The organism is Microbacterium sp. W4I4, assembly GCF_030816235.1.
Lineage (GTDB): Bacteria > Actinomycetota > Actinomycetes > Actinomycetales > Microbacteriaceae > Microbacterium.
On sequence record NZ_JAUSXT010000001.1, the window covers coordinates 3,352,095 to 3,464,220 of the forward strand.

General features: G+C 68.1%; 120 protein-coding genes and 1 tRNA gene (1 of these 121 running past the window's edge). 99 read left to right on the forward strand and 22 right to left on the reverse strand.

The features are described 5' to 3' along the window. The 3 genes in view from QF046_RS15815 to QF046_RS15825 are tightly spaced (at most 17 nt apart) and all read right to left on the reverse strand, a layout consistent with a single transcriptional unit that may run on beyond the window. A protein-coding gene (locus QF046_RS15815; protein ID WP_307371614.1) for a thiolase family protein crosses the window boundary here: on the reverse strand, positions 1-55 show its beginning. Its footprint begins 1,130 nt before the window's first position; 55 of the gene's 1,185 nt are visible here — the first part of the coding sequence; it begins with the start codon at positions 53-55; the stop codon falls past the left edge of the window. Beyond that, positions 52-825 carry an SDR family NAD(P)-dependent oxidoreductase gene (locus QF046_RS15820; RefSeq protein WP_307371616.1) on the reverse strand — a complete coding sequence of 258 codons (774 nt, stop codon included), beginning with the start codon at positions 823-825 and terminating at the stop codon, positions 52-54. The genes QF046_RS15815 and QF046_RS15820 overlap by 4 nt, the downstream gene beginning before the upstream one ends. 17 nt (positions 826-842) lie before the next feature. Continuing rightward, positions 843-2,042, reverse strand: coding sequence for an acyl-CoA dehydrogenase family protein (locus QF046_RS15825; RefSeq protein WP_307371617.1), 1,200 nt, complete (start codon positions 2,040-2,042; stop codon positions 843-845). Between the two features lie 129 nt (positions 2,043-2,171). Here QF046_RS15825 and QF046_RS15830 point away from each other — a divergent pair, with 129 nt between their 5' ends. The 9 genes from QF046_RS15830 to QF046_RS15870 all read left to right on the forward strand — a co-directional run bounded on the left by QF046_RS15830 (position 2,172) and on the right by QF046_RS15870 (position 11,249). Continuing rightward, a complete protein-coding gene (locus QF046_RS15830) occupies positions 2,172-2,636 on the forward strand; it encodes a MaoC family dehydratase (RefSeq protein WP_307371618.1) in 465 nt (154 codons plus the stop codon). After that, complete coding sequence (locus QF046_RS15835; RefSeq protein ID WP_307371620.1) at positions 2,633-3,805, forward strand: CaiB/BaiF CoA-transferase family protein; 1,173 nt, start codon at positions 2,633-2,635, stop codon at positions 3,803-3,805. The genes QF046_RS15830 and QF046_RS15835 overlap by 4 nt, the downstream gene beginning before the upstream one ends. Further along, positions 3,802-4,974: an acyl-CoA dehydrogenase family protein gene (locus QF046_RS15840; protein WP_307371622.1), complete on the forward strand. Its 1,173-nt coding sequence runs from the start codon at positions 3,802-3,804 to the stop codon at positions 4,972-4,974. Before QF046_RS15835 ends, QF046_RS15840 begins: the two co-directional genes overlap by 4 nt. Positions 4,975-4,983: 9 nt before the next feature. Further along, a complete protein-coding gene (locus QF046_RS15845; protein WP_307371624.1) occupies positions 4,984-5,955 on the forward strand; it encodes a sugar-binding transcriptional regulator in 972 nt (323 codons plus the stop codon). A 138-nt stretch (positions 5,956-6,093) separates the two neighbouring features. After that, positions 6,094-7,458 (forward strand): sugar ABC transporter substrate-binding protein, encoded by a 1,365-nt coding sequence (locus QF046_RS15850; RefSeq protein WP_307371626.1) that lies wholly within the window; start codon positions 6,094-6,096, stop codon positions 7,456-7,458. A 5-nt stretch (positions 7,459-7,463) separates the two neighbouring features. Next, positions 7,464-8,387, forward strand: a complete 924-nt coding sequence (locus tag QF046_RS15855; RefSeq protein WP_307371628.1) for a carbohydrate ABC transporter permease — start codon at positions 7,464-7,466, stop codon at positions 8,385-8,387. Next, positions 8,384-9,238, forward strand: a complete 855-nt coding sequence (locus QF046_RS15860; protein ID WP_307371629.1) for a carbohydrate ABC transporter permease — start codon at positions 8,384-8,386, stop codon at positions 9,236-9,238. Before QF046_RS15855 ends, QF046_RS15860 begins: the two co-directional genes overlap by 4 nt. Before the next feature lie 5 nt (positions 9,239-9,243). Beyond that, positions 9,244-10,233 (forward strand): DUF2804 domain-containing protein, encoded by a 990-nt coding sequence (locus tag QF046_RS15865; protein ID WP_307371632.1) that lies wholly within the window; start codon positions 9,244-9,246, stop codon positions 10,231-10,233. Then, a complete protein-coding gene (locus QF046_RS15870) occupies positions 10,227-11,249 on the forward strand; it encodes a DUF2804 domain-containing protein (RefSeq protein ID WP_307371635.1) in 1,023 nt (340 codons plus the stop codon). The genes QF046_RS15865 and QF046_RS15870 overlap by 7 nt, the downstream gene beginning before the upstream one ends. Before the next feature lie 38 nt (positions 11,250-11,287). On the opposite strand, the gene QF046_RS15875 is transcribed toward QF046_RS15870, so the two are convergent. The 3 genes from QF046_RS15875 to QF046_RS15885 all read right to left on the reverse strand — a co-directional run bounded on the left by QF046_RS15875 (position 11,288) and on the right by QF046_RS15885 (position 14,282). Further along, complete coding sequence (locus tag QF046_RS15875; RefSeq protein ID WP_307371637.1) at positions 11,288-12,025, reverse strand: FadR/GntR family transcriptional regulator; 738 nt, start codon at positions 12,023-12,025, stop codon at positions 11,288-11,290. Then, entirely contained in the window at positions 12,022-13,479 is a 1,458-nt protein-coding gene (locus QF046_RS15880; RefSeq protein ID WP_307371638.1) for an NAD-dependent succinate-semialdehyde dehydrogenase, read from the reverse strand. Before QF046_RS15880 ends, QF046_RS15875 begins: the two co-directional genes overlap by 4 nt. A gap of 83 nt (positions 13,480-13,562) precedes the next feature. Continuing rightward, positions 13,563-14,282: a class I SAM-dependent methyltransferase gene (locus QF046_RS15885; protein WP_307371640.1), complete on the reverse strand. Its 720-nt coding sequence runs from the start codon at positions 14,280-14,282 to the stop codon at positions 13,563-13,565. Between the two features lie 157 nt (positions 14,283-14,439). On the opposite strand from QF046_RS15885, the gene QF046_RS15890 reads away from it, so the two are divergent. From QF046_RS15890 to QF046_RS15910, 5 genes are all read left to right on the forward strand, one after another. After that, the gene (locus QF046_RS15890; RefSeq protein WP_307371642.1) at positions 14,440-15,033 is read left to right on the forward strand and encodes a hypothetical protein; all 594 of its coding nucleotides are present in this window, start codon (positions 14,440-14,442) and stop codon (positions 15,031-15,033) included. 47 nt (positions 15,034-15,080) lie between these two features. Continuing rightward, positions 15,081-16,346 carry an isochorismate synthase MenF gene (locus QF046_RS15895; protein ID WP_307371645.1) on the forward strand — a complete coding sequence of 422 codons (1,266 nt, stop codon included), beginning with the start codon at positions 15,081-15,083 and terminating at the stop codon, positions 16,344-16,346. 183 nt (positions 16,347-16,529) lie between these two features. Next, positions 16,530-17,591 (forward strand): polyprenyl synthetase family protein, encoded by a 1,062-nt coding sequence (locus QF046_RS15900; RefSeq protein WP_307371648.1) that lies wholly within the window; start codon positions 16,530-16,532, stop codon positions 17,589-17,591. 13 nt (positions 17,592-17,604) lie between these two features. Continuing rightward, on the forward strand, positions 17,605-18,984 hold the full coding sequence (locus QF046_RS15905) for an FAD-dependent oxidoreductase (protein ID WP_307371650.1): 1,380 nt from the start codon (positions 17,605-17,607) through the stop codon (positions 18,982-18,984). A gap of 22 nt (positions 18,985-19,006) precedes the next feature. Next, positions 19,007-19,990 (forward strand): alpha/beta hydrolase, encoded by a 984-nt coding sequence (locus QF046_RS15910; RefSeq protein WP_307371654.1) that lies wholly within the window; start codon positions 19,007-19,009, stop codon positions 19,988-19,990. Between the two features lie 12 nt (positions 19,991-20,002). Here QF046_RS15910 and QF046_RS15915 read toward each other — a convergent pair whose 3' ends face one another. Together QF046_RS15915 and QF046_RS15920 are read right to left on the reverse strand one after the other, a co-directional pair. Further along, the gene (locus tag QF046_RS15915; RefSeq protein WP_307371656.1) at positions 20,003-20,680 is read right to left on the reverse strand and encodes a GntR family transcriptional regulator; all 678 of its coding nucleotides are present in this window, start codon (positions 20,678-20,680) and stop codon (positions 20,003-20,005) included. A gap of 112 nt (positions 20,681-20,792) precedes the next feature. Then, complete coding sequence (locus QF046_RS15920) at positions 20,793-21,281, reverse strand: YajQ family cyclic di-GMP-binding protein (RefSeq protein WP_307371658.1); 489 nt, start codon at positions 21,279-21,281, stop codon at positions 20,793-20,795. Between the two features lie 187 nt (positions 21,282-21,468). Between QF046_RS15920 and QF046_RS15925 the strand changes: the two genes are divergently transcribed. The 42 genes from QF046_RS15925 (at position 21,469) to map (ending at position 54,976) form a co-directional block, all read left to right on the forward strand. Further along, complete coding sequence (locus QF046_RS15925) at positions 21,469-22,722, forward strand: maltose ABC transporter substrate-binding protein (RefSeq protein ID WP_307371661.1); 1,254 nt, start codon at positions 21,469-21,471, stop codon at positions 22,720-22,722. An 85-nt stretch (positions 22,723-22,807) separates the two neighbouring features. After that, the gene (locus QF046_RS15930) at positions 22,808-24,424 is read left to right on the forward strand and encodes an ABC transporter permease subunit (protein WP_307371662.1); all 1,617 of its coding nucleotides are present in this window, start codon (positions 22,808-22,810) and stop codon (positions 24,422-24,424) included. 1 nt (position 24,425) lies between these two features. Further along, positions 24,426-25,376, forward strand: a complete 951-nt coding sequence (locus tag QF046_RS15935; RefSeq protein ID WP_307371665.1) for a sugar ABC transporter permease — start codon at positions 24,426-24,428, stop codon at positions 25,374-25,376. A gap of 129 nt (positions 25,377-25,505) precedes the next feature. Then, on the forward strand, positions 25,506-27,398 hold the full coding sequence (locus tag QF046_RS15940) for a glycoside hydrolase family 13 protein (RefSeq protein ID WP_307371666.1): 1,893 nt from the start codon (positions 25,506-25,508) through the stop codon (positions 27,396-27,398). After that, positions 27,395-28,177 carry a hypothetical protein gene (locus tag QF046_RS15945; protein ID WP_307371668.1) on the forward strand — a complete coding sequence of 261 codons (783 nt, stop codon included), beginning with the start codon at positions 27,395-27,397 and terminating at the stop codon, positions 28,175-28,177. The genes QF046_RS15940 and QF046_RS15945 overlap by 4 nt, the downstream gene beginning before the upstream one ends. A 174-nt stretch (positions 28,178-28,351) precedes the next feature. Continuing rightward, positions 28,352-28,678, forward strand: a complete 327-nt coding sequence (locus QF046_RS15950; protein WP_307371670.1) for a PadR family transcriptional regulator — start codon at positions 28,352-28,354, stop codon at positions 28,676-28,678. A 2-nt stretch (positions 28,679-28,680) separates the two neighbouring features. After that, a complete protein-coding gene (locus QF046_RS15955) occupies positions 28,681-29,313 on the forward strand; it encodes a hypothetical protein (RefSeq protein WP_307371672.1) in 633 nt (210 codons plus the stop codon). A 199-nt stretch (positions 29,314-29,512) separates the two neighbouring features. Next, positions 29,513-29,671, forward strand: a complete 159-nt coding sequence (locus QF046_RS15960) for a hypothetical protein (RefSeq protein ID WP_307371674.1) — start codon at positions 29,513-29,515, stop codon at positions 29,669-29,671. A 118-nt stretch (positions 29,672-29,789) separates the two neighbouring features. Continuing rightward, positions 29,790-30,941, forward strand: a complete 1,152-nt coding sequence (locus tag QF046_RS15965; protein WP_307371676.1) for an ABC transporter — start codon at positions 29,790-29,792, stop codon at positions 30,939-30,941. 38 nt (positions 30,942-30,979) lie between these two features. Then, positions 30,980-31,474, forward strand: a complete 495-nt coding sequence (locus tag QF046_RS15970; RefSeq protein WP_307371679.1) for a hypothetical protein — start codon at positions 30,980-30,982, stop codon at positions 31,472-31,474. A 49-nt stretch (positions 31,475-31,523) separates the two neighbouring features. Then, the gene (locus QF046_RS15975; protein ID WP_307371682.1) at positions 31,524-32,171 is read left to right on the forward strand and encodes a spermidine/putrescine ABC transporter substrate-binding protein; all 648 of its coding nucleotides are present in this window, start codon (positions 31,524-31,526) and stop codon (positions 32,169-32,171) included. A gap of 94 nt (positions 32,172-32,265) precedes the next feature. Next, entirely contained in the window at positions 32,266-32,742 is a 477-nt protein-coding gene (locus QF046_RS15980) for a DUF2975 domain-containing protein (protein WP_307371685.1), read from the forward strand. Further along, on the forward strand, positions 32,742-32,972 hold the full coding sequence (locus QF046_RS15985) for a helix-turn-helix transcriptional regulator (RefSeq protein WP_307371688.1): 231 nt from the start codon (positions 32,742-32,744) through the stop codon (positions 32,970-32,972). The genes QF046_RS15980 and QF046_RS15985 overlap by 1 nt, the downstream gene beginning before the upstream one ends. Continuing rightward, positions 32,969-36,790: an SCO7613 C-terminal domain-containing membrane protein gene (locus QF046_RS15990; protein ID WP_307371690.1), complete on the forward strand. Its 3,822-nt coding sequence runs from the start codon at positions 32,969-32,971 to the stop codon at positions 36,788-36,790. The genes QF046_RS15985 and QF046_RS15990 overlap by 4 nt, the downstream gene beginning before the upstream one ends. Positions 36,791-37,006: 216 nt before the next feature. Beyond that, positions 37,007-37,375 (forward strand): 30S ribosomal protein S12, encoded by a 369-nt coding sequence (gene rpsL / locus QF046_RS15995; RefSeq protein ID WP_087130394.1) that lies wholly within the window; start codon positions 37,007-37,009, stop codon positions 37,373-37,375. A 5-nt stretch (positions 37,376-37,380) separates the two neighbouring features. Then, positions 37,381-37,851: a 30S ribosomal protein S7 gene (rpsG, locus tag QF046_RS16000; RefSeq protein WP_033106048.1), complete on the forward strand. Its 471-nt coding sequence runs from the start codon at positions 37,381-37,383 to the stop codon at positions 37,849-37,851. A 110-nt stretch (positions 37,852-37,961) separates the two neighbouring features. Beyond that, positions 37,962-40,076, forward strand: coding sequence for an elongation factor G (fusA, locus tag QF046_RS16005; RefSeq protein WP_307371694.1), 2,115 nt, complete (start codon positions 37,962-37,964; stop codon positions 40,074-40,076). A 154-nt stretch (positions 40,077-40,230) separates the two neighbouring features. Next, positions 40,231-41,424, forward strand: coding sequence for an elongation factor Tu (gene tuf / locus QF046_RS16010; protein WP_307371696.1), 1,194 nt, complete (start codon positions 40,231-40,233; stop codon positions 41,422-41,424). A gap of 118 nt (positions 41,425-41,542) precedes the next feature. Next, complete coding sequence (locus QF046_RS16015; protein ID WP_307371699.1) at positions 41,543-41,755, forward strand: hypothetical protein; 213 nt, start codon at positions 41,543-41,545, stop codon at positions 41,753-41,755. Positions 41,756-42,458: 703 nt separating this feature from the next. Beyond that, positions 42,459-42,767: a 30S ribosomal protein S10 gene (rpsJ, locus tag QF046_RS16020; protein ID WP_193596815.1), complete on the forward strand. Its 309-nt coding sequence runs from the start codon at positions 42,459-42,461 to the stop codon at positions 42,765-42,767. Positions 42,768-42,775: 8 nt separating this feature from the next. Beyond that, positions 42,776-43,435 carry a 50S ribosomal protein L3 gene (gene rplC / locus QF046_RS16025; RefSeq protein ID WP_307371702.1) on the forward strand — a complete coding sequence of 220 codons (660 nt, stop codon included), beginning with the start codon at positions 42,776-42,778 and terminating at the stop codon, positions 43,433-43,435. A 2-nt stretch (positions 43,436-43,437) separates the two neighbouring features. Next, positions 43,438-44,100: a 50S ribosomal protein L4 gene (gene rplD / locus QF046_RS16030; protein ID WP_307371704.1), complete on the forward strand. Its 663-nt coding sequence runs from the start codon at positions 43,438-43,440 to the stop codon at positions 44,098-44,100. Next, the gene (rplW, locus tag QF046_RS16035) at positions 44,097-44,417 is read left to right on the forward strand and encodes a 50S ribosomal protein L23 (protein WP_307371707.1); all 321 of its coding nucleotides are present in this window, start codon (positions 44,097-44,099) and stop codon (positions 44,415-44,417) included. The genes rplD and rplW overlap by 4 nt, the downstream gene beginning before the upstream one ends. Before the next feature lie 20 nt (positions 44,418-44,437). Further along, positions 44,438-45,277, forward strand: coding sequence for a 50S ribosomal protein L2 (gene rplB, locus QF046_RS16040; RefSeq protein WP_307371709.1), 840 nt, complete (start codon positions 44,438-44,440; stop codon positions 45,275-45,277). A 12-nt stretch (positions 45,278-45,289) separates the two neighbouring features. Further along, positions 45,290-45,571, forward strand: a complete 282-nt coding sequence (gene rpsS, locus QF046_RS16045) for a 30S ribosomal protein S19 (protein ID WP_307371712.1) — start codon at positions 45,290-45,292, stop codon at positions 45,569-45,571. A 38-nt stretch (positions 45,572-45,609) separates the two neighbouring features. Next, positions 45,610-46,008, forward strand: coding sequence for a 50S ribosomal protein L22 (gene rplV, locus QF046_RS16050; RefSeq protein WP_307371715.1), 399 nt, complete (start codon positions 45,610-45,612; stop codon positions 46,006-46,008). Continuing rightward, complete coding sequence (gene rpsC / locus QF046_RS16055) at positions 46,008-46,757, forward strand: 30S ribosomal protein S3 (protein WP_307371717.1); 750 nt, start codon at positions 46,008-46,010, stop codon at positions 46,755-46,757. The genes rplV and rpsC overlap by 1 nt, the downstream gene beginning before the upstream one ends. Then, a complete protein-coding gene (rplP, locus tag QF046_RS16060; RefSeq protein WP_307371719.1) occupies positions 46,757-47,176 on the forward strand; it encodes a 50S ribosomal protein L16 in 420 nt (139 codons plus the stop codon). Before rpsC ends, rplP begins: the two co-directional genes overlap by 1 nt. Then, positions 47,176-47,490, forward strand: coding sequence for a 50S ribosomal protein L29 (gene rpmC / locus QF046_RS16065; protein ID WP_307371721.1), 315 nt, complete (start codon positions 47,176-47,178; stop codon positions 47,488-47,490). The genes rplP and rpmC overlap by 1 nt, the downstream gene beginning before the upstream one ends. Then, positions 47,490-47,795 carry a 30S ribosomal protein S17 gene (gene rpsQ / locus QF046_RS16070; RefSeq protein WP_307371724.1) on the forward strand — a complete coding sequence of 102 codons (306 nt, stop codon included), beginning with the start codon at positions 47,490-47,492 and terminating at the stop codon, positions 47,793-47,795. The genes rpmC and rpsQ overlap by 1 nt, the downstream gene beginning before the upstream one ends. 27 nt (positions 47,796-47,822) lie before the next feature. Beyond that, positions 47,823-48,191, forward strand: a complete 369-nt coding sequence (gene rplN, locus QF046_RS16075) for a 50S ribosomal protein L14 (RefSeq protein WP_307371725.1) — start codon at positions 47,823-47,825, stop codon at positions 48,189-48,191. Positions 48,192-48,193: 2 nt separating this feature from the next. Next, positions 48,194-48,553 (forward strand): 50S ribosomal protein L24, encoded by a 360-nt coding sequence (gene rplX / locus QF046_RS16080; protein WP_307371727.1) that lies wholly within the window; start codon positions 48,194-48,196, stop codon positions 48,551-48,553. Beyond that, positions 48,553-49,143 (forward strand): 50S ribosomal protein L5, encoded by a 591-nt coding sequence (gene rplE, locus QF046_RS16085; RefSeq protein ID WP_307371729.1) that lies wholly within the window; start codon positions 48,553-48,555, stop codon positions 49,141-49,143. The genes rplX and rplE overlap by 1 nt, the downstream gene beginning before the upstream one ends. A 125-nt stretch (positions 49,144-49,268) precedes the next feature. Continuing rightward, on the forward strand, positions 49,269-49,667 hold the full coding sequence (gene rpsH, locus QF046_RS16090; protein WP_307371731.1) for a 30S ribosomal protein S8: 399 nt from the start codon (positions 49,269-49,271) through the stop codon (positions 49,665-49,667). A gap of 6 nt (positions 49,668-49,673) precedes the next feature. Next, the gene (gene rplF / locus QF046_RS16095) at positions 49,674-50,210 is read left to right on the forward strand and encodes a 50S ribosomal protein L6 (RefSeq protein ID WP_307371734.1); all 537 of its coding nucleotides are present in this window, start codon (positions 49,674-49,676) and stop codon (positions 50,208-50,210) included. A 2-nt stretch (positions 50,211-50,212) separates the two neighbouring features. After that, a complete protein-coding gene (gene rplR / locus QF046_RS16100) occupies positions 50,213-50,572 on the forward strand; it encodes a 50S ribosomal protein L18 (protein WP_307371736.1) in 360 nt (119 codons plus the stop codon). Further along, positions 50,569-51,261 (forward strand): 30S ribosomal protein S5, encoded by a 693-nt coding sequence (rpsE, locus tag QF046_RS16105; protein WP_307371739.1) that lies wholly within the window; start codon positions 50,569-50,571, stop codon positions 51,259-51,261. The genes rplR and rpsE overlap by 4 nt, the downstream gene beginning before the upstream one ends. Beyond that, entirely contained in the window at positions 51,261-51,446 is a 186-nt protein-coding gene (gene rpmD, locus QF046_RS16110; RefSeq protein WP_193596799.1) for a 50S ribosomal protein L30, read from the forward strand. The genes rpsE and rpmD overlap by 1 nt, the downstream gene beginning before the upstream one ends. After that, positions 51,446-52,078, forward strand: coding sequence for a 50S ribosomal protein L15 (rplO, locus tag QF046_RS16115; RefSeq protein ID WP_307371743.1), 633 nt, complete (start codon positions 51,446-51,448; stop codon positions 52,076-52,078). The genes rpmD and rplO overlap by 1 nt, the downstream gene beginning before the upstream one ends. Before the next feature lie 113 nt (positions 52,079-52,191). Continuing rightward, positions 52,192-53,514 (forward strand): preprotein translocase subunit SecY, encoded by a 1,323-nt coding sequence (gene secY / locus QF046_RS16120; protein WP_307371745.1) that lies wholly within the window; start codon positions 52,192-52,194, stop codon positions 53,512-53,514. Continuing rightward, complete coding sequence (locus QF046_RS16125; protein ID WP_307371749.1) at positions 53,511-54,119, forward strand: adenylate kinase; 609 nt, start codon at positions 53,511-53,513, stop codon at positions 54,117-54,119. Before secY ends, QF046_RS16125 begins: the two co-directional genes overlap by 4 nt. A gap of 8 nt (positions 54,120-54,127) precedes the next feature. After that, positions 54,128-54,976, forward strand: coding sequence for a type I methionyl aminopeptidase (map, locus tag QF046_RS16130; protein ID WP_307371751.1), 849 nt, complete (start codon positions 54,128-54,130; stop codon positions 54,974-54,976). A gap of 87 nt (positions 54,977-55,063) precedes the next feature. Here map and QF046_RS16135 read toward each other — a convergent pair whose 3' ends face one another. Then, positions 55,064-56,074: a hypothetical protein gene (locus tag QF046_RS16135; RefSeq protein WP_307371752.1), complete on the reverse strand. Its 1,011-nt coding sequence runs from the start codon at positions 56,072-56,074 to the stop codon at positions 55,064-55,066. A 313-nt stretch (positions 56,075-56,387) separates the two neighbouring features. On the opposite strand from QF046_RS16135, the gene QF046_RS16140 reads away from it, so the two are divergent. From QF046_RS16140 to rplQ, 7 genes are all read left to right on the forward strand, one after another. Further along, positions 56,388-57,065, forward strand: a complete 678-nt coding sequence (locus QF046_RS16140; RefSeq protein ID WP_307371754.1) for a DsbA family protein — start codon at positions 56,388-56,390, stop codon at positions 57,063-57,065. A 144-nt stretch (positions 57,066-57,209) separates the two neighbouring features. Beyond that, positions 57,210-57,431 (forward strand): translation initiation factor IF-1, encoded by a 222-nt coding sequence (infA, locus tag QF046_RS16145; RefSeq protein ID WP_017201569.1) that lies wholly within the window; start codon positions 57,210-57,212, stop codon positions 57,429-57,431. 64 nt (positions 57,432-57,495) lie between these two features. Beyond that, positions 57,496-57,612 (forward strand): 50S ribosomal protein L36, encoded by a 117-nt coding sequence (gene rpmJ / locus QF046_RS16150; RefSeq protein WP_307371756.1) that lies wholly within the window; start codon positions 57,496-57,498, stop codon positions 57,610-57,612. Positions 57,613-57,807: 195 nt separating this feature from the next. Next, on the forward strand, positions 57,808-58,182 hold the full coding sequence (gene rpsM, locus QF046_RS16155) for a 30S ribosomal protein S13 (protein WP_307371758.1): 375 nt from the start codon (positions 57,808-57,810) through the stop codon (positions 58,180-58,182). A gap of 27 nt (positions 58,183-58,209) precedes the next feature. Beyond that, complete coding sequence (rpsK, locus tag QF046_RS16160) at positions 58,210-58,608, forward strand: 30S ribosomal protein S11 (RefSeq protein WP_307371760.1); 399 nt, start codon at positions 58,210-58,212, stop codon at positions 58,606-58,608. Positions 58,609-58,729: 121 nt separating this feature from the next. Further along, the gene (locus QF046_RS16165; protein ID WP_307371763.1) at positions 58,730-59,719 is read left to right on the forward strand and encodes a DNA-directed RNA polymerase subunit alpha; all 990 of its coding nucleotides are present in this window, start codon (positions 58,730-58,732) and stop codon (positions 59,717-59,719) included. A gap of 28 nt (positions 59,720-59,747) precedes the next feature. Beyond that, the gene (gene rplQ, locus QF046_RS16170) at positions 59,748-60,422 is read left to right on the forward strand and encodes a 50S ribosomal protein L17 (RefSeq protein WP_307371765.1); all 675 of its coding nucleotides are present in this window, start codon (positions 59,748-59,750) and stop codon (positions 60,420-60,422) included. Positions 60,423-60,486: 64 nt separating this feature from the next. On the opposite strand, the gene QF046_RS16175 is transcribed toward rplQ, so the two are convergent. Beyond that, on the reverse strand, positions 60,487-62,070 hold the full coding sequence (locus QF046_RS16175; protein ID WP_307371767.1) for an AMP-binding protein: 1,584 nt from the start codon (positions 62,068-62,070) through the stop codon (positions 60,487-60,489). 54 nt (positions 62,071-62,124) lie between these two features. Continuing rightward, positions 62,125-63,408: a PAS domain-containing protein gene (locus QF046_RS16180; protein ID WP_307372883.1), complete on the reverse strand. Its 1,284-nt coding sequence runs from the start codon at positions 63,406-63,408 to the stop codon at positions 62,125-62,127. A gap of 166 nt (positions 63,409-63,574) precedes the next feature. On the opposite strand from QF046_RS16180, the gene QF046_RS16185 reads away from it, so the two are divergent. The 12 genes from QF046_RS16185 to QF046_RS16240 all read left to right on the forward strand — a co-directional run bounded on the left by QF046_RS16185 (position 63,575) and on the right by QF046_RS16240 (position 74,731). Further along, the gene (locus QF046_RS16185) at positions 63,575-64,588 is read left to right on the forward strand and encodes a tripartite tricarboxylate transporter substrate binding protein (RefSeq protein ID WP_307371768.1); all 1,014 of its coding nucleotides are present in this window, start codon (positions 63,575-63,577) and stop codon (positions 64,586-64,588) included. Position 64,589: 1 nt separating this feature from the next. Next, complete coding sequence (locus tag QF046_RS16190; RefSeq protein WP_307371770.1) at positions 64,590-65,135, forward strand: tripartite tricarboxylate transporter TctB family protein; 546 nt, start codon at positions 64,590-64,592, stop codon at positions 65,133-65,135. Next, on the forward strand, positions 65,135-66,682 hold the full coding sequence (locus QF046_RS16195; protein WP_307371772.1) for a tripartite tricarboxylate transporter permease: 1,548 nt from the start codon (positions 65,135-65,137) through the stop codon (positions 66,680-66,682). Before QF046_RS16190 ends, QF046_RS16195 begins: the two co-directional genes overlap by 1 nt. 42 nt (positions 66,683-66,724) lie before the next feature. Beyond that, a complete protein-coding gene (locus tag QF046_RS16200; protein WP_307371775.1) occupies positions 66,725-67,519 on the forward strand; it encodes a sulfite exporter TauE/SafE family protein in 795 nt (264 codons plus the stop codon). A gap of 70 nt (positions 67,520-67,589) precedes the next feature. Continuing rightward, positions 67,590-68,048 carry a MaoC family dehydratase N-terminal domain-containing protein gene (locus QF046_RS16205; protein WP_307371776.1) on the forward strand — a complete coding sequence of 153 codons (459 nt, stop codon included), beginning with the start codon at positions 67,590-67,592 and terminating at the stop codon, positions 68,046-68,048. Beyond that, on the forward strand, positions 68,048-68,461 hold the full coding sequence (locus QF046_RS16210) for a MaoC/PaaZ C-terminal domain-containing protein (RefSeq protein WP_307371778.1): 414 nt from the start codon (positions 68,048-68,050) through the stop codon (positions 68,459-68,461). Before QF046_RS16205 ends, QF046_RS16210 begins: the two co-directional genes overlap by 1 nt. 1 nt (position 68,462) lies before the next feature. Then, entirely contained in the window at positions 68,463-69,605 is a 1,143-nt protein-coding gene (locus QF046_RS16215) for a UDP-N-acetylmuramate dehydrogenase (RefSeq protein ID WP_307371781.1), read from the forward strand. 13 nt (positions 69,606-69,618) lie between these two features. After that, complete coding sequence (locus QF046_RS16220) at positions 69,619-70,311, forward strand: FadR/GntR family transcriptional regulator (protein WP_307371783.1); 693 nt, start codon at positions 69,619-69,621, stop codon at positions 70,309-70,311. A gap of 141 nt (positions 70,312-70,452) precedes the next feature. After that, positions 70,453-71,856 (forward strand): four-carbon acid sugar kinase family protein, encoded by a 1,404-nt coding sequence (locus QF046_RS16225; RefSeq protein WP_307371786.1) that lies wholly within the window; start codon positions 70,453-70,455, stop codon positions 71,854-71,856. A gap of 27 nt (positions 71,857-71,883) precedes the next feature. Then, on the forward strand, positions 71,884-72,774 hold the full coding sequence (locus tag QF046_RS16230; RefSeq protein ID WP_307371789.1) for an NAD(P)-dependent oxidoreductase: 891 nt from the start codon (positions 71,884-71,886) through the stop codon (positions 72,772-72,774). 39 nt (positions 72,775-72,813) lie between these two features. Continuing rightward, positions 72,814-74,235, forward strand: a complete 1,422-nt coding sequence (locus tag QF046_RS16235) for a GntP family transporter (RefSeq protein ID WP_307371791.1) — start codon at positions 72,814-72,816, stop codon at positions 74,233-74,235. Positions 74,236-74,332: 97 nt separating this feature from the next. Continuing rightward, positions 74,333-74,731: a VOC family protein gene (locus QF046_RS16240; protein ID WP_307371793.1), complete on the forward strand. Its 399-nt coding sequence runs from the start codon at positions 74,333-74,335 to the stop codon at positions 74,729-74,731. 45 nt (positions 74,732-74,776) lie between these two features. Here the strand turns inward: QF046_RS16240 and QF046_RS16245 are convergent, their stop codons facing one another. The 5 genes from QF046_RS16245 to aceB all read right to left on the reverse strand — a co-directional run bounded on the left by QF046_RS16245 (position 74,777) and on the right by aceB (position 80,394). Beyond that, complete coding sequence (locus tag QF046_RS16245) at positions 74,777-75,994, reverse strand: pyridoxal phosphate-dependent aminotransferase (RefSeq protein ID WP_307371796.1); 1,218 nt, start codon at positions 75,992-75,994, stop codon at positions 74,777-74,779. Between the two features lie 74 nt (positions 75,995-76,068). Beyond that, a complete protein-coding gene (locus tag QF046_RS16250; protein ID WP_307371798.1) occupies positions 76,069-76,521 on the reverse strand; it encodes a hypothetical protein in 453 nt (150 codons plus the stop codon). Positions 76,522-76,572: 51 nt separating this feature from the next. Continuing rightward, the gene (gene rraA / locus QF046_RS16255; protein ID WP_307371800.1) at positions 76,573-77,037 is read right to left on the reverse strand and encodes a ribonuclease E activity regulator RraA; all 465 of its coding nucleotides are present in this window, start codon (positions 77,035-77,037) and stop codon (positions 76,573-76,575) included. A gap of 132 nt (positions 77,038-77,169) precedes the next feature. Then, entirely contained in the window at positions 77,170-78,765 is a 1,596-nt protein-coding gene (locus QF046_RS16260; protein WP_307371804.1) for an isocitrate lyase, read from the reverse strand. Between the two features lie 27 nt (positions 78,766-78,792). Beyond that, the gene (gene aceB, locus QF046_RS16265; protein WP_307372886.1) at positions 78,793-80,394 is read right to left on the reverse strand and encodes a malate synthase A; all 1,602 of its coding nucleotides are present in this window, start codon (positions 80,392-80,394) and stop codon (positions 78,793-78,795) included. 230 nt (positions 80,395-80,624) lie between these two features. On the opposite strand from aceB, the gene QF046_RS16270 reads away from it, so the two are divergent. Then, positions 80,625-82,076, forward strand: a complete 1,452-nt coding sequence (locus tag QF046_RS16270; RefSeq protein ID WP_307371807.1) for a helix-turn-helix transcriptional regulator — start codon at positions 80,625-80,627, stop codon at positions 82,074-82,076. A gap of 188 nt (positions 82,077-82,264) precedes the next feature. Here the strand turns inward: QF046_RS16270 and QF046_RS16275 are convergent, their stop codons facing one another. Continuing rightward, the gene (locus tag QF046_RS16275) at positions 82,265-82,831 is read right to left on the reverse strand and encodes a TetR/AcrR family transcriptional regulator (RefSeq protein WP_307371810.1); all 567 of its coding nucleotides are present in this window, start codon (positions 82,829-82,831) and stop codon (positions 82,265-82,267) included. A gap of 79 nt (positions 82,832-82,910) precedes the next feature. Here QF046_RS16275 and QF046_RS16280 point away from each other — a divergent pair, with 79 nt between their 5' ends. Beyond that, the gene (locus QF046_RS16280; RefSeq protein ID WP_307371812.1) at positions 82,911-83,609 is read left to right on the forward strand and encodes an MBL fold metallo-hydrolase; all 699 of its coding nucleotides are present in this window, start codon (positions 82,911-82,913) and stop codon (positions 83,607-83,609) included. An 81-nt stretch (positions 83,610-83,690) separates the two neighbouring features. Here the strand turns inward: QF046_RS16280 and QF046_RS16285 are convergent, their stop codons facing one another. Further along, positions 83,691-85,220 carry a PucR family transcriptional regulator gene (locus QF046_RS16285; RefSeq protein WP_307371814.1) on the reverse strand — a complete coding sequence of 510 codons (1,530 nt, stop codon included), beginning with the start codon at positions 85,218-85,220 and terminating at the stop codon, positions 83,691-83,693. 95 nt (positions 85,221-85,315) lie between these two features. Between QF046_RS16285 and gabT the strand changes: the two genes are divergently transcribed. The 12 genes from gabT (at position 85,316) to QF046_RS16345 (ending at position 97,030) form a co-directional block, all read left to right on the forward strand. Then, positions 85,316-86,680, forward strand: coding sequence for a 4-aminobutyrate--2-oxoglutarate transaminase (gene gabT / locus QF046_RS16290; protein WP_307371818.1), 1,365 nt, complete (start codon positions 85,316-85,318; stop codon positions 86,678-86,680). Positions 86,681-86,761: 81 nt separating this feature from the next. Next, entirely contained in the window at positions 86,762-88,234 is a 1,473-nt protein-coding gene (locus QF046_RS16295) for an NAD-dependent succinate-semialdehyde dehydrogenase (RefSeq protein ID WP_307371820.1), read from the forward strand. A gap of 93 nt (positions 88,235-88,327) precedes the next feature. Beyond that, positions 88,328-89,689: an aldehyde dehydrogenase family protein gene (locus QF046_RS16300; RefSeq protein ID WP_307371822.1), complete on the forward strand. Its 1,362-nt coding sequence runs from the start codon at positions 88,328-88,330 to the stop codon at positions 89,687-89,689. A 167-nt stretch (positions 89,690-89,856) separates the two neighbouring features. Continuing rightward, the gene (gene poxB, locus QF046_RS16305; RefSeq protein WP_307371823.1) at positions 89,857-91,530 is read left to right on the forward strand and encodes a ubiquinone-dependent pyruvate dehydrogenase; all 1,674 of its coding nucleotides are present in this window, start codon (positions 89,857-89,859) and stop codon (positions 91,528-91,530) included. A gap of 163 nt (positions 91,531-91,693) precedes the next feature. After that, positions 91,694-91,766: transfer RNA gene (locus tag QF046_RS16310), tRNA-Trp, on the forward strand. Positions 91,767-91,807: 41 nt separating this feature from the next. Then, positions 91,808-92,077 carry a preprotein translocase subunit SecE gene (gene secE / locus QF046_RS16315; protein ID WP_307371824.1) on the forward strand — a complete coding sequence of 90 codons (270 nt, stop codon included), beginning with the start codon at positions 91,808-91,810 and terminating at the stop codon, positions 92,075-92,077. A 42-nt stretch (positions 92,078-92,119) separates the two neighbouring features. After that, positions 92,120-93,220: a transcription termination/antitermination protein NusG gene (nusG, locus tag QF046_RS16320; RefSeq protein WP_307371827.1), complete on the forward strand. Its 1,101-nt coding sequence runs from the start codon at positions 92,120-92,122 to the stop codon at positions 93,218-93,220. A 210-nt stretch (positions 93,221-93,430) separates the two neighbouring features. Continuing rightward, positions 93,431-93,862 carry a 50S ribosomal protein L11 gene (gene rplK / locus QF046_RS16325; RefSeq protein WP_307371829.1) on the forward strand — a complete coding sequence of 144 codons (432 nt, stop codon included), beginning with the start codon at positions 93,431-93,433 and terminating at the stop codon, positions 93,860-93,862. An 11-nt stretch (positions 93,863-93,873) separates the two neighbouring features. Then, the gene (gene rplA / locus QF046_RS16330) at positions 93,874-94,563 is read left to right on the forward strand and encodes a 50S ribosomal protein L1 (RefSeq protein WP_307371833.1); all 690 of its coding nucleotides are present in this window, start codon (positions 93,874-93,876) and stop codon (positions 94,561-94,563) included. A 201-nt stretch (positions 94,564-94,764) separates the two neighbouring features. Then, positions 94,765-95,574, forward strand: coding sequence for an amino acid ABC transporter substrate-binding protein (locus tag QF046_RS16335; RefSeq protein ID WP_307371835.1), 810 nt, complete (start codon positions 94,765-94,767; stop codon positions 95,572-95,574). A gap of 27 nt (positions 95,575-95,601) precedes the next feature. After that, positions 95,602-96,264: an amino acid ABC transporter permease gene (locus QF046_RS16340; protein ID WP_307371837.1), complete on the forward strand. Its 663-nt coding sequence runs from the start codon at positions 95,602-95,604 to the stop codon at positions 96,262-96,264. Beyond that, complete coding sequence (locus tag QF046_RS16345; protein ID WP_307371840.1) at positions 96,251-97,030, forward strand: amino acid ABC transporter ATP-binding protein; 780 nt, start codon at positions 96,251-96,253, stop codon at positions 97,028-97,030. Before QF046_RS16340 ends, QF046_RS16345 begins: the two co-directional genes overlap by 14 nt. 163 nt (positions 97,031-97,193) lie before the next feature. Here QF046_RS16345 and QF046_RS16350 read toward each other — a convergent pair whose 3' ends face one another. Next, positions 97,194-97,874, reverse strand: coding sequence for a LysE/ArgO family amino acid transporter (locus QF046_RS16350; protein ID WP_307371843.1), 681 nt, complete (start codon positions 97,872-97,874; stop codon positions 97,194-97,196). 71 nt (positions 97,875-97,945) lie between these two features. Between QF046_RS16350 and QF046_RS16355 the strand changes: the two genes are divergently transcribed. After that, positions 97,946-98,830, forward strand: coding sequence for a LysR family transcriptional regulator ArgP (locus QF046_RS16355; protein ID WP_373425740.1), 885 nt, complete (start codon positions 97,946-97,948; stop codon positions 98,828-98,830). Between the two features lie 127 nt (positions 98,831-98,957). Here the strand turns inward: QF046_RS16355 and QF046_RS16360 are convergent, their stop codons facing one another. Continuing rightward, positions 98,958-99,635 carry a YqaJ viral recombinase family protein gene (locus tag QF046_RS16360; RefSeq protein WP_307371847.1) on the reverse strand — a complete coding sequence of 226 codons (678 nt, stop codon included), beginning with the start codon at positions 99,633-99,635 and terminating at the stop codon, positions 98,958-98,960. A 308-nt stretch (positions 99,636-99,943) separates the two neighbouring features. Between QF046_RS16360 and QF046_RS16365 the strand changes: the two genes are divergently transcribed. The 3 genes from QF046_RS16365 (at position 99,944) to rplL (ending at position 102,228) form a co-directional block, all read left to right on the forward strand. Beyond that, entirely contained in the window at positions 99,944-100,951 is a 1,008-nt protein-coding gene (locus QF046_RS16365) for a hypothetical protein (RefSeq protein WP_307371849.1), read from the forward strand. Between the two features lie 359 nt (positions 100,952-101,310). Then, the gene (gene rplJ, locus QF046_RS16370; RefSeq protein ID WP_307371851.1) at positions 101,311-101,799 is read left to right on the forward strand and encodes a 50S ribosomal protein L10; all 489 of its coding nucleotides are present in this window, start codon (positions 101,311-101,313) and stop codon (positions 101,797-101,799) included. A 48-nt stretch (positions 101,800-101,847) separates the two neighbouring features. Beyond that, on the forward strand, positions 101,848-102,228 hold the full coding sequence (gene rplL, locus QF046_RS16375) for a 50S ribosomal protein L7/L12 (RefSeq protein WP_307371853.1): 381 nt from the start codon (positions 101,848-101,850) through the stop codon (positions 102,226-102,228). An 81-nt stretch (positions 102,229-102,309) separates the two neighbouring features. Here rplL and QF046_RS16380 read toward each other — a convergent pair whose 3' ends face one another. Beyond that, a complete protein-coding gene (locus QF046_RS16380) occupies positions 102,310-103,320 on the reverse strand; it encodes a LacI family DNA-binding transcriptional regulator (protein ID WP_307371855.1) in 1,011 nt (336 codons plus the stop codon). Between the two features lie 244 nt (positions 103,321-103,564). On the opposite strand from QF046_RS16380, the gene QF046_RS16385 reads away from it, so the two are divergent. The 6 genes from QF046_RS16385 to QF046_RS16410 all read left to right on the forward strand — a co-directional run bounded on the left by QF046_RS16385 (position 103,565) and on the right by QF046_RS16410 (position 111,731). Beyond that, positions 103,565-104,896 carry an ABC transporter substrate-binding protein gene (locus QF046_RS16385; protein ID WP_307371858.1) on the forward strand — a complete coding sequence of 444 codons (1,332 nt, stop codon included), beginning with the start codon at positions 103,565-103,567 and terminating at the stop codon, positions 104,894-104,896. Between the two features lie 147 nt (positions 104,897-105,043). Next, positions 105,044-106,384, forward strand: coding sequence for a carbohydrate ABC transporter permease (locus QF046_RS16390; protein WP_307371860.1), 1,341 nt, complete (start codon positions 105,044-105,046; stop codon positions 106,382-106,384). Then, positions 106,384-107,352 carry a carbohydrate ABC transporter permease gene (locus tag QF046_RS16395; RefSeq protein WP_307371862.1) on the forward strand — a complete coding sequence of 323 codons (969 nt, stop codon included), beginning with the start codon at positions 106,384-106,386 and terminating at the stop codon, positions 107,350-107,352. Before QF046_RS16390 ends, QF046_RS16395 begins: the two co-directional genes overlap by 1 nt. A 149-nt stretch (positions 107,353-107,501) precedes the next feature. Then, positions 107,502-108,896: a cystathionine beta-synthase gene (locus QF046_RS16400; protein ID WP_307371864.1), complete on the forward strand. Its 1,395-nt coding sequence runs from the start codon at positions 107,502-107,504 to the stop codon at positions 108,894-108,896. 121 nt (positions 108,897-109,017) lie between these two features. Next, on the forward strand, positions 109,018-110,175 hold the full coding sequence (locus tag QF046_RS16405; protein WP_307371866.1) for a cystathionine gamma-synthase: 1,158 nt from the start codon (positions 109,018-109,020) through the stop codon (positions 110,173-110,175). An 86-nt stretch (positions 110,176-110,261) separates the two neighbouring features. Then, positions 110,262-111,731: a multidrug effflux MFS transporter gene (locus QF046_RS16410; protein WP_307371869.1), complete on the forward strand. Its 1,470-nt coding sequence runs from the start codon at positions 110,262-110,264 to the stop codon at positions 111,729-111,731. 18 nt (positions 111,732-111,749) lie between these two features. Here QF046_RS16410 and QF046_RS16415 read toward each other — a convergent pair whose 3' ends face one another. After that, a complete protein-coding gene (locus QF046_RS16415; protein WP_307371871.1) occupies positions 111,750-112,085 on the reverse strand; it encodes a hypothetical protein in 336 nt (111 codons plus the stop codon). Positions 112,086-112,126 lie beyond the last annotated feature (41 nt).

Genomic DNA, 112,126 nt, shown 5'->3' on the forward strand with positions numbered 1-112,126 from the left:
CGTACCGTCCCACCGGCGTGCGCACCCCGCCGACGAGGTGGACGGTCTCGGTCATCGGGCACCGCCGTTGATATAGAGCGTCTGGCCGGAGACGTAGGATGCGTCGCGGCTCGCGAGGAAAGCGATGACGGATGCGACCTCCTCCGGTTCGCCGACGCGCCGCAGGGGAGTGGCCAGGGCCGCGCGATCCTGATGGTCCGTCGCGGTCATCCCGACTCGGGACGCGGTCGCCGCCGTCATTGCCGTGGCGATGTATCCGGGTGCGACGGCATTGACGCGGATGCCGAAGGGGCCGAGCTCGATCGCCGCCGTCGCCGTGAGCGCCTGGATGCCGGCCTTCGCGGCGGCGTAGTTCGCCTGTCCGCGGGCACCGAGGGCCGAGCGGCTGGAAAGGCTGACGATCGCCCCTGACATCGCCGGCGTCATCCAGCGCTGTGCGGAGCGGATGCCGTGGAACGCGGAGCTGAGGTTGGTGCGCAGGACCAGGTCCCAGTCGTCAGGGCTCATGCGGAACAGCAGGTCGTCCCTGGTGAGACCGGCGTTGTTGACGAGCACGTCGAGGCGGCCCTCTGCTTCTGCGAACGCGCTGAAGGCGGCATCCACGGCCTGAGAATCGGTCATGTCGGCGGCGAGACCGACGGCGCTGCCGCCAGCGGAGACGACGACCGGGTCGGCGGTGATCGACGTCGCCGTGCTCTGGGCCGCGTCGAGCACGAGGTCGAGCACCGCGACCCTGGCGCCCTCCCTGGCCAGCCGCAGTGCGGTGGCGGCGCCGATGCCGCGGGCTGCTCCCGTGACGATGACTGTCTGTCCCTCGAAGCGCATGACGCTCTCCTTCTCGCTCACTTGAATGCCGAGACGCCGGTGATCTCGCGGCCGATCAGCAGCGCTTGGATGGTGTCGGTGCCCTCGTAGGTGTACACGACCTCCATATCCGTGAGGTGCCGTGCGACATGGTTCTCCAGCAGAAGACCGTTCCCGCCGAGGATGTCGCGGGCCTCGGAGCACACCCAGCGACCCTTCTCGGCGGTGAACATCTTCGCCACGGACGCCATCGGCCCGGTCAGGTCGCCCTCGTCCTGGAGCTCGGCGAGGCGGAAGCACATCAGCTGCATGGCGGTGATCTCGGCGAGCATCTTCGACAGGCGCTGCTGCACGATCTGGTGCCCCGCAATCGGCTTGCCGAACTGCACGCGGGTCTTCGCATACGCGACGGCGATCTCATAGGCGGCCATCGCGTGACCGGTCGCCTCCCACGAAGCACCCGAGCGCGTGCGCGCCAGCACGGCACTCGCATCGCGGAAGGAGGTCGACTTCGCGAGCAGGTTCGCCGCGGGCACGCGCACGTCGACCAGGGTGATGTCCGGCTGCAGGATGGCGCGCTTGCCGATCTTGCCGGTGATGACCTCGGCACGGTAGCCCGCAGGGTGGCTGCCGTCGGCATCCTTCTCGATGATGAAGGCCTTCACCTTGCCGTCGGCGGTGTCCCGCGCCCAGAGCACGACGACGTCGGCCGAGTGGCCGTTTCCGATCCAGCGCTTCGCGCCATTGATGACGTACTCGTCGCCGTCGAGCGTCGCCGAGGTCTCGAGTGCGACGGAGTCCGAGCCGTGGCCGGGTTCGGTGAGCGCGAAGGCGCCGATCTTCTCCAGCCGGGACATTCCGGGCAGCCATCGCTGCTTCTGCTCCTCGGAGCCGAGCAGGTCGATCGTGCCCATGCTCAGTCCGGACTGCACGCCGAGGAAGGTGTTGATGCTGCCGTCGCCTCGCGACATCTCCAGCGCGACGAGTCCCGCGGCCAGGGGGCTGAATCCGGGGCATCCGTACCCCTGGATCGTCGTGCCGATGATCCCCAGCTCGGCGATGTCGGGCACGAGTTCCTGCGGGAACTCCGCTCGTTCCCAGTAGTCGTTGATCACCCGAAGCAGCCGGTCGTCGACGAATCGGCGAACACGGGAGACGATCTCCTGCTCCTGGGGGGTGAGGTGATCCATGAGCAGGAAGAAGTCGGTCGCCTCGCGCTCTGCGGTGATGGTGGTCACGATTTCCCTTGGGTCGGATGGCACTTGCAAACGTCAAGTGTAATCCTTACACTAATTACGCTGAGCATCACTCCCGGCCGTGCGACCCGCACGAATGTGCACAGCCCCGCAGATCAACGAGGACCCGCCATGCCCAAGACGCTGCAGACATCGCAGCTCGCGCCCCACGTCGGCGCCGAGCTCGGTGTCAGCGACTGGCTGCTGATCGACCAGAACTGCGTGGACGTGTTCGCCGCAGCCACGGGGGACGAGCAGTGGATACACACCGATCCGACGCGCGCGGCAGGCGGCGTCTACGGGACGACGGTCGCGCACGGCCTGCTCACGCTCTCGCTTCTGCCGCAGCTGGCGGCTCAGGTCTACCGCATCGACGGCGCCCGCAGTCGCATCAACTACGGCTACGACCGGGTGCGCTTCCCGCAGCCCGTGCTCGTGGGCAGTCGCATCCGCGACCGGATCGTCCTCGACGCAGTCGAACCCGTCCCCACCGGACTGCGGGTGCGGATGACGCACACCGTGGAGATCGAGGGGACCGACCGTCCGGCGTGCGTCGCCTCTGCACTGCTGCAGCTGATCATGGAGGAGGGCGCATGACCTCGCGTCTGGCCGACTCGCGCCCGGGGCCGCTGGATGGGATCGTGGTCGCTGATCTCTCGCGCGTGCTCGCGGGCCCTTACTGCGCCATGCTCCTCGCCGATATGGGTGCGACGGTGATCAAAGTCGAGAACTCCGTCGGTGACGACACGCGTCGGTTCGCGCCACCCGTCCACGAGGACGTCGCGACGTACTACCAGTCGGCCAACCGCAACAAGCGCTCCATCGTCCTGGACTTCACCGATGAGGGCGATCTCGCGATCGTCAAGGACATCATCCGCGAGGCCGACGTCGTCGTCGAGAACTTCAAGGCAGGCGGGCTGCAGCGGTTCGGGCTGGACTACGAGAGCGTGCGCGTCGATCGCCCGGATCTCGTGTACGCGTCGATCACCGGATTCGGGACCGGCAAGGGCGCGCGGTTCGCAGGCTACGACCTCATGGTGCAGGCTCTCAGCGGCTTCATGGACACCACCGGCCCGGAGGACGGCGAGCCGCACCGCGCCGGATTTGCGATCTTCGACGTGTTCACCGGCCTGCACACCGCCCTCGGGATCCTCGCAGCGCTGCGCCACCGTGACGCGACAGGGCTCGGCCAGCTCATCGAGACCAACCTCCTCTCCTCCGCACTGTCGTCGATGGTGAATCAGGCGCAGGCGTACGCCGCAGCCGGGATCTCACCACGGCGCATGGGCAACCAGCATCCGAGTCTCTACCCGTACGAGCCGTATCCGACTGCCGATGTCGCGATCATCATCGCCGTCGGCAATGACGGCCAGTTCTCCCGGCTCTGCTCGGCTCTCGGCCGAGACGAGCTGGCGACCGACGACCGCTTCGCGACCAATGCGCTGCGCAACAGGCACCGAGACGCCCTGCGGCCGGAGATCGTCGCCGCGCTGGCCGCTCGCGGCGCGGCGGAGTGGTTCGAGCTGTTCACGGATGCCGGCGTGCCGAGCGCGCCGATCCAGACCATCGCCGGGGGAGTGGACTTCGCCGAGAGCATCGGCCTGGAGCCCGTGGTGCACGCCGGAGGCGGCCTTCCCGTCATCCGCAATCCACTCAGCTTCTCCCTGACACCCGTCGACTACCCCCTGGCGCCCCCTGCCCTCGGCGAAGGCGCATCGGAAGTGCTCCGCCGACTCGGCACCGACTCATCGAAGGACAATGCATGACCACGACCGGATTCGCAGCCGTCGACCGGCTGCTCGACCTGGATGACCGGGTGTCTCCCGAGGATCGCGCCTGGGAGCAGAAGGCCGTCCGCCTGACCGCCGACCTCATCCGTCCCCACATCGAGGACGATTTCGAAGCCGCGCACTTCCGCGCGGAGATCCTCCCGGCCTTCGCCGAGGCGGGTCTGCTCGGCATGCACCTGAATGCTCCCGGCTGCGCCGGTGCCGGCCCCATCTCCTACGGGCTGGTGTGCGCTGCCATCGAGGCCGGCGACAGCGGCTGGCGCACGTTCGTCTCCGTTCAGGGGTCGCTCGCGATGACCGCGATCGACAGGTTCGGGTCCGAGCATCAGCGGCAGACGCTGCTCCCCGAGATGGCGGCAGGGCGGATGCTGGGATGCTTCGCGCTCACCGAGCCCGCGGGCGGCAGCGACCCCGGTGCCATGACCACCACCGCCGTGCGCGACGGCGACGAGTGGGTGCTCAACGGCGCCAAGCGCTGGATCGGGCTGGCCACGATCGCGGACATCGCCATCGTCTGGGCGCGCACCGATGACGGCGTCCGCGGGTTCGTCGTTCCCACCGACACGCAGGGCTTCACCGCGACGCCGATCACGCAGAAGCACGCCATGCGCGCATCGATCCAGTGCGAGATCGACCTCGTCGATGTACGTCTGCCAACTGACGCCGTGCTCGAGCGCTCTCGCGGTCTCTCCGCCCCGCTCAGCTGCCTGAACGAGGCGCGATTCGGCATCTCCTGGGGCGTGATGGGGATCGCACGCGAGTGCCTCGCCATCGGAATCGACTACGCGCTCGAGCGACAGTCGTTCGGCTCCGCACTGGCCGGCAAGCAGCTGGTGCAGGCGCGACTGGCCGAGATGATGGTCGGATATCAGAACGGCATGCTCACGGCCCTGCACATCGCGGATCGCAAGGCCGCCGGAGTGCTCCAGCCCGCGCAGATCAGCATCGCCAAGCTCAACAACGTCCGCACGGCCATCGCCATCGCCCAGTCGACGCGCGAACTGCTCGCCGGCGACGGTGTCACCGGGCTGCATCCCGTCATGCGGCACATGGCCAACCTCGAAGCGGTGCGCACCTACGAGGGCACCGACGACATCCACGCACTCACGATCGGCCGGGCGCTCACCGGCGTATCGGCCTTCTGAGGAGCAGAAATGGTTGAGATCGCGGATCGCACCAAGCTCGCCCTGAAAGCGGCGCAGCTGTACTACGTGCGCGACCTGAAGATGAAGACGATCGCGGACTCGATGCACATGAGCCGCTCCTCCGTATCGCGGCTGCTCACGTACGCACGCGACACCGGGCTCGTCGACATCCGCATCAAGGCGCCCACGGATGGCATCTCCCGCCTGCAGCACGAGATCCGCCTTCGCGATGGAGTGACGGCGTACATCGTGCCCGTCTCCAGTGGCATGAGCGCACGCGACTGCTCGATGCAGGTCTCCCGTCATGCCGGCCGCATCCTGTCGGCGATGATCGAGCCCTCCACCGTCGTCGGCGTGGCGTGGGGCACGACCATGGCGGGCGTCAGCCGGCATCTGACCGAGCGCGCGCTGCACGACGTGACCATCGTGCAGCTCAACGGAGCCGCGCACCCCGAGAACTTCGGGATCGACTTCGCCGGCGACATCCTCGAGCGCTTCGCGGCGGCGTTCAGCGGCCGGGCCGAGCCCCTGCCCGTTCCCGCGTTCTTCGACGATCCGCTGACAAGACAGGCGATGTGGCGCGAGCGCAGCGTCGCACGCATCCTCGCGCTGCACCGTCGGATGGACGTGGCCGTCTTCGGCGTCGGAGCCTCCGGATCCGACATCCCCGGTCACGTGTACCGCGGGGGGTACCTCAGCGACGCTGATCGTGCGGACCTGGAGTCGGCCGGTGTGGTCGGCGACATCGCCACCCGGTTCGTCCGCGCTGATGGCAGCCACGACGGCCTGGCGCTCAACGAGCGCTCCAGCGGGCCCGACCTCGATGCACTGCGCCGCACCCCTCGTCGCATCTGCATCGTCGGAGACCGCAGCCGCATCCCGGCGGTGCGCGGTGCACTGGCGGCGGGCCTCATCACCGACCTGATCATCGACGAGCACTCGGCTCGCGAGATCACCAGCACGTATGTGCAGGGAGCTTGACCGCCATGACAACAGGCGGTTTGCTAGCCGAGATCTCGCGCATGCACGACCCCGAAGTCGAGACGCAGACACACCTTCATCACCCGGGACTCCGCATTCCCGCGCGGCTGTCCACCACCATGGAATGAGAAGAATGCAATGACGCACACACCACGAAAGACCGCGCGACGGGCTGTGATCGGTGGCCTCCTCGCCACTGCGATGGTCGTCGTCGCCGGCTGCAGTTCCGGCTCGGCAGGCGCTCCTGAAGGCGGCGGAGTCGGTACGGCCAAGAAGCCCGTCACCGTCCGCATGATCGCCAACGAGGCATTCGCGAACCAGTGGCAGGACCTGATGGTTCCGGAGTTCAACAAGAAGTACCCCAACATCAAGGTGCAGATCGACGGCGTGCCCTACGCCGAGCTGCTCGCCAAGAGCATGCTCGACCAGACCGGCGCCAAGCCGACCTACGACGTGATCATCGCGGACGACCCGTGGATCCCGCAGCTCGCGCAGACCGGCTCGCTGCTGGACCTGAAGAAGGACGCCAAGCAGTGGACCGAGGACGACTACGACTGGGACGACTTCTACGCCGCTCCGCTCGCAGCCGGTGAGTGGGATGGCGTGCAGTACGGCGTGCCCGTCCGCTCGAACCTGCTGCTGATGTTCACCAACAAGACGCTGTACAAGGACGCCGGCGTGCCGGTTCCCACCGACAAGCTCACCTGGGATGAGTTCTTCGAGCAGGCGCCGAAGCTCGTGCGCGACACCAACGGCGACGGCAAGGCCGACGTCTGGGCCACCGACACGTACTTCACGCGCGACTCACTCACCCCGACCGTCTGGCAGACGGTCCTCAACTCGGACGGCGGCCAGCTGCTCGACAAGGACAACAAGCCGGCGTTCGACAACGCCGAGGGTGTGAAGGCTCTGCAGACGCAGATCGACATGATCGAGTTCGCCCCTCCCGGAGCATCCACCCACGGTTTCAACGAGTCTCTCGAGGCGTTCCGCCAGGGCAAGGTCGCGAGCCTGTTCATGTGGGGCAGTGTGTTCAAGGGCACGGCCGTCGACCCCAAGACGACGACCCTGACTCCCGACCAGGTCGGCATCCAGGTCATGCCGGTCGGCGACAAGATGGCGGGTGCCCACCGCGGCATCTGGAGCGCCGCGGTGAGCTCGAAGAGCGCCAATCCCGAGGCCGCCTGGGCACTGACCCAGTGGCTGAGCTCGAAGGAGGGCGAGGTCTGGCAGGCCAACGAGCTCGGAGTGTTCCCCGCACGCAAGTCCACGCTCGCGTCGACTCCGCACGCCGGATCCGAATGGCTCGCTCCGGTCTTCACCGCGCTCGCCGAGGGCTTCCAGGCCGCCGGCGATGGCGAGATGTGGCGCCCGCGTCTGGCCGAGTCGGATGCTGTTCAGCAGATCCTCGCCACAGAGACCGCCCGCGCCACATCGGGTGAGGTCACTGCGAAGGAAGCACTGAAGAACGCCGCCGCTCAGATCGAAAAGCTGCTGGGCTGATTCATATGGCCAGGCTCTCTTCTCAGACGACGACGCACCCCAGCAGGCGCAGGACGCAGACCATCGACCTGTTCAGCAGGTGGAGCTTCCTCACACCGGCGACGGTCATCCTCGTGGCGGTGCTCGCCTATCCGATCATCTACACGGTCGTCATCAGTTTCTCGGAACTGAGCCTGGCCACCTTCAGCCCCAGCTCGTGGGTGGGCTTCGACCACTACGTCGACGCCCTCAGCAACCCGAACTTCCTCAACTCCATCCTCGTCACCGGCATATATCTGCTCTTCGCGCTCCCGATCCAGATGCTGCTGGGCTTCGGCACCGCATTCCTGATGAACGCCGAGTGGAAGGGACGCGGCGTCGTCCGCGCGCTCTTCCTCATCCCGATGGTCGTCGCGCCCGTCGTCGCCGGTGGTATCTGGCGGCAGCTGCTGGACCCCCTGTGGGGTGCGGTCAACTGGTTCATCGGGCTCTTCGGCGCCCCGGCGCTGGACTGGCTCGGCGATCCGACGCTCGCGATGATCACCATCGTGCTCATCGACACCTGGCGGTGGACTCCGTTCGTCGCCCTGATCGCTGCGGCGGCCATGCTGTCATTGCCCAGTGACGTCTTCGAGGCCGCGCGCATCGACGGCGCCAACTGGTGGCAGACGCTCACGAAGGTGACCATCCCGCTGCTGACCCCGATCATCGCCGCGACCTTCGTCGTGCGCTGGCTGGGGGCGGTGAAGATGTTCGACATCGTGCTCGCGTCGACCAAGGGCGGGCCGGGGCAGGCGACCAACGTGGTCAACCTGTACATCTACGAGGAGGCGTTCCGCGGCCTGCACTTCGCGGAGGCATCCGCCATGTCGGTCATCGTGCTCATCATCACGATGGTGCTCACCGCAGTGTTCCTGCGCGCGAGCAACAAGCTGGAGGAGAAGTTTTGAGCATCGCAGTGAGGTCCCATCGCACGCAGAGGCGCGTCGGTCATCAGGTGCGCATCTGGGCGGGCGTCATCGTCTGCCTGCTGTTCCTCTTCCCGGTGCTCTGGATGGTGATGACCTCCTTCAAGCTGCCGAAGGACATCTTCACCGTCCCCCCGACGATCTTCTTCACCCCGACGATCGAGACCTACACCAGCTATCTCCAGTACGCGGATGTGCCGCAGCGGATGCTGAACACGGTGATCGTCGCCTTCGGCGCCAGCATCGTGTCGATCGTCGCGGGAGCGATGGCCGGATATGCGCTGGCCCGCATCCGCATCAAGGGCGCGGCCACGCTGGGTGTGCTGATCCTCGCGTCGCGCGGCGTCCCGCCGATCGCCCTCGCCGTGCCGATGTTCCTCGTCGCACGCAACCTCGGCCTCGCCGACACGCATATCGTGCTGATCCTGGCGTACTGCTCGTTCCTGATCCCCTACGTGATGTGGCTGCTGCGCGGGTTCTTCGTCGCCCTGCCGAAGGAGCTCGAAGAGGCGGCGCAGCTGGACGGATGCTCCCGGATGGGCGCGTTCTTCCGGATCATCGTCCCGATCTCACTGCCCGGCATCGTGTCGGCGTTGATCTTCAGCGTGATCCTGGCATGGGAGGAGCTGCTGTTCGCCCTGGTGCTGACCAACAACTTCGCCACCACCATCCCCGTGGCCGTCGCCGGCATCGCCGGTGACACGGTCAACGGCGCCAACTGGGGCGCCCTCGCCGCCGTCGGCACACTCACCGTCATCCCGGTCGTGCTCTTCGCTCTTCTGGTGCAGAAGTGGCTGATCCGCGGGATGGCCGAAGGGGCGACCAAGGGATGACACTCGTGGGCGAAACGGAGATCACCGAGCGTGTCGCGCTGTCCCTGCCTGACGGCCGGGTCAACCCCGCAGCGATCGGCTGGTCCCGCACCCCGCTGCACGACACCGCGCTGCGCGGGTGGGGTCGTAACAAGCGGTTCGAGTACTGGTGCCTGATCACCCCCGAGCTCGTGACTGTGGTGAACATCTCGCACCACGACTACCGGGCGAACATCGCGGCGATGGCGATCGACCTGGACACCGGCGAGAAGGTGGCCATACGCAAGAACAAGTGGCTGCCTGGCCGGAACAACGTCCCGGTGACGCTGCACGACGCTCCCGCCGAAGGGCGCGCCGACGGCATCGTCGTGCGCATCGATCCGGATGCCGAGGGCGTGCGCCTGTACGCGAAGGGCACCGGCCTCGAGATCGACCTGCGGGTCGACATCGCGCCCGGCCGCGAGTCGATGTCGGTCGTCGTGCCGTGGTCGGCGCGCCGCTACCAGTACACCAAGAAGGACAACTGCCTGCCGGCATCCGGCACTGTCACCATGAACGGCGTCGCCCGCGAGGTCCGTCCCGCGGATGGGTACGTCATCCATGATCACGGGCGCGGGCGCTGGCCGTACCACACGAAGTGGAACTGGGGTGCGGGCAGCGGCACCACCGACGGCCACGAGATCGGTCTGCAGTTCGGCGGCAGGTGGACGGTCGGAACCCCGTCGACCGAGAACTCGATCCGCATCGACGGCCGCGTTCACAAGATCAGCGAAGAACTGGTCTGGGAGTACGACGACAGCGACTTCACAGCACCGTGGCGCATCACGGGTGAGCGCGTGAACCTCACATTCCAGCCGGTCCACTACCACCACCACATGTTCGACCGACGGGTCATCACCTCGCGCGGTGACCAGTGCTTCGGCACCTACAGTGGTGAGGTCGTCGCCGATGACGGCACCCGCTACGCGGTGCGCGACGTGTACGGACTGATCGAGGAGGTCGAGCGCAAGTGGTGAGCAATCTGTTCTCGCGTCCGGTGGCCAAGTCGGAGCGCGAGCACGTCGGCGGCGTCGTCGACCTGGTCGGGCCGCGCGATCATCTGAATCCTGCTGCGGCATCCTGGTCGCGCCACCCGCACATCCGCGCGAACATGCGCTGGTGGGGGCGTCGCAAGCGCTTCGAGTACTGGGCGATCTCAACACCCGATTTCGTGTTCGCCTTCAGCTTCTCGCACTCGGATTACCGGGGCGGCCTCGCGGTCTACTTCCTCGATCTGCACACGATGACCGAGGTGAACGACGGCGAGACCATCTGGCTGCCGGGCGCCTCCGATCTGCCCGAGGTCGCCGGTGCGGCGATGAGTCGGGTGACGAAGTCCACCTCCGTCTCGATCACTCCGGATGCCGAGGGCACGCTGCTGGAGCTGCGCGCCGCGCGCGTGAGCGCGCGCATCCGCATCCACGAGCCGGCGGGCCACGAGTCGATGGGCGTCGTCGTGCCCTGGACGTCACGCCGCTACCAGTACACCCGCAAGGACAACTGTCTGCGCCCCGAGGGCTGGGTCGAGGTCGACGGCGAGCGACGCGAGATCGCCCCCGCCGTCTCCTGGGCGGCGCTGGATGCCGGCCGCGGCAAGTGGCCGGCACAGGTCGTCTGGAACTGGGCGAGCGGATCCGGCATCACGGACGGGCACGAGATCGGCATCCAGCTGGGCGCGAAGTGGACCGACGGCTCCCCGGCGACCGAGAACGCGCTGCGCGTCGACGGGCGCCTGGAGAAGCTCAGCCATGACGTCGAGTGGCACTACGACACCAGTGACTTCACCAGGCCGTGGACGTTCACCGGTCCGCAGGTCGATCTGACGTTCACGCCGGTGCACAACCGGCACGCACTGGTGAAGAAGTACCTGTTCATGACCCGCGAGGATCAGGCGTTCGGATGGTGGGACGGCGAGATCCGTCTCGCGAACGGAGAGACCTACCGCGTGGAGCGGATCTTCGGCTGGGCGGAAGAGGTCCAGCGCCGCTGGTGACGAGTTCGGCATCCGGCTCGAGTGGGCCGGATGCCGCCTCACCAGGCCGAGGCCCGGATGACGGGCTTGTCGATGTTGCCGCGCTCGAGCACGAGGGCTTCGAACGCCTCGAGGTGCCGGTCCATCGCACGGGCGGCGCCGTCGCCATCACGATCCAGGATCTTGCGGACCACCTTCGCGTGCGCCGCTCGCGCATAGTCGAGGTCGTGCTCATCGAGGCCCTCGTCCGGGGTGTGCCAGCTCGCCAGCGACACGACGACCTTCTGGACGACGCGGAAGAACTCGTTGCCGGTGCACTCGGCGATGAGATCGTGGAAGTCGATGACCTGCGGAAGAGGATGCGGATTCTCGGCCACCGCCGCCTCGAGGAGGGTGCGCTGCTCGTCGGTGGCGTTCTCAGCGGCCAGACGTGCGGTCTCGCTCTCGATCAGCCGCCGGAACGTGAACATGTCGCCGAGGGTCGCCTCACTGCGAGCGAGGTGCATGGCGATCGTGCGCACCGTCGACTGCAGGTCCAGACGGCCCACCCGCAGGCCGCCACCTGGTCCGCGTCGAGAGACGATGAGTCCATCGGCTTCCAGCAGGCGAAGCCCCTCGCGCACCGTCGCTCTGCTCAGCCCGTACTTCTCGATCAGTTCCGCTTCCGAGAGGAACGGATCGCCGGGGCGCAGTTTGCCGCGCACGATCGTCGTGCGCAGCTCGTCGGCGAGGATGCTCGAGGCCTTGGGAACCTTCGTGCGCGCGTTGTCCATACGGATCGATTCGTCGGGACTCATGACAGCTCCGTGGGGATGCCCGTGACCACGGTCTTCGGATGCAGGTAGTGCTCGATCCCTTCGGTGCCGTTCTCGGCTCCCAAGCCGCTCAGACCGACGCCGGAGAACGGCGCCACGGCCGTGCTGACGAGGTAGCTGTTCACGCCCAGCATCCCCACCCGCACGCGTTCGCTGAGCAGCTGCGCGCGGCCGAGGTCGTTCGTGAACAGGTAGCCGGCGAGCCCGTACTCGGTATCGTTCGCGATGCGCACCGCGTCGTCGAGGGTGTCGTAGGGGATGAGCAGTGCGACGGGGCCGAACGGCTCCTCCTGCAGGATGCGTGCTTCCGCGGGGATGTCACGCAGGACGGTGGGCGCGTAGAAGTGGCCACCGTGTGCCTCCGCGAGGGACTGTCCGCCGGTGACCGCGATCGCACCGCGGCTCGTGGCGTCCTCGACCAGCGCGGCGAAATCGTCGTGGCGACGACGACTGCACATCGGACCGACGTCCACGCCGTCGGTGCTCCCGTCGCCGAGCGTGAGATCGCGTGCGACAGCCGCGAACTCCTCGACGAACTGCTCGTAGATGCTTCGTGCGACGAGGAAGCGGGTGGGGGAGATGCAGACCTGACCGGCATTGCGGAACTTGGTCCTGGCGCTCAGCTGCGCGACCTGCGCCACGTCGACGTCGTCGCACACGATGACGGGCCCGTGGCCGCCGAGCTCCAACGAGATCGCTGCGAGATTCTGCGATGCGAGCTGCATGAGCTGACGGCCCACGCGCACCGACCCGGTCAAGGAGACCTTGCGGATGACCTTCGATGAGATGAGCCGTTCGCTGATCTGCGCCGGGTCGCCGGTGACCGCGGCGATCACGCCTGCGGGGAACCCCGAGTCCTGGATCGCACGCACCATCGCCAGGCACGCTGAGGGCGACTCCTCGGCGGGCTTGAGGATGATGGGGCATCCCGCGGCGAGTGCCGGTGCGAGTTTGCGGGCTGCGAGCATCACCGGGAAGTTCCAGGGGGTGAAGGCGGCGACCGGTCCGATGGGTTCCTTCCGCACCTCGATGCGCACCCCATCGGTGGTGCCGTCGACGACGCGCCCGTAGATGCGGCGAGCCTCGTCCGCGTACCACTCGAACTGCTCCGCCGCGGTCGCCACCTCGGCACGGGACTCGTGCAGCGGCTTGCCCTGCTCCTGGGTCAGCAGCCGGGCGATCTCCTCCTGACGATCCATGATGTTCCGCGCGGCACCACGCAGCAGCTCGGAACGAGTCCATGCCGGCGTGCGCGCCCAGTCGTCCTGCACTCGCTCCGCCGCGGCGAGCGCTGCCTCGAGATCAGCCTCCCCGGCCCGAGGGACCGTGGCGACGATGGAGAGGTCGGCGGGATTCTCGACCTCGATGACGGCGCCGTCCGCTGCGGCGCGCCACTCCCCGTCGATGAGAAGGTGCTCGGTGCGCAGAGCGGACATGAGGGCTCCTTTCGGCCACTCTTCCTATTCAGCCACACCCTGAGCCGCGACGTCTGCGGGAACCCCTGCACATGTGTGCAGATTCAGGCAGGTGCCACCGGCTTGCGGGCGCGGTGCAGTGCGACGATCCCGAACGTGAGGTTGCGGTACTCGACATCCGTCCAGCCCGCCTCGCGGATCCAGATCGCGAGCGTGCGCTGGTCCGGCCAGTCGCGGATCGACTCGTTCAGATAGTCGTACGCGTCGCCGTTGGTGCCCGCCAGCCGCGCCACCCGCGGCAGCACCTGTGCGTTGTAGAAGCGGTAGAGGCCGCGGAACAGGGCGCCCGGAGGGGTGGAGAACTCGTTGATCACCAGGCGTCCGCCGGGCTTGGTCACCCGGAACAGCTCCGCCAGTGCCTTCTTCGGCTGCTGCACGTTGCGCAGGCCGTATGACATGGTGACGGCGTCGAACTCGTCGTCGCCGAAAGGCAGTGCCGTGGCATCCGCCTCGACGAAGGTGATGTTGGGCAGGTGCCCGTGGCGCTTGCGGCCTTCGGCCAGCATCCCGGGGGAGAAGTCCGCGGCGACGACCTGTGCGCCGCTGCCTGCCAGGGACGCGGATGAGGATGCCGTGCCCGCCGCGAGATCCAGAATGCGCTCGCCGCGCTTCGGCGCCACGGCGCGGGTGGTCGCCGCGCGCCACAGAGCATCATTGCCGAACGTCATCACGGTGTTCGTGCGGTCGTAGCCGGCCGCGACCTGGTCGAACATTCCACTGACGTGCGAGGGGTCTCTGCCGAGGTCGGCGCGGTTCGGCTCCATGCTTCGATCCTACGGCGGCGCGGGGACGCCACAGGTGTCGGCTCAGACGACGGATGTCGGCGCGGAAGTCGGATTTCGGCCGACATCCGTGGTCTCGGCCGACATCCGTGGTCGGCGCGCACGGACGACGACGTGACGCCGGTCGTAGACTCGGCGGGTGAGTGCGAATCGCCCCGAACCGGGCACCCTGATGATCTTCCAGTGGCGCAAATGGGACGGCTCGCCGCACTGGGCGAATGAGCAGATCTATCTCGGTGCCGACGAGTGGGGCGACTGGATCGGTCAGCCTGCCGGATGGCGCAGCAGCCGTCCGGGCCGCGAGTACATCGCCTCGTCCGTGGATGTCACCCTGATCCCGCGATCGGATGCCGAGCACGTCGCCGACCATGCGGTGACCGTGCATCGCCACCATGACAAGGGCATGCGCATCTACATCGACCTCGGCTGGGACATCCGATGGACGGATGCCGGCGGCACAGAGCCCACGACCGGTTGGCCGATCCTCGTGACCGGGATCGACATGGATCTCGACGTCATACGCGTCACGGGGGAGCGCGGCACCTGGGTGGACGACCGGGACGAGTGGGCCGAGCACAGCATCCGCTACGGCTATCCGGCCGACGTGATGGCCCACCTCGAAGCCCTGGCCCTGGATCTGGATGAGCGGGTCCGCGCGCAGGTCCCGCCTTTCGACGACGCCACGGCGGATGCCTGGCTCGACCGCCTCGAGGCCCTGGGGCTCGACCGGTGAGCAGCCGCGCGTGCGGGTCGCCCCGCGCACCCAAGTAGGCTGGTGATGTGAGCAGCATCCGCCTGGTCGCGCAGACCCGCGAGATCCCACCCGTCGATGATCTGCTGTCGCACACCTCCGCTTCGCAGCCGCTGGCCTGGTTGCGCCGCAGCGAGGGGATCGTGGCAGCGGGCGACGGGATCGTCGCATCCGTGCGCATCCCCGCGGGCCGGGGCCGCAAGCGCAGCGAGATCGTCGCGGACGCGTGGCGCGAGATCGCCGCGCCCGCCGAGATCGACGACCCGCTCGACCTCCCCGGCACCGGACTCGTCGCCTTCGGCGCACTGACCTTCGACGAGGACTCGTCCGCCGACAGCATCCTCATCGTTCCCGAGACCGTGATCGGCCGTCGAGACGGGCGCAGTTGGATCACCCGCATCCGCACCGCCGATCAGGACTTCGCGCCGGTTCCCGACGCCGTCGCGTACGCGACGCACTGGGCCGGCCGAGTCGGACCCGGCGCCCAGACCCCGCAGGGGTATCAGGATGCCGTGCGCCTGGCCCTCGCCGAGATCGCGGACGGCGCCTACAGCAAGGTCGTGCTCGCCCGCGACCTCACCGGCACGGTTCCCGGGGATGCCGACCTGCGCCGCCTCGTACGCGCGCTGTCGACCGGATACCCCGACACCTGGACCTTCGCCGTCGACGGACTCATCGGCGCGAGCCCCGAGACACTCGTCACCGCGCACGCGCGCACGGTCACCGCCCGCGTGCTCGCCGGCACGACGGGACGCGGCGCCGATCCGGCGGAGGATGCCGAGGCCTCCGCCGCGCTCGCCGCCAGCGCCAAGGACCTCGACGAGCACAGCTATGCCGTCCGCAGCGTGCTCGCCACCCTGCAGCCGCACACACGAACGCTCACGGCCAGTCCGCAGCCGTTCGTCCTCGAGCTGCCGAACCTGTTCCACCTCGCCACCGATGTCGCCGGCGAGCTCGACGACGGCGCCTCCTCGCTCGATCTGGTCGGCGCCATGCATCCCACCGCCGCAGTCGCGGGGACGCCGACGGATGCCGCGATCGCAGCGATCCGCCGGATCGAGCCCTTCGATCGCGGGCGCTACGCCGGACCGGTCGGCTGGATCGATGCCTCCGGTGACGGGGAGTGGGCGATCGCACTGCGCTGCGCCCAGTTCGGACCTGCCGTGCACGACGCCTCGGGCGCCCGTCGAGTGACCGCCTACGCGGGCGCAGGCATCGTCGCGGGCAGCGACCCGGAGTCCGAGCTGCTCGAGACCCGCGTCAAGTTCCGCCCCCTCGTCGACGCGCTCGCCTGACGGCATCCGGTCCACCGAGTCCTCGCCGGCCATGTGGCACACCTGCTCGATCTGCCCCGAGCATGTGGCGCACCTGGTCGGGTGAGCAGGGGTTTCAGGTCGCATGTGGCACACCTGTCCGGGTGCGGGCCGGGTCCAGCACCCGCGAACGTCGGCACCGGCGCGCGCAGGTAGGCTTGGGGCGTGACTTCGAGCCCCGTTACCCCGGGTTCGCGACTTGCGAGCCGTCTCGGCTTCAGCGACCGCGTCTTCCTCGGGCCTGCAGCCCGACGCGTCGCGTCGCGCATCGAGGACGGGCTCGAGCTGGTCGAGTCCGGACTCGCGGATGAGCTCAAGGTCGCCGACCCGGTCGCGGATGCCGCGGCGCGGTACCTCTACGAGGCCGGCGGCAAGCGCATCCGCCCCGTGCTCACCCTGCTCGCCGCCCAGCTCGGCGAGGGCAACGTGCCCGCCGTGATCGACATCGCGAAGGCGCTGGAGCTCACGCACCTCGGTTCGCTGTACCACGACGATGTCATGGACGGTGCCGACACCCGTCGGGGCGTGCCCGCCGCGCACGGCGTGTGGGGCAACAACGTCGCGATCCTCACCGGCGACATCCTCTTCTCGCGGGCCAGCCAGATCATGTCGCGCTACGGCGAGCGGGCCATGCGCCTGCAGGCCGACACCTTCGAGCGGCTCGTGCTCGGGCAGATGCACGAGACCGTCGGCGCTCAGCCCGATGACGACCCGATCGAGTTCTACATCCAGGTGCTCGCCGACAAGACCGGCTCGCTCATCGCCGCAGCCACGCAGGGCGGCGTGATCTTCTCCGATGCCCCCGCGGAGTTCGAGGAGCCCATGCGTGTCTACGGCGAGAAGGTCGGCGTGGCCTTCCAGCTGCTGGACGACGTGATCGACCTGTCGGCGGATGCCGAGGAGACCGGCAAGGTGCCGGGCACCGACCTGCGCGCCGGTGTGCCGACCATGCCGTCCCTGCTGTTGAAGACCGGCACCGAGCAGGCGGATATCGACTTGGCCCAGCGCATCGACGACGGCGTCGTGCGCATCGCCGAGGGTGCGGATCCCGCGATCCTCGACGGGCCGCTCGCAGAGCTGCGCGATCACCCCGCGACCGAGCGCACCATGGATCTCGCCCGAACCTGGACCGCAGACGCGGTCGCAGCCCTCGAGCCGCTGCCCAAGGGCACGGTGCGCGAGGCGCTGACCCGGTTCGCGCAGACTCTCGCTGATCGCAGCAGCTGACGGAAGGAACCCCATGACGAAGCTCAAGCTGGCCATCGTCGGGGCGGGACCGGCAGGCATCTACGCCGCCGACATCCTGCTCAAGGCCGAGCGCAAGTTCGACGTGTCCATCGACCTCTTCGAGCAGCTCCCTGCACCCTACGGTCTGGTCCGCTATGGCGTCGCCCCCGACCACCCGCGCATCAAGGGCATCATCAACGCGTTGCGTGATGTGCTCGACCGCGGCGACATCCGCCTGTTCGGCAACGTGCACTTCGGCACCGATCTCACGATCGAGGACCTCAAGCGCCACTACAACGCGGTGATCTTCGCGACCGGTTCGGTGCGCGACTCCGCGCTGGACATCCCCGGCATCGACGCGGATCACTCGTTCGGCGCCGCGGAATACGTCAGCTGGTTCGACGGGCATCCCGACGTGCCGCGCGACTGGACCCTGGATGCCGAGTCGGTCGGCGTCATCGGCAACGGCAACGTCGCCCTCGACGTGTCGCGGATGCTGGCCAAGCACGCCGATGATCTGCTGGTCACCGAGGTGCCGGACAACGTCTACCAGAGCCTCAAGGCCAGCCGCATCACCGACGTGCACGTCTTCGGGCGCCGCGGACCCGCGCAGGTCAAGTTCACGCCGCTCGAGCTGCGCGAGCTGGGCGAGCTGCGCGACGTCGACATGGTCGTCTACGACGAGGACTTCGACTACGACGAGGCGTCGCAGCAGGCCGTCGCCAGCAACAAGCAGGTCATGGTCATGGATCGCATCATGCAGTCCTGGCGAAAGCTCGACTCCGTCAACAACGCCGGCGGCACGGCATCCCGTCGTCTGCACATGCACTTCTGGGCCCGCCCCGTCGAGGTCAAGAAGGACGAGAACGGCCGCGTCGCCGCCCTCGTCTACGAGCGCACCAAGTCCGACGGCGCCGGCGGCGTGATCGGCACCGGCGAGCTGCGTGAGGTCCCCATGCAGGGCCTGTACCGCGCGGTCGGCTACTTCGGCTCGCCGCTGGCCGGCGTGCCCTTCGACAAGAAGCACGGCGTCGTCCCGAACCGCGAGGGGCAGGTGCTGGAGACGAAGTCCAACCAGCGCGTGCCTGGCATCTACGCCACCGGCTGGATCAAGCGCGGCCCTGTGGGTCTGATCGGCCACACCAAGTCGGATGCCATGGAGACGGTGCGCCACCTGATCAACGATCAGGGATCCTGGTGGGACCCCGAGGACCCCTCCGACGAGGCGATCCCGGCCCTGCTGGCCGAGCGCGGCGTGCGATGGACGGACCTCGAAGGCTGGCACCGGCTCGACGCGCACGAGATCGCCCTGGGTGCTGCGCACGAGAGCACGCGCGAGCGCGTGAAGCTGGTGCCGCGCGACGAGATGCTCCGCGTCTCGCGCGGGGAGTGAGCCCCCCGGATAGGGTGACGTCATGTGGGTTGGGGACGTCCTCGGCGACGAGTTCGAGCAGCTGACGCTGCCCCTCGGGGAGGATTCCGAGGGTGAGATCGTCGCGACCCTGGTGCGTGCCCTTCCGGATGCCGTGCCCTGGTGGCGCTTCGGCAGGGACACGCGCCCGCTGACGGATGTCGACGTGCTGTACGTGCACGGCTGGTCGGACTACTTCTTCCAGAAGTGTCTCGCGAGGTACTGGACTTCGCGCGGCGCGCGCTTCTTCGCGCTCGACCTGCGCAAGTACGGACGCAGCCTGCGAGAGGGGCAGACGCCGGGGTTCATCACCGACCTCGCCGAGTACGACGCCGAGATCGAGGCGGCGCTGGCCGCACGGGGGGAGAGCTCGGGGCGGCGCCTGGTGCTGCTCGGGCATTCGACGGGCGGTCTGATCCTCAGCCTGTGGGCGTCACAGCATCCGCGTCAGGTCGACGCGCTCATCCTCAACTCTCCCTGGCTGGAGTTCCAGCTGGGGGCCGCGCGCGCCGCGATCGCGCCGATGGTCGGGCTGCAGGCGCGGCTGTGGCCGATGGATGCGGCGCCGCAGGTGGATCTGGGCTTCTACAGCCGTGCGCAGAAGGCGGTAGCCGATTCCGACGATCCGATGGAGACCGACCCCGCCTGGCGGCCCGAGCAGACCATGGCCGTGCACGCCGCCTGGCTGCACGCGATCCTGCAGGGGCACCGACGTGTCTCGGAGGGGCTGGGCATCGAGGCGCCGGTGTGCGTGCTCCTCTCGGCGCGCTCAGTCGTGCCTGCTCGCTGGTCGGACGAGCTCACCCGCGCCGACAGTGTGCTGGTCGTCGATGACATCGCGCGCGCAGCCCTCAAGCTCGGGTCTTCGGTGACGATCGAGCGCATCGACGGGGCCCTGCACGACGTGTTCCTGTCGGGACGCGATGCCAGGACTGATGCGTACGGGCGTCTCGATCGCTGGGTCAGCGGCTGGAGTGCCTCGCGCTGACGCCGGGCTCGCTCAGTCGACGCCGTAGATGGCGCGGCACGCGCGCTCGGCGGCATCCGCATCCCTGACGTGGAGCGCATCGTCCAGCTCCGCACAGCCGGCGATCAGCTGCGGGCGGTGCGCCGGCGTGATCGTGAAGCGCCGCAGCGCCCGGGCCAGCGCCATGCGGGACTCGTCGACGAGCATCTGCTGCAATCCGTTTCCTGAGCGCGCAGCGAGATAGCCGATCACCTCTCCGCGCGCCTCGGAGCATGCGCTGGAGTCGTCCACCGACGCGGAGATCCTCGCGATCATAGGAGACAGCGTGGCGAGATCCGCCTCGGTCAACCGGGGGCACGCCAGCCGGGTGATGATCCCCGCCTGGTAGCCCGCGAAATCGTGCGCGGCCTCGATCGCCTGCGGTGTGAGGGCGGTCACCTCGGTGAAGCGGCTCGGGTACATCGTCACGAGGCCGATGCGCTCCAGTCGCTGCAAGGCCTCTCGCACCGGGGTGCGTGAGACTGCGAGCTCACTTGCCAGATCGGCATCCCGGATGCGGGTTCCCGGCGCCAATACGCCGGTCGCGATCCGCTCTCCGATCAGCCGGAACACACCCTCGGCGAGCAGTTGCTTCTTCGTGTCGTTGTCGTGGAATTCCATCCGCGGTCGCTCGACGTCCACCATCATCCCCACCATTCCCCAGACAGTCACTGCTCGGGACGCCCCTAACGCCCCGCACTGCACGTACTGCAAGCACTATATCGGCTCGTTGGGGTCGGCTGGGCGGTGAGCAGTATTTCGCTCACGTGCGGGTCGGCCGGACTCAGCGGTAGTTGATGAACTGCAGGTCGACGTCCAGATCGCTGCCCTTGAGCAGGGCGATGACGGACTGCAGATCGTCGCGGCTCTTGGACTGCACGCGCAGCTCGTCGCCCTGGATCTGGCTCTTCACGCCCTTGGGGCCCTCGTCCCGGATGATCTTGCTGATCTTCTTCGCGTTCTCGCTGGAGATGCCGTCCTTGATCGTCGACACGATCCGGTACTCCTTGCCGCTGGCGAAGGGCTCACCCGACTCCAGGCTCTTCAGTGAGATGCCGCGCTTGATGAGCTTGGACTGGAACACGTCGAGCACCGCCTTGGCGCGCTCCTCGGAGTTCGCCTTGATGAGGATGTCTTCGCCGCTCCAGGCGACGGAGGCGTCGGTGCCCTTGAAGTCGTAGCGCTGCTCGACCTCCTTGCGGGCCTGGTTCAATGCGTTTTCGGCCTCCTGGTGGTCAACCTTGGAGACGATGTCGAACGAGGAATCAGCCATGGCGGAAGTCTATCGAGGTTGTCAGCAGAAGACCGTTTTGGAAGCGCTTCCATGGCAGTAGTGACTCCTCGCCTCCGATAACAGGTTGATATCGACCAAATGAAGACTCGCGTGCAGGCCCTGGTCCGGGTCATACTGTAAGCGCTTGCATATCTCGCAGGCTCCGCATCAAGAGAGGCACACACCAATGAAGGTGACCAAGAGGAGCATCCTCGCGTTCAGCGCCATCGCCGTCACGTCCGCACTGGCTCTGGCCGGCTGTGCATCATCCACTCCGTCCAGCGATGACAAGGGCGGTGACGACGCAGCCTTCTCCGGCCAGATCACGGTCTGGGTCGACGCCGACCGCGCCGACGTCATGAAGGATGCCGCCAAGGAGTTCACGGACGACACCGGCGTGAAGGTCTCTCTCGTGCAGAAGGAGTTCGGCGAGATCCGCGACCAGTTCGTGCAGCAGGCGCCGACCGGCAAGGGCCCTGACGTCGTCGTGGGCGCCCACGACTGGCTCGGCATCCTCGTCGACAACGGCGTGGTCGCCCCCGTCGAGCTCGGCGACCGTTCCGACGAGTTCCAGCAGATCGCCCTCGACGCGTTCAGCTACGACGGTCAGCTGTACGGCGTGCCCTACGCGATCGAGAACATCGGCCTGATGCGCAACACCGACCTCGTCTCCGAGGCCCCCACCGACTTCGCCGACATGGTCGCGAAGGGCAAGGCCGCGGGAACGGACTACGCCTTCCTCGTGGGCCTGGACCCCGAGCAGGCCGATCCCTATCACCTGTACCCGTTCCAGACCTCCTTCGGTGCTCCGGTGTTCGGCCAGAATTCCGACGGCAGCTACAACGCCGACGACCTGCAGATCGGCAACGACGGCGGCAAGGAGTTCGCCGCATGGCTCGGCGAGCAGGGCAAGGCCGGCATCCTGAACACCAACATCACCGGCGACCTCGCCAAGGAGAACTTCCTCGCCGGCAAGTCGCCGTTCTTCCTCACCGGCCCGTGGAACGCGCCCGCCGCAACCGAGAAGGGTCTGAACATCGCGATCGACCCGATTCCCTCGGCCGGTGGCGAGGACGCGCAGCCCTTCGCCGGCGTGCAGGGCTTCTTCCTCAGTGCGGAGAGCAAGAACAAGCTCGCCGCCAATGAGTTCCTGCTGAACTACGTCGGCTCCGAGAAGGTGCAGACCGCACTGTACGAGGTCGGCGGACGCGCGCCCGCGCTGACCGCTGCCTTCGACGCGGCCGTGAAGAACGACCCGATCACCGCGGGCTTCGGCGAGGTCGGCGCGAACGCCGTGCCGATGCCCAGCATCCCCGAGATGGGTGCCGTCTGGCAGTTCTGGGGTGTCACCGAGACTGCCCTGATCAACGGCAAGGGCGGCGACCCCGCCGCGCTGTGGGACAAGATGACCGCCGACGTCCAGGGCGCGATCAGCAAGTGACGGATCAGGGGTGGGCGGCATCCGGAGCGGATGCCGCCCACCTCATCCCCCTCCGCAGATCAGCGACTTTCGACGAGGACAGCCAATGACGCTCACCCAGGACCCTGAACACGCGGCCCCTGAACAGGCGACGCGAGGCCAGCGTCGCGCCACCCGCATCGCCGAAGCCGCCGGAGGCGGCTGGGGACTGGTGCTGCTCAAGATCGTCCTGCTCGGGCTGATCCTCGCGTTCGCGGTGTTCGCCGCGCTCGTCCTGATCCGTACCGACCAGTGGGTCCCCGCGATCCTCGTCGTCGCCGTCGCACTGCTCGCCGTCTGGGTGTACACGGGACGGGGGCGGCTGCCCGCCAAGTACCTCATGCCCGGGCTCGTCTTCCTGTTCGTGTTCCAGGTGTTCGCCGCGCTGTACACCGGCTACGTCGCCTTCACGAACTACGGCACAGGGCACAACGCCGACAAGGACAGCGCGGTCAACGCGCTGATGCTCTCGGCGCAGGAGCGCGTACCCGACTCCGCCGCCTACGAGCTCACCATCGTCGACCAGCTGGGGGAGCTGTCCTTCCTGGTCACCGACCCGGACGGCGACGTGCAGCTCGGCGGTGAGGAGCGCCCGCTCGAGGACGTCTCGGATGCCGAGATGAAGAACGGCAAGGCCGTCGGCCTGTCCGGCTACACGACCCTGAAGTTCGGCGACATCGTCGCCCAGCAGGCGAAGATCGCCGACATGTCGGTGCCGATCAGCTCCGATCCCAACGACGGCGTGCTGCGCACGCCCGATGGATCCTCCGCGTACGCGTACACCTCCAAACTCGTCTACGACGAAGCCGCCGGAACCATGACGGACACGCGCAGCGGGGCCGTGTACAGCGACATCGGCACCGGGGCGTTCACCGCCGACGACGGCACCGAGCTCAAGCCCGGCTGGCAGATCACCGTCGGCTTCGACAACTTCACCCGCGCGTTCACCGAGGAGTCGATCCGCGATCCCTTCCTGCAGGTGCTGGTGTGGACCTTCGTCTTCGCGATCCTCTCGGTGCTCACCTGTTTCGCGCTCGGACTCTTCCTCGCGATCGTGTTCAACGACCCGCGGATGAAGTCGAAGAAGTACTACCGGGTGCTGATGATCCTGCCCTACGCGTTCCCCGGGTTCCTCTCCGCGCTGGTGTGGGCGGGGATGATGAACCAGGAGTTCGGCTTCCTCAACGTCGTGCTGTTCGGGGGCGCCGACATCCCCTGGCTGACGAACGAGTGGCTGGCGAAGTTCAGCATCATCCTGGTCAACCTGTGGCTGGGCTTCCCGTACATGTTCCTCATCTGCACGGGAGCCCTGCAGTCCATCCCCGAGGACGTGCAGGAGGCCGCCAAGGTGGACGGTGCCAGCGCCTGGCAGGTGTTCCGCGCCATCAAGCTGCCACTGCTGCTGGTCGCGGTCGCCCCGCTGCTGATCTCGTCGTTCGCGTTCAACTTCAACAACTTCAGCCTGATCTACATGCTCACCGGCGGCGGGCCGCGTGACATCACCGCAGGCGTGAACGTCGGTGCCACCGACATCCTGATCACGATGGTCTACAAGGTCGCGTTCGTCGGATCGACCTCCGACTACGGCCTCGCGAGCGCCTTCTCGATCATCATCTTCATCCTCGTCGCGACCATCTCGGTCATCGCGTTCCGGCGCACCAAGGCCCTGGAGGATCTGAACTGACATGAGCACCACCCAGACCCCGGCGCCCTCCACCAGCGCGATCGTCACCGGCACCGGTACCGGCACCGGCATCCGAGGCGAGGGTCGCGCACCCCGGCGTCCCTTCCGCAAGTACTTCCGCGAGACCGGATGGCGACACCTCGTCGGCATCGTCGCGACCGTGTTCGCGCTGTTCCCGCTGCTGTACGTCATCAGCGCATCCCTGAACCCAGGCGGCACGCTGCTCACCGCGAACTCGCTCTTCGGCAACTTCGACATCGGCAGCTACGTCGAGCTGTTCCAGAACCCGTCGCAGCCCTACGGCGCCTGGTTCATGAACACGCTGGTGATCGGGGCCACCACCTCGGTCATGACCGTGCTGCTCGGCGCGCTCGCCGCCTACAGCTTCTCCCGGATGCGGTTCGCCGGCCGGCGGTTCACCCTCACCGCGCTGCTGGTCGTGCAGATGTTCCCGCAGATGCTCGCCATGGTCGCGATCTTCCTGATCATGGTGACGATCAGCGACATCTTCCCCGCGATCGGCCTGAACACCCAGATCGGACTGATCATGGTGTACCTCGGTGGCGCGCTCGGGGCGAACACCTACCTCATGTACGGGTTCTTCAACACCGTGCCGGCATCGATCGACGAGGCCGCGAAGATCGACGGTGCGGGCCATGCGCGCATCTTCTTCACGATCATCCTGCGTCTGGTCGCCCCGATCCTCGCGGTGGTCGGCCTGCTGAGCTTCATCGGCACATCGAGCGAGTTCATCCTGGCATCCGTGATCCTCGTCGATCCCGAGAAGCAGACCCTCGCCGTCGGCCTGTACCGCTTCGTCTCCGACGAGTTCTCCAAGAACTGGAGCGTGTTCGCCGCCGGCGCCGTGCTCGCGGCGATCCTGCCGGTCGCGCTCTTCCTCGCACTGCAGAAGTACATCGTCGGCGGTCTGACCGCCGGCAGCGTCAAGTAGCGGATGCCAGGGGCACCCCACCCGTGCCAGAATCTCACCGACAGACAACTCAAGGGCTCTGCCATGGCCTCGGCCGTGCAACCACGTCGCTCTCCGACGGGGTGCACCCGTCGTCATGAAAGGCCTGACATGAATCTGCTCCCTCACCACGACGGTTCGCCGCTGTACGTGTCCGACGACGCGCCCGAACTCGGAGACACCGTCACCGTGCGCCTTCGGGTGCCCGCCGGCTACGGCCCGCTCGCGGCCGTGCGCACCCGCTCCAACCCCGACCACGAGCCGCAGTGGACGGATGCCGTGCACACCGGTTCCGCCGACGGCTGGGACTGGTGGGAGGCGCCGATCACGGTGCGCAATCGTCGGCACGGCTACCGCTTCGTGCTCGTGCACGAGGGCGGGCGGGTGGAATGGCTGAACCAGACCGGCATCCACACCCTGGAGACCCTGGATGCCGAGGACTTCGCCGTCGTCGCCCACCCCGCGCCTCCCGCGTGGCTGCACGGGTCGGTGATGTACCAGGTCTTCCCGGACCGGTTCGCTCGGTCCACGCAGGCGGATCAGCATCCGACGCCCGAGTGGGCGATCGCGGCGACCTGGGATGAGCCGGTCGATCCGGTCATGCCCGGCCGCTCGCAGCAGTTCTACGGCGGCGACATTCCAGGGATCACGGAACATCTCGATCACCTCGTCGCTCTCGGCGTGGACCTGCTGTATCTGACGCCCGTGTTCCCCGCCGGATCCAACCATCGCTACGACGCGGCGAGCTTCGATTCGATCGATCCGCTGCTCGGCGGCGATGAGGCATACATCCGCCTCATCGAGGAGGCGCACGCCCGCGGCATCCGCGTGATCGGCGATCTCACCAGCAACCACTCCGGTGACCGGCACGAGTGGTTCCAGCAGGCGCTCGGCAAGCCGGGCGCCGAGACCGAGAGCTACTACTACTTCACCGACGAGGGCAACACCGAGTACGAGTCGTGGTTGGGCACCCCGACGCTGCCCAAGTTCAACTGGGCGTCCGAGGCACTGCGCGAGCGGTTCATCACGGGGGAGGACTCCGTGGTCGCCAAGTGGCTCAAGCCGCCGTACTCGATCGACGGCTGGCGCATCGACGTGGCGAACATGACCGGGCGCCTGGGCGACATCGACCTGAACGCCGAGGTGCGCTCGCTGCTGCGCGAGACGATGCTCGCCATCAACCCTGAGGCGATCCTGCTGGGGGAGTCCACGAACGACGCCGCCAGCGACCTGCAGGGCGACGGCTGGCACGGTGCGATGACATACCCGTCGTTCACGCGTCCGCTGTGGGGCTGGCTGAGCGAGCCGACCGGGGAGCCGTACCTGAACGGCGAGGGTGAGCAGCTCACCGACCCGTGGTTCTTCGGGCAGCCGATCGGCGGCATCCCGCGGTACTCGGCCCAGGAATTCGCGGATGCCGTGACGCGCTTCACCGCCGGCATCCCGTGGCGGGTGCGGCTCGGCAACATGCAGCCGCTCGACACGCATGACACGGCCCGCTTCGCGACGAACGCCGCACCGGGCGCCCTGCCTGTGGCGGTCGGACTGTCGATGACCATGCCGGGCGTGCCGGTCGTGTTCGCCGGCGACGAGTTCGGCCTCACCGGCACCGACGGCGAGGCCAGCCGCACGCCCATGCCGTGGTCGCGGCAGGACGAGCCCGCGCTCGCCGAGACGTTCACGACGTACCGCTCGCTGGTCGAGCTGCGCCGCGCGCATCCTGCGCTCGCGAACGGCGGAATGCGCTGGCTGCACGTCGACGACGAGACCGTCGTCTTCGTGCGCGAGAGCACGGAGGAGAGCGTGCTCGTGCTGGCGACGCGTGGGGGAGCGGATGCCGAGCTCGCGCCCGGCGCGCTGCCCGGCGCCGCGCGGGCGGAGGCCCTGTTCGGAGACGCCACGCTGGCCGTGGCATCCGACGGCGCCGTGATGCTCGCCGCCGATGGACCCGCTTTCGCGGCCTGGTCACTTCCCGGGGTGCGCATCCCCGGCGGGCGCGCGTGACCGCGCAGGCCTACGAGGCCCTCAGTCGAGGCCTTGCCGAAGCGGTGCTCTCGCATGACGACCTCATCGGCCTCGTGCTGCTGGGGTCCGCGTCCGAGGAGGCGCGAGAGCGCCGCGATGAATGGTCCGACCACGACTTCTTCGCGGTCATCGCCGAAGGACACGGAACCGAGCTGCGACCCGACCTGCGCTGGCTGCCCGAGCAGCACCGGATCGTGCTCACCGCCCGCGAGGGAGAGATCGGCTTCGTCGCGGTGTACGACGACGGGCACGTCTTCGAGTTCGCGTTGGCGGAAGCCGCCGAGCTCTCCGATGCGCTCGCTGCGGAGGCGACGGTCGTGGTGGACGACGAGGCGCTCACCACGACCGGGCTCGTCGAGCGGGCTCGGCATCGGGCGCTGGCAGCGGACGTCTTCGACCCGGTGAACGATGCGCGGCTGGTGCTCGTGAAGCTGCTGATCGGGGTCGGCCGCGTCAGGCGCGGAGAACGCCTGAACGGGGGCGCGTTCATCAGGCAATGGGCGGTCAACCATCTGGTGCGGGCCGTCCGCGGCCGGCTTGCGGACTCCTCGACGACGCTGCGCGACGTGAACGACCCTGTGCGGCGATTCGAGCGCGATCATCCCGAGTGGGGTGAGCGCGTGGCATCCGCGCTGGCGCAGCCGGAGGAGGACGCGGCGCTGGCTCTCTTCCGTCTCCTTCGTGAGCTCGAGCCGGGGTGGGAGGCGTTTCCGACCCGTGCGGCCGACGTCGTCGCCGTGCGCCTGGGCTGGCGCTGACCGCTCGCCCTTCTTCCCCTCCCCGCGAGACTTCACTTCCCGCATGAGACGGATGCTCCTGCGTGCCGTCTCATGCTGGGACAGAAGTCTCGCGGGGTCGAAGGGCTCGCGGGGTCGAAGGTGGTGCGGGCGGTGGTGTGGCGGTGTCTTGTCACGCATGCTAGCTTGTGAGGCATGACAGCGGACGTGGGTGCGCAGATGCGCAAAGGGGTGGTCGAGTACTGCGTGCTCGGCCTGCTCGCCCGCGAACCGATGTATGGATGGCAGCTCGCCGACGCGCTCACCGCGCCCGGGCTGATCGCCAGCATCGGCACGCTGTATCCGCTGCTCGGGCGCCTGCGCGACAACGGCTGGGTGTCGACCTTCGACCAGCCCTCCGACGCCGGTCCGGTGCGCAGGTACTACCGGCTGACGGATGCCGGTATCGCCCAGCTCGTGCTGTTCCGGCGGCAGTGGATGCCCTTCGCCCAGACCGTCTCGTCCCTGGTGGGAGAGGAATGACCATGATGACCACCACCTCCGACTACCTCGCCCGGTTGGACGTCGCGCTGCGCGACGTGCCGCACGGGGTCGCCGCCGAGATCCGCGCCGGCATCGCCGAGGAGCTCTCGAGTCTCGGGCCGGATGCCGCCGAGCAGCGCATCGCGCAGCTCGGCGACCCGGCCGTGATCGCGCGAGAGGCGATGGATGCCGGCGGGTACGTGCCGCCCGCGGCGTTCGCACCTGCGGTCGTGCCGGCCCCGGTGCCGCTGACCCGCTCGCGCGGCTTCGCGATCGCGGCGGCGATCGCGCTGAGCTTCGGCGGGTTCCTCGTACCGTTCGTCGGCGGGCTCGTCGGCGCGGTGATGGTCGTGATGAGCGGCATGTGGCGCACCTGGGAGAAGGTCGTCGCGATCTGCGCGCCGCTCGTGCTGTTCGGGGTCGTCCTGCTCTTCTCGCTCCCCGCCTACACGACGACTGCCGTCGAGGTGCATGAAGCATCCGGAACGGGCACCGCTCCCGAGGCAGTGAACCCGCTCCTGCCGACCGTTTACGATTTCGGGCACGTGTCGATCCTCGTGCTCGTGGTGGTCGCGATCCCGGCATCCGGCCTCTGGCTGCTGTGGCGGATGCGGGGTCGCACCGCGGCTCTCTGACGAGCCCGCTCTGCCGACGTGCGCCGCGCCGCGCCGGCGCCGGCGAACCGTGTGTGAGAAACCACGATTCGCGCGAGAAATCAGGGGTGGACGTGAGTTTCACGCGGAATGTGGTTTCTCGCGGCCGGGTGCAGCGGCGGCGGAGCGACACGGAGCGCACGGTCCCAGCTCGCCGTCCACCCGGGCGTACGGTCGGAGCATGACGACGCGAGTGGGAGGTCGGAGCCTGGCGGTGAGCTGGATCATCGGCGTCCTGTGCGCCGCTGTCGTCGGTGCGCTGCTGTGGCTCTCGCTGCCGGCGGGCCCGGGCCTGCTGGTGGTCGTCGGCCACCTTCTCGACGGCACCGTCCCGGGCTGAGCGGAGCGACACGCCCGGCCGCATGCATACCAGCCCGACGACACGTCGGCAAGCCTCCCTCCCGCGGGATCACGCGGGCGTTACCCTCACTGTGCACCTATCCACGAGAGGCGAAGCCATGAGCGACCCCGAGGTTCCCCAGAACGACCGGCCGAATGACATCGATGACGTCGTAGGCAGCGCCAACGAGGGACTCGACGCCGCCGCTGCGGCCCGCGCCGATGTGCCGGGCGACGCCGGCGATGCGGATGCCGTCGACCCCGACCTCGCTGCCTTCGAGGCGGCGGAACGAGACCACCCGGGCGTGTTCGACAGCACCGAGGGCAGCCCTGAGCAGGGGGCCTACGCCGGCGACGGCTCGTACGACGACGCTTCTGCAGCGGGAGCAGCCGACGTCCCCGCGCCGGAGACGGCCGCGGCCGATGACGATGCCCCGATCGCTTCCGAGCCGGCTCCCTCCGAGCCGGCTCCCTCCGAGGCTGCGTCCTCCAGCGCCTCCGACGGCGACTACGACCTGTCGTACATCCGCGCCGCGGGCGACGACACGGCCGTGCATGACGCTGACGACGCCGACGCGACGCGCGTCCACGAGACCACCCCGTCGGTGGCCGATGAGGCGTACGGGCTGAGCGCGTCGTCCGCCGCGGCCGCTGCCGCCGAGACGCAGGTCGTCCCCGCCGAGCCGACGGCACCGCCGGCGGCCCCGCAGCCGATCTTCGTGCAGGCTCCCGAGCCGCCTCGTGAGCTCGGCAACCGCGGTGCGGCAGGCGGGATCGGGCTTCTCGCCGCCCTCGCCTTCGCCATCCTCTACCTGGGTGCGACTCTCGGTTTGGGCGCGCTCGCCGGTGATGTGACCGGTGAGAACATCGCGACCGCCGCCCTCGCTCCGCTCACCACCTGGGCGTTCTGGGTTCCCGTCGTGGTCTTCTACCTCGCGTTCTGGCTGCTCGGTGCCTTCATCAACCGGGCCCGCTGGGGCAAGTGGGTCATCTTCGGACTGCTGGTGGCTGTGGCCACCTACGGCGGGCACCTTCTGGGACAGCTGTTCCAGGCCCCGTTCTGGCGCATCACCACCAGCGAGACGGTCGACCTCGTCAACGAGCAGATGCTCGCGCCTCTCGCGATCGCGGCGTTCATCTTCGCCCGCGAGCTCACCATCTGGTTCGGCGCCTGGGTCTCGCGTGCGGGTGCACGCAAGAAGGTTCTGAACGCCGAGGCGCAGGCCGAGTACGAGCGCACCCTCGAGGCCGGTCCTTCCGCCCTGCGCTGAGCGGCGACAGGGCGCCCGGCCGAGCATAGGCTGGCGTCATGAGCACTGACGGAGACCCCCGCGGCACTGAGCCGGCGGGGGTCTCTGCGTTCCTGGCGCTGGTCGTCGGGCTCGCCGGGTTCGCGGCGCTGTCGATCCTCGGGCTGGGGATGCTGAGCTTCTTCCGCGACATCGACATCCTCTCGATCCGCGGACTGGACTGGTGGCCGGCGATCGTCGCGATGATCTTCGCGATCGCCGCTTTCTGCTGGATGCTGTGGCCGACCCTCGCCCGCGACCGTCCGTCGTTCCTCGCGGTGCCGGCAGTGGCGCTGGTCACCGCCGTCGCCCATCTGATCGCCCTGTGGCTCGCCGCGCTGCTGAGTGGGGTGGGGTTCGCGTCGGCTCTGGGCGCGGTCTCGCAGCTTGTCACCCGCGGATCCAGCCTGGTGGTGCTGCTCGCCGCGGCCGTGGGAGCGTGGGTGGCCATCGCCCTGCGCCGCACGCGCGCGGGCGCCCCGCATTGGCCGTGGGAGGGCGACGACGCGGAGTGACACGCGCGCAAGCCGCGCCGATCCGCGCCCGCGCCCTTACCCTGTAACCGTGGAGAGGTCTCTGGAATCCCAGGTGGGCCAGGCTGTCGAGGCCTGGCTGCGCTGGGTGCCGCGCTGGGCGCCGGCGACGCACAAAGGGCGCGTCGCCCCGTGCCGTCGTTGCCTGGGGTCGCCGATCCTCTCGGCGGCGGGCATCGGCTCCAACGTTCCCCACGGCGTGCAGCACGGGCTGTCCACGCGCATCAAGACGATCATCGACCGTGCCGTCGCGGAGTACACCGCGCGCAACCTGCCCATGCTGCAGGCCGAACTCGATCATCAGGCCGACCGCAACCGCTCCCGCGCGTATCGTCCGGCCGAGGGACTCGACCCTGAATACGAGGGGATGCCGCTGGATCCCGACCCCGTGCCGGGTGCGCCGTTCCTGTTCACGGTCGCGGGTCTCGCGGACGAGGCCGCGGCCGAACTCGCACCACTGCCCCCGTTGAGCGACGAGGCGAAGGCCGCCCTCCGGCAGGAGGTCGCACTGGCCGACGACTACGCGAACATGGTCGGCCGGGAGATCTGCGGCATCCTGCTGCGCCACCGTCTGCAGGTGCAGGCCGCCATCTCGCAGCACGTCGAACCGCAGATCGAGGCGATGCTCGCCGAGCTGGGCGATGAGCTGGACTCTCCGTTCGACCCCGACTTCCCGTAACCCTCGCTGGGAATCGCCTGCATCCGCTTGCCGACGTCGGGGGCCATGGCTATCGTTTTTCGATAGATAGTCATCGTATTTCGATAGGAGCATCATGCAGCCCCTCGCCACGTTCGTGCTGAAGGCGATGATCGTCGTCATGCTGGCACTGCTGGTCATCGCCCAGGTGTTCATGATCCCCGCGGTGGCCGCGACCACGGCCTGGCGCAATCCGGAACTGGCGTACCTGGAGGTGCCGGGCGTCATCGGCGCGGTGCTGTTCCTGGTGCTCGTCGAGATCGTGCTGGTGTGCGTGTTCGCGCTGCTCTCGCTGGTGCGCGCCGACCGGATCTTCAGCTCGCACGCGTTCCGCTACGTCGATATCATCATCGGCACCATGCTGGCAGCCGGTGTCGTGATCGTCGCGTCGTACATCGTGCTCTTCATCGCCCAGGCGGCCAACCCGGGCATCCTGATCCTGGCCCTGCTCGGCACCACGGTCAGTGTCTCTCTGGCTCTGCTCGTCGGAGTGATGCGCGGGCTGCTGCGCAAGGCGCTGCAGCTCGAGCAGGACCTCTCCGAGGTGGTCTGATGCCCATCGTGATCGACATCGACGTGATGCTCGCGCGTCGCAAGATGAGCGTGCAGGAGTTCGCGGATGCCATCGGCATCACGCCGGCCAACGTCGCCGTGCTCAAGAACGGACGAGCCAAGGCGGTGCGCTTCACCACGCTCGACGCCATCTGCCGCGTGCTGGACTGCCAGCCCGGCGACATTCTGCGCCGCGTCCCCGCAGGGACGCAGACCAAGGGGGAGTCATGACGGGTCGATGGATGCCGGAGAGCATCGCCCGGCTGAGCGATGCGCACACCTGTCCGGTGTGCGAGCTGACGCCGTTGAGAGACGGATGCTGCCCGCGCTGCGGGGCGGACCTGCGCGGTCCGCAGGGACTCGAGCTGTGGAACGCGTCCCTGGCCGCGGTCGCCGCGCTGAACACGCGTGCGGCCCTGGTGGCCCGCGTGCCTCGGACGGCATTCACCCCGCACCGGGCGACGGCGGCGGCGCCGCCGCGGCCCGCACCGGCGCCCGCGGCTTCCGGCACCGCACCCGCGCCGGTGAGGGACGGGGCCAGCCTGCAGTCCGTGCTCGCGACGGCGGGCGCCGCGCTGTTCGCCGTCGCGGCGATCGTGTTCACCTTCTTCAACCCCGAGCTCGCCGATCGGGCCGTGCGCAGCACCATCATCGGCCTGGTCACGCTGGCTTTCCTCGCCGGCGCGTGGCTGCTGGCCCGGCGACGGCTGCAGTCCTCTGCCGAGGCGGTGGGCGGGCTGGGCCTCGTCTTCGTCGGCCTCGACGTGCAGGCGGTCGCCGGATCGTTCTCCGACGGCACGGCCGCGTGGGTGTCCGCGGCGATCGCCACCGCTGTCGCGGGGTGTCTGCTGCTCGCGGCGGCGCTGCGATTCCGCATCCGGATCTGGCTCTGGACCTCGCTGCTCGCCCTCGCCGCCGTCCCGGCGATGCTCGGTTTCGCCATGCAGGACGCCCTGCCGACGGCGCTGCTGATCGCCGCATCCGCGTTCGCCGCGACGGGCCTGATGGCCCTGCTCCCGAGGTTCGCTCCCGGTTTCCCCGTGCGCGCGGTCGTTCCGCGGCCGGACGGGTCAGCGGATGCCGGAGCGGATCCCGCTCCGCGTCGCGCGCTGCTCGCCGAAACGGTGGCGCTGACCGCACTGCAGGCGATGGCGACGGTGCTCGCCATCGCGCGCATCATCCTCGCCGAGCCGATCTCCGTCGCCGTCGTCCTCGGCGTCCTGGCGGTCGCCGCAGTGCTCGCCTCGGTGCGGACCGTCCCGAGGGTCTGGGCCTTCGCTGCCGGTGTCCTCGCTGTGGGCGCCGGTGCCGTCGGCGCTTCGAGCGTGCTCGGCGGGGTCGCGGTCCGATCCGAATGGAGCACCGCCCTCGAACCCGCCGGCGCCGTGCTCGCGCTTCTCCTCTGCGCGATCGTCCCGCTGTCCTCGCGCACCCCGCGCATCGCCGTCGCGTTCGGTGCCGGACTCGCCGCCGGCGTGACGAGTGCCCCAGCGGTTCTCCCGGCGGTGTACATCGGGAGCACGCTGCTGGCCTTCACCGGCAGAGGTCTCGATGAAACGGTCTCGACGCCGGTCGTGGGGGACGCCACCTGGCCGATCATCGTCGGGCTCGCTGTCATCTCCCTCGGCTTCGCGGTGTTCGCCCGCTTCGCGCGCGGCCGCCACGACATCCGTCCGCTGCGGGGAGCCGCCCTCGTGGTCGCGGCGCTGTACGCGACGGTCGCGGTGCTGGCGACGGCTGCCGGTCGCGTGCTGCCGCTGGCGGTCAGCATCGCCGTCCTGCTCGTGATCGCCGCGGGGACCGCGGCAGTGCTGATCCGACGAATCGGAACCGATGCGGCATCCGCCCGTGTCGTGCTCGTCGTCGGCGTCCATGTCGCGCTGCTCGTCTCTGTGCTGCTGGCCTGGCAGGACCGCACGGTGGTCCCACTCGCGGGTATCGGAACCATCGCCGTTCTCGCGGTCGCGGCGGGCACGATCGCACCCGCGTGGCGATTCCTGCACCTGGGACTCGGATACGGGTACGCCCTGGCCCTGGTGTCCACGGCCCTGTCGCTGGCCGGTGTCGGCGGCGTCGCACTGCTGTGCCTGACGGCATCCGCGGGCCTGCTCGGCGCGATCGCCGCGACGTTCCTGCCCGCCGTGGCCGCGCGCAGCTGGCAGACGATCCTCGTGGTGGCGTCCGTGCCGTTCGCGATCGGGATCGCGCAGGTGGTGTTCGAGCGCAGCGGCTGGACGGCGCTGTCGACCGGACTGATGTTCGTGCTCGCCCTGTCGTTGCTGCTGACCAGGCGCGCCGGCCTCACCGTCGTGATCCGCACACTCGCCGCGGCCGTGCTCGTGCCCTCGCTCGCAGTGGTGATCCTCTGCCTCGGCGCGCAGCTGCTCGTGCAGAGCGGCTCGCCTGTAGTGCTGCCGCTCATCGCCCTGCTGGTGGCGCTCGTGCTGCCCTCCGGCGGCATGATCCGCGAAGGTCTCGTCGCGCGCGGCCTGCTCGCCCCTACCGCGGATGCCGCGCGCATAGCGATCGAGGCGTCCGCCCTGCTCACCGCCGTGATCGCCGTGGCGCTGTCCCTCACGCGCGAGGCCGCCGGGTTCGGGACCGCGTGCCTGGTGCTGATCATCGTCGGCGTCGGAGCGCTCCTCACGTCGCTGGTGGCCGGACGCCGCTACGGCTGGTGGGTGGCTGCGGCCTCGTTCACAGGCGCGCTCTGGTCGCTGTGGGCGCTGAACGGTGTGGCACTGCCCGAGGCGTACCTGCTTCCGCCGGCGCTCGGCGCGGTGCTGGTGGCGCTGACTCTCGCGCTGCGCGGCACGCGTTCGGTCGCGCTGTTCGCGGCGGGCCTCGCCGGTGCTGTCGCGCCCGTGCTGGCGCTGCTCATCGCCGCGGATCCCGTGCACACCGTCCCCTGGCGTGCCTACGGCCTGCTCGCCGCCGGGTGGCTGCTGCTGGCGGCCGGGTGGTTCATCGGGCGCGCGACGGGAGCGCGCCTGCGACGACTGCGCCCGCTGCGCACCGCCACCGTGCTTATCGCCGCGATCGCCGCGCTCGCCGGTACGGCGCAGGCGGTGCGCTGGGGGAGCGGCACCGATCCCTCGCCGGTCATCGGCGGCGACGCCGGTGTCTTCCTGCTCGCCCTCGGGATGAGCGCGCTCGCGGCCGTCGCGCTGGTCGCCGCCGCCCGGATGCTGCGCTCGTCGGCATCCGCCCCGCATCCGTCGCGCGAGAACGCGCTTCCCGCGGACGCAAGCGAGACGGCGGCCCGCGGGGAGAGCACGTCCCCGCGCGAAGCGCCCGCCGTTCTCGATCGACTGATCGCCTCGCGCTGGCTCGCCGCACCCGCGGCGCTCGCCTTCGCGATCGGGGTCTGGCCGTCGATCGCCCGCGACTGGTTCGTCATCTGGGGCATGTGGCTGCTCATGATCGGCTGGCTGGTGCTCATGCTGCGGGCCGCCGTGACGCCGAAGGCTCAGGCGGCGAACAGGGGACGGGCCACCCTCCTGCCGCCGGTGTGGCTGCTGTTCGGAATCGCCTTCATCACGGCCGTCGTGGCGTGGAGTCCGCGCGATCTGCGCGTGGAGATGTTCTCGCTCCCGCTCGGCGCGTTCCTGCTCGCCGCCGGCGCCCTCGGGCTGAGGAGGGGAGCGGATGCCGTCGCCGTGGCGGGCCTGGATGCGTGGCCGAACGGCCGGCGCGGCTCCTGGCCGCTGCTCGCGCCTGGCCTGATCGTGATGATGTCGGCATCCATCGTCTCGACCTTCACCGACCCGCTCACCTGGCGTGCGATCCTCGTGATGGGCCTCGCCCTCGCGGCGATCCTGCTCGGGGCGGCGCGTCGCCTGGCCGCGCCGTTCATCATCGGACTGATCGTGCTGCCTGTCGAGAACGTGTTCGTCTTCTCGGTGCAGCTCGGTCGCGGCATCGAGTCCATGCCCTGGTGGATCACGCTCGCCACCGTGGGGGCGGTGCTGCTGATCATCGCCGTCGCGGGCGAGCGCCGTGAGGGCGCCGACCGGGGGGTCGTGGCCCGCGTGCGCGATCTGAGATGACCGGCGTGGCTGCTTGCGGCATTTGACCGGGAAGGTTACGCGGGATTACACTTGATCGGGTGTGCGCGCAGCTGTGCGCACACGCTGGGCGTCGGCACCGCCGATTCGCCTCCACGGCATACCCATCACATCAAAAGCAGGGCGGTTCCGCTCTGCCGGTGGGTCATGATGTGACACCCATCACGCTGTCACCGTGCAGCACTATTAGGAGAGAACGTGCCAACTATTCAGCAGTTGGTTCGCAAGGGACGTTCGCCCAAGGTCTCGAAGACCAAGGCGCCCGCTCTGAAGTCGAACCCGCAGCAGGCCGGCGTGTGCACCCGCGTGTACACCACCACCCCGAAGAAGCCGAACTCGGCGATGCGCAAGGTCGCTCGCGTGAAGCTCCGCAACGGTGCTGAGGTGACCGCCTACATCCCCGGTGAGGGCCACAACCTCCAGGAGCACTCGCTCGTGCTCGTCCGCGGTGGCCGTGTGAAGGACCTCCCCGGCGTCCGCTACAAGATCGTCCGCGGTGCACTCGACACCCAGGCCGTCAAGAACCGTAAGCAGGCTCGTTCCCGCTACGGCGCGAAGAAGGGTTGAGTTAGATGCCTCGTAAGGGACCCGCACCCAAGCGCCCCGTCGTCAACGACCCGGTATACGGCGCACCCATCGTCACCTCGCTGGTGAACAAGATCCTCGTCGACGGCAAGAAGTCCCTCGCTGAGTCGATCGTCTACGGCGCCCTCCGCGGTGTCGAGGCGAAGAACAGCCAGGACGCCGTCGCCACCCTCAAGAAGGCGCTCGACAACGTGCGCCCGACCCTCGAGGTCCGCAGCCGCCGCGTCGGTGGCTCGACCTACCAGGTTCCCGTCGAGGTCAAGCCGCACCGCGCGAACACCCTCGCGCTTCGCTGGCTGGTCAGCTACGCGAAGGGTCGTCGTGAGAAGACGATGACCGAGCGCCTGCAGAACGAGATCCTCGACGCATCGAACGGCCTGGGAGCCGCGGTCAAGCGCCGCGAAGACACCCACAAGATGGCCGAGTCGAACCGCGCATTCGCTCACTACCGCTGGTAATGAGCTGAGCGGATGCCGCACGACACCAGTCAGTCTTCGGCCTTGCGGCCGCTGACGCGGCATCCGCTCCCACTCTCTGTTCGTTCCTGAACCATCCCGGAGGAACCCCCGTGGCACAAGAAGTGCTCACAGACCTGAGCAAGGTCCGCAACATCGGCATCATGGCGCACATCGATGCCGGCAAGACCACCACCACCGAGCGCATCCTGTTCTACACGGGTGTGAACCACAAGCTCGGCGAGACCCACGACGGCGCTTCGACGACCGACTGGATGGAGCAGGAGAAGGAGCGCGGCATCACGATCACGTCTGCCGCCGTGACCTGCTACTGGGACAAGAACCAGATCAACATCATCGACACGCCCGGTCACGTGGACTTCACGGTCGAGGTGGAGCGCTCGCTCCGCGTCCTCGACGGTGCCGTCGCCGTCTTCGACGGCAAGGAGGGCGTCGAGCCCCAGTCCGAGACCGTGTGGCGTCAGGCCGACAAGTACAACGTGCCCCGCATCTGCTTCGTCAACAAGATGGACAAGCTCGGTGCCGACTTCTACTACACCGTCGACACGATCGTCAACCGTCTCGGTGCGAAGCCGCTCGTTCTGCAGCTGCCCATCGGCGCTGAGAGCGAGTTCGTCGGAGTCGTCGACCTCGTCGAGATGCGTGCACTCGTCTGGGAGGGTGACTCCAAGGGCGACGTGACGATGGGCGCCAAGTACGAGGTCCAGGAGATTCCCGCCGACCTCGTGGAGAAGGCCGCCGAGTACCGTCAGGCACTTCTGGAGACCGTCGCCGAGACCGACGACGCGCTGCTGGAGAAGTTCTTCGGTGGCGAGGACCTCACGGTCGCCGAGATCAAGGGCGCCATCCGCAAGATGGTCGTCGCATCGGAGATCTACCCGGTGCTCTGCGGTTCGGCGTTCAAGAACCGCGGCGTGCAGCCGATGCTCGACGCGGTCGTGGACTACCTGCCGAACCCCCTCGACGTCGGTGCCATCCAGGCGCACGACCCGAAGGACTACGACACGATCATCGAGCGTCACCCCGACGCCAACGACCCGTTCGCGGCGCTGGCGTTCAAGGTCGCCGTGCACCCGTTCTTCGGGCGTCTCACCTATGTCCGCGTCTACTCGGGTCACCTCGATTCCGGCTCGGCGGTCGTCAACTCGACCAAGGGCAAGAAGGAGCGCATCGGGAAGATCTTCCAGATGCACGCCAACAAGGAGATCCCGGTTCCCTCGGTCACCGCGGGCAACATCTACGCGGTCATCGGCCTGAAGGACACCACCACCGGTGACACCCTCACCGACCCGGCGGCGCCCGTCGTGCTCGAGTCGATGACCTTCCCCGAGCCGGTGATCGAGGTCGCCATCGAGCCGAAGACCAAGGCCGACCAGGAGAAGCTGGGTGTCGCCATCCAGAAGCTCGCTGAGGAGGACCCGACCTTCCGCACGGAGCTCAACCCCGAGACCGGGCAGACGACCATCAAGGGCATGGGCGAGCTGCACCTCGACATCCTCGTGGATCGCATGAAGCGCGAGTTCAACGTCGAGGCGAACGTCGGAAAGCCGCAGGTGGCGTACCGCGAGACGATCAAGAAGCTCGTCGAGAAGCACGACTACACGCACAAGAAGCAGACCGGTGGCTCGGGTCAGTTCGCGAAGATCCAGTTCAACATCGAGCCGCTCGAGCTCGACAGCGACAAGACCTACGAGTTCGTGAACGCCGTCACCGGTGGTCGCATCCCGCGCGAGTACATCGGCTCGATCGACTCCGGTTTCCAGGACGCGATGAACGTCGGCGTCCTGGCGGGCTTCCCGATGGTCGGCGTCAAGGCGACCATCGTCGATGGTGCCGCCCACGACGTCGACTCCTCGGAGATGGCGTTCAAGATCGCCGGTTCCATGGGCTTCAAGGAAGCCGCACGTCGCGCCAACCCGGTGCTGCTCGAGCCGCTCATGGCGGTCGAGGTGCGTACTCCTGAGGAGTACATGGGCGATGTCATCGGCGACCTGAACTCGCGTCGCGGCCAGATCCAGTCGATGGAGGACGCCCAGGGCGTCAAGGTCGTGCGTGCGTCGGTTCCGCTGTCGGAGATGTTCGGCTACATCGGTGACCTGCGCTCGAAGACCTCGGGTCGTGCCGTCTACTCGATGGAGTTCGACAGCTACGCTGAGGTTCCGCGCGCGGTTGCGGATGAGATCATCCAGAAGACCAAGGGCGAGTAAGCCCTTCCGCTCTCCCGGGCTCCTCGCGGAGCCCGGGAGAGTACCCCACAACTTCACATTCACTCTCTACTAAACTGAGAAACCGAAATCAGTAGGGACCCGGTCACAATCCAGTGCCCGGTAATCACTACACGAACGTCCTGAGGAGGACCCAGTGGCCAAGGCCAAGTTCGAGCGGACCAAGCCGCACGTCAACATCGGAACGATCGGTCACGTCGACCACGGCAAGACCACGCTGTCTGCCGCGATCTCGAAGGTGCTCGCCGACAAGTACCCGTCGGACACCAACGTCCAGCGTGATTTCGCCTCGATCGACTCGGCTCCCGAGGAGCGTCAGCGCGGAATCACGATCAACATCTCGCACATCGAGTACGAGACCCCGAAGCGTCACTACGCGCACGTCGACGCCCCCGGCCACGCCGACTACGTCAAGAACATGATCACCGGTGCTGCGCAGATGGACGGCGCGATCCTCGTGGTCGCCGCCACCGACGGCCCGATGGCTCAGACGCGCGAGCACGTGCTTCTCGCCAAGCAGGTCGGCGTGCCGTACCTGCTGGTCGCGCTGAACAAGAGCGACATGGTCGACGACGAGGAGATCCTGGAGCTCGTCGAGCTCGAGGTTCGCGAGCTGCTCTCCTCGCAGGGCTTCGACGGCGACAACGCTCCCGTCGTTCAGGTCTCGGCGCTGAAGGCGCTCGAGGGCGAAGAGAAGTGGGTCGAGAAGATCCTCGAGCTCATGCAGGCCGTCGACGACAGCGTTCCGGACCCGGAGCGCGACCGTGACAAGCCGTTCCTGATGCCGATCGAGGACGTCTTCACGATCACCGGTCGTGGCACCGTCGTCACGGGCCGCGCCGAGCGTGGCACGCTGGCCATCAACTCCGAGGTCGAGATCGTCGGCATCCGCCCGACGCAGAAGACCACGGTCACCGGAATCGAGATGTTCCACAAGCAGCTCGACGAGGCATGGGCCGGCGAGAACTGCGGTCTGCTGCTCCGCGGCACCAAGCGCGAGGACGTCGAGCGCGGTCAGGTCGTCGTGAAGCCGGGCTCGATCACCCCGCACACCAACTTCGAGGGCACTGCGTACATCCTCTCGAAGGACGAGGGTGGCCGTCACAACCCGTTCTACACGAACTACCGCCCGCAGTTCTACTTCCGCACCACCGACGTCACCGGCGTCATCTCGCTGCCCGAGGGCACCGAGATGGTCATGCCCGGCGACACCACCGACATGTCCGTCGAGCTGATCCAGCCGATCGCCATGGAAGAGGGCCTCGGCTTCGCGATCCGTGAGGGTGGCCGCACCGTCGGCGCCGGAACGGTGACCAAGGTCGTCGCGTAAGCACCTGCATCACCACGATGGGGTCGAGCCTTCGGGCTCGGCCCCATTGTCGTATCCGGTCCGCATCGCGTAGAACTGTAGTTACGCAGAATGCGTCAACCGACAGGGGAGGAAACCCATGGGTCTCGATGACATCGTGAACAAGGGCAAGGATCTGTACGAGCAGAACAAGGACAAGGTCGACGAGGCCGTCCACAGCGAGCAGGCCGAGGGCATCAGCGACAAGGTGCTCGACGGAGTCGCGGACTTCGCGAAGAAGCTCGCCCCGGGCGCTTCCGAGAAGATCGACGACATCCGCGATGCCGCCGACCAGTCACTCGGGAACGAGTGAGGACGCTCGATCACTGACAGAAGGCGACGCACCCGCGAGGTGCGTCGCCTTCTGCTTTGCCCGGACTATGTCCGTGGAGGGGAATCTCCCCTAGACTGTGAGCGCCGCCTGGGGATCTTGCGGCACGGATGCTGTGGGGGCACAGCGTCCGGAAGGACTGGGGATTCATCATGGGGAACACCGTGCTGAGCGCGTGGGATGACCACGGATGCATCGTCATGTCCGCGCGAGCTTCGATTCGCGTCCTTGAACGAGGCAGTCGGCATCCCTTCTCGTCGGCTCCTCCCGCCCGGTGCGTCCCCTCCCACCGGGCTTCCCATGGCGCTGGACGGAGCATGGGGATGCTCCGTCCAGCGTCTTGAGCAGCCCGATATCGGAGCGCGACACGCCCGGGTTTGCGGTTCACGAATCCGGCATGGCAGAATAGACAGGTTCCACATTCCTGCGCTCTTCGTGATGCGCGGGATCACTGCCACGAACGTGCATAGACGGTGTCCTCGCTTCGAGCGGGCACAGGGTTCTAGGCCACGGGCAGCAGAACACCTCCCACCTGAATGACAGACGGCCTCCGTGCTGCTGTCGGCGGGGTGAAAAGAGAACAGCGGTGCGCAAGTGCCGAGGCGCGAACAGCGCCGACGCGCGTCCAATGCCCCAGGGTCACCCGGCCCCGGTCGGTAAGACGCTTATTGAGAGAGAGCAGACAATGGCGGGACAGAAGATCCGCATTCGCCTGAAGTCGTATGACCACGAGGTCATCGACACGTCGGCGCGCAAGATCGTCGACACCGTGACCCGTGCGGGCGCGACTGTCGTCGGCCCGGTGCCGCTTCCGACGGAGAAGAACGTGATCGCAGTGATCCGTTCGCCCCACAAGTACAAGGACAGCCGCGAGCACTTCGAGATGCGCACGCACAAGCGTCTGATCGACATCGTCGACCCGACGCCCAAGGCCGTCGATTCGCTGATGCGTCTCGACCTGCCGGCTGACGTCAACATCGAGATCAAGCTGTAAGGATCGACATGGTTGACATCAACGCAAAGATTTCCAAGGGCATGCTCGGCACCAAGCTCGGCATGACCCAGGTGTGGAACGAGAGCGGCAAGCTCGTCCCCGTCACCGTGATCGAGCTGGCGCCCAACGTGGTCACCCAGCTTCGCACGCTCGAGACGGACGGCTACAAGGCCGTTCAGATCGCCTACGGCCAGATCGACCCCCGCAAGGTCAACAAGCCCCTCACCGCTCACTTCGAGGCAGCCGGCGTCACGCCGCGTCGTCACGTCACCGAGATCCGCACCGCGGATGCCGGCGACTACACCCTGGGCCAGGAGCTCACGGTCGACGGCACCTTCGAGGCGGGCCAGCTGGTCGACGTCGTCGGCACCAGCAAGGGCAAGGGCTTCGCCGGTGTCATGAAGCGTCACAACTTCAAGGGCGTCTCGGCATCCCACGGTTCGCACCGCAACCACCGCAAGCCGGGCTCGATCGGCGCATCGTCGACCCCGAGCCGCGTCTTCAAGGGCATGCGCATGGCCGGCCGTATGGGTGGCGAGCGCGTGACCGTCCTCAACCTCACGGTGCACGCCGTCGACGCCGAGAAGGGACTCATGCTCGTCAAGGGCGCCGTCCCCGGCGCACGTGGCCGCATCGTCTTCGTCCGCAACGCAGTGAAGGGTGCCTGAACATGGCTGACTCGACTCTCGCGCTCGAGGTCTTCGCGGTCGACGGCAAGAAGGCCGGCTCCATCGAGCTGCCCGCCTCGATCTTCGATGTGAAGACCAACGTTCCGCTGATCCACCAGGTCGTCGTCGCGCAGCTCGCTGCCGCACGCCAGGGCACCCACTCGACCAAGCGTCGCGGTGAGGTCTCCGGTGCAGGCCGCAAGCCCTTCAAGCAGAAGGGCACGGGTAACGCCCGTCAGGGCTCGATCCGCGCACCGCACATGACCGGTGGTGGCATCGTGCACGGCCCGAAGCCGCGCGACTACTCGCAGCGCACCCCCAAGAAGATGATCGCCGCCGCCCTGCTGGGCGCGCTCAGCGACCGCTTCCGCGGTGAGCGCCTGCACGCAGTCGAGGCGTTCGTCGCCGACAGCGCTCCTTCGACCAAGATCGCTGCGAGCCTGCTCGCCGCCGTCGCCGGTCCGAAGAACGTGCTCGTCGTCATCGAGCGCAACGACGAGCTGACCGTGAAGAGCGTCCGCAACCTGCCGAACGTTCACGTGCTCAGCTTCGACCAGCTGAACGCCTACGACGTGATCGTCTCCGACGACATCGTCTTCACCAAGCCCGCACTCGAGGCCTTCATCGCCTCGAAGACCGGCTCAACCGAGGAGGTCTCGGCATGACCGAGCAGAACACCCTCGCGACGGCACTGAACAAGGACCCGCGCGACATCATCCTGGGCCCGGTCGTCTCCGAGAAGAGCTACGGACTGATCGACGAGGGCAAGTACACCTTCCTCGTGGACCCCCGCGCTTCGAAGACCGAGATCAAGCTCGCCATCGAGAAGATCTTCGGCGTCAAGGTGGCTTCGGTCAACACGATCAACCGCGTCGGCAAGACCCGCCGCACCCGTTTCGGCACCGGCAAGCGCAAGGACACCAAGCGCGCCATCGTCGCGCTGAAGTCGGGCTCCATCGACATCTTCACGGCCGTCGGCTGACCGGGGGATAAGGACAGATAATGGCTATTCGCAAGTACAAGCCCACGACCCCCGGTCGCCGCGGCTCGTCGGTGGCAGACTTCGCCGAGATCACTCGATCGACGCCGGAGAAGTCGCTGCTGCGTCCGCTCTCGAAGACCGGTGGTCGCAACAACCAGGGCCGCATCACCACCCGCCACATCGGTGGTGGACACAAGCGTCAGTACCGCGTCATCGACTTCCGTCGCAATGACAAGGACGGCGTCAACGCCAAGGTCGCTCACATCGAGTACGACCCCAACCGCACCGCACGCATCGCGCTGCTGCACTACTTCGACGGCGAGAAGCGCTACATCATCGCGCCGAACAAGCTGAAGCAGGGCGACATCGTCGAGTCGGGTGCCGGCGCTGACATCAAGCCCGGCAACAACCTGCCGCTGAAGAACATCCCCACCGGTACCGTCATCCACGCGATCGAGCTGCGCCCCGGTGGCGGAGCGAAGATGGCACGTTCGGCCGGCGCCTCGGTGCGTCTGGTCGCCAAGGACGGTCCCTACGCTCAGCTGCGTCTGCCTTCGGGCGAGATCCGCAACGTCGACGCGCGCTGCCGTGCGACGATCGGCGAGGTCGGCAACGCCGAGCAGTCGAACATCAACTGGGGCAAGGCCGGACGCAACCGCTGGAAGGGCATCCGCCCGACCGTCCGTGGTGTGGCCATGAACCCGGTCGACCACCCGCACGGTGGTGGCGAGGGCAAGACGTCCGGTGGACGTCACCCCGTCTCCCCCTGGGGCCAGGCTGAGGGTCGTACCCGTCACGCCAACAAGGAAAGCGACAAGTACATCGTGCGTCGCCGCAACGCCGGCAAGAAGCGCAAGTAGGAGTAGAGGAAGATGCCACGCAGTCTTAAGAAGGGCCCCTTCGTCGATGAGCACCTGCTTCGCAAGGTGGTCGGTCAGAACGAAGCCGGTTCCAAGAACGTCATCAAGACCTGGTCCCGCCGGTCGATGATCATCCCGTCCATGCTGGGTCACACGATCGCCGTCCACGACGGCCGCAAGCACATCCCTGTGTTCGTGACCGAGGCCATGGTCGGCCACAAATTGGGCGAGTTCGCGCCCACCCGCACCTTCCGCGGCCATGTGAAGGACGACAAGAAGGGCCGTCGCCGCTGACGCGGTGACGCTCTGGACAGAAACAGAGGAGGAGAACAATGGTGGATTCCATCGCACGCGTCAAGCACATTCGCGTGACCCCTCAGAAGGCTCGTCGTGTCGTCGCGCTCATCAAGGGCAAGCAGGCGCAGGAAGCACTGGCCATTCTGAAGTTCGCCCCGCAGGGCGCAAGCGAGCCGATCTACAAGCTCGTGCACGCTGCGATCGCGAACGCACAGGTCAAGGCCGATCGCGACGGCGAGTTCCTGGACGAGCAGGACCTGTACGTGAAGAACGCGTACGTCGACGAGGGCACGACGCTCAAGCGTTTCCAGCCCCGTGCTCAGGGTCGCGCGTTCCAGATCAAGAAGCGCACGAGCCACATCACGGTCGTGCTGGGCACGCCCGAGGTCGCTGAGGCGGCCGCGGCGGCCAAGACGAAGAAGGCGAGCAAGTAATGGGCCAGAAGGTCAACCCGTACGGCTTCCGCCTCGGCATCACCACGGACCACGTGTCTCGTTGGTTCTCGGACTCGACGAAGCCGGGCCAGCGTTACGCCGACTACGTCGCCGAGGACATCAAGATCCGTCGTCTGCTGCAGACGCAGCTGGACCGCGCCGGTGTCTCGAACATCGAGATCGAGCGCACCCGTGACCGCGTCCGCGTCGACATCCACACCGCCCGTCCGGGCATCGTGATCGGTCGCCGTGGCGCCGAGGCCGAGCGCATCCGCGGCGACCTCGAGAAGCTCTCGGGCAAGCAGATCCAGCTGAACATCCTCGAGGTCAAGAACCCCGAGGCCGACGCTCAGCTCGTCGCACAGGGCATCGCCGAGCAGCTCTCTGCTCGTGTGGCGTTCCGTCGTGCGATGCGCAAGGGTCTGCAGGGCGCACAGCGCGCCGGCGCCAAGGGCATCCGCATCCAGGTCTCCGGCCGCCTCGGCGGCGCGGAGATGAGCCGTTCGGAGTTCTACCGCGAGGGTCGTGTGCCGCTGCACACGCTGCGCGCGAACATCGACTACGGCTTCTACGAGGCCAAGACCACCTTCGGCCGCATCGGCGTGAAGGTCTGGATCTACAAGGGCGACCTCACCAACAAGGAACTCGCACGTGAGCAGGCGAACATGAAGCCGCAGCGTGAGCGTGGTGGCGACCGTCGCCGCGCTCCCCGCAGCGACGCGCCTGTCGCAGAAGGAGCGTCGGCATAATGCTCATCCCTCGCAAGGTCAAGTACCGCAAGCAGCACCACCCGAAGCGTACGGGCCAGGCCACCGGCGGCACCAAGGTGTCGTTCGGTGAGTATGGGATCCAGGCACTGACCCCCGCGTATGTGACGAACCGTCAGATCGAGTCCGCTCGTATCGCGATGACCCGTCACATCAAGCGCGGTGGCAAGGTGTGGATCAACATCTACCCCGACCGTCCGCTCACGAAGAAGCCTGCCGAGACCCGCATGGGTTCCGGTAAGGGTTCCCCCGAGTGGTGGGTCGCGAACGTCAAGCCGGGCCGTGTCCTCTTCGAGGTCGCGGGCGTCACTGAGGAGCTCGCACGCGAGGCTCTCACCCGGGCCATTCACAAGCTGCCGCTCAAGGCACGCATCATCAAGCGCGAGGAGGGCGACGCGTAATGGCGATCGGCACCAAGGAGCTCGCACCCGCCGAGCTCGACACGTTCGAAGACCAGCGCCTCGTCGAGGAGCTGCGTAAGGCCAAGGAGGAGCTTTTCAACCTCCGTTTCCAGTCGGCCACCGGCCAGCTGGAGAGCCACGGCCGCATCCGCGCCGTCAAGCGCGACATCGCGCGCCTGTACACCGTGATCCGCGAGCGCGAGCTGGGCATCCGTGCCACGCCCGCACCCGTCGAGGTTCCGGCCAAGAAGGCGTCCAAGGCGAAGGCGAAGAAGGCCACTGAGGCTGACGCGCCCAAGGAGGAGGCCGAGTAATGGCTGAGAAGAAGACGGCTGAGCACGGCGCGCACGATGTGCGCGACGCTGCCGCCCGCGGTTACCGGAAGACGCAGCGCGGCTACGTCGTCAGCGACAAGATGGACAAGACCATCGTCGTCGAGGTCGAGGACCGCGTGAAGCACCCGCTGTACGGCAAGGTCATCCGCCGCACCGAGAAGCGCAAGGTGCACGACGAGACCAACTCGGCGGGCATCGGCGACCTCGTCGTCATCACTGAGACCCGCCCGCTGAGCGCCACCAAGCGCTGGCGCCTGGTCGAGATCGTCGAAAAGGCCAAGTAAGCCTCCGGCTTACTTCAAGGAGTAATAGTGATTCAGCAGGAATCCCGCCTCAAGGTCGCCGACAACACCGGCGCGAAGGAGCTGCTCACGATCCGTGTTCTCGGTGGTTCGCGCCGCCGTTACGCCGGTCTGGGCGACACCATCGTCGCGACGGTGAAGGATGCGATCCCGGGCGGCAACGTCAAGAAGGGCGATGTGGTCAAGGCCGTCATCGTCCGCACGAAGAAGTCTGTCCGTCGTCCGGACGGCTCATACATCAAGTTCGACGAGAACGCCGCCGTGCTTCTGAAGACCGACGGGGAGCCTCGCGGCACCCGTATCTTCGGACCGGTCGGTCGTGAGCTTCGTGACAAGAAGTTCATGAAGATCGTCTCGCTCGCCCCGGAGGTCATTTGATCATGGCGAACATCAAGAAGGGTGACCTGGTTCAGGTCATCACCGGCCGCAAGCAGGACAAGGGCGGCGACCGCGGCAAGCAGGGCAAGGTCCTCGAGATCCTCGTCGAGCAGAACCGCGTCGTCGTGGAGGGCGTGAACTACGTCACCAAGCACACCCGTGTCGGTCAGAGCCAGCGCGGCACCAAGACCGGTGGCATCGAGACCGTCGAGGCCCCGATCCACATCTCCAACGTCGCCGTCGTCGACCCCTCGAGCAAGAAGCCGACCCGTGTCGGCCACCGCGTCGAGGAGCAGGTCAAGGACGGCGTGAAGCGCACGGTCCGCGTGCGCTACGCGAAGAAGTCAGGTAAGGACCTCTGATGGCAACCGCAACTGCTGCAGAGACTGGCAAGATCCAGCCTCGCCTGAAGCAGAAGTACAACACCGAGATCAAGAAGGCTCTGCAGGAGCAGTTCGGCTACGCGAACGTCATGCAGATCCCCGGTCTGGTCAAGGTGGTCGTCAACACCGGTGTCGGCGAGGCGGCTCGTGACAGCAAGGTGATCGAGGGTGCGGTCGCAGACCTCACCAAGATCACCGGTCAGAAGCCCATCGTCACCAAGGCTCGCAAGTCGATCGCGCAGTTCAAGCTGCGCGAGGGTCAGCCGATCGGCGCGCACGTCACCCTCCGCGGTGACCGCGCGTGGGAGTTCGTCGACCGCCTGGTGAACCTCGCACTGCCCCGCATCCGCGACTTCCGCGGTCTGTCGGGTGAGCAGTTCGACGGCAACGGCAACTACACCTTCGGTCTCCAGGAGCAGAGCGTGTTCCACGAGATCGATCAGGACAAGATCGACCGCGTCCGCGGATTCGACATCACCGTGGTCACCACGGCCAAGACGGATGACGAGGGTCGCGCTCTTCTGCGTGCGCTCGGCTTTCCGTTCAAGGCTGCTGACGCCCCCGCATGATCTTTTCGGCTGGGATCGCCGTCACAGGCGGTCCCAGCCGTAAGGCATAATTGAAGATTGTGTGTTCACGCAGGTCGGCGTCCGTGTAACGGGCGTCGAAACCTCATGATCGAAAGTAGATATCCATGACAATGACAGACCCGGTCGCAGATATGCTGACCCGTCTGCGTAACGCGAACTCGGCGCACCACGACACAGTGACCATGCCGTCGAGCAAGCTCAAGACGAACATCGCAGCAATCCTCCAGCAGGAGGGTTACATCGCCGGCTACGAGGTCGTCGACGCCCGCGTCGGCAGCAGCCTCACCCTGTCGCTCAAGTACGGCCCCAGCCGTGAGCGCTCCATCGCCGGCATCAAGCGCGTGTCGAAGCCCGGTCTCCGCGTCTACGCGAAGTCGACCGAGCTGCCCAAGGTCCTCGGTGGCCTCGGCGTCGCCATCCTGTCCACCTCCTCCGGTCTGCTCACCGACCGTCAGGCTGAGAAGAAGGGCGTGGGCGGAGAAGTCATCGCCTACGTGTGGTGATCTGACATGTCGCGTATTGGAAGACTTCCCATCGAGGTGCCCGCGGGCGTGACCGTTACGGTCGACGGCCGCGACGTCACGGTGAAGGGCCCCAAGGGAGAGCTCGCACTGACGATCGCCTCCCCTATCGAGGTCGAGGTTCAGGAGGGCCAGGTTCTGGTCTCCCGCCCCGACGACGAGCGCGAGTCGCGGTCGCTTCACGGCCTGACCCGCACGCTCATCAACAACGACATCATCGGCGTGACCCAGGGTTACACCAAGGGCCTCGAGGTCGTCGGCACCGGTTACCGCGTGCAGCAGAAGGGCAGCTCGATCGAGTTCGCTCTCGGCTTCTCGCACCCGGTTCTCGTTGACCCGCCCGCAGGGATCACCCTGACGGTCGAGGGCACCAACAAGGTCACCGTCAGTGGGATCAGCAAGCAGGCTGTCGGCGAGGCAGCTGCGAACATCCGCAAGATCCGCAAGCCCGAGCCCTACAAGGGCAAGGGTGTGCGCTACGCCGGCGAGGTCGTGCGTCGCAAGGCCGGAAAGGCTGGTAAGTAACCATGGCTGTCAAGTCCAAGTCCGCCGCCCGCGCTCGTCGCCACACTCGTCTTCGCAAGAAGATCGTCGGCACCGAGTCCCGGCCGCGCCTGGTCGTCAACCGCTCTGCACGCCACGTGTTCGTGCAGCTCGTCGACGACAGCACCGGCCACACCGTGGCATCCGCTTCCACGCTCGAGACCGATCTGCGCACCTTCGACGGTGACAAGACCGCCAAGGCCCGCAAGGTCGGCGAGCTCGTCGCGTCGCGTGCCAAGGCCGCCGGTTTTTCCGAGGCCGTGTTCGACCGCGGTGGCAACCGCTACGCCGGTCGTGTCGCAGCCATCGCCGACGGCGCCCGTGAAGGGGGTCTGGCACTGTGAGTGACAACAAGGAGAACGAAGTGACCGAAACCGCTCCTGCTGCCGAGGCTGCGGCTCAGGCCGAGCCGCAGCGCGAGCAGCGCGACGGCCGTCGTGGAGGACGCGACCGCGGTCAGAGCCGCGACCGCAACTCGCGCGACCGTGGCGACAACCAGTTCCTGGAGCGCGTCGTCACCATCAACCGCGTCTCGAAGGTCGTGAAGGGTGGTCGTCGCTTCAGCTTCACCGCCCTCGTGGTCGTCGGTGACGGCAACGGTCTGGTCGGTGTCGGCTACGGCAAGGCACGCGAGGTCCCCCTGGCGATCTCGAAGGGTGTCGAAGAGGCCAAGCGCAACTTCTTCCGGGTTCCCCGCGTCGGCTCGACCATCCCGCACCCCGTGCAGGGTGAGGCCGCCGCTGGTGTGGTGCTGCTGCGTCCGGCCGCTGCCGGTACCGGTGTCATCGCCGGTGGTCCGGTCCGCGCCGTGCTCGAGTGCGCCGGCATCCACGACGTCCTGTCGAAGTCCCTCGGCTCGTCGAACACGATCAACATCGTGCACGCGACGGTCAAGGCGCTGCAGAGCCTCGAGGAGCCGCGCGCCGTCGCCGCTCGTCGTGGCCTCGACTACGACGCCGTCGTGCCGGACATCATCATCCGCAACGAGGCGAAGGCAGCTGCTGCCGCCGCCGCGCAGAAGGCAGGTGCCTGATGGCCGAGCGCCTCAAGGTCACACAGATCAAGTCCAAGGTGAGTGAGAAGCAGAACCAGCGCGACACGCTGCGTTCGCTCGGCCTCAAGCGGATCGGCGACTCCGTCGTCCGTCCCGATGACGCGCAGACGCGCGGCTACGTCCGCACCGTCGCTCACCTCGTCAAGGTTGAGGAGATCGACTAATGGCTGAGAAGAACGAAGCCGTCGAGGCCGAGAAGGCCCCGAAGAAGGCAGCTGCTCCCAAGGCAGCCGCCGCCAAGAAGCCGGCCGCATCCAAGGCTGCTCCGGCGAAGGCCGCTGCATCCAAGGCCGCTCCGGCCAAGGCTGCTGCCAAGAAGGCTCCGGCGAAGAAGGAAGCGGATGCTGCTGCATCCCGTCCCGCCGTCCTGAAGGTGCACCACCTGCGTCCGGTCCCCGGCGCCAACACCGCGAAGACCCGTGTCGGTCGCGGTGAGGGCTCCAAGGGCAAGACCGCCGGTCGTGGCACCAAGGGCACCAAGGCCCGCAACACCGTGCGGGTCGGCTTCGAGGGTGGGCAGATGCCGCTGCACATGCGCACCCCGAAGCTGCGCGGGTTCAAGAACCCGTTCCGCGTCGAGTACCAGGTCGTGAACCTGGACAAGCTCGCCGAGCTGTACCCCAAGGGCGGCGACGTCACCGTCGGCGACCTGGTGGCCAAGGGCGCCGTGCGCAAGAACGAGAAGGTCAAGGTCCTCGGCGACGGCGACATCTCGGTCAAGCTCTCGGTCTCGGTCGACAAGGTGTCCGGCAGTGCAGAGCAGAAGATCGTCGCCGCCGGCGGTTCGGTCAACTGACACGCAGGTGATCAACGCAGGGAGGGGTCGGAGATTCTCCGGCCCCTCCTGTGCGTTACTCTGGACTTTCGGCCGTCCTTCGACGTTCGGCAATCCCTTCAGGAGGAACGCCCTTGTTTAGCGCCATCGCGCGAATCTTCCGAACGCCTGATCTGCGTTCGAAGATCCTTTTCACCATCGGCATCATCGCCCTGTATCGCATGGGCTCGAATGTGCCGGCTCCGTTCGTCCACTTCCCGAACGTCGAGCAGTGTCTCGCGGCCACCGCGGGCACAGACGGACTTCTCGGTCTCGTCAACCTCTTCTCCGGCGGCGCGCTGCTGCAGCTGTCGATCTTCGCGCTGGGCGTCATGCCCTACATCACCGCGACGATCATCGTGCAGCTGCTCCGCGTCGTCATCCCGCACTTCGAGACCCTTCATCAGGAGGGCCAGGCGGGCCAGAGCAAGCTGACGCAGTACACCCGCTACCTGACGATCGCGCTCGCGCTGCTGCAGTCGAGCACCGTGGTCACCGTCGCGCGCAGCGGTCAGCTGTTCGGCCAGACCGACATCGCGGCCTGCCAGAACCTGCTCACCAACGACGTGTGGTGGGCGCAGCTGCTCATCATCATCGCGATGACGGCCGGCACCGGTCTGATCATGTGGATGGCAGAGCTGGTCACCGAGAAGGGCATCGGCAACGGAATGTCGCTGCTGATCTTCACGTCGATCGCCGCCACGTTCCCGAGCGCGCTGTGGGGCATCGCCGAGGCCAAGGGCTTCGAGACGTTCCTGCTCGTGCTGGTCGTGGGCCTCGTCGTGATGACGCTGATCGTCTTCGTCGAGCAGTCCCAGCGCCGTGTGCCCGTGCAGTACGCGAAGCGCATGGTCGGTCGCCGCACCTATGGCGGCACCAACACGTACATCCCGATCAAGGTCAACATGGCGGGCGTGATCCCGATCATCTTCGCCTCGTCGCTGCTGTACCTGCCGATGCTCCTCGCGCAGTTCAACACGCCTCAGGACGGCAGCGAGCCGCCCGCGTGGGTCGCGTGGATCTCGACCTACCTCGTGTCGGGCGACCAGCCGCTGTACATGCTGGTCTACTTCCTGCTGAACATCGCATTCACGTTCTTCTACGTGGCGATCACGTTCAACCCCGTCGAGATCTCCGACAACATGAAGAAGTACGGCGGGTTCATCCCCGGCATCCGTGCCGGTCGTCCCACCGCGGAGTACCTCGACTACGTGATCACCCGCATCACGTTCCCCGGCTCGCTGTATCTGGGCATCGTGGCGCTGATCCCGCTGATCGCGCTCGCGACCGTGCAGGCGAACCAGAACTTCCCGTTCGGTGGCGCGTCGATCCTCATCATCGTGGGTGTCGGACTCGAGACCGTGAAGCAGATCGACGCGCAGCTGCAGCAGCGCCATTACGAAGGGCTCCTCCGATGACGGATGATCAGGACCGCACTGCACGTCTGCTGATCGTCGGGCCGCAGGGTTCAGGCAAGGGCACGCAGGGCGTTCGGGTCGCCGAGGCGCTGGGGATCCCCGTGGTCTCCACGGGCGACATCTTCCGCGCCAACATCAAGGAGGGCACCGACCTCGGACAGCAGGTCACCGCCATCCTCGACTCCGGTGATCTGGTGCCCGACGAGCTGACGAGCGAGATCGTGCGCGATCGCCTCTCGCAGGAGGATGCCGCCGGCGGCTTCCTGCTCGACGGCTACCCGCGAAACACCGCGCAGGTCGCGCACCTCGATGCGTTCCTGGCCGAGCACGGAGCGTCCCTGGACGCGGTAATCCTGCTCGACGTCCCGCGTGCCGAGAGCATGGCACGGCTCGGCCTGCGCTCGGTGGAGCAGGGTCGTTCGGACGACAACGAGGCCGCGATCGCGCACCGTCTGGACATCTACGAGCACGAGACCGCGCCGATCATCTCGGTGTACGAGCCCCGTGGCATCGTCGACCGCATCGACGGCATCGGCTCGCTCGACGAGATCACCGCACGCATCTCCGCCGCCCTCGGCGCGCGCGGCATCGGCCAGCTCGTCTGAACCACGCGATGTTCCGCAAGTCGATCTACAAGACCCCGGCGCAGCTGCGCTCGATGGTGCAGCCCGGCCTGATCACGGCGGCAGCTCTTGACGCGGTGCGCCCGCTGGTGCGGGCGGGTGTGACGACGGCCGAGCTGGATGCCGCGGCCGACCGTCTGATCATGCAGCGCGGCGCGGAGTCGAACTTCAAGCTCGTCCGCGGATACCGGCACACCACGTGCATCTCGGTGAACGAGCAGGTCGTGCACGGCATCCCCGGGGCTCTGGTCCTGCAGCCGGGAGACATCGTCTCCGTCGACTGCGGCGCCCAGTACCAGGGCTGGAACGGCGACAGCGCGGTGACCTTCGTGGTGCCGGATGACGAGCGCCCGGAGCTGGTCGCGCGCCGCACCGAACTGTCGCGTGTCACGGAGGGGTCCATGTGGGCCGGTATCGCCGCCATGGCGACCGCGACGCACATCGGAGACCTCGGGGCCGCCATCGAGGGATACATCGAGGGACAGGGGCCCTCAGCGGTCTCCGGTGAGACTTACGGCATCCTGCGGGAGTACGTCGGACACGGCATCGGCCGCAAGATGCACGAGGCGCCCAGCGTGTTCAACTACCGCACGCCGGATGCCGGTGCCGAGATCCGTCCCGGGCTGGTGCTCGCCATCGAGCCGATGGTCACCGCCGGAGGAGATGCGACCTTCATCGAGGACGACGACTGGACCGTCACCACAGTCGACGGCACCGACGGAAGCCACTGGGAGCACTCCGTCGCCCGCCATGACGGCGGCATCTGGGTGCTGACCGCCGCCGACGGGGGCGCCGCCGGCCTCGCGCCCTTCGGCATCACCCCCGTTCCGATCGCGTAACGCCTCGGCGCTTTCGCGCCGCCGCGCACTCGCCCCATTCCGCGAGAAATCACATTCTGCGTGAGACATCACGTGTGCACGTGTGTTTCACGCAGAATGTGGTTTCTCGTCGGCTGGTGAGCGCTTTTCGCGCGGCCGATGGGCGAGCGTCGCGAGCATGGCGTGCTCACGCGGACGACATACTGGCACGCCGGCAGCGCGCAATGACTTGGCCAGGGGATCCACCCGCCACACGTCGACGAGTTCCCAACGGGCGAACGGATGCCCGTGGCGACGCAGCCGGTCTTCGCGGCGCTTCTCGTCGGCGAGGTTCTGCGCAGCCTTGGCTGTATCGCCGAGTGCGTATTTGCCCCAGCCGTCGGATTCGCCGATGACTCCCTTGGATGGGAACAGGAAGTCGACGCGGTCGCCGTATCCGTCGTAGTCGAACTCGTGCTGCAGTTCCGGATGCTCGAAGCCGCACCATCCGATCACGGCACGACTGACGCTCTCACCCGGTGATTCCGCGCGCGCATCAGCATGGCCCCACGCCCAGCGCGACCTTGCGCGCCCGCGACTGCTCTGCTGGGAGTCCGAGAGCTCGCGCAGCGCAGACAGGTCGGTGAACCCTTGCTGGCTGGGGGAGATGGCGGCATCCGCCACCGCAAGTCCCTGGGCCGGCGGGAGGACACGCACCATGTCGACGGCGGTGTCCAGGGGCGAGGTCGTCTGTATACCCGCTGTCACGCCGATGACCCGTGGGTCTCGGCTGGTGTGCACCACGACATCGCCGAAGCGGCGGGATGCCGTCCTGTTCGGGTCATAGACGTGAATATCCTTCGGCTCATTGAAGTACGGGATGCCGAGCACGACCGCTGCGGACTCCAGGCACAGCACGGCATGCGGATGCGACCGGACGAACGCGTGCACGCGCACGGCGTAGCGCTTCCAGTTCGGCAGATCCAGGTACGGCTTGCGCTCGGTGTACACACCCGCTCGGATGCGGACGTACTTCGGTGAGGGAAGGCGGATGCCCAGCATCCGCCCTTCCTCGGTCGTGATCAGCGGCAAGGGCGAGCGCGTGATCGCGCGCAGCGGAAGCAGGAGTGTGTCCGTCATGCGTCACGAGCATGCCGGGTGCTCGCATCCCCGGAACACACCCGACCCGCAGCCCGTGCATAACTCAGGTCCCGCCCCGATTGTGGAGGGCTAACGCCGGCCCGCGAGAAACCACATCCTGCATGAGACACCACGTGAGCGCGTGTGTCTCATGCGAAAAGTGGTTTCTCGCGCGGAGGGGGGATGTCGGGGGAGGGAGACGGGCGGGCGGATGCCGAGGGAGGCGCGGATGCCGTGGGGCGAGCTCACATGCGGGGCATAGCGAATTCGCGACAGAATGGGGTGACCTTTTTCTGCAGAAGATCGGACAGTCATGGCTCAGGCCCAGAGCAAGCGCAATTGGTTCGCCATCGGCATCTCCGCCGCAGTCGTCGTGGTGCTCGTCGCACTCGGCGCCGTCGTGGTGTGGATGAACAACCAGGCGACCGATGCCGGCCCCGCACCGAAGGGCGACATCATCAGCTCCGAGACGGGCGCGATCACGTTCGGCAGCGGCGACAAGGTCGTCGACACCTACGTCGACCTGATGTGCCCGGCATGCAACGCGTTCGAGCAGACGTTCAGCGAGCGTCTCAACAAGCTCGCCGATGACGACAAGATCACGCTCAACATCCACCCCATCGCGATCCTGGATCGCTTCTCGCAGGGCACGAACTACTCCTCGCGCGCCGCGGCGGCCGTGTACTGCGTGGCGGAGAGCAACCCGGACAAGGCGCGCGACTACCTCGCAACCCTGTACGCCAACCAGCCCGAGGAGAACTCCACGGGCCTGACCGACCAGCAGCTCGCCGACTACGCGAAGCAGGTCGGCGCGACCGACGCCGCCGACTGCATGACGGCCGGCACGTATCTCAAGTACCCGGCGGCGCAGGCGAAGGCCCACAACATCCAGGGCACGCCCACGATCGAGCTCGACGGCAAGGTCGTCGAGGGTCAGAGCCTGCAGGAGATGTTCACCAAGGTCGACGCCTACCTCAAGCCCCTCGAGTAGACCCGAGTTGCCGGACACGCCCGGGAGGGTCTAACATAGACCCTTGGTGCCTTGCGCCTTATCTCGGCGTGTCCGCATAAGGCAGGCGCCACACCACCACCCATCCACGCAGATCGACCGATCTGCAGAAGCGTCAGCGAGGCTATGGCTAAGAAAGACGGTGTCATCGAGATCGAGGGCGTGATCTCCGAGGCTCTTCCCAACGCGATGTTCCGCGTTGAACTGAGCAACGGACACAAGGTCCTGGCGACGATCTCCGGCAAGATGCGGCAGAACTACATCCGCATCATTCCTGAGGACCGCGTGGTCGTGGAGCTCTCGCCCTACGACCTGACCCGCGGCCGGATCGTCTACCGCTACCGCTGATCGGTCGAGAAGTAACGCCTCGGGCCTCCGGCCCGCTCGGTGAAGACAGCGAACAGGAAACAACATGAAGGTCAAGCCCAGCGTCAAGCCCATCTGCGAGCACTGCCGCGTGATCCGTCGTCACGGACGCGTCATGGTGATCTGCAAGAGCAACCCGCGCCACAAGCAGCGTCAGGGCTGAGCCGGGACCGGATCGGCGGCCTCACGGCATCCGATCCGGTACTGCACAACTGAATATCGACAAACAGGCAGCATCGGATGCTTCGACAGGCTCAGACCCTTCGACGGGCTCAGGGATCCAAGAAGCGGACACCTCGGGGCGGAGGCCCGAGAACGGATGCTGCTCCACACCTCCACAACACTCCAGGAGAACCGCATGGCACGTCTTGCCGGCGTTGACATCCCGCGTGACAAGCGCGTGGTGATCGCCCTCACCTACATCTACGGCATCGGCCGTACCCGCTCCGTCGAGATCCTCAAGGCGACCGAGATCGACGAGTCGATCCGCGTCAAGGACCTCACCGACGACCAGCTCATCGCACTCCGCGATCACATCGAAGGCACCTACAAGGTGGAGGGTGACCTGCGCCGCGAGGTCGCCGCAGACATCCGCCGCAAGGTCGAGATCGGCTCCTACGAGGGCATCCGCCACCGTCGTGGTCTCCCCGTCCGCGGTCAGCGCACCAAGACCAACGCCCGTACCCGCAAGGGCCCGAAGCGCACCGTCGCCGGTAAGAAGAAGGCCCGCTAAGCGGCCAGGGAATAGGAGAACACTTTCATGGCTGCACCCAAGGCCGCCGCGCGCAAGCCGCGCCGCAAGGAAAAGAAGAACATCGCGCTGGGCCAGGCCCACATCAAGTCGACGTTCAACAACACCATCGTCTCGATCACCGACCCGTCCGGAGCTGTCATCAGCTGGGCATCGTCGGGTGGCGTGGGCTTCAAGGGCTCCCGCAAGTCGACCCCGTACGCCGCAGGCATGGCAGCGGAGTCCGCTGCCCGCCAGGCGTCGGAGCACGGTGTCAAGAAGGTCGACGTCTTCGTGAAGGGTCCGGGTTCGGGCCGCGAGACCGCGATCCGCTCGCTACAGGCCGCCGGCCTCGAGGTGGGGTCCATCCAGGACGTCACCCCGCAGGCGCACAACGGCTGCCGTCCGCCGAAGCGTCGCCGCGTCTGATCTCGCGTGACTGTGCCGGTCCCCACCACGGGGACCGGCACAGCCGCCCGCAGAATTCCAAAACTGAAGACCTCATCCCACACATGTCATATAGCGGGCATGTGATCGAAAGGAACACATAGTGCTGATTGCACAGCGTCCCACTCTCAACGAGGAAAAGATCTCCGAGAACCGCAGCCGGTTCATCATCGAGCCCCTGGAGCCCGGTTTCGGATACACGATCGGCAACGCACTGCGTCGCAGCCTTCTCTCGTCGATCCCCGGCGCATCGGTCACCACCATTCGCATCGACGGCGTGCTGCACGAGTTCAGCACGATCCCCGGTGTGAAGGAGGACGTGACCGAGATCATCCTCAACATCAAGCAGCTGGTCGTCTCCAGCGAGCGCGACGAGCCCATCACCGCGTACCTGCGCAAGACGGGCGCCGGCGAGGTCACCGCAGCCGACATCTCCGCTCCGGCGGGTGTCGAGGTGCAGAACCCCGAGCTGGTCATCGCGACGCTCAACGACACCGCTCGCTTCGAGCTGGAGCTCACCATCGAGCGCGGCCGCGGCTACGTGTCCGCATCGCAGAACCGCAACGAGTACGCGGAGGCCGGTCAGATCCCGGTCGACTCGATCTACTCGCCGGTCCTGAAGGTCAGCTACCGCGTCGACGCCACCCGTGCCGGTGAGCGCACCGACTTCGACAAGCTCGTCCTCGACGTCGAGACCAAGTCGTCGATCAGCCCTCGCGATGCCGTCGCTTCGGCAGCCAAGACCCTCACCGAGCTGTTCGGCCTCGCCCGCGAGCTGAACGTCGAGGCCGAGGGCATCGAGATCGGCCCCGCGCCGGTCGAGGCTGTCCTCTCCAGCGAGCTCTCCATGCCGATCGAGGACCTCGATCTGTCGGTGCGCTCCTACAACTGCCTCAAGCGCGAGGGGATCAACACCGTTTCGGAGCTGGTCGCCCTTTCTGAGACGCAGCTGATGAACATCCGCAATTTCGGACAGAAGTCGGTCGACGAGGTGCGCGACAAGCTCGTCTCGCTCGGTCTGTCGCTGAAGGATTCGGTGCCCGGTTTCGACGGCGCCCACTTCTACAGCGGCACCGAAGACGAGTCCTTCTGAAACCCTCTTTCCGACCAGGAGTTAGATTATGCCCAAGCCCACCAAGGGACCCCGCCTCGGAGGCGGCCCCGCCCACGAGCGCCTTCTTCTCGCGAACCTCGCAGCGGCGCTCTTCGTCCACAAGTCGATCAAGACGACCGAGACCAAGGCGAAGCGCCTGCGTCCGCTGGCTGAGCGCCTCATCACGCTCGGCAAGCGCGGCGACCTGCACGCCCGCCGTCGCGCGCTGACCGTGCTGCGTTCCAACAAGGACGCCGCACACGTTCTCTTCAACGAGATCGCGCCGCTCGTCGCCGACCGTGAGGGCGGCTACACCCGCATCACGAAGGTCGGCAACCGCAAGGGCGACAACGCCCCCATGGCCGTGATCGAGCTCGTGCTCGAGCCCGTCACCCCGAAGGTCAAGAAGGCCGCCAAGGCCGCCCCCAAGGCGGAGAAGGCAGCTGACAAGGCTCCCGAGGCCGAGAAGCCCGCTGAGGAGACCGCGGCTCCCGCGGCGCTCGTCGACGGTGGCTTCGGCGACGACTCGGCCGCTCCTCTCGAGGACGGCTCGGCTCCCGAGGGCTTCGACATCAAGGGCAACAAGGACTCGATGAAGTTCCACCAGCCCGGTGGCCAGTGGTACGACGCCACGGTCGCCGAGGTGTGGTTCCGCACCGCCGAGGCCGCTGAGGCAGCAGGCTTCGTCGAGGCCGGCAAGTAAGCCGCAGCAGACTGCAGAGAAGCCCGCCGTCCCTTCGGGGACGGCGGGCTTCTTCGTGTCGCGCCTACGCGCCCTGGCGTGCCCGCAGGTCCTTGCGCAGGATCTTGCCGGAGCTGGACTTCGGGATGACGTCGATGAACTCCACCTGACGCACCTTCTCGTGCGGGGCGACATGGGATGCGACGAACGCCATCACCTCGTCGGCGGACAGGTCGGCATCCGCCTGCCGCACGACGAACGCCTTCGGGACCTCCTGGCCGTCCTCGTCGTTCGCGCCGATCACCGCGGCGTCCGCGATCTGCGGATGCTCGAGCAGCACCGCCTCGAGGATGGCCGGTGCGACCTGGTAGCCCTTGTACTTGATGAGCTCCTTCAGGCGGTCCACGATCCGGAAGATGCCGTCCGCGGTGACGGTGGCCATGTCGCCGGTACGCAGCCATCCGTCGGCGTCCAGCATCTCCGCGGTCGCCTCGGGCCGGTTCAGATAGCCGACCATGACCTGCGGTCCGCGGATCCACAGTTCTCCGGGGGCGCTCTGCCCGTGCGCGGGGACCTCCACATCGACGGCCGAATCCGGGTCGACGATGCGCGCCTCGGTGTTGGGCAGCAGAGGCCCGACGGCGGCCCGGTCGACATCGGGACGCTGCACCGGCGTCGCGTGCGTGACCGGACTCGTCTCGGTCATGCCGTATCCCTGCGTCACGACGCACCCCAGCCGCGCGGCGACCGCCTCGGCGAGGGTGGCATCCAGCGGCGCTGCGCCCGAGAAGATCACCTGCACGGCGGAGAGATCGTACTGGTCGACGATCGGATGCTTCGCCAGGGCGACGGCGATGGGAGGCGCGATGAAGAGCCAGCTGGTGCGGTACTCGCCGATGATCCGCAGGAACTCCGGCAGATCGAACTTCGGCATGGTGACCAGGGCGGCACGCTGACGCAGCGCCAGATTCAGCAGCACGGTCATGCCGTAGATGTGGAAGAAGGGCAGCACTGCCAGCACGCGATCCTCTGCGGTGAGGGTGAGCATCGGGCGGGATTGCGCCACGTTGGCGATGAGGTTGCGATGCGTGAGCATCACTCCCTTGGGGCGCCCGGTGGTCCCTGACGAGTACGGGAGCACCGCGAGATGCGTCGCCGGGTCGAAGGTCACGTCCGGCGCGGCGTGCCCCTCGCCGAGCAGGTCGCGCAGGCTCGGGTGGCCCTCGGCGCCGTCGAGCACGATCACGTGGTCGTCGGCGATGCCGAGTTCCGCTGCGGCGGCCGCGGCGCCGGGCAGCAGAGGCGACACGGTGACGAGCCAGGTGGCCTCGGCATCCCGCAGTTGACTCGTGATCTCCTCGGGCGTGTACAGCGAGTTGATCGTGGTCGCGGTGGCTCCCGCGCGCAGGATGCCATGGAACACGGTGGCGAAGGCGGGCACGTTCGGGCACAGCAGGCCGACCTTCGTGCCGACTCCGACGCCGCGGGCTGCGAGCGCCCCGGCGAACAGGCCGATCTGACCGACGAGCTGCCGATAGGTGGTCTCGGCTCCCGACATCCCGTCGATGATGGCGACACGATCGAGGGCGGCTTCATCGAGGCCACTGAAGAGATAGTCGTAGATGGAGAGCCCGGGGATCTCGACATCGGGGTAGGCGCTGCGAAGCATGTGATCTCCTTCGATCGGTCGCCCTGCGTCAGGCACCCAGGACGCGTGTGGGAGTCAGTCTCGCACAGTCCGGGACACAGTCCCAGGGGTCCCGATCGGCTCGTTCAGCCGATACCTCGTGCCCGGGCGCCCCTTCGTGGAGTAGTCCAGCGAGCGGATGGCCCGACCGGTGCTCGCGAGGTGCTCCAGGTAACGTCGGGCGCTGACCCGTGAGACGGACAGCGCCTCTCCGATCTCGGCCGCGGAGGCGTCCGGATGCTCGGTGAGCGCACCGGACACGCGGGAGAGCGTCTCGGCGCTGAGGCCCTTCGGCAGGCCGGCCCGCTGACGGAACGCGATGATCGCATCTGCGGCCTCCACACGCCGCACCACGTCGTGCAGCTCGGTGTGATCGCGCAGCAGCAGGGTCGCCTCCACGGGTGCTCCGTCCACCCTCGCGCCGGTGCTGCGCGCCACCAGCACGCTGCTGCCGACGATCACGGGCCGTCCGGCGTCCTCGCCGTCGCGCAGCACGGCCAGCAGCTCATCATCGAGCACCTCGTCGGCCGCGAAGCCGGTCAGCTCCATGGCATCCGTTCCCAGAAGCCGCGCGGCGGCGTCGTTGGCCAGCGTGATCAGCCCGTGCGCGTCGACCGTGATCACGCCCTCGCTGAGGCCGTGCATGGTGGTCTCCTGGTTGCGCACGAGCGCGGTGATCTCATGCGGCTCGAGCCGGTGGATGCGGCGGCGGATGACGGCGGTCACCCAGGCCGAGCCGAACACTCCGATGATGACGGCCGCCATCATCGCCCCGATGATCCAGAACAGGTTGCCGGCGAACTCGCCGTCGCCCTGCGACTCGAGGATGCCGACCGAGACCGTGCCGATGACCTGCGAGTCGTCGGCGAAGATCGGAACCTTCACCCGCCACGACGGCCCCAGCGTGCCCGTCTGCGTGCCCATGTAGATCTGCCCCGACAGCGGGATGGACGGGTCGGTGGAGACCCGCTTGCCGATGAGCGCGGGATTCGGATGGGAGAAGCGGATGCCATCGGCGTCGGCGATCACGACGTACGTCAGATCCGACGCCTTGCGGATCGTCTCCGCCAGCGGCTGGATGGTCGCCGCGGGGTCCGCGTCATGGAACGCGCTGCGGATGGCCGGCATCGACGCGATCGACTGAGCGACCGCCAGCATCCGATCCTCATACGCGTCGCGCACCGTGTGCGCCTGGATGATCCCGGCGGTGACGCCGGCGATGAGGGTGACCGCGGCGACGATGAGCGCCTGCAGCAGGATCAGCTGCACCCGCAGGGTCATCCTGCCGTCCTGCGTCTCCGAGGACGCGCGCTTCATCATCGAGGCCACAGGACCATTCTCCTCGCGCGCGAGGAGGTGCGGAACCGGTGCAGAAGGGCATCCGCGACCAATACTTACGAAACCTCGACCAATGATTTCGTAAGCAGATGCGGTGCCGCGGCGGCTCGTACGGTTGCCACCATCCCGAACGCTCAAGGAGGAGCGCATGAAGAAGTCACGCACAGCACTCATCGCGATCGCGGCCGTCGCCGCACTCGCATTCACCGGATGCTCGGCACAGGCCGGCGGCGACAGCCCGAAGGCAGACGGCGACGAGAAGGCCGCCTTCTCGGACGTCTCGATCATCGTCCCCGCCGACCCCGGCGGCGGCTGGGACCAGACGGGTCGCACGATCGCGAAGGTGCTCACCGAGCAGGATGTCGTCAAGACCGCGCCGGTGACCAACGTCGGCGGCGCCGGCGGCACGATCGGTCTCGCCCAGCTCGCCAACGTCAAGGACCCGGCGACGCTCATGGTCAACGGACTGGTCATGGTGGGCGCCATCGAGACCAACGGCTCCAAGGTGCGTCTGGAGGACACCACGCCGATCGCCCGTCTCACGGACGAGGCGCTCGTGGTCGTCGTGCCGGCGGACTCGAAGTACAAGGATCTCGAAGACCTCGTGGAGGACATCGTCGACAAGGGTCAGGCGGTCACCGTCACCGGCGGGTCCGCCGGCGGCGCCGACCACATCCTCGCCGGCCTGATGCTCGAGGCGGCAGGACTGAGCAGCGCGGAGATCCCCACCAAGCTGAACTACACGCCCAACGCGGGCGGTGGCGAGGCCGTGTCGCTGATCCTCGGCGGCAAGGTCGCGGCGGGCATCTCCGGCGTCGCCGAGTTCCAGCAGCACATCGAGGCGGGCACCATGCGCGCCCTCGCCGTGTCCGGCGCCGAAGAGGTGCCGCAGCTGCCGGGTGTTCCCACGATCACCGAGGCCGGCTACGACGTGGTGCTCACCAACTGGCGCGGCGTGATCGCCCCCGGAGACGTCTCCGACGCCGACCGTGCGGAGCTGGAGCGCATCGTCACCGCCATGCACGACACCCCGGAGTGGAAGAAGGAGCTCGAGACGAAGGGCTGGGCGGATGCCTTCCTCACCGGCTCCGAGCTCGACGACTTCGTGACGCAGAACATCACCGACGTGACCGGCACGCTGAAGAACATCGGACTGATCTGACATGACTGCCCCGCTCATCGGGGCGAACGGGCGGGTCGAGGACACTCGGCCCGCCCCACGGGTTCCCGTCGGGGAGCTCGTCTTCGCCCTTCTCATGCTCGTCCTCGGCGTCCTCGCGCTGATCGGCGCGTTCAGCATCCATGTCCCCGTCGGCATCCAGGTCGGACCGACCGTGTTCCCGATCGCCGTCTCGGTGCTGCTGATCGCGACCGCCGCGGCCGTCGTCGTCGGCGCACTGCGCGGCGATCGCGCACAGCCCGAAGACGGCGAGGACATCGACCCGAACGCCCGCACCGACTGGCTCACTCTGGCGAAGATCGTCGGTGGGCTGATCGCTCACCTGCTGCTGATCGAGGTCATCGGCTGGGCACCCGCCGCGGCCGTGCTGTTCGGCATCGTCGCCTGGACGCTCGGCGCGAAGCGCTGGTGGCTCGGATTCGTGATCGGACTCGTGGTGGCACTGGCCGTGCAGGTCGTCTTCGGCGGACTGCTCGGACTGTCGCTGCCCTGGGGTCCGGCGTTCGGCTGGCTGGGAGGGATGTTCTGATGGACAGCTGGACTCTGCTCCTGGAGGGCTTCGCCACCGCGCTGCAGCCCCAGTACCTGATGTGGGCGTTCATCGGCGTCTTCATCGGCACGGCCGTCGGCGTGCTGCCAGGCATCGGCCCGGCCATGACCGTCGCGCTGCTGCTGCCGCTGACCTACACACTCGACGCCACCGCGGCGATCATCACCTTCGCCGGCATCTACTACGGCGGCATGTACGGCGGTTCCACCACCAGCATCCTGCTCAACACGCCAGGTGAGTCGGCCTCGATAGTCACGGCGATCGAGGGCAACAAGATGGCCAAGCTCGGTCGGGGTGCGGCAGCGCTCGCCACCGCGGCCATCGGATCGTTCGTCGCCGGCACCATCGCCACGATCGGGCTCACACTGCTGGCGCCGATCCTGGCGGACTTCGCCGTCTCGCTCGGCCCCGCAGACAAGCTCGCACTCATCGTCGTCGCCTTCATCACCGTGGGTGCGCTGATGGGTCGGTCCGTCTCGCGCGGGGTCCTCTCGCTGGCGATCGGTCTGTTCATCGGGCTGATCGGCACGGACAACCTCTCCGGCCAGCAGCGCTACACGCTGGGACTGCCGGTGCTCGGCGAGGGGATCAGCGTGGTGCTCGTCGCCGTCGGCCTCTTCGCCGTCGGCGAGACCCTGTACGTCGCCGCCAAGCTGCGGCACGGGGGAGTGGACGTCATCCCGGTGACCAAGGGCTGGCGCAACTGGATGACGAAGGACGATTGGAAGCGGTCGTGGAAGCCGTGGCTGCGCGGGACGGCGATCGGGTTCCCGATCGGCACGATCCCTGCGGGCGGGGCGGATGTCGCGACCTTCCTGTCCTACGCGGCCGAGCGCAAGCTCTCCAAGCGCAAGGACGAGTTCGGCCGGGGCGCCATCGAGGGCGTGGCAGGACCGGAGGCCGCCAACAACGCGGCCGCAGCCGGTGTGCTCGTGCCGCTGCTGACCCTGGGCCTGCCGACCACGGCGACCGCCGCGATCATCCTCTTCGCGTTCCAGTCCTACGGCATCCAGCCCGGACCCCAGCTGTTCACCAACCAGCCCGCGCTGGTGTGGGCGCTGGTGGCGAGCCTGTACCTCGGCAACCTGATCCTCATCGTGCTGAACCTGCCGCTGGTGGGGATGTGGGTCAAGCTGCTGCAGATCCCGCGGCCGTACCTGTACGCCGGCATCCTCATGTTCGCCGCATTCGGCGCATACGCGATCCGGTTCTCGATCGCCGACGTGGTGATCCTGCTGATCATCGGCGTGCTCGGCTACTTCATGCGTCGCTACGGCATCCCCGTCGCGCCGCTCGTCGTCGGGATGATCCTCGGGCCGATGGGCGAGGCGGAGCTGCGCAAGGCGCTCCAGCTGAGCCAGGGGGATCCCGCCACGCTGGTCATGCAGCCCTTCGCGGCCGCAGCCTACGGAGCACTCATCCTGCTCATCCTCGGGGCCCTGTGGCTGCGCCGGCGGCAGACCCGCTACGAGCAGCACCTGACCGAGACGATCGCGGTGCCGATCACAGCCGATCAGGAGGTCTGACTCCGTGTGAGGGCGCGAGTGCTCCCGGGATAGTGTGGTTCTGTGCACGAGGACCACGCCATCACCCGGGAGCCTCGCGCCTACCTCGGCTACGTCGTGATCGGCCTGATCGCCGGGCTGCTCTCCGGACTCTTCGGCGTCGGCGGCGGAACGGTCATCGTGCCGCTGCTCGTGCTGCTGCTGCGCTTCGATCAACGCCGTGCGGCTGGCACGTCGCTCACCGCGATCGTTCCGACCGCCAGCGTCGGGGTCGTCTCGTACGCACTGTCGGGATCCGTCGCATGGATCGCCGCACTGATCCTCGCGGCCGGCGCCGTCGTCGGAGCCCAGATCGGCTCGCGATTGATGCCGAAGCTCTCGCAGACCGTCCTGCGCTGGGGATTCGTCGTGTTCCTGGTCGTCGTCATGGTCAGCCTGTTCCTCGTCATCCCCTCCCGGGACGCCGTGTTCGAACTGTCCTGGCTCAGCGGCGTCGGGCTCGTGCTGGTCGGGATGCTGACCGGCGTGATCGCCGGACTCATCGGCGTCGGGGGAGGAGTCGTCGTGGTCCCCGTCCTGATGCTCGTCTTCGGCACCAGCGACCTGGTCGCCAAGGGCACGTCGCTGCTGATGATGATCCCCACCGCCGTCTCCGGCACGATCGGCAACCTGCGCCACGGCAACGTCGATCTGGTCGCCGCAGGGATCATCGGGCTGTCGGCCTGCACCATGACGGCCCTCGGCGCCTGGCTGGCCTCGTTCATCGATCCCGCCACCGGCAACATCCTCTTCGCGGTGTACCTCGTGGTCATCGCCGTGCAGATGAGCATCAAGGCCATCCGCAGCCGCGGACGCTGACACCGCGGCGACCGGGCTTCTCCCGGCCCGCCCGGAACCGCCGTGCGGGCGGCCCGGATAGGATCGAGGGGTGCCCGTGAACAACGAACTGGTCGGCCGGGAGTTCCCGCCGACGGCCCCCTACCTCGTCGGCCGTGAGAAGGTGCGCGAGTTCGCCCGCGCCGTCTTCGCCGACGCCCCGCAGCACACCGACGTCGCCGCCGCGCAGGCCGCAGGCTACGCCGACGTGGTCGCACCGCCGACGTTCGCGATGGTGATCCAGGACCACACGCTGCAGCAGCTGCTCGCCGAGCCGGACTCCGGCATCGTGCTGGCGCGCACCATCCACGCCGAGCAGCGCTTCACCTACTCGCGGCCCATCGTCGCGGGCGACGAGCTCGTCGCGACGCTTGCCGTCACCGGCATCCGCACGCTCGGCGGCAACGCCATGATCACGAGCGACGCGACGATCACCGACGCGGCAGGCGAGCACGTCGTGACCGCCACCAGCGTGCTGCTGGTGGGCCAGGATGCCGAGGAGGCGAAGTGATGGCTGATCTCACCGCGGGGCTCACCGTGGGCGACGTGATCGCCGAGCGCACCGTGCACCTGACCCGTGAGTCGCTGGTGCGCTACGCCGGGGCGTCAGGCGACTTCAACCCGATCCACTACCGCGACGACGTCGCCGCCTCCGTCGGCCTGCCCGGCGTGCTCGCGCACGGCATGCTCACCATGGGCATCGCCTCATCGGTGGTGCTCGCGGCGCTGCCCGCCGACGTGCGGCTGATCGACTACGGCGTGCGCTTCACCAAGCCCGTCGTCGTCGACCCGGAGACCGGCGCGGACGTGCACGTCGTCGCCAAGGTCGCCGTGGTCGACGACGAGACCGCGCGCATCGACCTGACCGTGAAGTACGCCGAGACGACCGTGCTCGTCAAGGCGCAGCTGCGGGTCGCGCTCTGAGATGACGTCACTCGAGGTCATCCCGATCCCGCTGCGCGGACTCACGACCCTGCGCACCGGGGCCGCACCAGAGCGGATGCTGGATGCCACCACCCGCGCCGATCTCATCGAGGCGCTGCGCGAGGTGTGGGCCGGTCCGGACGACTGGTTCGTGCTGGGCGGCGGGTCGAACCTCTTCGTCGGTGACGAGCCGTTCGAAGGTGCGGTGATCCGCATCCTCACCTCCGGCATCGAGGAGCTCCCCTCGCCGCACGAGGGGCGGATCCGGCTGCGCGTGCAGGCCGGTCACAGCTGGGACGCGCTGGTCGCCTTTGCGGTCGAGCGCGGCTACGCCGGCATCGAGGCGATGAGCGGCATCCCCGGCACCGTCGGCGCCGCACCCGTGCAGAACGTCGGCGCGTACGGGCAGGAGATCCAGGAGACCCTGGTCGAGGTGGAGCTGATCGACGAGGGTGCGGATGCCCCGATCGTCGTGCCGGCCGCAGAGCTCGGCCTGGGCTTTCGCACGTCGGTGCTCAAGCATCACTACGGCGAGGCGCAGCAGCGTCGTGCCGTGATCGTGTCCGTCACCCTCGATCTGGCAGTCACCGGTGGTGCGGGCCGGGTCATCCGCGGAGAGCAGCTGCGCCGGGCCCTCGGTCTGGAGGACTTCGAGCCGGTCCCGCTGGAGTGGGTGCGCACCCGCATCCTGCACACGCGGGCGGCGAAGGGGATGCTGCTGGACGAGAACGATCCCGACACGCACAGCGCCGGCTCGTTCTTCCAGAACGCGATCGTCCCCGAGCGCATCGCCCGTGAGCTGCCACCCGAGTGCCCGCGCTGGCCCGTCGAACCGGACCTCGACACGATGACCGTCATCCCGCTGGAGAACTACTTCGGTCTCGCTCCGCGCGCCGAGAGCCCCGAGCGCATGGTCAAGGTCAGTTCCGCCTGGCTGATCGAGCACTCCGGCATCGGCAAGGCGTTCAAGCTGCCGCGCTCGCGCGCCGCGATCTCGACCAAGCACGCCCTCGCGCTCACGAACCGGGGCGGAGCGAACGCCGCCGAGCTCAGTGAGCTGGCGCGGTTCATCCAGAGCCGTGTGCACGCGGAGTTCGGCCTGCTGCTGCAGCCCGAACCCGTGCTGGTGGGCGTGGAGCTCTGACGTGAACGAGCGGGTGTCGCGCACTCAGTCGGTGGTCGAAGGCCTGCTCGACGAGATCATCGCCGGCCGGCTGGTCGCGGGGGAGCAGCTGCCTCCCGAGGGTGACCTGGCCGCGCAGTTCGGCGTCTCGCGCCTGACCATGCGCGAGGGCGTGAAGCTGCTGCAGGCGCAGGGTGTGATCGTGCAGGTGCCCGGCAGCCGGCACCGCATCGCACCCACCGAGGAGTGGACCGGGCTCGAGGCCGTCGTGCGGCACGCACGCAGTGCCGGTGCGCGCGAGCGCTCGTCGCTGGAGATGCTCGAGATGCGCGTGATGTTCGAGACCGGGGCCGCCGAGCTCGCGGCCTCGAGGCGGACGGACAGCGACCTCGCCGAGCTCGAGATCCTCGTCGGGCGGATGCAGGACGCCCACGCCGTGACCGACGTCGCAGCATTCGTCGCCGCCGACCTCGCCTTCCACGACGTGATCTTCCGCGTAGCCGACAACCGCATCCTGGTCGCGTCGATGCGTCCGTTGACGACGATGCTGCAGGAGACCCGCAGCGAGACCAGTGACGTCGCGGACATCCGCGAGCACGCGATCGCCGAGCATCTCACCGTGCTCGCGGCTCTGCGCACCGGTTCGGCCGAGGCCTCGCGCGAGGCGATGGTGAGCCACATGCGGCAGACCCGTGACGATCTGCTGCACTACGTGCACGGCCGCTGAGGCGCCCCGCAGGCACACGGCCGGTGGATCCGGGCGCGATGTTTGGTCGTGGGCGGATCCTCATGTATCCTCATCGATATCTGATATCAGATAAGCATCCCGGATCTGAGTGAACAAGCCTGAGTGAACAAGGGAGTTCCCGTGCACATCGACACGCTGCTCGCCCCGCTGCCCGAGCCCGTCGACCTGACGGCCGCCGCCGTGCGCGAGCAGCTCGATCCCGTCGATGTCCTGGTCGTCCTCGATGACGACCCCACCGGCACGCAGTCGGTGGCGGGGCTTCCGGTCCTGACCCGCTGGGAGCGCTCCGACCTCGACGGTGCCTTCGCCACCGGTGCGGCGGCCGTCTATGTGCTCACCAACACCCGTTCGCTCGACGAGGATGCCGCCGCCGAGCGCAACCGTGAGATCGTCGAGGTGGCCCTCGCCGCCGCATCCGCAGCGGGCCGTCGCGTCACCTTCGTCTCACGTGGCGACTCCACTCTGCGCGGACACTTCCCGCTCGAGACCGACGTGCTCTCCGCCGAGATCGCCGCGCACGGCGGCGGCACCCCCGCACTCACCCTGCTCGTGCCCGCGTTCCCCGACGCCGGCCGCATCACCGTCGACTCCGTGCACTACTGGGTCACCGATGGCGAGGCCACGCCGGTGGGCGAGACCCCCTTCGCGAAGGACGCCACCTTCGGCTACGCCTCCTCCGACCTGCGCGAGTGGGTGCAGGAGAAGACCGGCGGACGCATTCCGGCATCCGAGGTCGCCGGGCTCGGCATCCGCACCATCCGCGCAGGCGTCGACGCCGTCGAGGAGTTCCTGCGCGCACTGCCCAGCGGCACCGTCGTGCCCGTCGACGTGGTCGAGGAGAGCGACATGCGCGTCGTCGCCCTCGCCCTGCACCGGATGCGCGACCTCGACGTGCTGCTGCGCGTCGGCCCGCCCTACGTGCGCGCACACATCGGCCAGGAGATCGCCGAGCCCGTCCGCGCCGAGGACATCGCCTTCGCATACGACCGCGGCGGCCTCGTCGTCGTGGGCAGCCACGTGCCGCTGACCACCGCCCAGCTCGACGTGCTGAAGAAGGCCCGCCCGCAGACCGTCACGATCGAGCTCGACGTGCACGCACTCATCGGCGCGGGGCGCGAGGCGCACCTGGACGCGCAGGCGCAGGCCGCCGCCGCGGCGCTCGCCGACGGCACCGTCATCGTGCACACCACGCGCGAGCTCGTCACCGGGGGCGACGGGGACGAGAGCCTCGACATCGCCCGCCGCGTGTCCAGCGGCGTCGTCGAACTGGTGCGCCGCGTGCTCGCGATCGCCCCGCCGCGCTTCGTCATCGCCAAGGGCGGCATCACCTCGAGCGACGTCGCCAGCGAGGCGCTGGAGATCCGCCGCGCCACGGTGCTCGGGCCCATGCTGCCCGGCCTCGTGTCGCTCTGGCAGCCCGAGACCGGCCCCGCCGTCGGCATCCCGTACATCGTCTTCGCCGGAAACGTCGGCGACGCCGACTCACTGGCCACCGTCGTCGCGACCCTCGCCGACGAGCACTGAACCGATCCGCATCCACGAAGGAGCACCATGACATCCACAGTTGCCGTCATCGGTCTCGGCGCCATGGGGCTGCCGATGGCCACCCGACTCGCCGAGCGCTTCGAGGTGCGCGGCTTCGACATCGCCTCCGAGCGCCTTGCGCTCGCCGCAGAGAAGGGCGTGACCGCGGCATCCTCGGCCGCTGACGCGGTGTCGGACGCCCAGGTCGTGCTCGTCGCCGTGCGCACCGGCGCCCAGCTGAACGAGCTGCTCTTCGGCGATGCGGGCCTCGCCACCCATCTGACGGAGGGTGCGGTCGTCATCCTGACCAGCACTGTCGGCACCAGCGGCATCGGCGAGACCGCCGAGCGCCTGGCCGAGCACGGCGCGCAGCTCGTGGACGCCCCGCTCTCGGGCGGACCCGTCCGTGCCGGCGAGGGCGACCTGCTGATCGTCGTCGGCGCCGCCCCGGCGGCCCTCGACGTCGCCCGGCCGGTCCTCGAGCAGCTCGCCTCGACGCTGTCGATCGTGGGTGACAAGCCCGGCGACGGTCAGGCGCTCAAGACCGTCAACCAGCTCCTGTGCGGTGTGCACATCGCCGCGGCCGCCGAGGCGCTCGCCCTCGCCGATGCGCTCGGACTGGACCGCGAGAGGACCCTCGAGGCCCTCACCGCAGGAGCCGCGAACTCCTTCATGCTCGGCAACCGCGGTCCGCGCTCCCTGCAGGCCTACGATGCCGAGGGCGCCGAGGTGCTCAGCCGCCTCGACATCTTCGTGAAGGACCTGGGCATCGTCGGCGACGCCGCACGCCAGGCGCACCTCTCCACCCCGGTCGCCGCTGCCGCCGAGCAGCTCTTCCTCCTCGGCGAGGCGCAGGGCCTGGGCGCCCTCGACGACTCCGCCGTCATCCGCGTCGTCGCACCCGAACGACTGTCCTGAGCGCACTGCTGCGCCCCAACTGAAAGAAGAGATCCAGAGATGCTTCCTCTTCCGATCCTCATCCTGATCGGCCTGGCGGGCCTCGGCCTGCTGCTCCTGCTCATCATCCGATTCAAGATGCAGGCGTTCTACGCCCTCATCCTGGTGTCGATCATCGTCGGCCTCGCGGCGGGACTCCCGCTCACGACGATCCCCGCGGACGGCGACGTCCCTGAGAAGCTCGGCGTCATCCAGGCGATCATCGCGGGTGTCGGCGGCACGCTGGGCTCCGTCGCCGTGCTCGTCGCGCTCGGCTCGATGCTCGGCAAGATCATCGAGCTCTCCGGCGGCGCCGACTCACTCGCCGGTCGCTTCACCGGCTGGCTGGGCCCGAAGCGCGTCGGCATCGCGCTCGTCATCGCCGCCGGCATCCTCGCGATCCCGGTGTTCTTCGACGCCGGGTTCATCATCCTGATCCCGATCATCTTCGCCTTCGCCAAGGTGGCAGGGCTCAGCCCCATCAAGTTCGGTCTGCCGATCGCCGGCATCATGCTGGCCGTGCACGTCGCCGTGCCACCGCACCCCGGCATCGTCGGAGGCTCGGCCATCCTCGGCGCCGACATCGGCTGGGTGACGATCCTCGCGCTGGGGGTCTCGGTGCCGCTCGCCGTGATCGCCTACCTCGTGGGCAAGTGGCTCAACCGCCGCGAGTACGCGATGATCGCAGCGACGAAGGAGATGTTCGAGAACTTCGGCACCGAGAAGTCCACGGTCACGTCGGGTCTCGGCGCGGGCGAGAAGGCGCCGGGAGCCGGCACCGTGCTCGGGCTCATCCTGCTGCCGCTCGTGCTGATCATGCTCGGCACCGCCGTAGCGCCGGCGTTCGAGAAGGGCTCGTTCTGGAACGGCCTGCTCACCCTGGTCGGCCAGCCGATCTTCGCCCTCATGGTCGCGATCGCCGCGGCGATGTACTTCCTCGGCATCCGTCGCGGATGGACGCCCGCGCACCTCGGCGAGGTCATGGAGTCGGCACTGCCCTCGGCGGCCGTCATCATCCTCGTCACCGGTGCCGGTGGCGCGTTCGGCCGCATCCTCACCGAGACCGGCATCGGCGGCGCGGTGGCGAACACACTCGCTGCGACGGGCATGCCGCTGATCCTGGCGGGCTTCCTCATCTCGCAGATCATGCGCGCCGCGCAGGGCTCGGCGACCGTCGCCATCGTGACGACCGCAGGCCTGCTGCTGCCGGCGGCTTCGGCGCTCGGGCTGGACACCATCCACACCGCGCTGCTCGCGATCGCCATCGGATACGGCAGCCTCGGCCTCAGCCACGTGAACGACTCGGGCTTCTGGGTGGTCACCCGCTACCTGGGCCTTTCCGTGAAGGACGGTCTGCGCACCTGGACTCCGATGACCACGGTGCTCGGCGTCGCCGGCTTCCTGATCACCTGGCTGCTGTACGCGGTGATCCCGGTCTCCTGACCGGCATCCCTCTGACGGCCGTCACCCCTCGCGGGTGGCGGCCGTCGTCGTCTGCGGGGCGTAGCCCTGGCGAGGTCCGGTCGGGTACGCTCGCCGGATGAGCGGATTGGTCCCTTACCTGCTGTTCCCCGGCGACGCGGCGGATGCGCTGCAGCAGTACGCCGCGGTCTTCGGCGGAGAACTGCACATGTTCACCTACGCACAGTCCGGGCGCGCCGACGGTCCTGAGGACGCGATCGCGCACGGGATGCTGCTGGGCGGCCCCGTCGAGCTCGCCGGGGCCGACGCCGCGACGGGGGACGACTCGGTCTCCATGAGCGGGATGTTCCTGTCGCTGCTCGGCACAGCGGATGCCGAGACGCTGACAGGCTGGTTCGACGCGCTCTCCGAGGGCGGCACCGTCATCGACCCGTTGCAGAAGCGGCCGTGGGGCGACCACGACGGCACGCTCGTGGACCGCCACGGCGTGCGCTGGCTGATCGGCTATCAGGGCTGACACCAGCCCCGTCCCCGCCGGTCCCGCGGGTGGATGCAGGACGCGTCAGGAGGCGAACAGGCGCTGCAGGCGCTGCACGCCCTCCAGCAGCTGGTCATCGCCCAGCGCGTACGACATGCGGATGTAGCCGGACGGACCGAAGGCCTCGCCGGGGACGACCGCGACCTCGGCCTGCTCGAGGATGAGGTCGGCCAGCTCCAGCGACGTGGTCGGCGTGACGCCGCCCCCGTCCTTCGTGGGCCAGGTGCGGCCCAGCAGGCCCTGCACGTCGGGGTACACGTAGAACGCGCCGTGCGGGTTCGGCACCACGAGACCGTCGATCTTCGACAGCTCCGAGACGATCAGACGGCGGCGGCGGTCGAAGGCCTGGCGCATCTTCTCGGCCTCGTCCTGCGGGCCGTTCAGCGCTGCGATCGCTCCGCGCTGCGCGACGTTGTTGACATTGCTGGTCAGGTGCGACTGCAGGTTGCCGGCGATCTTGACGGCATCCGCGGGTCCGACCATCCAGCCCACCCGCCAGCCGGTCATCGCGTAGGTCTTCGCGACGCCGTTGACGAGGATGGTCTGGTTCGCGGCCTCCGGGACGGCTGCGACGACCGAGGTGGCCTGCACTCCGTCGTAGGTGAGGTTCTGGTAGATCTCGTCGGAGATGATCCAGATGCCGTGCTCCACGGCCCACTCGGCGATCGCCTTCGTCTCCGCAGCGGTGTACACCGAGCCGGTCGGGTTGGAGGGCGAGACGAACACGAGCACCGTGGTGCGCTCGGTGCGGGCGGCTTCGAGCTGCTCGACGGTGACCTTGTAGTCCTGGTCGGCTCCGGCGAACACCTCGACGGGCGTGCCGTCTGCCAGGCGGATCGCCTCGGGGTAGGTGGTCCAGTACGGCGCCGGCAGCAGCACCTCGTCGCCGGGGTTCACGACTGTCTGGAACGCCTGGTAGACGGACTGCTTGCCGCCGTTGGTGACGATCACCTGGCTGGGGGAGACCTCAAGTCCCGAGTCGCGCAGCGTCTTCGCCGCGATCGCCTCGCGCAGTGCCGGAAGGCCGGCGGCGGGGGTGTAACGGTAGTTCGCCGGGTCGGTGAGGGCCTCGGCGGCGGCATCAACGACGAACTGCGGCGTCGCGAAATCGGGCTCGCCGGCGGCGTAGGAGATGATCGGCTTGCCCTCGGCCTTGAGGGCCTTCGCCTTCGCGTCCACCTTGAGCGTGGCGGACTCGGCGATGGCGGACAGCTTACGGGAGAGGGGTGCGCGTTCGGTCACACCTCAGATGCTACCCGGGCGCGCGTCCGTCTTCGAGGGCTGAGACGAGGTCGAGTGCGGAATGCGGGCAACGGTCAGCAGTAGTCCGCGAACTGCCGGAACGGATGCTGCGGATCGGTGACGTCCACGAGTGCGGTCGCCGCCGTGTGCGGCTTCTCATCGCCGGCCAGCAGCCAGATGCTGAAATGCCACATGCCGCGGCGGGTGTCATCCAGCAGACCCGCGTCTCCCGCGACGATGAGCACCGCGTTCGCGCGTGCGCTGCGGAAGGGTCCCACCACTTCGGAGCGCAGCGTGTCGGCATCCGGAGCATCCGGAGTCACCGACGTCGCCGTGATGCCGCGTGATGTGAAGGCCGCCGCGAGCTGCGCGGCGAAGGCGGCGGAGCGATCGCGATCAGGACTGGACACGGCGACCAGTCGCGCGCCGTGCGCGTAGGAGTGCAGGAACTCGTCGATGACGCTGTTCAGGAGTTCCGCGCTGGTCGTGACGTCGGCGCTGGTCGTGAGGTCGGCGTGGTCGGGCATGGCCCCAGGCTACGCCCGGCTCGAGACGGGCGGGCCGGATGCCGGCATCCGTCAGCGCTCGATCAGGATGCCGTCCTCGTCGGCGTACGCTCGCGCGTCGGGGCGGAAGACGACGCCGCCGAACTCGAGCACGACGTCCACCTCGCCGGCGCCCTCCTTCGCGCTCTTGCGCGGGTTCGTGCCGAGGGCCTTGACGCCCAGCGGCATCCGCCCCAGCGCGACGCTGTCGCGGACGCAGCCGTGGATGATGACGCCCGCCCACCCGGCATCCACCGCGCTCTGCGCGATCAGGTCTCCCATCAGCGCCGTCTCCAGGGACCCGGCGCCGTCGACGACGAGCACGGCGCCCTCGCCGGGTGTCTGCAGGACCTGCTTGACCAGCGCGTTGTCCTGGAAGCAGCGCACCGTTCGGATCGGGCCCTCGAACTGCGCGATGCCGCCGAACGAGCGCAGCTGCAGGGAAAGGGACTGCAGGGCGTCGCCGTGCAGGTCGTACAGGTCGGCGGTCGCGGTCATGGGTGTCTCCTCGGTCGGCGGCGCTTCGATCCCCACGCCCCACTCCGGCCGCCGCTGACGCGGCGACCGGAGCCTCGGGGGCGCGGGGCCCCGGCTCAGCGACCCATGGGTCCCTGAGCCTGTCGAAGGGTCTCAGCTGAACTGGTTCATCGTGTTGTGCTGGCCACCGGCCTTCAGCGCGGCTTCGCCGGCGAAGTACTCCTTGTGGTTGTCGCCGAGGTCGCTGCCGGCCATGTTCTGGTGCTTGACCGTGGCGATGCCCTGGCGGATCTCCTGGCGCTGCACGTCGCGGACATAGGTCAGCATCCCCTCGTCCCCGAAGTATCCCTTGGCGAGATTGTCGGTCGACAGGGCGGCCGTGTGGTACGTCGGCAGGGTGATGAGGTGGTGGAAGATCCCGGCGCGGGCGGACCCGTCGCGCTGGAACGTGCGGATCTTCTCGTCGGCGATGCGGGCGAGCTCGGTGTCGTCGTAGTCGACGCTCATCAGCTTGTCGCGGTCGTACGTCGAGACGTCCTGGCCCGCCGCGGCGAGCTCGTCGAAGGCCTGCTGGCGGAAGCTCAGCGTCCAGTTGAACGACGGGCTGTTGTTGTAGACGAGCTTCGCGTTCGGGATCACCTCGCGGATGCGGTCGACCATGCCGGCGATCTGCTCGACGTGCGGCTTCTCGGTCTCGATCCACAGCAGGTCCGCGCCGTTCTGCAGCGAGGTGATGCAGTCCAGGACCACGCGGTCCTCGCCGGTGCCCGGGCGGAACTGGTACAGGTTGCTCGCCAGACGCTTCGGGCGCAGCAGCTGCCCGTCGCGCTTGATGACCACGTCGCCGTTGCCGAGTTCGCTCTCGCCGATCTCCTCGACGTCGAGGAAGGAGTTGTACCGGTCGCCCAGGTCTCCGGGTTCGCGCGTGACGGCGAGCTTCTGGGTGAGGCCCGCGCCCAGCGAGTCGGTGCGGGCGACGATGATGCCGTTGTCGATGCCGAGCTCGAGGAAGGCGTAGCGGACCGCGTTGAGCTTCGCGACGAAGTCCTCGTGCGGCACGGTGACCTTGCCGTCCTGGTGGCCGCACTGCTTCTCGTCGGAGACCTGGTTCTCGATCTGGATGGCGCAGGCGCCGGCCTCGATCATCTTCTTGGCGAGCAGGTAGGTCGCCTCCGGGTTGCCGAACCCGGCGTCGATGTCGGCGATGATCGGGACGACGTGGGTCTCGAAGCCGTCGATCTGCGACTGGATGAACTCCTCGGCTGTCTCGTCGCCGGCCGCGCGGGCCGCGTCCAGCTGGGTGAACAGCAGGTCCAGCTCACGGGCATCCGCCTGCCGCAGGAACGTGTACAGCTCCTGGATCAGCGCGGGGACGACCGTCTTCTCGTGCATCGACTGGTCGGGCAGCGGCCCGAACTCGGAGCGCAGCGCGGCGACCATCCAGCCCGACAGATACAGGTAGCGCTTGTTCGTCGTCTTCAGATGCTTCTTGATGGAGATGAGCTTCTGCTGCCCGATGAAGCCGTGCCAGACGCCCAGCGACTGGGTGTAGACCGACGAGTCGGCGTCGTACTCGCCCATGTCGCGGCGCATGATGTCGGCGGTGTACTGCGCGATCTCCAGCCCGGTGCGGAACCGGTTCTGCGCCCGCATGCGCGCGGCCGATTCGGGGTCGATGGCGTTCCAGCCGGATCCGTTCGCACCCTTCAGCTCCTGGATGGCGGCGATGTCGTCCTGGTAGTCAGTCATGTCATGTCCTTCTCTGGGGTGGGGGCGTCAGTCGTTCTCGGTGAGGAAGCGCGAGGCGGGCAGTGTCAGGAACGCCGGGAACTCGGGGCGCAGCGCCACCTCGCGGAACACCTCGGCAGCGGCGTCGAAGCGGTCGCCCTCGGTGCGCGGCGTCTGCGCGAGCATCTCGGCGATCACGCGCTCCACGTAGCCGGCGGTGATCAGGTCGCCCTCCTCGGTGCGGCGGTCCTGGTGGATCCACTGCCACACCTGCGAGCGGCTGATCTCGGCCGTCGCGGCGTCCTCCATCAGGTCGTCGATCGCCACGGCGCCCTGGCCGCGCAGCCAGGCCTCGAGGTAGCGGATCGCAACGGAGACGTTCTCGCGCACGCCCTTCTCTGTGATCGGGCGGCCGATGCGCAGATCGAGCAGCTGCTCGGCCGTCACCTCGACGTCGTCGCGCTGCCGGTCCAGCTGGTGCGGGCGCTCTCCCAGCACTGCGTCGAACTCGGCCTGCGCCGCGGGGATCAGGTCGGGGTGGGCGACCCAGGTGCCGTCGAAGCCGTCAGCGGCCTCGCGCTGCTTGTCAGCGGACACCTTCTGCAGTGCGCGCTCGGTCACCTCGGGGTCGCGCCGGTTCGGGATGAACGCGCTCATGCCGCCGATGGCATATGCCCCGCGCTTGTGGCAGGTCTTCACCAGCAGCTCGGTGTACGCCCGCATGAACGGCACCGTCATGGTGACCTCGCTGCGGTCGGGGAGCACGAAGCGGGCGCCCCGGCCGCGGTAGTTCTTGATGATCGAGAAGATGTAGTCCCAGCGGCCGGCGTTCAGGCCGGCGCAGTGGTCGCGCAGCTCGTAGAGGATCTCGTCCATCTCGAACGCGGCGGGCAGGGTCTCGATCAGCACGGTCGCGCGGATGGTGCCGTGCGGGATGCCGATGTACTCCTCGCTGAACGAGAAGACGTCGTTCCAGAGCCGAGCCTCCTCTGCGGACTCCAGCTTGGCGATGTAGAAGTACGGGCCGCGGCCGGCATCGATCAGCGCCTGCGCGTTGTGGAAGAAGTAGAGCCCGAAGTCGACCAGCGAGCCGGATGCCGAGAGCGTGCGCCCCGTGCGGTCGGTGAAGTCGATGTGCTTCTCGCCGAGGTGCCAGCCGCGCGGGCGCATCACGATCGTGGGAGTCCGCTCGGCGGTGACGCGGTACTCCTTGCCTTCCGGGCTGGTGAAAGACAGCTCGCCGCGGATGGCATCGCGCAGCGACAGCTGGCCGCCGATGACGTTGCGCCAGACGGGGCTGGTCGCGTCCTCCTGGTCGGCGAGCCACACGCGGGCACCGGAGTTCAGCGCGTTGATGGTCATCTTCGGGTCGGTGGGGCCGGTGATCTCCACGCGGCGGTCCTCCAGCCCCGGGCCTGCGCCGGCGACGCGCCAGTCGGCGTCCTCGCGGATGTGCGCGGTGTCCTCGCGGAAGCGCGGGTCGTGACCGTTGCCGATCTCGAAGCGGCGGCGCATCCGGTCGGCGAGGCGATCGTGGCGGCGTCCGGCGAAGCGGTGGTGCAGCTCGGTGAGGAAGGCGATCGCCTCGGGCGTGAGGATCTCGTCGAACCGGTCCTGCATCGGACCGGTGATGCGCAGAGCCGGGCCCATGCCGGCGACGGCGGTGCCGACGGCCTGGATCGGGGCTGTCTGAGACGCAGTGGGGATGCTCATGATCTTTCTCCTCCGTGAGTTGTCGGTCGGCACCGGATGTGTCGGCATTCGATGGTTCGCTGGGCCGGGGTGGCTTGCATCCACTCTGCGAGAAGTTCCGGCACACTCCTTGCCAAATTGGGAGAGAAGTTCGACAGAATTTCTGTTTTCGTGACAGAATCGCCCGCATGGTCGCCACCGATGCCCCAGAAGACACCGATGCCCTCACGATCGGGCGCCGCATCCGCCAGCTGCGCGCCGAGCGCGGGATGACGCTGGAGCAGCTCGCCGCGCTCATCGATCGCGCACCCAGCCAGGTCTCGATGATCGAGACGGGCAAGCGCGAGCCGAAGCTCACTCAGCTGCAGTCCATCGCCCGTGCGCTGGGGACGACGATCGATGCGCTGCTCGAGGGCGAGCCGCTCGACGAGCGCAGCACCATGGAGATCGCTCTGGAGCGCGCCATGAAGGGACAGACGTTCCAGGCGCTCGGCATCTCGCCGTTCCGGATCGCGAAGTCAGTGCCGTCCGAGGCGCTCACCGCCATGCTCGCCCTGCACGGCGAGATCGAGCGGCTCCGCGACGAGCGCGCCGCGACGCCCGAGGAAGCGCGCCGCGCGAACGTCGAGCTGCGTCATCTCATGCGCAGTCAGGACAACTACTTCGCCGACTTGGAGGCGAAGGCGGCGGAGATCCTCGCCGCGGTGAAGCATCCGGGCGGACCGCTGACCCAGCGCACGGCATCCGAGATCGCCGCCCACCTCGGCTTCACCCTGCACTACGCGCCCGACCTGCCCCAGACCACGCGCAGCGTCGCCGATCTCGCCAACGGCCGGCTGTACCTGTCCAGCAGCATCCCCGCCAAGGGCGACGCGCGCACGGCCGTGCTGCAGGCGCTGTCCAGTCGGATGCTCGGTCACGGCGAGCCGCGCAGCTACGCCGAATTCCTGCGCCAGCGGGTGGAGACCAACTACCTCACCGGCGCGCTGCTCGTTCCCGAGGCGCACGTGGTTCCCGTGCTGCAGGAGGCCAAGGCCCGCCGGGCGATCTCGATCGAGGATCTGCGCGATGCGTATTCGGTGTCGTACGAGACGGCCGCGCACCGCTTCACGAACCTCGCGACCCGGCACCTGGACATCCCCGTGCACTTCCTCAAGGTGCACGAGTCGGGCACGATCACCAAGGCGTACGAGAACGATGATGTGAACTTCCCGACCGACCGTCTCGGCTCCATCGAGGGGCAGATGTGCTGTCGCCGCTGGACGAGCCGGGAGGTGTTCGACGTCGAGGACCGCTTCAACCCGTACTACCAGTACACCGACACCGGCAACGGCACCTACTGGTGCACAGCCCGCGTGGAGCCGTCCAGTGAGGGACTGCACTCGGTGAGCGTCGGGGTGCGCTTCGACGACACCAGGTGGTTCGTCGGCCGCGACACGAACAACCGCGGGGTGTCGAAGCACTCCGTCGAGACATGCTGCCGCCGTGCGCCCGCCGAGCTGGAGCAGCGCTGGCGCGAGCAGTCCTGGCCGAACGTGCGCACCCCGCGCACACTGCTGGCCACGCTGCCGACCGGTTCGTTCCCCGGTGTCGACACGACGGACGTCTACGAGTTCCTCGAGGCGCACGCGCCGCGCTGAGTGCGTGAGCAGGCCGCGTGCGCTTCAACCGGCCATGTGCGCCACATGGTCGGATGCTCCGGTGCGGATCCGGCCATGTGCGCCACCTGATCGGAGGCGGGAATGTGCGCTTCCCGCGGGCGGATTCCGGGAGTAGGGCCGCGGGAGGCGCAGTTCTCCGCGCGACGTGCACGAGCGGGCGGCGCGTGTCAGCTGCCGCGCACGCCGATCGCGCGCAGCACGGCGTCGAGGCCGAACTCGAAGGCATCGTCCACGTCGCCGCCCAGCCGGAACGCGCCGGCCTGCTCCATGGTCGAGAAGCCGAAGATCCAGGCCGTGAGGGTGCGTGCCGCGGGCAGCGGGTCACCGGGGCTCGCGGCTTCCACAGCCGCCAGGAGGAGTCTCAGCAGGGGCTCCGAAGCGCTCGGGGAAGGTGCCGCCTCCTCGGAGGGGGCGGCGAACAGCAGCGCCGAGATGCGCGGCGCGGTCGCGGCGAACGCGCGCAGCGCGCGGGCGAGACGTGCGAGCACCTCACCCGGGTCGCCGTCGGGCTCCGGGATGCCGGCGAGGCCTGCGACCAGCTCGCGAGCGGCGTCATCCGCGGCCAGGCGCAGCAGATCGTGACGGTGCGCGGCGCGCTTGTACAGGCTCGGGGTGCGCATTCCGACGGCGCTCGCGACCGAGCTCATGGTGACGGCGTCGATGCCGTCATGCTCCGCGATGCGACGGATGGCGGCGATCAGCTCGTCCTGACTGACGCGCAGAGGTGCGGGCATGGGGTCGTCCTTCGTTCGCGGCTCCCCTCGATCATAAGGCTATTGACATTAGCCTTCAAGGCTATGTAGCGTAGCCGTCATGAATGCACAGCTCCTTCGGATCGGCGACGACCTGGTCGCCATGCATGCCGTGATCACCGATGACGGCATCACCCTGATCGATGCCGGACTCACCGGTGATCGCGCGGCCCTGCAACGGGCGCTGAGTGACGCAGGCAGAACCGTGTCCGACATCCGCGGCGTCGTGCTCACCCACGGCGACAGCGACCACATCGGCGTCGCCGAGTGGCTGCGCGGCGAGCACGGGGTACCCGTGCACGTGCACGAGGCCGACGCGGCGCGCGCCCGGGGAGAGGAGAAGTCGCATGCCCCGGGTGGGGCCTGGCGGCTCGGGGCCGTGCTGCGCTTCCTCGCCGTCACGCTCCGGCGCGGCGGCCTGCGCATCCGGGCCATCGGCGAGGTGCAGACGTTCCGTGACGGCGACGTGCTCGACCTGCCCGGCGCCCCGGAGATCATCGGACTGCCCGGTCACTCGCCGGGCTCCGTCGCCATCCGCGTGCCGGCCGTCGACGCGCTGTTCGTCGGCGATGCCATCACCACCCGCAACGTGCTCACCGGCGTCGACGCCGTCGCGATCGGCCCGTTCAGCGACGCGCCCGATCAGACGCCGGCGAGCCTGGAGCGCCTGCGCGAGCTGCCCGAGCAGCTGATCGTCCCCGGGCACGGGCCCCAGTTCGTCGGCACCGCCGCGCAGCTCCTCGACGCGCTCGTGATCTGACGCCTGCTGCGGCCCGCTCGCGGGTCGCAGATGGTCGCTTCAGAACCGCGGATGCGTCAAGGTGCACCCCGTGAGCGCCGCTCAGACCCCCGACCCCGCGGCGTGCAGCGCCGCCCACAGCTCGGCCCGCGCGGGGAACGACGACAGATCGGTCCCCAGCAGGGTGCCGGCGTGCGCCAGGCGGGTGCGCAGGGTGTGCCGGTGGATGCCGAGGGCCGCGGCGGTGTGCTCGCTGTGCGCGTCGTGCTCCAGCCACACACGCAGGGTCCGCGCCAGGTCGGCACCGGTCGCGGGGTCATCGGCATGCAGCGGGGCGAGGCGTGAACGCGCGAGCAGGCGGGCCTCCTCGGTGTCGAGCGCGTCCAGCACGCCGCCGGACGTCGCATCGGCGTACCGCGTCACGCCCGCACCGCCCCGCCGCAGCGCGGTGAGCGCCTGGGCGTGCGCGCGCGAGAAGGCGGCGTAGTCCACGGCATCCGACACCCCGATCCGCAGCGCGAACCGACCCGCGAGTCGATCCAGCATCCCGGCCTGCGAGGCTCCGACGCACATCACGAGCACCTCGGGGCTCTCGGCGACGAAGGCGCCGCCGTCCAGGCGGTCCCACCAGTCGATCACCGTGCCGGGGCGGTCCGTCTCGGCGACCGCCACCACGACAGGGGCGGGCGGAAGCGATCCGAGCACGCGCCGAGCGGGCGCCGGATCGTCGGTGAGCAGCGTGCTGAGCACCTGAGTGCGCAGGCGGCGCCGCGCCCGGGCCAGCTGCTCATTCTGCTCCAGAGCCAGACCGGCCATCGCGATCACCGAGCTGACCACCGCCCTGGTCTCGGGGTCCAGCGCGGCCGCGGCGATCGCGAGTGCGCCGCGCAGCTGTCCGGTGCGCCCCAGCGTGAAGATCGTGAACGCCTCCGTGCCGTCCTCGACGGTGCGGCTCGCCGAGCCTCCGCGGCCGAGCAGTGCGGCCACTTCGCCGGCGACGGCATCCGTCTGCTCCGAATCGGACGACGGATGCTGATGCGCGAGTGCTCCGCTCGCATCGAACAGGCCCACCCAGCATCCGAGCCGGCGGGACAGCTCCGACAGGGCCGACTCGAGTCCGCGTGGCCGCAGCGCGGCGACCGCCAGTGCGCGATGCGCCTCCAGTGCCCAGGTGCGTCGGGCGTAGGCATGCGCGGCGATCGCGCCGGCGTGCACGCGCGCGATCGCCAGGAACGGGATGTCGTAGGGCACCTCGAACAGGGCGAGGCCGATCTCGGTGCATGCGGCGATGAGCTCGTCGGGCACGCCCTGCCGGTGCACGCCTGAACCGAACCCGAGGGCCAGCACGCCTCGGCGGACGAGCCGGGCGACGTAATCCGCCGCGGCCCTCTCGTCATGGTCGCCCAACTGCGAGCCGGTGGTCAGCAGCAGGAGCCCGTCGGAGAGGAACGGGGTCGGATCGACGAGATCCGAGTTGTGCACCCACTGCACCTCCTTGTCCAGGACGCCTGTGTCCAGAACGCCCCGGTCCCGCGCATCCGACTCCAGCGCATCCTCGGGGGTGACCAGCGAGAGCCGAAGCTCGGCGTGACTCAGCAGGGTGCGCAGGGTTGGTGCAGCAGACGGTTCCACGGCGCCACCTCCTCTTGTACAACTCGGCGGATTCTGCACTTCGATTGTACGACGCGGCGAAAGACTTCGCCGGGCGGGCGACGTAGCCTCGCCTCATGACCCTCATCGACGAGACCACCTCGATCCCCGTCGGCGGACCCACCCTCGAGCAGGTCCGTCGCATCGTCACCCCGCTGCCCGGCCCGCGCTCGGCGGAGATCCTCGCCCGCAAGTCGGATGCCGTCGCCTCCGGCGTCGCGCACTCCATGCCCGTCTCCGTCGTCGCCGCAGGCGGTGGCGTGATCCTCGACGCCGATGGCAACTCGCTCATCGACCTGGGCTCCGGCATCGCCGTGACGAGCGTCGGCAACGCGCACCCGAAGGTCGCCGCGGCGATCGCCGCCCAGGCCGCGCAGTTCACGCACACCTGCTTCATGGTCTCGCCCTACGAGTCGTACGTCGAGGTCGCCGAGGCGCTGAACCGCCTCACCCCTGGCACCTTCGCCAAGAAGACCGCCCTGTTCAATTCGGGTGCCGAGGCCGTCGAGAACGCGATCAAGATCGCCCGCAAGCACACCGGTCGACCGGCCGTCGTCGCCTTCGACCACGGCTACCACGGCCGCACCAATCTGACCATGGCGCTGACCGCCAAGGCGATGCCGTACAAGGCCGGCTTCGGCCCGTTCGCACCCGAGGTCTACCGCGTCCCCGCCTCGTACCCCTACCGCGACGGACTCAGCGGAGCCGAAGCCGCGCAGCGCGCCATCACCCTCATCGAGAAGCAGATCGGCGCCGACAGCCTGGCCGCCGTGATCATCGAGCCGATCCAGGGCGAGGGCGGCTTCATCGTCCCCGCCGACGGCTTCCTCGACGCGATCGTTGCCTGGTGCCGCGCCAACGGCGTCGTCTTCATCGCCGATGAGGTGCAGACCGGCTTCGCCCGCACGGGTGCGATGTTCGCCAGTGAGATCTTCGGCATCGAGCCCGACCTCGTCACCACCGCCAAGGGCATCGCCGCCGGCCTCCCGCTCGCCGGTGTCACCGGCCGCGCCGAGATCATGGACGCCGCCCACGCCGGCGGCCTGGGCGGCACGTACGGCGGCAACCCCGTCGCGTGCGCCGCCGCGCTGGCCGCCATCGACGCGTTCGAGAACGACGGACTCGTCGAGCGGGCGCAGCGGATCGGCGCGATCCTGCGCGACCGGCTGACCGCGATCCAGGCATCCGATCCCCGCATCGGCGAGGTGCGCGGACACGGCGCCATGATGGCCGCCGAGTTCGTCGACCCCGCCACCGGCGCTCCGGATGCCGCCCTCACCGGCGCCGTCGCCAAGGCGGCCATCGCCGAGGGCGTCGTCGTGCTCACCTGCGGCACGTTCGGCAACGTCATCCGCTTCCTCCCGCCGCTGTCCATCGGCGACGACCTGCTGAACGAGGGCCTCGACGTGATCGCCGCCGCCCTCGCGAACGCCCGCCCCTAGACCGTCGGCCGCGATCCCGGTCGGGGGATCTCGGATCGCGGCCGACAACCTCTCCACCCCTCTTCAGAATCGAGACGGATCATGAGCACACTCGCATCGAACGAGCAGGAACTGCTGGCACGCGTCCCGGGCGGCCTCTTCATCGGCGGAAAGTGGACCGATGCCGAGGAGAAGCGCACCTTCGACGTGCGCGACCCCGCGACCGGCGACGTGATCGCATCGATCGCCGATGCCACGCCGGCCGACGGCATCCGCGCCCTCGACGCCGCGGTCGCCGTCCAGCAGGAGTGGGCGGCCACGCCGCCGCGCACCCGCAGCGACATCCTCCGCCGCGCCTTCGATCTGGTGCAGGCGCACAAGGAGGACCTGGCGCTGCTGATGACCCTCGAGATGGGAAAGCCGCTGGCCGAGTCCCGTGGTGAGGTCGTCTACGGCGGGGAGTTCCTGCGCTGGTTCAGCGAAGAGGCCGTGCGCATCGACGGGCGCTACGGCAGCAATCCCGAGGGCACCGGCCACATGGTCGTCTCGCAGCGCCCGGTGGGTCCCTCGTTCTTCATCACGCCGTGGAACTTCCCGTTCGCGATGGCGACGCGCAAGATCGCGCCGGCGCTCGCCGCGGGCTGCACGGTGGTCGTGAAGCCCCCGGCACTGACGCCGCTGACGACCATCTTCTTCGCGAAGCTGCTGGAAGAGGCCGGCCTGCCCGCCGGTGTCGTCAACGTCGTGCAGACCTCGCGCTCGAGCGCCCTGTCGGCACCGGTCATCGCCGACCCCCGGCTGCGCAAGCTGTCGTTCACCGGATCGACCGAGGTGGGCCGCAAGCTCATCGCGCAGGCCGCCGACGGCATCCTGCGCGTGTCGATGGAGCTGGGCGGCAACGCGCCCTTCGTCGTGTTCGAGGATGCCGACCTGGACAAGGCCGTCGACGGCGCGATGCTCGCGAAGTTCCGCAACATCGGCCAGGCATGCACGGCCGCCAACCGCTTCATCGTGCACGAGGCGGTGGCGGAGGAGTTCGCGAGCCGGGTGGCCGAGCGGGTGAAGGCCATGAAGATCGGTCGAGGCACCGAGGACGACGTGACCATCGGCCCCCTGATTGACGCGGATGCCGTCAGCAAGGCGCAGCAGCTCGTCGGCGACGCCGTCGACCGCGGGGCACGTCTTCTCGCCGGCGGCAACGCGCTGGAGGGTGCGGGCACCTTCTACGAGCCGACCGTCATCACCGACGTCGCGGCCGGCAGCGACATCCTGCGCGAGGAGATCTTCGGACCGGTGCTCGCCATCGCGACCTTCGCCGATGAGGCAGAGGCCGTGCGGCTGGCCAACGACACCGAGTACGGCCTGGTGTCGTACGTGTTCACCGAGGACCTCGGACGCGGGCACCGCATGATCGAGGCGCTGGAGACCGGCATGATGGGCCTGAACGTCGGCGTCGTCTCCAATGCGGCCGCTCCGTTCGGCGGTGTCAAGCAGTCCGGTGTCGGCCGCGAGGGCGGCGCCGAGGGCATCCACGAGTACCTGTCCACGAAGTACACCCTGATCCCCAACTCCTGACCGCAAAGCCCGTCTATGTGGCGCAAACCGCCCCATTCGTCGCCGAAACCGGGCGGTTTGCGCCATATGGACGGGTCTGAGAGAGGAACCGACATGACCGACTACGCCGTCATCAACCCGGCCACCGGCGAGACCCTCGCCACGTACGACACCTTCACGGATGCGCAGATCGAGGATGCCGTGGCACGCGCGGCGTCCGCTGCTGTCACGTGGGCGGCGACCCCGCCCGCCGACCGTGCGGTCATCATCCGCCGCATCGCCGAGCTGCACCGCTCGCGCAAGGACGAGCTGGGCGCGATCATCGTGCGCGAGATGGGCAAGCCGATCGCCGCGGCCGTGGGCGAGGTGGAGTTCGCCGCCGACATCATCGAGTTCTATGCCGACAACATCGACAAGATCACCGCCGACCAGCCGCTGGACATCCTCGGCGACGGCACCGCGGTCGTGCGCCGCGCCCCGCTGGGCGCGCTGCTCGGGATCATGCCGTGGAACTTCCCGGCCTACCAGGTGGCGCGCTTCGCAGCGCCGAACCTGGCCATCGGCAACACGATCATCCTCAAGCACGCACCGCAGTGCCCGGAGTCTGCTGCGGCACTCGAGGCGATCTACCGCGACGCCGGGCTGCCCGACGGCGGGTACGTCAACGTGTACGCCACGAACGAGCAGGCGGCGACGATCATCGCCGACGCGCGCGTGCACGGCGTCTCGGTCACCGGCTCCGAGCGTGCCGGTGCGGCTGTCGCGGAGGTCGCCGGGCGCAACCTGAAGAAGGTGGCGCTGGAGCTGGGCGGGTCCGACCCGTTCATCGTGCTGTCCACCGACGACATGGATGCCGTGGTGCAGAGCGCGGTCGATGCGCGGCTGGACAACAACGGACAGTCCTGCAACGGCGCGAAGCGCTTCATCGTGATCGACGGCCTGTACGACGAGTTCGCGACCAAGTTCGTCGCCGGGCTGTCGGCGGTCTCGGCGCAGGACCCTACGCGAGAGGAGACCGTGCTCGGCCCTCTCTCGTCGGAGGAGGCGGCCGCGCGACTGCAGGATCAGATCGACCACGCGCTCGCGCAGGGGGCGACGCTGCTGACCGGAGGCACGCGACAGGGGACGTTCTTCGCCCCGACCGTGCTCGCCGACGTCACGCCGGAGATGGACGTGTACCGCGAGGAGCTGTTCGGCCCCGCCGCGGTCGTCTACCGCGTGGCCGACGAGGAAGCTGCCGTCGCACTCGCGAATGACACCTCGTTCGGCCTCGGCTCGTACGTCTTCACGACGGATGCCGAGCAGGCGGAGCGCGTGGCGGACGGCATCGACGCCGGCATGGTCTACGTGAACCTCGTGCTGGCGGACAGCCCCGAGCTGCCCTTCGGCGGTGTCAAGCGCAGCGGCACCTCGCGGGAGCTGGGACTGCTCGCCGCCGACGAGTTCGTGAACAAGAAGCTCATCCGCAAGGGCTGAGCGGGCGGCCGTGCTCGGCGAGCTCAGTCTCCTCCGCGAGCCACTGAGCAATCCGCGAGGCCACCAGGCAGATCACCGCGATCTGCTTGGTGGCTCGGCGTTTCGATGGTCGCTCGGCAGCGGAGGAGACCCCGCCGCCCCACCACCGGCAGGCATAGGCTCGAGCCATGGTCACTGTTGCTGAGAACATGGTCCACGCGCTCCGAGCCAACGGCATCGATCGCGTCTACGGCATCCCGGGCGATTCGCTGAACGGGTTCACCGACGCCCTCCGCAAGGACGGAACGATCCGCTGGGTGCACGTCCGCCACGAGGAATCGGCGGCGTTCGCCGCGGCGGCGGATGCTGCGCTCACCGGCGAGCTCGCGGTCGTCGCGGGGTCCTGCGGGCCGGGCAACCTGCATCTGATCAACGGCCTCTACGACGCGAACCGCTCGCGTGTGCCCGTGCTGGCGATCGCCGCGCACATCCCCACGGTCGAGATCGGCACGGGCTACTTCCAGGAGACGCATCCGCAGGAGCTGTTCCGCGAATCCAGCGTCTACGTCGAGTACGTCGCCGACGCCTCGCAGATGCCGCGCCTGATGGAGATCGCCATGCGCGCGGCCATCGAGAAGCGCGGCGTCGCCGTGCTCGTCATCCCGCGCACCCGCCCGGTCATCGTCCCGCGCGGCGACGAGCTCGCACAGGCGGCGACCCTTCTGAACGCCGCGAAGAAGGTGACGATCCTCGCCGGCGCCGGTGTCGAAGGCGCCCACGACGAGGTGATCGCCCTCGCCGACCGACTCGGCGCGCCCATCGTGCACGCGCTGCGCGGCAAGGAGCACATCGAATACGACAACCCGTTCGACGTCGGCATGACCGGGCTGCTGGGCTTCGCGTCCGGCTTCCGCGCCATGGACGACGCGGACACCCTGCTCATCCTCGGCTCCGACTTCCCGTACACGCAGTTCTACCCCGACGGCGCGACGACGATCCAGGTCGACATCCGCGGCGAGCAGCTCGGCAAGCGGCATCCGCTCGACCTCGGGCTGGTCGGCGATGTGAGGGCGACGGCGGATGCCCTGCTGCCGCGGCTCCAGGAGAAGTCCGACCGCTCCCACCTCGACGACGCCACCCAGCACTACCGGAAGACTCGAGCGAAGCTCGACGACCTCGCGGTGAAGGCACGCGGCAGGGCGCCCATCCATCCGCAGTACCTCGCGCGGCTGATCGACGAGGCCGCAGCATCCGACGCGATCTTCACGGCCGATGTCGGCTCTCCCACCGTGTGGGCCGCGCGCTACTTCACCATGACTGAGAAGCGCCGCCTGATCGGCTCCTTCAACCACGGCTCGATGGCCAACGCGATCATGCACGCGATCGGTGCGCAGGTGGCGCGTCCTGATCAGCAGGTGATCGCCCTGGCCGGCGACGGGGGACTGGCGATGATGCTCGGCGAGCTCATCACGATCACCCAGAACAAACTGCCGGTGAAGACCATCGTCGTGAACAACTCCTCGCTCAACTTCGTCGAGCTGGAGATGAAGGCCGCCGGCTTCGTCACCTACGGCACGGATCTGCACAACCCCGACTTCGCCGCGGTCGCTCAGGCTCTCGGCATCTTCGCCCGTCGCGTGGAGCGCTCGGAGGATCTGCTGGATGCCGTGGCCGAGGTGCTCGCGCACGACGGCCCGGCGCTGCTCGATGTCGTCACCGAGCGTCAGGAGCTGTCGATGCCGCCGTCGATCAGCGCCGAGCAGGTGAAGGGCTTCGCGCTCTACGCCATCCGCACGGTGATGTCCGGGCGTGGGGACGAGCTGCTCGATCTGGCGCGCGCGAACTGGCGACAGCTCTTCTGAGTGCTTCTGTTCGGGGGCGGATCGACGCCCGCGACTCACGCGGGAGTCGGCTCGGTTCGGCCGGAGGGATCGGATGCCGTACACTTGAGGGGCAGTTGTCTGCATCATTCACTGTGCCTTCACCGGCGCGATGGAATGCGGACCCAGAGGCCATCCGGTCTCTAGGGCGGTAGCTCAATTGGCAGAGCAGCGGTCTCCAAAACCGCAGGTTGCAGGTTCGATTCCTGTCCGCCCTGCGCGTCAGCGCACAAGCTGACTCACGAAAGGTGCTTGCACGATGGATCAGGACGACGTTCGCGGCGATATCGTCGCAGCAGGATCGTACTCCCTGCGTGACAAGCAGCTGGGCTTCTTCGGTCGCATCGTGCTGTTCCTCCGTCAGGTGATCAGCGAACTGCGCAAGGTCATCACGCCGACCCGCAAGGAGCTCATCAAGTTCACCGTCGTTGTACTGGTGTTCGTGGTGATCGTGATGGCCCTGGTATACGGCCTCGACTCGCTCTTCGGCTACGTGAGCCACCTCGTGTTCGGGGTTCCCGGCAGCTGACGCACCCGCGACTGACGGTCGCAGTGAACGGAAAGAATCAACGTGTCTGAACGATATTCCGACGACGCAGACTGGGCGACCGCCGCTGAGCAGTCCAGCGAAGAGGATGAGGCCCAGGAGGGCAGCATCCTCGCCGAGCAGGAGAGGTCGGCCGCTTCGGCCGAGCACGTCGCCCTGCACGTCGAGGACGAGGACGGCTCTGAAGAAGAGTATGCAGACGACACGAACGACATCGACATCGAAGACCCGGAGGCGGACGCGATCGTGAACGACGCTCTCAACCTGGACGAAGCGGCTGAGTCAGAGGCAGCCGCCGAGGTCCTCAACGACGCTGTGGCGGAAGACACCGCCGAGGCACAGGCTGCCGCAGCAGAAGAAGTGACCCCCTACGACGGTCCCGACGTCGGAGCTGCTGAAGAGCAGGACGAGGACGCGGATGCCGACGAGGCTCCCGCGGATGCGGACGCCACGGACGAGGCATCCGCCGATGAGGTCTCCGCCGATGAGGAGCCTGCCGAGGAGGACCCGTACGAGGCCTTCCGGATGGACCTGCGGATGCTCCCCGGCAAGTGGTACGTCATCCACTCCTACGCCGGTTTCGAGCGCAAGGTGAAGGCCAACATCGAGCAGCGCAAGTCGACGCTCGAGGTCGAGGACGAGATCTACCAGATCGAGGTCCCGATGGAGGACGTCGTCGAGATCAAGAACGGCCAGCGCAAGATGGTCACCCGCGTGCGCATCCCGGGCTACGTGCTCGTGCGCATGGAGCTCAACGAGGACACCTGGTCCGTCGTGCGCCACACCCCGGGTGTCACCGGCTTCGTGGGCAACGCCCACAACCCGACCCCGCTGCGCTTCGAAGAGGCCTTCAACATGCTGAAGGCGCTCGTCGAGGTCAAGGACGTCCCCACCGCGAAGTCCATCGCCGCCAAGGGCGGCGTCGCCGTCGCCCGTCCGATGGCCGCGGAGATCGACTTCGAGGTCGGCGAGACCATCACCATCAAGGAAGGCTCGTTCGCGGGTCTTCCCGGCACGATCAGCGAGATCAACCCCGCCAGCGGCAAGCTCACCGTGCTCGTCTCGCTCTTCGAGCGCGAGACCCCGGTCGAGCTGTCGTTCGAGCAGGTCACCAAGATGCTCTGACGCTTCCGCGTCTGCAGAACGGCCGTCCCATCCGGGGCGGCCGTTCTGCTCTGCCCGGGTGGATGCCGGTCCCGGCATCGGATCCGATCAGGTAGACTTGGCTGGTTTGTGCGCGAGCACGAACCGCACCGCGCCTCGGAGATGCCGAGGAAGCGGGAGAGAGCGCTGAGCCTGTCGAAGGGCCAGCGCAGCTCGATGAAAGGAAAGAGAATGGCACCCAAGAAGAAGGTGACCGGCCTGATCAAGCTCCAGATCAACGCCGGTGCAGCCAACCCGGCGCCGCCGATCGGCCCCGCGCTCGGTCAGCACGGCGTCAACATCATGGAGTTCTGCAAGGCGTACAACGCGGCGACCGAGTCGCAGCGCGGCAACGTCATCCCCGTCGAGATCACCGTCTACGAGGACCGCAGCTTCACGTTCATCCTGAAGACCCCGCCGGCAGCAGAGCTGATCAAGAAGGCGGCTGGCGTGCCCAAGGGCTCCGCCACCCCGCACACCGTCAAGGTCGCGAAGATCACGGCCGAGCAGGTCCGTCAGATCGCCGAGCAGAAGCAGGCCGACCTGAACGCGAACGACATCGACGCCGCGTCGAAGATCATCGCCGGAACCGCCCGTTCCATGGGCATCACGGTCGAGGGCTGAGGGAGATAACAATGGCTACCAAGTCCAAGGCATACCAGGCTGCCGTCGCGAAGATCGAGGCAGACCGTTTCTACACCCCGACCGAGGCAGTCGCCCTCGCGAAGGAGACCGGGTCGGCGAAGTTCGACTCGACCGTCGAGGTCGCGCTGAAGCTCGCCGTCGACCCCCGCAAGGCAGACCAGATGGTGCGCGGCACCGTCATGCTGCCGCACGGCACGGGCAAGACCGCCCGCGTCATCGTCTTCGCCAACGGCCCGGCTGCTGAGGCCGCCATCGCCGCAGGCGCCGACGAGGTCGGCAGCACCGAGCTGATCGAGAAGGTCGCCGGCGGCTGGACCGACTTCGACGCAGCCGTCTCGACCCCTGAGCTCATGGGCCAGGTCGGTCGTCTCGGCAAGGTGCTCGGCCCGCGCGGTCTGATGCCGAACCCGAAGACCGGCACCGTGACTCCGAACCCGGCCAAGGCCGTCGAGGAGATCAAGGGCGGAAAGATCGAGTTCCGCGTCGACAAGCACGCCAACGTGCACTTCATCGTCGGCAAGGCATCGTTCTCGTCCGAGCAGCTGGACGAGAACATCTCGGCCGCTCTCGAGGAGATCGTGCGCCTGAAGCCGTCGAGCTCGAAGGGCCGTTACATCCAGAAGGGTGTCGTGTCGACCACATTCGGCCCCGGCATCCCGCTGGACGTCAACACCATCTGAGGCTGACTCACGAAGAGGCCCCCGCTCCGGCGGGGGCCTCTTCGCGTCCGCATCCACCTTGCCGACGGAGCGTCATCCGGCGTCACGCGAGGCCGATACGCAGCCGCCGAGCGTACTGTGAAGAAGGCGCCGCAGCGCGGCTGCGTGCGCCCCGCTCTCACCCCGAGCATCCCGAATCCACCCCAGGAGGGTCACCCCGTCATGTCCCGTCGTCTCCTCACCGTCGCAGCCATCGTGATCGCCGCATCCGCGCTCACCGCCTGCTCCGCCTCCAGCACTCCGGCCCAGACCGGCAGCAGCTCCGGCCCCGACTACGGGCTGGTCAAGGACGGCACGCTGACCGTCGCGACCGAGGGCACCTACCGCCCCTTCAGCTTCCACGCCGACGGCGGCACGGGAGACCTCACCGGGTTCGACGTGGACATCATCACGGCGGTCGCCGAGAAGCTCGATCTGAAGGTCGAGTTCCAGGAGACGCAGTGGGATGCCATCTTCGCCGGCCTCGACGCCGGCCGCTTCGACGTGATCGCCAACCAGGTGACGATCAACGACGAGCGCTCCGCGAAGTACCTCTTCAGCGAGCCGTACACGGTCTCGCCGGGCGTCATCGTCGTCGACGCGAAGGACGACTCGATCAGCTCCTTCGCCGACCTCAAGGGCAAGACGACCGCGCAGTCGCTGACGAGCAACTGGAACGATCTCGCCGTGCAGTCCGGCGCGAAGGTCGAGGGCGTCGAAGGCTGGGCGCAGGCCGTCGCCCTGCTGCGTCAGGGTCGCGTGGACGCGACCGTCAACGACAAGCTCACCTTCCTCGACTACGAGAAGACCGACGGCCCGACCGGCCTGAAGATCGCGGCTGAGACCGAGGATGCCGGCAAGCAGGCCTTCGCGTTCGCCAAGGGCAGGACGGCCCTGGTCACGGCGATCGACGGAGCGCTGGACGAGCTGCGTGCCGACGGCACGCTCGCGAAGATCAGCGACAAGTACTTCGGCGACGACGTCACCGAGTAAGACGTCACGGAGTAAGGTGACTCCTCGATGGACGCCTGGCAGCTCTTCCTGAACTCACTCGGGCCGATCGCGCTCGGGGGCCTGCTGGGCACCATCCCGCTCGCGCTCGCCTCCTTCGCCGTTGGCCTCGTCATCGCGATCGTCATCGCGCTGATGCGGATCTCCATGCGGCCGGTGGTATCCGGGATCGCGCGGTTCTACATCTCGGTCATCCGCGGCACGCCACTGCTCGTGCAGCTGTTCGTGATCTTCTACGGGATGCCTGCACTGGGCATCGTCATCGACCCGTGGCCGAGCGCGATCGTGGCGCTCTCGCTGAACGTCGGCGGGTACGGAGCCGAGATCGTGCGTGCGGCGATCCTCTCGGTGCCCAAGGGGCAGTGGGAGGCCGCCTACACCGTGGGCATGAGCCGCACCCACACGTTGACCCGCGTCATCCTGCCTCAGGCGGCACGGGTGTCGGTGCCTCCACTGTCGAACACGTTCATCTCGCTGGTGAAGGACACCTCGCTGGCCTCCACGATCCTCGTGACGGAGCTGTTCCGACGCGCGGAGCAGATCGCGGCGTCGTCGTATCAGGTGATGGTCGTGTACCTCACCGCCGCCCTGGTCTACTGGGTGATCTGCCTCGTGCTCGCGATGGGGCAGAGCGCCCTGGAGAGAAGGCTCGATCGCCATGTCGCCCACTGAACCCACCCGGCTCCTGACCGCCACGCAGCTGCACAAGAGCTTCGGCGCGCACGAGGTGCTGCGCGGCATCGACCTCACCCTGCATCGCGGCGAGGTGGTCGTGCTGATCGGACCGAGCGGCTCGGGCAAGACGACGGTGCTGCGCTCGCTCAACGGCCTGGAGACGCCCGACGGCGGATCCATCGTGCTCGACGGCGGCCCGGAGATCGACTTCTCCGCGTCCGTGACGCAGAAGCAGCGCTTCGCGCTCCGCGACCGCTCGGCGATGGTCTTCCAGAACCACAACCTCTTCCCGCATTTCTCCGTGCTCGAGAACGTGATCGAAGGGCCATGGCGCGTGCAGGGACGGCCCAAGGACGAGGTCGTCGACGAGGCCAGGTCGCTGCTCGCCCGCGTCGGACTCGACGGCAGGGAGAACGCCCGTCCGCACGAGCTCTCCGGCGGCCAGCAGCAGCGCGTGGGAATCGTCCGCGCGCTCGCCCTCCACCCCGATCTGCTCCTTTTCGACGAGCCCACCAGCGCGCTGGACCCGGAACTGGTCGGCGACGTGCTCATGGTGATCAAGGAGCTCGCCGACGAGGGATGGAGCATGGTGGTCGTCACGCACGAGCTCAGCTTCGCGCGCGAGGCCGCTGACCGGGTGCTCTTCATGGACGACGGTGTCGTCGTCGAGGAGGGCGTGCCGGCCCAGATGTTCAGCGCTCCGCGCGAGGAGCGCACGCAGCGGTTCCTGACCAGGATCCTGCGCCCGCTCGACGGAGCCTGACTCGCGCGGGGCCCGAGTAGTGCGGAGGCCGAAGCCGGGCGGATGCCGAAGCCGGGCGGATGCCGAAGCCGGGCGGATGCCGAAGTCGGGCGGATGCCGAAGTCGGGCGGATGCCGAAGTCGGGCGGATGCCGAAGCCGGGCGGACGCTGAGTCGCGCGGGCGCTATGCCGTGAGGACCGGGAGTACCAGCCCCACGGCGAGCCCGATCATGACGATCGCGATGCCCGCGTCGAGGATCCGCCAGGCTCGCGGCGTGCGCAGCCAGCGCCCGAGATGCCGGGCGCCGAAGCCGAGGCCGGCGAACCACAGGCAGCTGGCGAGCACGGCGCCCGCGGCGAAGAGCCAGCGTGCGTCTCCGTGCGTGGCGGCGACGGATCCGAGCATGAGCACGGTGTCGAGATACACGTGCGGGTTGAGCCAGGTCAGGGCGAGTGTCGTGGCGATGACGGGCACGAGACGGGTCGTCGGGGCGACGTCGGTCAGGGTGCCGGTGGCGCGTGCCGACGCGTCATTGCGGACCGGTGCACCGGTCCGCGTCGTGTCGTCGACGCGAAGCGCATCCTCCCCGCGCCAGGCGCGCCGGGCCGCCAGCAGGCCGTAGCCCAGGAGGAAGAGCGCGCCCGCCCAGCGCGCGGCCACGATGAGCCACGGCGCGCGTTCGACGAGGAACCCGAGCCCGGCGACGCCCACGAGGATGAGGACGGCGTCGGAGAGGGCGCAGATCACCACGACCGGCAGCACGTGCTCGCGCCGCAGACCCTGTCGCAGCACGAACACGTTCTGCGCGCCGATCGCGACGATGAGCGAGAGGCCGAGGCCGAGGCCGGCGAGGAAGGTGAGCATGGCATCCACGCTAGAGCCCGACAGTCATGAGAGCCAGCGATGATAACTGCATCAGCATTAGCATGGCTTATGTGAAGATCGACGCCCAGCTCGCCGCCACCGTCGCCGCAGCCGTCGACGAGGGCAGCTTCGACGCCGCGGCGCGCCGGCTGCACATCACCCCGTCTGCGGTGAGCCAGCGCATCAAAGCGGTGGAGCAGCAGCTCGGCCGGGTCGTCGTGGTGCGCTCCCGCCCGGTGCGGGCCACGGAAGCCGGCGAGGCGCTGGTGCGACTGGCACGTCAGGTGGAGCTGCTCGAGCACGACGCGGTCGCCGCGTTCGGCCTGGGCGATGCCGACGGCACGGCGCGTCGCATCCGCGTTCCTCTCGCCGTCAACGCCGACTCCATGGCCACCTGGTTCCTCGCGCCCATCGCGCGCGTGGCGCGGCAGCATCCGGTCGACGTCGATCTGCACCGCGACGATCAGAACTACACCGCGCGCCTCCTCGAGTCGGGGGAGGTGATGGCGGCGGTGACGAGCGAGTCGGAGCCCGTCGGCGGCAGCCTGGTCACACCACTCGGGGTGCTCGAGTACCGGCCGATGGCAGCGTCTGACTACATGGAGCGCTGGTTCGGCTCGGGCGTCACCGAGGATGCGCTGCGCGTCGCGCCGTTCGTGGATTTCGACAGGCGGGACACCCTGCAGCACGACTGGCTGCGCGGCAGGGGCGTGGACCCCTGGGCGGTGCCGCGGCACTACGTGCCGGCATCCCATGACTTCTCGCTCGCGGTGCGGCTGGGGCTCGGTTGGGGGCTCATCCCCGTGCCGCAGGCCACGGACGAGCTGATCGATCTGGGCGGTCCGCCGACCCGGGTGCCGCTGTACTGGCAGCAGTGGAATCTGCGCTCGCCGCTGCTGGACGCCATCGCCGACGAGGTGGCCTCCGAGGCCCGCGGCGTGCTCGCGCCGCTCTGACCCCACGTCCTACCCCCCCCACCCACGCCCGTCGAGAGCACGGGACCTCGCCGAGAGTACGGGACCTTCGCGCGAACAAGCCGTGCAGTCGGCGAGATGCCGTGCAGTCGGCGTCGAGCGGCGGGAGTCAGTCCGAGAGCGCCAGCGCGCGGAACATGTCGCGCTCGCGCAGCGAAGTGCGTCCGCCGGGTGCGAGGGGGCCGCGGGACGGCGGCTGCTCGCCGGTGGTGCGGTGGTAGAGCTCGTCGATCAGGCGGTTGGCCAGGCCCACCAGCCGGCCGATCTGCTTGTCATCGCGGTCGATCCACACGCTCTTGGGCTCGTCGTGGATCGGCTGGAAGTCGACGTGCTCCTCCCAGACGAACAGGGTGCGCTCGGCGCCGAGCACGTGCTGCTGCCACCAGACCTGACGCAGATAGGTGCGGGGGATCGTCCGCCAGGACTTGTTGGTCGTCTTGATCTCGGCGAGAAGGACGTGGCCGCTGTCGTCGACGCACACGCCGTCGGGTGTGGCGAGGTGGCGCTTCTCGACCTCGGCGCAGAACAGTGCGGAAGAGGGGAGGATGCCGTGGGTCGCGGCCACCCAGGCGGCGATCTCGGGCTCGCGGCGCCGCCCGTGGTCGGTGTATGCGTTGCCGCCGAAGCGCGGACCGTGCCCGAGCTTGGCATCCGCCGCCCGTGCGATGGACGACTCACCCGACAGCCCGGCGACGTCCGTCGCGGTGATCCCGCGGGCGCGAGCGCGAAGCCATGCGACCCGGTCGCTGGAGTCCGCGATGATGCGCGCTGCCAGTTCCGGGGTCACCCTTCGACCCTAACCCCGCAGCGCCCCGACCCACCCCGCACACGCCGCTCCCCAGCATCCGCCGGGCACCACTCCCTCTCCGTCGAGAGCACGGGACCTCGCCGAGTACACGGAAAGTTCACGCGAATAAGCCGTGCACTCGGCGAGATGTGGTGCCGTCGACGAATCAGGCGTGGGTCTGGGGTGGGCGGGGCGGGGCGGGGACAGCGGATGCTGAATCGGCCTGCACAATTCGGGGAGGCGGCGGGTTGTGCACAGATCGTGGGAATCGGGGATGTCGGGGATGCAGTTGCGACGGAGCATGGGGCATGCTCATCGACTCGGACACGCGCCTGCACTCCAGCATCGGCTCCTCACCTCACCTCGAGCACCTCGTGCGCTCCCGGGAGGACCTCATCCTCAACGGCTGGACCGATCGCGCGATCGCCGCGGCCGTCCGGGGGAAAGCCATGATACATATGAGGCGCGGCTGGTACATCGATGCGGAGGAGTATCGCAGGCTGACGCCGGAGCAGCAGCATCGCACGCGGGTCATCGCCGTCGCGCGCGACTCCGAGACTGGTGCGCCCATGTCGCACACATCGGCGGGCGTGCTCTGGCGACTGCCGTTCTATCGCATCGAGTTCACCAGAGTGCACATGACCACCGACGTTCCGCGTCGGATCTCCAGCGCACCCGACGTCCTGCGTCACGTCGCCCCGCTCCCGGCCGAGGATGTGGTCGTCATCGACGGCATCCGCTGCACGAGCCTCGCCCGCACGGTGTTCGATCTGTGTCGGACGTTGCCGCTCGAAGCATCCGTCGCCGTGGCTGATGCTGCCGAGCGGCTGATGGGAGAGCGCATCCGGGAATGGGATCTCGATGCGATCGAGTCGTGGCGAGCTGGCCTGCAGCAGCGTCTTGATGGTGCGGTGGGTGCGCGTGGCGTCAGACAGGCACGATGGGTGGCGGACTTCGCGGACGGACGCGCGCAGTTGCCGGGCGAGAGCGTCAGCAGGCTGCAGCTGCGCCGACTCGGCTTCGCCCCGCCGGAGTTGCAGGTTCCCGTTCCGGGGCCGGCGGGAGCGATGTACTTCGTCGACTTCGGCCTGGATGATGCGCATGCTTTCGGTGAGTTCGACGGCAAGGGCAAGTACCTCGACGTGGCGATGCGATCCGGCAAGACGATCGAACAGGTCATGCTCGATGAGAAGGAGCGCGAGGACTGGATCCGCGGCACCACCCGTCGTCCTTTTGCGCGCTGGGGTTCCACCCACATCCGCACGGCTCCGGACCTGGCCACGCGTCTTGCCGCCTTCCACATCACCCCTCCCTGAGCGCACTTCTCTGCCACGCTTCCCGCTGAGAGCACGGGACCTCGCCGAGCGCACGGAAGCTTCACGCGAACAAGCCGTGCTTTCGGCGAGATGTCGTGCTCTCGACGGGATGGGTAGGAGGATTTGGGAGTCGCGGGGGGATGCCGTAGAGTGGGGGCAACCGAAGACCGCCGGTCGTCGTCGTGTGCGAGCATGACGATCGAAGCACTGCTCAGCAGGGGCCCGCGCAGGTGTCATAGAGACTTTCTCCTGAGAAAACTTGCTCCGTGCGCTTGCGCCGGAGCTTTTTTGTTGCCGTGGTGGGTGGTCCACGTCGATGTCACGCAGCCGCGTGGCATCCGTACACGTAAGGAGTGACCATGGCGCAGAAGGATGCAACGGTTGCCGAGCTCACGAAGTCATTCGAGAGCTCGAACGCCGTCCTGCTGACCGAGTACCGCGGTCTGACGGTTGCCCAGCTCAAGCAGCTGCGCAACGACATCCGTCAGGACGCGGAATACGCCGTGGTGAAGAACACGCTGACCAAGATCGCCGCGAACAACGCGGGGATCACGACGCTGGACGACGACCTCAAGGGTCCGTCGGCCGTCGCGTTCGTGCACGGTGACTTCGTCGCCACTGCCAAGGCTATGCGTGACTTCGCCAAGGCCAACCCGCTTCTCGTGATCAAGGGCGGCGTCTTCGAGGGCAAGACCCTCGACGCCGACGAGGTCGACAAGTACGCCTCGCTCGAGAGCCGTGAGGTTCTGCTGGCGAAGGCTGCGGGCATGATGAAGGCGACGATGGGCAAGGCTGCCGCGACCATCGACGCACTTCGCGAAAAGCTGGAGACCGCCGAGGCCGCGTGAGCGACCGGCGTTCTTTCTCAACAAACCCCATTCATTAGGAGATAAATCATGGCGAAGCTCACCACTGAGGAACTGCTTGAGCAGTTCTCCGGCCTGACCCTTGTCGAGCTCAGCGAGTTCGTGAAGGCGTTCGAGGAGAAGTTCGACGTCACCGCTGCCGCCCCCGTCGCCGTTGCCGGCGCCGCTGGTGCAGGTGCCGCTGAGGCCGAGGAGGAGAAGGACTCGTTCGACGTCATCCTCGAGGCTGCCGGCGAGAAGAAGATCCAGGTCATCAAGGCCGTCCGCGAGCTCACCTCGCTGGGCCTCGGCGAGGCCAAGGCCGTCGTCGACGGTGCTCCCAAGGCCGTCCTCGAGGGCGCCAACAAGGAGGCCGCAGAGAAGGCCAAGGAGGTCCTCGAGGCCGCTGGCGCTTCGGTGACCCTCAAGTAATCCACGCGTCATCGCGTACAGAAGGCCCCGGGATCCGTCCCGGGGCCTTCTGCTGTCCCGGGCGCCCGGCGTCCGTCGTCGCTAAGCCCGCGGCACCGCCGTGGAGGCGCGCATCACCAGCGCCGACGGCAGCACCTCGCGCGCGGGCGGGGCATCCGGCGCGGCCATCCGCCTCATCAACAGCTGCACGGCGGCCAGCCCCTGCGCGCGCGGTTGCTGCCTCACCGTGGTCAGGGTGAACATCTCCGCCTGCTCGTGGTCGTCGATGCCGACGATGCTGAGCTCCGACGGCACGGACAGGCCCAATCTGCGCGCTGCCACAATGCCGCCGATCGCGGCCTCGTCGCACACCGCGACGAAGGCCGTCGGCCGATTCTGACGGTCTCCCAGCATCCGCACCCCCGCCGCGTATCCGCCCGGGATGGTGGGGCTGCCATGCGCGTGGCGGATGTGCGCCCCGAGACCGGCGCTCGTCATCGCCGCACGGTACCCGGCGTGGCGCAGACCGTCGCCGAAGGCGTGCGTGGCGGCATCCTCCCGGCCGCCGAGGAAGGCGATGTCGTGATGCCCGAGGTCGATGAGGTGCTCGGTGGCGATGCGGGCGGCAGCCTCGTCGTCGATCGAGACGGCGCTGACTCCCTGGCTGTAGGCGCCCACGCACACGAGCGGCGAGCCCACGTGCACCAGACGCTCCAGTTCGGCGGCCAGTGGCTGGATGCCGACGCCGATGATGCCGTCCAGGCGCCGCCCTGGCAGCACCTCCTCGAAGAGCCTGGCGCGCTCGGCGGACTCCTCCTGCACGCCGTAGAGGACCAGGTCGTGGCCGGACGCCAGCAGGCCCTCCTGGATGCCGCTGAGCAGCTCCGCGAAGTACCACCGGTGCAGGGAGGGCATGATGACGCCGACCGACAGCGATCGTCCGGTGGCGAGACTCATGGCCGAGGAGTGCGCGACGTAGGAGAGCTCGGCCGCGGCCGCCCGTACGCGCTCCCGGGTGTCTTCGGCGACATAGCCGCCGCCACTCAGCGCGCGACTGGCTGTGGCTTTGGACACGCCGGCGCGCGCGGCGACATCGGCGATCGTGGTCATCATTCCTCCGGTGTGGGCAATCGACAGCGTAGCGGGGTCCGAAGTCGAAGGGAACCGGTTCCACACGATACTATCTGGGAGCGCTCCCACGAATCGCATCACGTCTCCACAACGGTTGTGCAGATGTTGCTGCGTGGCGTTGTGTGGGGGTGCCCAGGGCAAGTAGGTTGTCCTGGAATCGGTTCCTCACATGCTGCGGAGATCGCAGTCAATGAGGTCCGTGATCCACCCGAAGAGGAGAAAACACATGGCTCTGTCACAGCGATACCGCCTGCTTGCTCCCCTCGCCCTGGTCAGTGCGGCTGCGATCGCCCTGACCGGTTGTGCGGAGGCAGCGCCCGGCGGCGGAAACGGCGGTTCCGACGGCAAGTCGACCGTCCGCATCTCCGGCGGCATCACCGGCTCTGAGGCCACCGACCTCAACAAGTCGTTCGATCAGTTCACCAAGGACACCGGAATCAAGGTCGAGTACACCGGTGACAAGGGCTTCGAGGGCAACATCGTCACGAAGGTGACCGGTGGTGACGCCCCCGACATCGCGATCGTCCCGCAGCCCGGCCTGCTGAAGACGCTCGTCGAGACCGGCAAGGTCGAGGCAGCACCGGATGCCGTCTCGAAGGCGGTCGACGAGAACTGGTCGAAGGACTGGAAGAACTACGGCACGTTCGACGGCACCTTCTACTCGGCGCCGATGCTCGCGAACCTCAAGGGCTACATCTGGTACTCGCCGGCGAAGTTCAAGGAGTGGGGTGTCGAGGTTCCCAAGACCTGGGACGACATGATCGCGCTCACGGACACCATCAAGCAGAAGTCGAGTCAGGCGCCCTGGTGCGTCGGCTTCGCCTCCGGCGACGCGTCCGGCTGGCCGGGTACCGACTGGATCGAGGACCTCGTCCTGCGCCAGTCCGGCCCGGAGGTCTACGACAAGTGGGTCTCCGGCGACGTGAAGTTCACCGACCCCGAGATCAAGGACGCGTTCGACGCGGTCGGATCGATCATCCTGAACCCCGATTACGTCAACGCCGGCTTCGGTGACGTGAAGAGCATCAACTCCACGGCATTCGGCGACGTGGCGGCGAAGGTCGCCGACGGCACCTGCGCGCTGACCCACCAGGCCTCGTTCCTCTCGGCGAACTTCCTCGACGTGAAGAACGCCGCGGGCGAGACCCCGAAGGTCGCTCCCGACGGTGATGTCTACGCGTTCCTGATGCCGGGCATGAAGGAGGGCGAGTTGAGCGTCGAGGGTGGTGGCGAGTTCGTCGCCGGCTTCAACACCGACCCGTCCACGGTCAAGGTGCTCGAGTTCATGGCATCCCCCGAGTTCGCGGACGCTCGCGTCAAGCTCGGTGGTGTGCTCTCGGCCAACAAGAAGGCGGACTCGAGCCTCGCGTCGAGCCCGTTCCTCAAGGAGGCCATGGACATCATGCAGGCCGACAGCACGACCTTCCGCTTCGACGCATCCGACCTGATGCCGTCGACGGTCGGTTCGGGCTCGTTCTGGAAGGGCATGGTCGACTGGGTCGACGGCAAGTCCACCGACGAGGTTCTGAAGAACATCCAGGCCGGTTACGCGAACTGACCGGTAGCGCTAGTCTGAGCGCAACCTGCTGACAGGTGCGGGGTCGGGCCCTCGGCTCGACCCCGCACCCGCATCACCTCCCGGGCCGTGAACGCGGCGGCCCGGCTGTTCCGGCCGCGTCCGGTGCTGTATCCAGAAGGGGACCCCATGTCGCAAGTGATCGTCGAAGAAGTCGAGACGACCGAACTGCCGCAGACCAGGCACGGCGCCGATCCGAAGGGCCGCGCACTGACGCGCATCCTGGTGACCGTCGGATTCGTGCTGATCGCGGCCCTGCTCTTCCTGCTGATCTTCTCCGCACCCGTCGAGAACCCGGCCCGTATCGCACTCGGGCCGGTCTCGCTGAACACGTTCTTCATGTGGCTCGGCAACATGCATCCGTTGCTGCAGATCCCCGTGGTCCTCATCGCCTTCGGCATCGTCGTGGCCATCGTGCTGGTGCTCATCGAGTACGCACCGCGCCCGGGCAAGGGCTACTTCATCATGCGCCTGGTCGCCTGCCTGGTGATCCCGGTGCTCGCCTTCCTGCTGCTGCGGCCGTACTCCAACGCGGTGCTGTACGTGGTCGGGATCGCACTGCTCTCCGGAGCGCTGCTGTTCTTCGCGGACTACCGCTCCCGCCAGGGTGCCGGCTACCTCTTCCAGCTCATCCTGTTCATGGCCCCTGCCACGATCATGCTGCTGCTCGGCCTGATCTACCCGGCCATCGCGACCTTCGTGAAGTCCTTCTTCGACAAGACCGGCACCGACTTCGTCGGCTTCGAGAACTACTTCTGGGTGTTCACGAACCCGGTGGGCACGTCATCCGTCGTCAACACGCTCATCTGGGCGCTGCTGGCGCCGACGATCTCGGTGGCCTTCGGCCTCGCCTACGCCGTCTTCATCGACAAGGCGCGCGGCGAGAAAGTCCTCAAGGTGCTCGTCTTCATGCCAGTGGCGATCTCGTTCGTCGGCGCGGGCATCATCTGGAAGTTCATGTACGACTACCGGCAGGGCGACCAGCTGGGTCTGCTGAACGCCCTCGTGACGATGTTCGGCGGTGACCCGGTCAACTGGCTGGCGGTCAAGCCGCTGATCAACACCTTCATGCTGCTGATCGTGTTCATCTGGACGCAGACCGGCTTCGCGATGGTGATCCTGTCCGCCGCGATCAAGGCCGTCCCCGCCGAGCAGATCGAGGCCGCAGAGCTCGACGGCACGAACGCCTGGCAGCGGTTCACGAACGTGACCGTCCCCGGCATCCGCTCCTCGCTGATCGTGGTCCTCACGACCATCACGATCATGTCGCTGAAGGTCTACGACATCGTCGCGGTGATGACCGGCGGACGCGATGACACCACCGTGCTCGGCTTCGAGATGGTCAACCAGCAGCAGCGCTTCCAGAGTTACGGACACTCCTCGGCCCTGGCCGTGGTGCTGTTCATCTTCGTGCTGCCCCTGATCATCTACAACGCCCGATCGCTGACCAAGCAGAGGGAGATCCGCTGATGAGCGCCACCGAAGCCATCGTGAGAGACACCCGGACCAAGGGCCAGGTCGCGCGCGACACGCGCCGCACCGAGGCCATCGCGCACAAGAAGCTCACGTCCCGCGGCGCGACCATCGCCGCGGTGATCATCGCCTTCTTCTGGACGATCCCCACCTTCGGACTGTTCGTGACCTCGTTCCGCCCCGGTGCGGACACGCAGTCGACCGGTTGGTGGACCGCGTTCACCGACCCGCAGTTCACCCTGGACAACTACGTGCAGGCGCTCACCGCCGGTGGCACCTCCACCACGCTGGCCGTCGCATTCGTCAACTCGCTGGCGATCACCATCCCCGCCACCGTCTTCCCGATCGTGCTCGCGTCGCTGGCCGCCTATGCGTTCGCGTGGATCGACTTCAAGGGTCGCAACCTGCTGTTCGTGTTCGTGTTCGCGCTGCAGATCGTGCCGCTGCAGATGGCCCTGGTGCCGTTGCTGAGCCTGTTCTCCAGCGGTCTGACGATCGGCGATGTGACGGTCTTCCCCGGCTTCACGCTGAACGATCTGGATTACAGCTTCGCGCGTGTGTGGATCGCCCACGCGATCTTCGCGCTGCCGTTGGCGACGTTCATGCTGCACAACTTCATCGCCGAGATCCCCGGTGACATCATCGAGGCGGCTCGAGTGGACGGCGCCGGCCACGGCCAGGTGTTCTTCCGCATCATCCTGCCGCTGGCGATGCCGGCGATCGCGTCGTTCGGCATCTTCCAGTTCCTGTGGGTGTGGAACGACCTGCTGGTCGCGACGATCTTCGCCTCGCCAGGAGCGCTGCCGATCACCCAGGCGCTGAACTCGCTGTCGGGTACCTGGGGCAACAAGTGGTTCCTGCAGTCCGCGGGTACGTTCATCTCGATCATCGTGCCGCTGATCGTGTTCTTCGCACTGCAGCGCTTCTTCGTCCGCGGCCTGCTGGCGGGCGCCACGAAGGGCTGACACGTCAGCACCCGTCTGTATGGCGCAAACCGCCCCTGAATCGCCGATTCAGGGGCGGTTTGCGCCATATAGCGGGGCACGGCTGAAACACTCTGCTTCATCGTGAAACAGAGCCGGCATCCGGCATCCGTGCATCTAGCCTGAGACCCATGCGCTTCGCGGAGAACATCGTCGACCTGATCGGCGACACGCCCCTCGTCAGACTCACCCGCGTGACCGAGGGCATCGCGTGCACCGTGCTCGTCAAACTCGAGTACCTGAACCCGGGCGGCTCCGCCAAGGACCGCATCGCGAGCCGCATCATCGACGCGGCCGAGGCATCCGGTGCGCTGCAGCCGGGCGGCACGATCGTCGAGCCGACCAGCGGCAACACCGGCGTGGGGCTGGCATTGGTCGCCCAGCAGCGCGGCTACCGCTGCGTGTTCGTCGTGCCCGACAAGGTCGGCGAGGACAAGATCGACGTGCTGCGCGCGTACGGCGCCGAGGTGGTCATCACCCCGACATCCGTTCCCGCAGACAGCCCCGAGTCGTATTACAGCGTCAGCGACCGGCTGGCCCGTGAGATCCCCGGCGCGTTCAAGCCGAACCAGTACGAGAACCCGAACGGGCCGCGCAGTCACTACGAGACCACCGGGCCGGAGATCTGGCGCGACACCGACGGTCGCCTCACGCACTTCGTCGCGGGCGTGGGCACGGGCGGCACGATCACCGGCACCGGCCGCTTCCTGCGCGAAGCGTCGGAAGACCGCGTGCGCGTGATCGGCGTCGACCCCGAGGGCAGCGTCTACAGCGGTGGAACCGGGCGTCCGTACCTGGTGGAGGGCGTCGGCGAGGACATCTGGCCCGGCGCGTACGACCCGCAGGTGCCGCACGAGATCATCGCGGTGACGGATGCCGAGGCCTTCGCGATGACGCGGCGACTGGCGCGCGAGGAGGGCATCCTCGTCGGGGGCTCCAGCGGCATGGCCGTGGTGGGCGCGCTGCGGGCCGCCCGCGACCTGCCAGCGGATGCCGTCATGGTGGTGCTGCTGCCGGACGGCGGTCGTGGCTATCTGGGCAAGATCTTCAACGACGCCTGGATGCGCTCCTACGGCTTCAGCGACGTGGAGGCCGAGGAGACCGTCGCCGACGTCCTCGCCGCCCGCGACACGATCATCAGGCAGAAGCAGCAGACCGGGCGCGCGATCCCCGCGCTGGTGCACACCCACCCCGACGAGACCGTGCTGGAGGCGATCGGCATCATGGCCGAGTACGCGGTGTCGCAGCTGGTGGTGCTCAGCGCAGAGCCGCCGGTGATGATGGGCGAGGTGACCGGCGCAGTCGACGAGAAGGGCCTGCTCGACCTGCTGTTCCGCGGCGAGGCGCAGCCGAGCGACCCGGTCCGCGCGCACACGGGGGAGCGGCTGCCGCTGATCGGCATCCACGACTCCGTCGCCCAGGCGCGCGCCGCGCTCGCCGAGGCCGACGCGCTGCTGGTCACGGTGGACGGCCGCCCGCACACCGTGCTCACCCGTCAGGACCTGATCGGCTACCTCGCGCACTGACCACGCCCCGCTGCAGGGTCTCGGAGCGTAACAGGATGCCGATTGCCGTCCGCGCCCGGCGTACGGTGGACGCACCGCCGCACCACCCGTGCTGCACCACTGTCGAACCCCGAGGAGTGTCATGACCGACCGCGCCTTCGCCACCCGCGCCATCCATGCAGGTCAGGCCGCCGACCCGACCACCGGGGCCATCATCCCGCCGATCTATCAGGCGTCCACGCACGTGCAGGACGGCATCGGCGGTTTCCGCGGCGGGTACGAGTACAACCGCGCCGGCAACCCGACCCGCTCCTCACTGGAGACTCAGCTGGCGGCGCTGGAGGGCGGCGCGACCGCGCTGTCGTTCTCGTCGGGCCTCGCCGCCGAGGACGCGCTGCTGCGCGGCATCCTGCGCCCCGGCGATCACGTGCTGCTCGGCAACGACGTGTACGGCGGCACCTACCGGCTGCTGACGAAGGTGCTCGCGCCCTGGGGGATCGAGACGACCACGGTCGAGCTGCAGGATCCGGATGCCGTCCGTCAGGCGCTGCGTCCACAGACGAAGGTCATCTGGCTGGAGACGCCCAGCAACCCGCTGCTGAAGATCGTCGACATCGCCGCGGTCGCCGAGATCGCGCACGTCGCCGGTGCAGCGCTCGTCGTCGACAACACCTTCGCCTCGCCGGCTCTGCAGCAGCCCCTGGCGCTCGGCGCCGACGTGGTCGTGCACTCCACGACCAAGTACCTGGGTGGTCACTCCGACGTGCTCGGCGGCGCCGTGGTGCTGGCCGATGACCGTTTCGCGGAGGCCGTGAAGTTCCAGCAGTTCGCGGTCGGTGCGGTGTCCGCCCCACTGGACGCCTGGCTCACCACCCGGGGCATCAAGACGCTCGCCGTGCGTGTGCGCCAGCACAGCGAGAACGCCCAGGCCATCGCCGAATGGGCGGCAGGGCGGCCGGAGTTCGCCACGGTGTACTACCCGGGTTTGGCCTCGCATCCCGGTCACGAGATCGCCGCGCGTCAGATGAGCGGATTCGGCGGGATGCTGTCGCTCGGCCTCGCCGCGGGCCCCGCGGCCGCGCGTGCGCTCGCCGAGTCGACCTCGCTGTTCCAGCTCGCCGAGTCGCTCGGTGGTGTGGAGTCTCTGATCGGCTACCCGCCGGAGATGACGCACGCCTCGGTTCGCGGAACCGCGCTCGCCGTGCCCGAGAACGTGGTGCGCCTGTCGGTGGGCATCGAAGACGTCTCCGACCTGATCGCCGACCTCGAAGAGGGCCTCGCCCGCGTCGCCCGCTCCTAAGTCTCGCGGGCCTCCGCAACCGGCCCCCCTCGTGAGAAACCACTTCCGTCACGAGAAACCACGTGTGCGCGTGCGTCTCATGCGGAATGTGGTTTCTCGACGGGTGTGCGGCGGGCGGGAGCGATCCCCCCGGGGCGAGTAGCATGGGAGACTTCTCCCGCGTCGAATCGTTTCGGCGCAGCATCCGCCCCTCTCCGCGAAAGCGCCCTGTGACCGACGAACGCACTCCCACCGGCAGCATCCGCGCGATCACCGGCACGATCCGCACCTCCACGCCCACCGGCGCCATCCGCACCCTGGGTGCGGACCCCGCGACGGCCCCGATCGTCCTGCACCCCGGCGACGCGATCTCCAACGCGCGCCGCGTGCTGTACATCATCGTGCTGGGGGCGCTCACCGCGCTCGGACCGTTCACGATCGACCTGTACCTGCCGGCCTTCCCGCAGCTCGAGGAGGACTTCGCGACCTCGGCCGCGATGATCCAGCTGACCCTCACCGGTACGATGATCGGGTTCGCGCTCGGCCAGCTCGTCGTCGGACCGCTCAGCGACAAGGTCGGACGCCGGGTGCCGCTGATCGTCGTCACCGCGCTGCATGTGCTGGCCAGCATCGCCGCCGCCCTCGCCCCCGATCTGCTCCTGCTGGGAGCGTCACGCGTCGTCATGGGCGTGGGCGCCGCCGCGGGCGGTGTCGTGGCGATGGCGATCGTGCGCGACCTGTTCGGCGGCAAGCGTCTGGTGGTCATGCTGTCGCGCCTCGCGCTGGTCTCGGGCGTCGCACCTGTGGTCGCCCCGATCGCCGGCTCCGCGCTGCTGGTGGTCATGCCCTGGCGGGGCATCTTCGTCGTGCTCGCCGCCTACGGCCTGATCATGCTCATCGCGGCATCCACGCTGATCCCCGAGACGCTGCCCAGGGCGCGCCGTCAGGATCGCGGATCGAGCACCGTGCTGCAGCGCTACCGCAGCGTGTTCTCCGACCGGGTGTTCGTCGGCGTGCTCGTCATCGGCGGCATGACCTTCTCGGGCCTGTTCTCGTACCTCTCGGCGTCACCGTTCCTGTTCCAGCAGACGCACGGTCTGGACCCGCAGCAGTACGGGCTGCTGTTCGCGGCGAACTCCCTCGGCGTGGTCGGCGGCGTGCAGGCGGCGTCGCGTCTCGCCGCGCGCTTCGGGCCGCAGTGGGTGATGGCCTTCTCCACCGGGATGCTGCTGATCTCGGGCGCCGCGATCATCGTCTGTGACCAGGCGGGCGCAGGCTTCTGGGGCACGGTCATCCCGCTGTGGCTGTTCATGACCGCGTGCGGTTTCACGTTCCCGTGCGTGCAGGTGCTCGCGCTCGACCGGCACGGCAAGGCGGCCGGCACGGCGGCATCCGTGCTCGGCGCCTGCAACAACGGCATCGCGGCCGTCATCTCTCCCGCCGTCGGTCTGATCTCGGCTGGGTCCGGGATCACCGCGACGACCATGGCGATCGTGATGGTCGGCTGCGCGGTGATCGCGATCCTGGCGCTGTGGCTGATCGTGCGTCCGCGCACGGTGGCGATGCTCGCCCCTTGAGTCCGGTGGCGGGACCACTCACCCCATCAGGGTGAGCAGCACGTGCGAGGCCTCGAGCGCCTCCAGCTCGTGCGGTTCAGAGGCGGCGACCTGAATGGTCCCTCCCGCGGTCAGGTCGTACTCGACGCCGGCGACGCGGAACAGGATGCGCCCGGCGATGACGCTCACGAGGATCGGCACCGGTGCCTTGTGCTCGCGCAGTACGCTGCCGGCATCCATCACGAGCGTGCGGATCTTGAACCCGTCGCCGTCGAGGGTGCGGTGCGGGCGCACGCGCCCCTCCTCGACCGGATGGGCGGCGACGAGGTCTGCCGCGGAAGCCGCGAGCAGCAGATGCGAAGTGGCGAAGCTCATGGCCTGAGCGTATCCCCGGCCGCGTTCAGGGCGGGCCGCGG

Bases quoted from the DNA above. Each gene is read 5' to 3' on its own strand.
- QF046_RS15820 (WP_307371616.1), bottom strand. From the start codon at position 825: ATGCGCTTCGAGGGACAGACAGTCATCGTCACGGGAGCAGCCCGCGGC.
- QF046_RS15830 (WP_307371618.1), top strand. From the start codon at position 2,172: ATGCCCAAGACGCTGCAGACATCGCAGCTCGCGCCCCACGTCGGCGCC.
- QF046_RS15835 (WP_307371620.1), top strand. From the start codon at position 2,633: ATGACCTCGCGTCTGGCCGACTCGCGCCCGGGGCCGCTGGATGGGATC.
- QF046_RS15840 (WP_307371622.1), top strand. From the start codon at position 3,802: ATGACCACGACCGGATTCGCAGCCGTCGACCGGCTGCTCGACCTGGAT.
- QF046_RS15845 (WP_307371624.1), top strand. From the start codon at position 4,984: ATGGTTGAGATCGCGGATCGCACCAAGCTCGCCCTGAAAGCGGCGCAG.
- QF046_RS15850 (WP_307371626.1), top strand. From the start codon at position 6,094: ATGACGCACACACCACGAAAGACCGCGCGACGGGCTGTGATCGGTGGC.
- QF046_RS15855 (WP_307371628.1), top strand. From the start codon at position 7,464: ATGGCCAGGCTCTCTTCTCAGACGACGACGCACCCCAGCAGGCGCAGG.
- QF046_RS15875 (WP_307371637.1), bottom strand. From the start codon at position 12,025: ATGAGTCCCGACGAATCGATCCGTATGGACAACGCGCGCACGAAGGTT.
- QF046_RS15880 (WP_307371638.1), bottom strand. From the start codon at position 13,479: ATGTCCGCTCTGCGCACCGAGCACCTTCTCATCGACGGGGAGTGGCGC.
- QF046_RS15885 (WP_307371640.1), bottom strand. From the start codon at position 14,282: ATGGAGCCGAACCGCGCCGACCTCGGCAGAGACCCCTCGCACGTCAGT.
- QF046_RS15905 (WP_307371650.1), top strand. From the start codon at position 17,605: ATGACGAAGCTCAAGCTGGCCATCGTCGGGGCGGGACCGGCAGGCATC.
- QF046_RS15910 (WP_307371654.1), top strand. From the start codon at position 19,007: ATGTGGGTTGGGGACGTCCTCGGCGACGAGTTCGAGCAGCTGACGCTG.
- QF046_RS15920 (WP_307371658.1), bottom strand. From the start codon at position 21,281: ATGGCTGATTCCTCGTTCGACATCGTCTCCAAGGTTGACCACCAGGAG.
- QF046_RS15925 (WP_307371661.1), top strand. From the start codon at position 21,469: ATGAAGGTGACCAAGAGGAGCATCCTCGCGTTCAGCGCCATCGCCGTC.
- QF046_RS15930 (WP_307371662.1), top strand. From the start codon at position 22,808: ATGACGCTCACCCAGGACCCTGAACACGCGGCCCCTGAACAGGCGACG.
- QF046_RS15935 (WP_307371665.1), top strand. From the start codon at position 24,426: ATGAGCACCACCCAGACCCCGGCGCCCTCCACCAGCGCGATCGTCACC.
- QF046_RS15940 (WP_307371666.1), top strand. From the start codon at position 25,506: ATGAATCTGCTCCCTCACCACGACGGTTCGCCGCTGTACGTGTCCGAC.
- QF046_RS15950 (WP_307371670.1), top strand. From the start codon at position 28,352: ATGACAGCGGACGTGGGTGCGCAGATGCGCAAAGGGGTGGTCGAGTAC.
- QF046_RS15955 (WP_307371672.1), top strand. From the start codon at position 28,681: ATGATGACCACCACCTCCGACTACCTCGCCCGGTTGGACGTCGCGCTG.
- QF046_RS15960 (WP_307371674.1), top strand. From the start codon at position 29,513: ATGACGACGCGAGTGGGAGGTCGGAGCCTGGCGGTGAGCTGGATCATC.
- QF046_RS15965 (WP_307371676.1), top strand. From the start codon at position 29,790: ATGAGCGACCCCGAGGTTCCCCAGAACGACCGGCCGAATGACATCGAT.
- QF046_RS15970 (WP_307371679.1), top strand. From the start codon at position 30,980: ATGAGCACTGACGGAGACCCCCGCGGCACTGAGCCGGCGGGGGTCTCT.
- QF046_RS15980 (WP_307371685.1), top strand. From the start codon at position 32,266: ATGCAGCCCCTCGCCACGTTCGTGCTGAAGGCGATGATCGTCGTCATG.
- QF046_RS15985 (WP_307371688.1), top strand. From the start codon at position 32,742: ATGCCCATCGTGATCGACATCGACGTGATGCTCGCGCGTCGCAAGATG.
- QF046_RS15990 (WP_307371690.1), top strand. From the start codon at position 32,969: ATGACGGGTCGATGGATGCCGGAGAGCATCGCCCGGCTGAGCGATGCG.
- rpsG (WP_033106048.1), top strand. From the start codon at position 37,381: ATGCCTCGTAAGGGACCCGCACCCAAGCGCCCCGTCGTCAACGACCCG.
- QF046_RS16015 (WP_307371699.1), top strand. From the start codon at position 41,543: ATGGGTCTCGATGACATCGTGAACAAGGGCAAGGATCTGTACGAGCAG.
- rpsJ (WP_193596815.1), top strand. From the start codon at position 42,459: ATGGCGGGACAGAAGATCCGCATTCGCCTGAAGTCGTATGACCACGAG.
- rplC (WP_307371702.1), top strand. From the start codon at position 42,776: ATGGTTGACATCAACGCAAAGATTTCCAAGGGCATGCTCGGCACCAAG.
- rplD (WP_307371704.1), top strand. From the start codon at position 43,438: ATGGCTGACTCGACTCTCGCGCTCGAGGTCTTCGCGGTCGACGGCAAG.
- rplW (WP_307371707.1), top strand. From the start codon at position 44,097: ATGACCGAGCAGAACACCCTCGCGACGGCACTGAACAAGGACCCGCGC.
- rplB (WP_307371709.1), top strand. From the start codon at position 44,438: ATGGCTATTCGCAAGTACAAGCCCACGACCCCCGGTCGCCGCGGCTCG.
- rpsS (WP_307371712.1), top strand. From the start codon at position 45,290: ATGCCACGCAGTCTTAAGAAGGGCCCCTTCGTCGATGAGCACCTGCTT.
- rplV (WP_307371715.1), top strand. From the start codon at position 45,610: ATGGTGGATTCCATCGCACGCGTCAAGCACATTCGCGTGACCCCTCAG.
- rpsC (WP_307371717.1), top strand. From the start codon at position 46,008: ATGGGCCAGAAGGTCAACCCGTACGGCTTCCGCCTCGGCATCACCACG.
- rplP (WP_307371719.1), top strand. From the start codon at position 46,757: ATGCTCATCCCTCGCAAGGTCAAGTACCGCAAGCAGCACCACCCGAAG.
- rpmC (WP_307371721.1), top strand. From the start codon at position 47,176: ATGGCGATCGGCACCAAGGAGCTCGCACCCGCCGAGCTCGACACGTTC.
- rpsQ (WP_307371724.1), top strand. From the start codon at position 47,490: ATGGCTGAGAAGAAGACGGCTGAGCACGGCGCGCACGATGTGCGCGAC.
- rplX (WP_307371727.1), top strand. From the start codon at position 48,194: ATGGCGAACATCAAGAAGGGTGACCTGGTTCAGGTCATCACCGGCCGC.
- rplE (WP_307371729.1), top strand. From the start codon at position 48,553: ATGGCAACCGCAACTGCTGCAGAGACTGGCAAGATCCAGCCTCGCCTG.
- rpsH (WP_307371731.1), top strand. From the start codon at position 49,269: ATGACAATGACAGACCCGGTCGCAGATATGCTGACCCGTCTGCGTAAC.
- rplF (WP_307371734.1), top strand. From the start codon at position 49,674: ATGTCGCGTATTGGAAGACTTCCCATCGAGGTGCCCGCGGGCGTGACC.
- rplR (WP_307371736.1), top strand. From the start codon at position 50,213: ATGGCTGTCAAGTCCAAGTCCGCCGCCCGCGCTCGTCGCCACACTCGT.
- rpmD (WP_193596799.1), top strand. From the start codon at position 51,261: ATGGCCGAGCGCCTCAAGGTCACACAGATCAAGTCCAAGGTGAGTGAG.
- rplO (WP_307371743.1), top strand. From the start codon at position 51,446: ATGGCTGAGAAGAACGAAGCCGTCGAGGCCGAGAAGGCCCCGAAGAAG.
- QF046_RS16125 (WP_307371749.1), top strand. From the start codon at position 53,511: ATGACGGATGATCAGGACCGCACTGCACGTCTGCTGATCGTCGGGCCG.
- map (WP_307371751.1), top strand. From the start codon at position 54,128: ATGTTCCGCAAGTCGATCTACAAGACCCCGGCGCAGCTGCGCTCGATG.
- QF046_RS16135 (WP_307371752.1), bottom strand. From the start codon at position 56,074: ATGACGGACACACTCCTGCTTCCGCTGCGCGCGATCACGCGCTCGCCC.
- QF046_RS16140 (WP_307371754.1), top strand. From the start codon at position 56,388: ATGGCTCAGGCCCAGAGCAAGCGCAATTGGTTCGCCATCGGCATCTCC.
- infA (WP_017201569.1), top strand. From the start codon at position 57,210: ATGGCTAAGAAAGACGGTGTCATCGAGATCGAGGGCGTGATCTCCGAG.
- rpmJ (WP_307371756.1), top strand. From the start codon at position 57,496: ATGAAGGTCAAGCCCAGCGTCAAGCCCATCTGCGAGCACTGCCGCGTG.
- rpsM (WP_307371758.1), top strand. From the start codon at position 57,808: ATGGCACGTCTTGCCGGCGTTGACATCCCGCGTGACAAGCGCGTGGTG.
- rpsK (WP_307371760.1), top strand. From the start codon at position 58,210: ATGGCTGCACCCAAGGCCGCCGCGCGCAAGCCGCGCCGCAAGGAAAAG.
- rplQ (WP_307371765.1), top strand. From the start codon at position 59,748: ATGCCCAAGCCCACCAAGGGACCCCGCCTCGGAGGCGGCCCCGCCCAC.
- QF046_RS16175 (WP_307371767.1), bottom strand. From the start codon at position 62,070: ATGCTTCGCAGCGCCTACCCCGATGTCGAGATCCCCGGGCTCTCCATC.
- QF046_RS16180 (WP_307372883.1), bottom strand. From the start codon at position 63,408: ATGATGAAGCGCGCGTCCTCGGAGACGCAGGACGGCAGGATGACCCTG.
- QF046_RS16185 (WP_307371768.1), top strand. From the start codon at position 63,575: ATGAAGAAGTCACGCACAGCACTCATCGCGATCGCGGCCGTCGCCGCA.
- QF046_RS16190 (WP_307371770.1), top strand. From the start codon at position 64,590: ATGACTGCCCCGCTCATCGGGGCGAACGGGCGGGTCGAGGACACTCGG.
- QF046_RS16195 (WP_307371772.1), top strand. From the start codon at position 65,135: ATGGACAGCTGGACTCTGCTCCTGGAGGGCTTCGCCACCGCGCTGCAG.
- QF046_RS16210 (WP_307371778.1), top strand. From the start codon at position 68,048: ATGGCTGATCTCACCGCGGGGCTCACCGTGGGCGACGTGATCGCCGAG.
- QF046_RS16215 (WP_307371781.1), top strand. From the start codon at position 68,463: ATGACGTCACTCGAGGTCATCCCGATCCCGCTGCGCGGACTCACGACC.
- QF046_RS16230 (WP_307371789.1), top strand. From the start codon at position 71,884: ATGACATCCACAGTTGCCGTCATCGGTCTCGGCGCCATGGGGCTGCCG.
- QF046_RS16235 (WP_307371791.1), top strand. From the start codon at position 72,814: ATGCTTCCTCTTCCGATCCTCATCCTGATCGGCCTGGCGGGCCTCGGC.
- QF046_RS16240 (WP_307371793.1), top strand. From the start codon at position 74,333: ATGAGCGGATTGGTCCCTTACCTGCTGTTCCCCGGCGACGCGGCGGAT.
- QF046_RS16250 (WP_307371798.1), bottom strand. From the start codon at position 76,521: ATGCCCGACCACGCCGACCTCACGACCAGCGCCGACGTCACGACCAGC.
- rraA (WP_307371800.1), bottom strand. From the start codon at position 77,037: ATGACCGCGACCGCCGACCTGTACGACCTGCACGGCGACGCCCTGCAG.
- QF046_RS16260 (WP_307371804.1), bottom strand. From the start codon at position 78,765: ATGACTGACTACCAGGACGACATCGCCGCCATCCAGGAGCTGAAGGGT.
- aceB (WP_307372886.1), bottom strand. From the start codon at position 80,394: ATGGGCCCGGCTCTGCGCATCACCGGTCCGATGCAGGACCGGTTCGAC.
- QF046_RS16270 (WP_307371807.1), top strand. From the start codon at position 80,625: ATGGTCGCCACCGATGCCCCAGAAGACACCGATGCCCTCACGATCGGG.
- QF046_RS16275 (WP_307371810.1), bottom strand. From the start codon at position 82,831: ATGCCCGCACCTCTGCGCGTCAGTCAGGACGAGCTGATCGCCGCCATC.
- QF046_RS16280 (WP_307371812.1), top strand. From the start codon at position 82,911: ATGAATGCACAGCTCCTTCGGATCGGCGACGACCTGGTCGCCATGCAT.
- gabT (WP_307371818.1), top strand. From the start codon at position 85,316: ATGACCCTCATCGACGAGACCACCTCGATCCCCGTCGGCGGACCCACC.
- QF046_RS16295 (WP_307371820.1), top strand. From the start codon at position 86,762: ATGAGCACACTCGCATCGAACGAGCAGGAACTGCTGGCACGCGTCCCG.
- QF046_RS16300 (WP_307371822.1), top strand. From the start codon at position 88,328: ATGACCGACTACGCCGTCATCAACCCGGCCACCGGCGAGACCCTCGCC.
- poxB (WP_307371823.1), top strand. From the start codon at position 89,857: ATGGTCACTGTTGCTGAGAACATGGTCCACGCGCTCCGAGCCAACGGC.
- secE (WP_307371824.1), top strand. From the start codon at position 91,808: ATGGATCAGGACGACGTTCGCGGCGATATCGTCGCAGCAGGATCGTAC.
- rplK (WP_307371829.1), top strand. From the start codon at position 93,431: ATGGCACCCAAGAAGAAGGTGACCGGCCTGATCAAGCTCCAGATCAAC.
- rplA (WP_307371833.1), top strand. From the start codon at position 93,874: ATGGCTACCAAGTCCAAGGCATACCAGGCTGCCGTCGCGAAGATCGAG.
- QF046_RS16335 (WP_307371835.1), top strand. From the start codon at position 94,765: ATGTCCCGTCGTCTCCTCACCGTCGCAGCCATCGTGATCGCCGCATCC.
- QF046_RS16340 (WP_307371837.1), top strand. From the start codon at position 95,602: ATGGACGCCTGGCAGCTCTTCCTGAACTCACTCGGGCCGATCGCGCTC.
- QF046_RS16345 (WP_307371840.1), top strand. From the start codon at position 96,251: ATGTCGCCCACTGAACCCACCCGGCTCCTGACCGCCACGCAGCTGCAC.
- QF046_RS16350 (WP_307371843.1), bottom strand. From the start codon at position 97,874: ATGCTCACCTTCCTCGCCGGCCTCGGCCTCGGCCTCTCGCTCATCGTC.
- QF046_RS16365 (WP_307371849.1), top strand. From the start codon at position 99,944: ATGCTCATCGACTCGGACACGCGCCTGCACTCCAGCATCGGCTCCTCA.
- rplJ (WP_307371851.1), top strand. From the start codon at position 101,311: ATGGCGCAGAAGGATGCAACGGTTGCCGAGCTCACGAAGTCATTCGAG.
- rplL (WP_307371853.1), top strand. From the start codon at position 101,848: ATGGCGAAGCTCACCACTGAGGAACTGCTTGAGCAGTTCTCCGGCCTG.
- QF046_RS16380 (WP_307371855.1), bottom strand. From the start codon at position 103,320: ATGATGACCACGATCGCCGATGTCGCCGCGCGCGCCGGCGTGTCCAAA.
- QF046_RS16385 (WP_307371858.1), top strand. From the start codon at position 103,565: ATGGCTCTGTCACAGCGATACCGCCTGCTTGCTCCCCTCGCCCTGGTC.
- QF046_RS16390 (WP_307371860.1), top strand. From the start codon at position 105,044: ATGTCGCAAGTGATCGTCGAAGAAGTCGAGACGACCGAACTGCCGCAG.
- QF046_RS16395 (WP_307371862.1), top strand. From the start codon at position 106,384: ATGAGCGCCACCGAAGCCATCGTGAGAGACACCCGGACCAAGGGCCAG.
- QF046_RS16400 (WP_307371864.1), top strand. From the start codon at position 107,502: ATGCGCTTCGCGGAGAACATCGTCGACCTGATCGGCGACACGCCCCTC.
- QF046_RS16405 (WP_307371866.1), top strand. From the start codon at position 109,018: ATGACCGACCGCGCCTTCGCCACCCGCGCCATCCATGCAGGTCAGGCC.
- QF046_RS16410 (WP_307371869.1), top strand. From the start codon at position 110,262: ATGTGGTTTCTCGACGGGTGTGCGGCGGGCGGGAGCGATCCCCCCGGG.
- QF046_RS16415 (WP_307371871.1), bottom strand. From the start codon at position 112,085: ATGAGCTTCGCCACTTCGCATCTGCTGCTCGCGGCTTCCGCGGCAGAC.